The organism is Corynebacterium sp. DNF00584, from assembly GCF_001552965.1.
Classification (GTDB): domain Bacteria; phylum Actinomycetota; class Actinomycetes; order Mycobacteriales; family Mycobacteriaceae; genus Corynebacterium; species Corynebacterium phoceense.
Genome location: NZ_KQ959732.1, coordinates 1 through 112979, shown reverse-complemented (window position 1 = coordinate 112979; position 112979 = coordinate 1). Strand labels below are relative to the sequence as shown.

Annotated in this window: 106 protein-coding genes and 2 pseudogenes (1 of these 108 running past the window's edge); 65 read left to right on the top strand and 43 right to left on the bottom strand. The window is 63.7% G+C overall.

Annotated elements, in window-relative coordinates; genetic code table 11:
* Nucleotides 1–221: the start of a PhzF family phenazine biosynthesis protein gene (locus tag HMPREF0307_RS02825; protein ID WP_066486747.1), read on the bottom strand. The gene continues 589 nt to the left of window position 1, outside the view; 221 of the gene's 810 nt are visible here — the first part of the coding sequence; its start codon is at nt 219–221; the stop codon falls past the left edge of the window.
* A 36-nt stretch (nt 222–257) separates the two neighbouring features.
* Here HMPREF0307_RS02825 and HMPREF0307_RS02820 point away from each other — a divergent pair, with 36 nt between their 5' ends.
* Nucleotides 258–1568, top strand: a complete 1311-nt coding sequence (locus HMPREF0307_RS02820; RefSeq protein WP_066486743.1) for a DUF4921 family protein — start codon at nt 258–260, stop codon at nt 1566–1568.
* Nucleotides 1569–1640: 72 nt separating this feature from the next.
* On the opposite strand, the gene HMPREF0307_RS02815 is transcribed toward HMPREF0307_RS02820, so the two are convergent.
* Entirely contained in the window at nt 1641–2585 is a 945-nt protein-coding gene (locus tag HMPREF0307_RS02815; protein WP_168164082.1) for an alpha/beta hydrolase family protein, read from the bottom strand.
* Nucleotides 2586–2647: 62 nt separating this feature from the next.
* On the bottom strand, nt 2648–3367 hold the full coding sequence (yaaA, locus tag HMPREF0307_RS02810; RefSeq protein ID WP_066486738.1) for a peroxide stress protein YaaA: 720 nt from the start codon (nt 3365–3367) through the stop codon (nt 2648–2650).
* Nucleotides 3368–3411: 44 nt separating this feature from the next.
* Between yaaA and HMPREF0307_RS02805 the strand changes: the two genes are divergently transcribed.
* Entirely contained in the window at nt 3412–5181 is a 1770-nt protein-coding gene (locus HMPREF0307_RS02805; RefSeq protein ID WP_066486736.1) for a proline--tRNA ligase, read from the top strand.
* A gap of 230 nt (nt 5182–5411) precedes the next feature.
* Nucleotides 5412–5786 (top strand): DoxX family protein, encoded by a 375-nt coding sequence (locus tag HMPREF0307_RS02800; RefSeq protein WP_066486731.1) that lies wholly within the window; start codon nt 5412–5414, stop codon nt 5784–5786.
* A gap of 3 nt (nt 5787–5789) precedes the next feature.
* Here the strand turns inward: HMPREF0307_RS02800 and HMPREF0307_RS02795 are convergent, their stop codons facing one another.
* From HMPREF0307_RS02795 to HMPREF0307_RS02785, 3 genes are all read right to left on the bottom strand, one after another.
* On the bottom strand, nt 5790–6131 hold the full coding sequence (locus tag HMPREF0307_RS02795; RefSeq protein ID WP_066486726.1) for a transglycosylase family protein: 342 nt from the start codon (nt 6129–6131) through the stop codon (nt 5790–5792).
* A gap of 164 nt (nt 6132–6295) precedes the next feature.
* Entirely contained in the window at nt 6296–8272 is a 1977-nt protein-coding gene (locus HMPREF0307_RS02790) for an MMPL family transporter (RefSeq protein WP_066486719.1), read from the bottom strand.
* A gap of 18 nt (nt 8273–8290) precedes the next feature.
* Entirely contained in the window at nt 8291–9097 is an 807-nt protein-coding gene (locus HMPREF0307_RS02785) for a DUF4439 domain-containing protein (RefSeq protein ID WP_141759208.1), read from the bottom strand.
* A gap of 53 nt (nt 9098–9150) precedes the next feature.
* Between HMPREF0307_RS02785 and rimP the strand changes: the two genes are divergently transcribed.
* The 9 genes from rimP to HMPREF0307_RS02740 all read left to right on the top strand — a co-directional run bounded on the left by rimP (nt 9151) and on the right by HMPREF0307_RS02740 (nt 18409).
* Nucleotides 9151–9696, top strand: coding sequence for a ribosome maturation factor RimP (rimP, locus tag HMPREF0307_RS02780; RefSeq protein ID WP_066486707.1), 546 nt, complete (start codon nt 9151–9153; stop codon nt 9694–9696).
* A gap of 3 nt (nt 9697–9699) precedes the next feature.
* On the top strand, nt 9700–10710 hold the full coding sequence (nusA, locus tag HMPREF0307_RS02775) for a transcription termination factor NusA (protein ID WP_066486705.1): 1011 nt from the start codon (nt 9700–9702) through the stop codon (nt 10708–10710).
* A gap of 191 nt (nt 10711–10901) precedes the next feature.
* On the top strand, nt 10902–11174 hold the full coding sequence (locus HMPREF0307_RS02770) for a YlxR family protein (RefSeq protein WP_066487188.1): 273 nt from the start codon (nt 10902–10904) through the stop codon (nt 11172–11174).
* Between the two features lie 150 nt (nt 11175–11324).
* A complete protein-coding gene (gene infB / locus HMPREF0307_RS02765) occupies nt 11325–14105 on the top strand; it encodes a translation initiation factor IF-2 (protein ID WP_066486703.1) in 2781 nt (926 codons plus the stop codon).
* Nucleotides 14106–14277: 172 nt separating this feature from the next.
* The gene (gene rbfA / locus HMPREF0307_RS02760; RefSeq protein ID WP_066486702.1) at nt 14278–14718 is read left to right on the top strand and encodes a 30S ribosome-binding factor RbfA; all 441 of its coding nucleotides are present in this window, start codon (nt 14278–14280) and stop codon (nt 14716–14718) included.
* Nucleotides 14719–15684 (top strand): DHH family phosphoesterase, encoded by a 966-nt coding sequence (locus HMPREF0307_RS02755; RefSeq protein ID WP_066486699.1) that lies wholly within the window; start codon nt 14719–14721, stop codon nt 15682–15684. It begins immediately after the preceding gene.
* On the top strand, nt 15681–16970 hold the full coding sequence (locus tag HMPREF0307_RS13105) for an MATE family efflux transporter (protein WP_066486696.1): 1290 nt from the start codon (nt 15681–15683) through the stop codon (nt 16968–16970). Before HMPREF0307_RS02755 ends, HMPREF0307_RS13105 begins: the two co-directional genes overlap by 4 nt.
* Nucleotides 16971–17759 (top strand): metallophosphoesterase family protein, encoded by a 789-nt coding sequence (locus HMPREF0307_RS13100; RefSeq protein ID WP_066486693.1) that lies wholly within the window; start codon nt 16971–16973, stop codon nt 17757–17759.
* Nucleotides 17756–18409 (top strand): 4'-phosphopantetheinyl transferase family protein, encoded by a 654-nt coding sequence (locus tag HMPREF0307_RS02740; protein ID WP_066486690.1) that lies wholly within the window; start codon nt 17756–17758, stop codon nt 18407–18409. The genes HMPREF0307_RS13100 and HMPREF0307_RS02740 overlap by 4 nt, the downstream gene beginning before the upstream one ends.
* A 77-nt stretch (nt 18410–18486) precedes the next feature.
* Here the strand turns inward: HMPREF0307_RS02740 and truB are convergent, their stop codons facing one another.
* The gene (truB, locus tag HMPREF0307_RS02735) at nt 18487–19377 is read right to left on the bottom strand and encodes a tRNA pseudouridine(55) synthase TruB (RefSeq protein ID WP_066486685.1); all 891 of its coding nucleotides are present in this window, start codon (nt 19375–19377) and stop codon (nt 18487–18489) included.
* A gap of 38 nt (nt 19378–19415) precedes the next feature.
* On the opposite strand from truB, the gene HMPREF0307_RS02730 reads away from it, so the two are divergent.
* From HMPREF0307_RS02730 to HMPREF0307_RS02715, 4 genes are all read left to right on the top strand, one after another.
* Nucleotides 19416–20438, top strand: a complete 1023-nt coding sequence (locus HMPREF0307_RS02730; RefSeq protein ID WP_066486682.1) for a bifunctional riboflavin kinase/FAD synthetase — start codon at nt 19416–19418, stop codon at nt 20436–20438.
* Nucleotides 20439–21371 (top strand): nucleoside hydrolase, encoded by a 933-nt coding sequence (locus tag HMPREF0307_RS02725; RefSeq protein WP_066486678.1) that lies wholly within the window; start codon nt 20439–20441, stop codon nt 21369–21371.
* Between the two features lie 101 nt (nt 21372–21472).
* Entirely contained in the window at nt 21473–21742 is a 270-nt protein-coding gene (gene rpsO, locus HMPREF0307_RS02720) for a 30S ribosomal protein S15 (protein ID WP_066486675.1), read from the top strand.
* A 108-nt stretch (nt 21743–21850) separates the two neighbouring features.
* Nucleotides 21851–22165 carry a DUF4288 domain-containing protein gene (locus HMPREF0307_RS02715; protein ID WP_066486671.1) on the top strand — a complete coding sequence of 105 codons (315 nt, stop codon included), beginning with the start codon at nt 21851–21853 and terminating at the stop codon, nt 22163–22165.
* 13 nt (nt 22166–22178) lie between these two features.
* Here HMPREF0307_RS02715 and HMPREF0307_RS02710 read toward each other — a convergent pair whose 3' ends face one another.
* Nucleotides 22179–22685, bottom strand: a complete 507-nt coding sequence (locus HMPREF0307_RS02710; RefSeq protein WP_066486668.1) for a CPBP family intramembrane glutamic endopeptidase — start codon at nt 22683–22685, stop codon at nt 22179–22181.
* 151 nt (nt 22686–22836) lie between these two features.
* Between HMPREF0307_RS02710 and HMPREF0307_RS02705 the strand changes: the two genes are divergently transcribed.
* Entirely contained in the window at nt 22837–25080 is a 2244-nt protein-coding gene (locus HMPREF0307_RS02705; protein WP_066486665.1) for a polyribonucleotide nucleotidyltransferase, read from the top strand.
* A gap of 133 nt (nt 25081–25213) precedes the next feature.
* Here the strand turns inward: HMPREF0307_RS02705 and HMPREF0307_RS02700 are convergent, their stop codons facing one another.
* Nucleotides 25214–25894 carry an AMIN-like domain-containing (lipo)protein gene (locus tag HMPREF0307_RS02700; protein WP_066486663.1) on the bottom strand — a complete coding sequence of 227 codons (681 nt, stop codon included), beginning with the start codon at nt 25892–25894 and terminating at the stop codon, nt 25214–25216.
* A 100-nt stretch (nt 25895–25994) separates the two neighbouring features.
* Between HMPREF0307_RS02700 and HMPREF0307_RS02695 the strand changes: the two genes are divergently transcribed.
* From HMPREF0307_RS02695 to HMPREF0307_RS02655, 9 genes are all read left to right on the top strand, one after another.
* Nucleotides 25995–26609: a TIGR03943 family putative permease subunit gene (locus tag HMPREF0307_RS02695; protein WP_168162239.1), complete on the top strand. Its 615-nt coding sequence runs from the start codon at nt 25995–25997 to the stop codon at nt 26607–26609.
* Nucleotides 26599–27603, top strand: a complete 1005-nt coding sequence (locus tag HMPREF0307_RS02690) for a permease (protein ID WP_070539889.1) — start codon at nt 26599–26601, stop codon at nt 27601–27603. The genes HMPREF0307_RS02695 and HMPREF0307_RS02690 overlap by 11 nt, the downstream gene beginning before the upstream one ends.
* Nucleotides 27604–27678: 75 nt before the next feature.
* Nucleotides 27679–28425, top strand: a complete 747-nt coding sequence (dapB, locus tag HMPREF0307_RS02685; RefSeq protein WP_066486652.1) for a 4-hydroxy-tetrahydrodipicolinate reductase — start codon at nt 27679–27681, stop codon at nt 28423–28425.
* Complete coding sequence (gene thyX / locus HMPREF0307_RS02680) at nt 28425–29174, top strand: FAD-dependent thymidylate synthase (protein ID WP_066486650.1); 750 nt, start codon at nt 28425–28427, stop codon at nt 29172–29174. The genes dapB and thyX overlap by 1 nt, the downstream gene beginning before the upstream one ends.
* Nucleotides 29175–29256: 82 nt before the next feature.
* Nucleotides 29257–30165: a 4-hydroxy-tetrahydrodipicolinate synthase gene (gene dapA, locus HMPREF0307_RS02675; RefSeq protein ID WP_066486648.1), complete on the top strand. Its 909-nt coding sequence runs from the start codon at nt 29257–29259 to the stop codon at nt 30163–30165.
* A gap of 2 nt (nt 30166–30167) precedes the next feature.
* On the top strand, nt 30168–32315 hold the full coding sequence (locus HMPREF0307_RS02670) for a ribonuclease J (RefSeq protein ID WP_082723191.1): 2148 nt from the start codon (nt 30168–30170) through the stop codon (nt 32313–32315).
* A gap of 137 nt (nt 32316–32452) precedes the next feature.
* Nucleotides 32453–33091: a TIGR03085 family metal-binding protein gene (locus tag HMPREF0307_RS02665; RefSeq protein WP_066486646.1), complete on the top strand. Its 639-nt coding sequence runs from the start codon at nt 32453–32455 to the stop codon at nt 33089–33091.
* A 122-nt stretch (nt 33092–33213) separates the two neighbouring features.
* On the top strand, nt 33214–36603 hold the full coding sequence (locus HMPREF0307_RS02660) for a DNA translocase FtsK (RefSeq protein WP_066486635.1): 3390 nt from the start codon (nt 33214–33216) through the stop codon (nt 36601–36603).
* A 245-nt stretch (nt 36604–36848) separates the two neighbouring features.
* Nucleotides 36849–37958 carry a TerC family protein gene (locus HMPREF0307_RS02655; RefSeq protein WP_066486633.1) on the top strand — a complete coding sequence of 370 codons (1110 nt, stop codon included), beginning with the start codon at nt 36849–36851 and terminating at the stop codon, nt 37956–37958.
* 49 nt (nt 37959–38007) lie between these two features.
* Here HMPREF0307_RS02655 and HMPREF0307_RS02650 read toward each other — a convergent pair whose 3' ends face one another.
* The gene (locus HMPREF0307_RS02650; protein WP_066486632.1) at nt 38008–38304 is read right to left on the bottom strand and encodes a YciI family protein; all 297 of its coding nucleotides are present in this window, start codon (nt 38302–38304) and stop codon (nt 38008–38010) included.
* Nucleotides 38305–38363: 59 nt separating this feature from the next.
* On the opposite strand from HMPREF0307_RS02650, the gene pgsA reads away from it, so the two are divergent.
* From pgsA to HMPREF0307_RS02630, 4 genes are all read left to right on the top strand, one after another.
* Entirely contained in the window at nt 38364–38915 is a 552-nt protein-coding gene (pgsA, locus tag HMPREF0307_RS02645) for a CDP-diacylglycerol--glycerol-3-phosphate 3-phosphatidyltransferase (protein ID WP_231725011.1), read from the top strand.
* Nucleotides 38908–39399, top strand: a complete 492-nt coding sequence (locus HMPREF0307_RS02640) for a CinA family protein (RefSeq protein ID WP_066486617.1) — start codon at nt 38908–38910, stop codon at nt 39397–39399. The genes pgsA and HMPREF0307_RS02640 overlap by 8 nt, the downstream gene beginning before the upstream one ends.
* A gap of 44 nt (nt 39400–39443) precedes the next feature.
* The gene (locus HMPREF0307_RS02635; protein ID WP_066487173.1) at nt 39444–39800 is read left to right on the top strand and encodes a helix-turn-helix domain-containing protein; all 357 of its coding nucleotides are present in this window, start codon (nt 39444–39446) and stop codon (nt 39798–39800) included.
* A gap of 311 nt (nt 39801–40111) precedes the next feature.
* Nucleotides 40112–40972 (top strand): PspA/IM30 family protein, encoded by an 861-nt coding sequence (locus tag HMPREF0307_RS02630; protein WP_066486614.1) that lies wholly within the window; start codon nt 40112–40114, stop codon nt 40970–40972.
* Nucleotides 40973–41141: 169 nt separating this feature from the next.
* Here HMPREF0307_RS02630 and HMPREF0307_RS02625 read toward each other — a convergent pair whose 3' ends face one another.
* Nucleotides 41142–41576 (bottom strand): hypothetical protein, encoded by a 435-nt coding sequence (locus HMPREF0307_RS02625; RefSeq protein ID WP_066486609.1) that lies wholly within the window; start codon nt 41574–41576, stop codon nt 41142–41144.
* Between the two features lie 401 nt (nt 41577–41977).
* Between HMPREF0307_RS02625 and HMPREF0307_RS12450 the strand changes: the two genes are divergently transcribed.
* Complete coding sequence (locus HMPREF0307_RS12450) at nt 41978–43681, top strand: LGFP repeat-containing protein (protein WP_082723190.1); 1704 nt, start codon at nt 41978–41980, stop codon at nt 43679–43681.
* A gap of 909 nt (nt 43682–44590) precedes the next feature.
* On the opposite strand, the gene HMPREF0307_RS02615 is transcribed toward HMPREF0307_RS12450, so the two are convergent.
* From HMPREF0307_RS02615 to HMPREF0307_RS02605, 3 genes are read right to left on the bottom strand one after another with little or no spacing between them, the layout of a single operon-like run.
* Nucleotides 44591–45211, bottom strand: a complete 621-nt coding sequence (locus HMPREF0307_RS02615) for an energy-coupling factor transporter transmembrane component T family protein (protein ID WP_066486601.1) — start codon at nt 45209–45211, stop codon at nt 44591–44593.
* Between the two features lie 3 nt (nt 45212–45214).
* Nucleotides 45215–45907: an energy-coupling factor ABC transporter ATP-binding protein gene (locus tag HMPREF0307_RS02610; protein WP_066486598.1), complete on the bottom strand. Its 693-nt coding sequence runs from the start codon at nt 45905–45907 to the stop codon at nt 45215–45217.
* The gene (locus HMPREF0307_RS02605) at nt 45900–46487 is read right to left on the bottom strand and encodes a biotin transporter BioY (protein ID WP_066486596.1); all 588 of its coding nucleotides are present in this window, start codon (nt 46485–46487) and stop codon (nt 45900–45902) included. Before HMPREF0307_RS02605 ends, HMPREF0307_RS02610 begins: the two co-directional genes overlap by 8 nt.
* Before the next feature lie 123 nt (nt 46488–46610).
* Here HMPREF0307_RS02605 and HMPREF0307_RS02600 point away from each other — a divergent pair, with 123 nt between their 5' ends.
* From HMPREF0307_RS02600 to recX, 3 genes are all read left to right on the top strand, one after another.
* A complete protein-coding gene (locus HMPREF0307_RS02600; RefSeq protein WP_066486594.1) occupies nt 46611–46826 on the top strand; it encodes a DUF3046 domain-containing protein in 216 nt (71 codons plus the stop codon).
* Nucleotides 46827–47063: 237 nt separating this feature from the next.
* The gene (gene recA / locus HMPREF0307_RS02595; RefSeq protein WP_066486592.1) at nt 47064–48197 is read left to right on the top strand and encodes a recombinase RecA; all 1134 of its coding nucleotides are present in this window, start codon (nt 47064–47066) and stop codon (nt 48195–48197) included.
* A gap of 3 nt (nt 48198–48200) precedes the next feature.
* Nucleotides 48201–48800 carry a recombination regulator RecX gene (gene recX, locus HMPREF0307_RS02590; protein WP_066486582.1) on the top strand — a complete coding sequence of 200 codons (600 nt, stop codon included), beginning with the start codon at nt 48201–48203 and terminating at the stop codon, nt 48798–48800.
* Between the two features lie 45 nt (nt 48801–48845).
* Here recX and HMPREF0307_RS02585 read toward each other — a convergent pair whose 3' ends face one another.
* The 4 genes from HMPREF0307_RS02585 to gluA all read right to left on the bottom strand — a co-directional run bounded on the left by HMPREF0307_RS02585 (nt 48846) and on the right by gluA (nt 52178).
* Entirely contained in the window at nt 48846–49784 is a 939-nt protein-coding gene (locus tag HMPREF0307_RS02585; protein ID WP_066486580.1) for an amino acid ABC transporter permease, read from the bottom strand.
* Complete coding sequence (gene gluC, locus HMPREF0307_RS02580; protein WP_066486577.1) at nt 49784–50470, bottom strand: glutamate ABC transporter permease GluC; 687 nt, start codon at nt 50468–50470, stop codon at nt 49784–49786. Before gluC ends, HMPREF0307_RS02585 begins: the two co-directional genes overlap by 1 nt.
* Before the next feature lie 63 nt (nt 50471–50533).
* The gene (locus HMPREF0307_RS02575) at nt 50534–51421 is read right to left on the bottom strand and encodes a glutamate ABC transporter substrate-binding protein (RefSeq protein WP_066486575.1); all 888 of its coding nucleotides are present in this window, start codon (nt 51419–51421) and stop codon (nt 50534–50536) included.
* Nucleotides 51422–51449: 28 nt separating this feature from the next.
* Entirely contained in the window at nt 51450–52178 is a 729-nt protein-coding gene (gluA, locus tag HMPREF0307_RS02570; RefSeq protein ID WP_049145056.1) for a glutamate ABC transporter ATP-binding protein GluA, read from the bottom strand.
* 266 nt (nt 52179–52444) lie between these two features.
* Here gluA and miaB point away from each other — a divergent pair, with 266 nt between their 5' ends.
* The gene (gene miaB, locus HMPREF0307_RS02565) at nt 52445–54064 is read left to right on the top strand and encodes a tRNA (N6-isopentenyl adenosine(37)-C2)-methylthiotransferase MiaB (RefSeq protein ID WP_255356845.1); all 1620 of its coding nucleotides are present in this window, start codon (nt 52445–52447) and stop codon (nt 54062–54064) included.
* 21 nt (nt 54065–54085) lie between these two features.
* Nucleotides 54086–54679, top strand: a complete 594-nt coding sequence (locus HMPREF0307_RS02560) for a DUF2304 domain-containing protein (protein WP_066486572.1) — start codon at nt 54086–54088, stop codon at nt 54677–54679.
* 6 nt (nt 54680–54685) lie between these two features.
* Here HMPREF0307_RS02560 and HMPREF0307_RS02555 read toward each other — a convergent pair whose 3' ends face one another.
* Both HMPREF0307_RS02555 and HMPREF0307_RS02550 read right to left on the bottom strand, forming a co-directional pair.
* Nucleotides 54686–55795 (bottom strand): hypothetical protein, encoded by a 1110-nt coding sequence (locus HMPREF0307_RS02555; protein WP_066486569.1) that lies wholly within the window; start codon nt 55793–55795, stop codon nt 54686–54688.
* Complete coding sequence (locus HMPREF0307_RS02550; protein WP_066486568.1) at nt 55796–57127, bottom strand: DUF349 domain-containing protein; 1332 nt, start codon at nt 57125–57127, stop codon at nt 55796–55798.
* A 136-nt stretch (nt 57128–57263) separates the two neighbouring features.
* Between HMPREF0307_RS02550 and miaA the strand changes: the two genes are divergently transcribed.
* Nucleotides 57264–58175 (top strand): tRNA (adenosine(37)-N6)-dimethylallyltransferase MiaA, encoded by a 912-nt coding sequence (miaA, locus tag HMPREF0307_RS02545; RefSeq protein WP_141629118.1) that lies wholly within the window; start codon nt 57264–57266, stop codon nt 58173–58175.
* Nucleotides 58176–58184: 9 nt separating this feature from the next.
* The gene (dapF, locus tag HMPREF0307_RS02540; RefSeq protein ID WP_066486562.1) at nt 58185–59033 is read left to right on the top strand and encodes a diaminopimelate epimerase; all 849 of its coding nucleotides are present in this window, start codon (nt 58185–58187) and stop codon (nt 59031–59033) included.
* A 156-nt stretch (nt 59034–59189) separates the two neighbouring features.
* On the opposite strand, the gene HMPREF0307_RS02535 is transcribed toward dapF, so the two are convergent.
* Together HMPREF0307_RS02535 and HMPREF0307_RS02530 are read right to left on the bottom strand one after the other, a co-directional pair.
* Nucleotides 59190–59771: a hypothetical protein gene (locus HMPREF0307_RS02535; protein ID WP_066486558.1), complete on the bottom strand. Its 582-nt coding sequence runs from the start codon at nt 59769–59771 to the stop codon at nt 59190–59192.
* Between the two features lie 154 nt (nt 59772–59925).
* Nucleotides 59926–60705, bottom strand: a complete 780-nt coding sequence (locus HMPREF0307_RS02530) for a hypothetical protein (protein ID WP_066486554.1) — start codon at nt 60703–60705, stop codon at nt 59926–59928.
* Nucleotides 60706–60862: 157 nt separating this feature from the next.
* Between HMPREF0307_RS02530 and hflX the strand changes: the two genes are divergently transcribed.
* From hflX to HMPREF0307_RS02515, 3 genes are all read left to right on the top strand, one after another.
* Nucleotides 60863–62380, top strand: coding sequence for a GTPase HflX (gene hflX, locus HMPREF0307_RS02525; RefSeq protein WP_066486546.1), 1518 nt, complete (start codon nt 60863–60865; stop codon nt 62378–62380).
* Between the two features lie 61 nt (nt 62381–62441).
* Nucleotides 62442–63725, top strand: a complete 1284-nt coding sequence (locus tag HMPREF0307_RS02520) for a uracil-xanthine permease family protein (RefSeq protein WP_082723189.1) — start codon at nt 62442–62444, stop codon at nt 63723–63725.
* Nucleotides 63725–64180, top strand: coding sequence for a GyrI-like domain-containing protein (locus HMPREF0307_RS02515; RefSeq protein ID WP_066486540.1), 456 nt, complete (start codon nt 63725–63727; stop codon nt 64178–64180). Before HMPREF0307_RS02520 ends, HMPREF0307_RS02515 begins: the two co-directional genes overlap by 1 nt.
* Before the next feature lie 313 nt (nt 64181–64493).
* Here the strand turns inward: HMPREF0307_RS02515 and HMPREF0307_RS02510 are convergent, their stop codons facing one another.
* From HMPREF0307_RS02510 to HMPREF0307_RS02500, 3 genes are all read right to left on the bottom strand, one after another.
* A complete protein-coding gene (locus tag HMPREF0307_RS02510) occupies nt 64494–64760 on the bottom strand; it encodes an HPr family phosphocarrier protein (RefSeq protein ID WP_066486533.1) in 267 nt (88 codons plus the stop codon).
* Between the two features lie 90 nt (nt 64761–64850).
* Entirely contained in the window at nt 64851–66908 is a 2058-nt protein-coding gene (locus HMPREF0307_RS02505) for a PTS fructose transporter subunit IIABC (protein ID WP_066486528.1), read from the bottom strand.
* A 33-nt stretch (nt 66909–66941) separates the two neighbouring features.
* On the bottom strand, nt 66942–67904 hold the full coding sequence (locus HMPREF0307_RS02500) for a 1-phosphofructokinase family hexose kinase (RefSeq protein WP_066486520.1): 963 nt from the start codon (nt 67902–67904) through the stop codon (nt 66942–66944).
* Between the two features lie 234 nt (nt 67905–68138).
* On the opposite strand from HMPREF0307_RS02500, the gene ptsP reads away from it, so the two are divergent.
* Nucleotides 68139–69824 carry a phosphoenolpyruvate--protein phosphotransferase gene (gene ptsP, locus HMPREF0307_RS02495; RefSeq protein WP_066486514.1) on the top strand — a complete coding sequence of 562 codons (1686 nt, stop codon included), beginning with the start codon at nt 68139–68141 and terminating at the stop codon, nt 69822–69824.
* Nucleotides 69825–70004: 180 nt separating this feature from the next.
* Here the strand turns inward: ptsP and HMPREF0307_RS02490 are convergent, their stop codons facing one another.
* On the bottom strand, nt 70005–70790 hold the full coding sequence (locus tag HMPREF0307_RS02490; protein WP_066486512.1) for a DeoR/GlpR family DNA-binding transcription regulator: 786 nt from the start codon (nt 70788–70790) through the stop codon (nt 70005–70007).
* A gap of 374 nt (nt 70791–71164) precedes the next feature.
* Complete coding sequence (lexA, locus tag HMPREF0307_RS02485; RefSeq protein ID WP_066486503.1) at nt 71165–71866, bottom strand: transcriptional repressor LexA; 702 nt, start codon at nt 71864–71866, stop codon at nt 71165–71167.
* Between the two features lie 555 nt (nt 71867–72421).
* Here lexA and HMPREF0307_RS12815 point away from each other — a divergent pair.
* Both HMPREF0307_RS12815 and nrdR read left to right on the top strand, forming a co-directional pair.
* Nucleotides 72422–72622 (top strand): hypothetical protein, encoded by a 201-nt coding sequence (locus tag HMPREF0307_RS12815; RefSeq protein WP_141629113.1) that lies wholly within the window; start codon nt 72422–72424, stop codon nt 72620–72622.
* Nucleotides 72623–72819: 197 nt separating this feature from the next.
* A complete protein-coding gene (gene nrdR / locus HMPREF0307_RS02480) occupies nt 72820–73278 on the top strand; it encodes a transcriptional regulator NrdR (protein WP_066486500.1) in 459 nt (152 codons plus the stop codon).
* A 106-nt stretch (nt 73279–73384) separates the two neighbouring features.
* Here the strand turns inward: nrdR and hrpA are convergent, their stop codons facing one another.
* Entirely contained in the window at nt 73385–77281 is a 3897-nt protein-coding gene (gene hrpA, locus HMPREF0307_RS02475) for an ATP-dependent RNA helicase HrpA (protein ID WP_066486498.1), read from the bottom strand.
* 177 nt (nt 77282–77458) lie between these two features.
* On the opposite strand from hrpA, the gene HMPREF0307_RS02470 reads away from it, so the two are divergent.
* On the top strand, nt 77459–78505 hold the full coding sequence (locus HMPREF0307_RS02470; protein WP_066486493.1) for a hypothetical protein: 1047 nt from the start codon (nt 77459–77461) through the stop codon (nt 78503–78505).
* Between the two features lie 83 nt (nt 78506–78588).
* On the opposite strand, the gene HMPREF0307_RS02465 is transcribed toward HMPREF0307_RS02470, so the two are convergent.
* A complete protein-coding gene (locus HMPREF0307_RS02465) occupies nt 78589–79545 on the bottom strand; it encodes a hydrogen peroxide-inducible genes activator (RefSeq protein WP_066486490.1) in 957 nt (318 codons plus the stop codon).
* Between the two features lie 170 nt (nt 79546–79715).
* Between HMPREF0307_RS02465 and HMPREF0307_RS02460 the strand changes: the two genes are divergently transcribed.
* The 3 genes from HMPREF0307_RS02460 to HMPREF0307_RS12810 all read left to right on the top strand — a co-directional run bounded on the left by HMPREF0307_RS02460 (nt 79716) and on the right by HMPREF0307_RS12810 (nt 81317).
* Nucleotides 79716–80309 carry a peroxiredoxin gene (locus HMPREF0307_RS02460; protein ID WP_066486487.1) on the top strand — a complete coding sequence of 198 codons (594 nt, stop codon included), beginning with the start codon at nt 79716–79718 and terminating at the stop codon, nt 80307–80309.
* Between the two features lie 116 nt (nt 80310–80425).
* The gene (locus HMPREF0307_RS02455; RefSeq protein ID WP_066486484.1) at nt 80426–80950 is read left to right on the top strand and encodes an alkylhydroperoxidase, AhpD family; all 525 of its coding nucleotides are present in this window, start codon (nt 80426–80428) and stop codon (nt 80948–80950) included.
* A 223-nt stretch (nt 80951–81173) separates the two neighbouring features.
* Nucleotides 81174–81317, top strand: a complete 144-nt coding sequence (locus HMPREF0307_RS12810; protein WP_154666913.1) for a hypothetical protein — start codon at nt 81174–81176, stop codon at nt 81315–81317.
* A gap of 200 nt (nt 81318–81517) precedes the next feature.
* On the opposite strand, the pseudogene HMPREF0307_RS02450 reads toward HMPREF0307_RS12810, so the two are convergent.
* Nucleotides 81518–82081, bottom strand: a pseudogene (locus tag HMPREF0307_RS02450) (PTS sugar transporter subunit IIC); the annotation flags it as partial.
* Between the two features lie 86 nt (nt 82082–82167).
* Between HMPREF0307_RS02450 and HMPREF0307_RS02445 the strand changes: the two are divergent.
* A complete protein-coding gene (locus HMPREF0307_RS02445) occupies nt 82168–82740 on the top strand; it encodes a hypothetical protein (RefSeq protein ID WP_066486479.1) in 573 nt (190 codons plus the stop codon).
* 47 nt (nt 82741–82787) lie between these two features.
* On the opposite strand, the gene HMPREF0307_RS02440 is transcribed toward HMPREF0307_RS02445, so the two are convergent.
* Together HMPREF0307_RS02440 and HMPREF0307_RS02435 are read right to left on the bottom strand one after the other, a co-directional pair.
* Nucleotides 82788–85340, bottom strand: a complete 2553-nt coding sequence (locus tag HMPREF0307_RS02440; RefSeq protein WP_066486477.1) for a DEAD/DEAH box helicase — start codon at nt 85338–85340, stop codon at nt 82788–82790.
* Between the two features lie 33 nt (nt 85341–85373).
* Complete coding sequence (locus tag HMPREF0307_RS02435) at nt 85374–86456, bottom strand: PAC2 family protein (protein ID WP_066486475.1); 1083 nt, start codon at nt 86454–86456, stop codon at nt 85374–85376.
* 298 nt (nt 86457–86754) lie between these two features.
* Between HMPREF0307_RS02435 and HMPREF0307_RS02430 the strand changes: the two genes are divergently transcribed.
* Nucleotides 86755–87912: a DUF4192 domain-containing protein gene (locus HMPREF0307_RS02430; protein WP_082723188.1), complete on the top strand. Its 1158-nt coding sequence runs from the start codon at nt 86755–86757 to the stop codon at nt 87910–87912.
* Nucleotides 87913–87987: 75 nt separating this feature from the next.
* On the opposite strand, the gene galE is transcribed toward HMPREF0307_RS02430, so the two are convergent.
* From galE to HMPREF0307_RS02400, 6 genes are all read right to left on the bottom strand, one after another.
* The gene (galE, locus tag HMPREF0307_RS02425) at nt 87988–88977 is read right to left on the bottom strand and encodes a UDP-glucose 4-epimerase GalE (RefSeq protein ID WP_066486471.1); all 990 of its coding nucleotides are present in this window, start codon (nt 88975–88977) and stop codon (nt 87988–87990) included.
* A 232-nt stretch (nt 88978–89209) separates the two neighbouring features.
* Nucleotides 89210–89887 (bottom strand): metal-dependent transcriptional regulator, encoded by a 678-nt coding sequence (locus HMPREF0307_RS02420; RefSeq protein ID WP_066486468.1) that lies wholly within the window; start codon nt 89885–89887, stop codon nt 89210–89212.
* Nucleotides 89888–90216: 329 nt separating this feature from the next.
* Nucleotides 90217–91224 carry a sigma-70 family RNA polymerase sigma factor gene (locus HMPREF0307_RS02415; RefSeq protein ID WP_066486463.1) on the bottom strand — a complete coding sequence of 336 codons (1008 nt, stop codon included), beginning with the start codon at nt 91222–91224 and terminating at the stop codon, nt 90217–90219.
* A gap of 193 nt (nt 91225–91417) precedes the next feature.
* Entirely contained in the window at nt 91418–91870 is a 453-nt protein-coding gene (gene dtd / locus HMPREF0307_RS02410) for a D-aminoacyl-tRNA deacylase (protein WP_066486460.1), read from the bottom strand.
* 14 nt (nt 91871–91884) lie between these two features.
* Nucleotides 91885–93435 carry a DUF7782 domain-containing protein gene (locus HMPREF0307_RS02405; RefSeq protein ID WP_066486458.1) on the bottom strand — a complete coding sequence of 517 codons (1551 nt, stop codon included), beginning with the start codon at nt 93433–93435 and terminating at the stop codon, nt 91885–91887.
* 9 nt (nt 93436–93444) lie between these two features.
* Nucleotides 93445–93918, bottom strand: a complete 474-nt coding sequence (locus HMPREF0307_RS02400; protein ID WP_230384119.1) for a DUF3099 domain-containing protein — start codon at nt 93916–93918, stop codon at nt 93445–93447.
* A gap of 49 nt (nt 93919–93967) precedes the next feature.
* On the opposite strand from HMPREF0307_RS02400, the gene HMPREF0307_RS02395 reads away from it, so the two are divergent.
* From HMPREF0307_RS02395 to HMPREF0307_RS02365, 7 genes are all read left to right on the top strand, one after another.
* Complete coding sequence (locus HMPREF0307_RS02395; protein WP_066486456.1) at nt 93968–94222, top strand: DUF3039 domain-containing protein; 255 nt, start codon at nt 93968–93970, stop codon at nt 94220–94222.
* On the top strand, nt 94219–95985 hold the full coding sequence (locus tag HMPREF0307_RS02390; protein ID WP_066486451.1) for a DEAD/DEAH box helicase: 1767 nt from the start codon (nt 94219–94221) through the stop codon (nt 95983–95985). The genes HMPREF0307_RS02395 and HMPREF0307_RS02390 overlap by 4 nt, the downstream gene beginning before the upstream one ends.
* Nucleotides 95986–96124: 139 nt before the next feature.
* Nucleotides 96125–96940: an endonuclease domain-containing protein gene (locus HMPREF0307_RS02385; protein WP_066486449.1), complete on the top strand. Its 816-nt coding sequence runs from the start codon at nt 96125–96127 to the stop codon at nt 96938–96940.
* 408 nt (nt 96941–97348) lie between these two features.
* Nucleotides 97349–97657 carry a FeoA family protein gene (locus HMPREF0307_RS12445; RefSeq protein WP_231725009.1) on the top strand — a complete coding sequence of 103 codons (309 nt, stop codon included), beginning with the start codon at nt 97349–97351 and terminating at the stop codon, nt 97655–97657.
* Entirely contained in the window at nt 97654–99636 is a 1983-nt protein-coding gene (gene feoB / locus HMPREF0307_RS02375; RefSeq protein ID WP_066486438.1) for a ferrous iron transport protein B, read from the top strand. The genes HMPREF0307_RS12445 and feoB overlap by 4 nt, the downstream gene beginning before the upstream one ends.
* A 20-nt stretch (nt 99637–99656) precedes the next feature.
* The gene (locus HMPREF0307_RS13095; protein ID WP_068802193.1) at nt 99657–99929 is read left to right on the top strand and encodes a hypothetical protein; all 273 of its coding nucleotides are present in this window, start codon (nt 99657–99659) and stop codon (nt 99927–99929) included.
* A gap of 409 nt (nt 99930–100338) precedes the next feature.
* The gene (locus HMPREF0307_RS02365; protein ID WP_066486430.1) at nt 100339–101583 is read left to right on the top strand and encodes an NAD(P)/FAD-dependent oxidoreductase; all 1245 of its coding nucleotides are present in this window, start codon (nt 100339–100341) and stop codon (nt 101581–101583) included.
* A 67-nt stretch (nt 101584–101650) separates the two neighbouring features.
* Here HMPREF0307_RS02365 and HMPREF0307_RS13250 read toward each other — a convergent pair whose 3' ends face one another.
* Both HMPREF0307_RS13250 and HMPREF0307_RS02350 read right to left on the bottom strand, forming a co-directional pair.
* Nucleotides 101651–102580: a hypothetical protein gene (locus tag HMPREF0307_RS13250; RefSeq protein WP_231725007.1), complete on the bottom strand. Its 930-nt coding sequence runs from the start codon at nt 102578–102580 to the stop codon at nt 101651–101653.
* A 186-nt stretch (nt 102581–102766) separates the two neighbouring features.
* Complete coding sequence (locus HMPREF0307_RS02350; RefSeq protein WP_070736289.1) at nt 102767–103819, bottom strand: AbrB family transcriptional regulator; 1053 nt, start codon at nt 103817–103819, stop codon at nt 102767–102769.
* Between the two features lie 175 nt (nt 103820–103994).
* Here HMPREF0307_RS02350 and HMPREF0307_RS02345 point away from each other — a divergent pair, with 175 nt between their 5' ends.
* The 8 genes from HMPREF0307_RS02345 (at nt 103995) to HMPREF0307_RS02310 (ending at nt 110012) form a co-directional block, all read left to right on the top strand.
* The gene (locus HMPREF0307_RS02345) at nt 103995–104975 is read left to right on the top strand and encodes a Bug family tripartite tricarboxylate transporter substrate binding protein (protein ID WP_066486427.1); all 981 of its coding nucleotides are present in this window, start codon (nt 103995–103997) and stop codon (nt 104973–104975) included.
* On the top strand, nt 104972–105601 hold the full coding sequence (locus HMPREF0307_RS02340; protein WP_066486425.1) for a tripartite tricarboxylate transporter TctB family protein: 630 nt from the start codon (nt 104972–104974) through the stop codon (nt 105599–105601). The genes HMPREF0307_RS02345 and HMPREF0307_RS02340 overlap by 4 nt, the downstream gene beginning before the upstream one ends.
* 3 nt (nt 105602–105604) lie before the next feature.
* On the top strand, nt 105605–107134 hold the full coding sequence (locus HMPREF0307_RS02335) for a tripartite tricarboxylate transporter permease (protein ID WP_066486418.1): 1530 nt from the start codon (nt 105605–105607) through the stop codon (nt 107132–107134).
* Nucleotides 107135–107558: 424 nt separating this feature from the next.
* Complete coding sequence (locus HMPREF0307_RS02330; RefSeq protein WP_066486408.1) at nt 107559–108266, top strand: hypothetical protein; 708 nt, start codon at nt 107559–107561, stop codon at nt 108264–108266.
* A gap of 169 nt (nt 108267–108435) precedes the next feature.
* A complete protein-coding gene (locus HMPREF0307_RS02325; RefSeq protein WP_066486405.1) occupies nt 108436–108813 on the top strand; it encodes a hypothetical protein in 378 nt (125 codons plus the stop codon).
* Entirely contained in the window at nt 108813–109283 is a 471-nt protein-coding gene (locus HMPREF0307_RS02320) for a hypothetical protein (RefSeq protein ID WP_066486402.1), read from the top strand. Before HMPREF0307_RS02325 ends, HMPREF0307_RS02320 begins: the two co-directional genes overlap by 1 nt.
* A gap of 141 nt (nt 109284–109424) precedes the next feature.
* The gene (locus tag HMPREF0307_RS02315; protein ID WP_066486395.1) at nt 109425–109607 is read left to right on the top strand and encodes a hypothetical protein; all 183 of its coding nucleotides are present in this window, start codon (nt 109425–109427) and stop codon (nt 109605–109607) included.
* A 15-nt stretch (nt 109608–109622) separates the two neighbouring features.
* Nucleotides 109623–110012 (top strand): CAP domain-containing protein, encoded by a 390-nt coding sequence (locus HMPREF0307_RS02310; RefSeq protein WP_066486384.1) that lies wholly within the window; start codon nt 109623–109625, stop codon nt 110010–110012.
* Nucleotides 110013–110112: 100 nt separating this feature from the next.
* Here the strand turns inward: HMPREF0307_RS02310 and HMPREF0307_RS02305 are convergent.
* The 3 genes and pseudogenes from HMPREF0307_RS02305 to HMPREF0307_RS02295 all read right to left on the bottom strand — a co-directional run.
* Nucleotides 110113–110589 (bottom strand): annotated as a pseudogene (locus HMPREF0307_RS02305) (response regulator transcription factor); the annotation flags it as partial.
* 232 nt (nt 110590–110821) lie between these two features.
* The gene (locus tag HMPREF0307_RS02300; protein WP_066486381.1) at nt 110822–112381 is read right to left on the bottom strand and encodes a hypothetical protein; all 1560 of its coding nucleotides are present in this window, start codon (nt 112379–112381) and stop codon (nt 110822–110824) included.
* Nucleotides 112382–112417: 36 nt separating this feature from the next.
* A partial coding sequence (locus HMPREF0307_RS02295; protein WP_197418372.1) for an ImmA/IrrE family metallo-endopeptidase occupies nt 112418–112979 on the bottom strand: 562 nt, incomplete at its 5' end.

The window sequence follows — 112979 nt, the reverse complement described above, 5'->3', positions numbered from 1 at the left end:
GCGAAGTCGAACTCCTCTGTGGGAGTGAAAATGCGCACGCGGTAGTCAGCCTCTGGGTGGTGGGGCTCGAGCAGGAAGGTGGTCTCTGAAAAATTCGTCCAGTTGGCGATTTTCTGCATCTGCGCGGTGGTGAGCGAATCTGCGCCCGTGATGACGCCCAGGGGGTTACCGCTGAAAGGTGCAGTGGCGAAAACGTCGACCTCAAAATACTCGTGCTGCATGGGACACCAGTGTAGAGGCGCGATAGTCTAAACGGTATGACCCAGTCCCTCTACAGCCGCCCCGAGCCCATTCTGCGCATGGCGGACGGCACCGTCAAACAACTCAATCCCTTCTCCGGCACCGAGGTATGGACCGTGCCGGGCCGTGGAAACCGGCCTTTCTCGACGCCTGCGTCTGCCGTACACGATATTGACGCGCAGGCACACGTGGCAACGTGTGCGTTTTGTGCGGAGCGCCGGCTGGAGACGCCGCCGGAGAAATCCCGCATTCTGGCTACTGGGGAGATTCTGCGCGGTGTGTCGGCGGGGGCGCTCGATGCGACGGAGCCGCTGTTCCGGCGCGTGCCGAACCTTTTTGAGATTGTCTCCTTCGACTACTGGGAGCAGAACTACGGCTACCAGCTCGACGCGGCGACACAGGCGCGCATGGATGCCTATCTCGCAGATCCGGCGGGGCGCGAGCATGTTCTTCGCACGGTGCGGACGAAGCGCGCGGCCTCCGGACAGCCGGACGCGGACGACGAGGCGTTGCTGGCGCAGTCGCACTGTTTCTTTGGCGGCGGACACGACGTCATCGTGGGACGCAATCACTATGTGCCGGGTGCGACGACGGATGACCGGCTGGCGTCTTCGGGCACGCTTACGCCGGAAGAACACCGGTTGTTCGTGCAGTTTACGGCCGATAGTATGCGCGACCTGTATGAGCACAATCGGTATGCGTCGTATGTCGTTGCGTTCCAGAACTGGTTGGCGCCGGCGGGCGCGTCCTTTGACCACCTGCACAAGCAGCTCGTGGCCATCGATGACCGCGGCATGGCGGCAGGCCATGAGCTCGAGATTCTGCGTGCGCATCCCAACATGTACAACGAGTGGGCCGTGGACTACGCGATGCAGCACAACCTCATCATCGCTGAGAACGACCACGCCGTGCTCTTTGCCGGTTTTGGCCACCGCTATCCGACGCTGGAGATCTACTCCAAGTCCGCGACGTGTGAGCCGTGGCTGCAGTCGAGCGAGGAACGCGACGCGATGAGCGACCTCATCCATGCCGCGCACGTGGCTGTGGGGCCGCACGTCGCGTGTAACGAGGAGTGGCACCACCGTCCGCCGTCCACCGCGACGCCGGCGCCGTGGCGCGTGATGATCAAGTTGCGCGTGTCCACGCTCGCGGGCTTTGAGGGCGGCACGAAGATTTACATCAATACGATTTCCCCGTGGAATCTGCGGGACCGGATTGTGGATCCGCTCTATAAGGCGCGCGATGAGGGACGCGTGGCGCGGTCTATTCGCATTGCAACGGAATGCGAGCCGCGGCGCAACAGTCTGCGGTACAACCCGCTGCTGTAGCTCGGCATATCTTCGTTGCGCTGTGCGGCCCTCGTTGGTGCGCGGGATGAGTTTAGGTTTAAGGAAGGTGCGTTATCGGCGCAGGTTGCGTGCAAAGAAGTCAGCGACGGCGCGGCCGTAGGAGGTGTCGCCGACGTACTCGGTGAGACCTTCTTCGTTGGCGGGGACGATGAAGTGTTCCTTGCCTTCGACGGCGAAGACTTCAGGGTCCTTGCCCGCGGCGCGGGCGGCGGCGATGAGTTCCTTGGAGTGGCGCGAGGGGACTTGGACGTCGCCTTCGGCGTAGGCGAGCATGATCTTGGTGTCCGTGTGCTGGACGGCGTGCAGGGCGCTGGCGGTGGTGTACTCGCCGTAGCGGTCGCCGAGTTCTTCGGTGATTCCTTCTTCCACGGCGGTGCGCTGGCTCTCGGGGAGGCCGTAGGCAATCGCGGTATCAGCGAAAATGGAAGGAAAATTGGTATACGAACTCGTGGCGACCACGGCGGCGGGCATGGTGTCCGCGTCGAGATAGTCGAGGCTCGCGAGGGTGACGAAGCCGCCCATGGACGTGCCCCACACACCCAGCGGAAGATCCGGGTGCTCGGAGCGGAGGTAGGTGAGCCCCGCCTTGAGATCCCGGATTTCGCCGAGGCCGCCCTCCTCGTGGTCGCCCTCGGAGCCGGCGATGCCGCGCATTTCCAGCAGCAGCGCGGTGTAGCCCTGGTCCTGGAGAAACTCGCCGAACTCGTGGAGGTGCGTCACACTTGGGCCTTGGAGGCCGGAAAGGATGACAACGCCGCCCTTCGGGTCGGTGTCCGGTGCGAGCTCCCAGGCGTCGAGACCGAGCCCGTCTTCGGTAGTGATGCGGGTGTGGGCGGCCTCCAGCGCAGGGGAAGTGTAGACGTCAATGGCGTGCTGCGGGGCGAAGAGAAAGTGCAAGATGATCCGCGCGGAGAAGTACCCCGCGAGAAGCGCGATGACTACGAGCACCGCGAGGATCGAACTGAGCCACACCAGAGATTTCTTACGCCGTGTCATACCATTAATTTTATTCACTGGATGGTGAAAGCGCAGCGCAATGGGGTACATGGCGGTGTGCGTTAGATGACGAGGACGAGCTCGTTTCGACGGGTTTCGGTGGTGAGTCCTGCGGCCTGGGCAAGGGCGGCGACGTCGTCGATGGAGTAGGCCTCCGAGGGTGCAGTCGCGAGCACGCGGGCGAGCTGGCCCTTGTAGTGCTTATTGAAGTGGGAGACTACCTTGCGGGAGCCGTCCTCCTGCACGGACTCGACGCGGGCGGTCACAGCGCCTTGGAGCCGGCCGAGCTGCTGGTACGTGCCGGAGCGCAGGTCGACCACGAGTTCCTCGTCCTGGACCCGTGTGAGCGCGTCCGTGATGAACGAGCCCCAGCGCGACTTCATGGTGCGGCCCTCGAGTTTCGTGCCGCCGGATAGCCGGTAGTGGGGAATGAGATCGCCTGCGCGGACGAGTCCGAAGAGGGCGGAGCCGACGGCGAGGCGGGAGCGGGCGGCATCGGAAAGCGAGGGAGCGTCCAAAGCGTCGTAGAGGACGCCGGTGTAGCGCTCAAGGGCGGGCATGGTGGGGGAGGTAAAGAGCTCCGTGTTGGCGACAGCCTCCCCACGCAGCTTCTGCGAAATCTTGAGGATGCTGAGCGCCTCGTCGGGGTCCAGGGAGCTTAAGACTTCCGCGATTTCGCGGCGCGCCGGGTTAAGTTCCGGGAAGGACAAAGAGTCCAGGTCAAGCGGGGCGCCGGTGCCTCCGGGCGCCTTGGTTTCAGAAGGTGGGAGGACGATGAGCATGCCACTAGCGTAGCGCCCGGCCCAGCGGGGTAAAGTTGGGAACCATGATTACACGCCTTTCTACGCTCTTCCTGCGCACTCTGCGCGAGGATCCGGCCGACGCCGAAGTCACCAGCCACAAGCTCTTGGTCCGCGCGGGGTACGTGCGCCGTGCCGCGCCTGGTGTGTACACCTGGCTGCCGCTGGGTCTGCGCACGCTGCGCAAGATTGAGGATGTTGTCCGCCAGGAGATGAATGCCATCGGCGGCCAGGAAATGCTCTTCCCGGCGCTGCTGCCGCGCGAGCCCTACGAGCTCACGGACCGCTGGACCGAGTACGGGGATAACCTCTTCCGTCTCCAGGACCGCAAGGGCGCAGACATGTTGCTGGGCCCGACGCACGAGGAAATGTTCGCCTCTGCCGTCAAGGACATGTACTCCTCGTACAAGGACTTCCCGGTCACCCTGTACCAGATTCAGACCAAGTACCGCGACGAGGAGCGTCCGCGTGCGGGCATTCTGCGTGGCCGCGAGTTCGTGATGAAGGATTCCTATTCTTTCGACATGACGGATGAGGGCTTGGACGAGTCCTACATGCGTCACCGAAAGGCGTACCAAAACATCTTTAACCGCTTGAAGATCGATTACGCCATCTGCAAGGCGACCTCGGGTGCCATGGGCGGCTCTGCGTCGGAGGAGTTCCTGGCCGTGTCGCCTGCGGGCGAGGATACCTTCGTGCGCGCGACTGATGGCGACTACGCGGCGAACGTCGAGGCCGTTGTCACCCCGGTTCCGGCGGAGACCCCCATCGAGGGCCAGCCGGAGGCGACCGAGTACACGACCCCGGATGCAGAGACCATCGACACCCTCGTGGACTGGGCGAATGGCGAGGGCATCGAGATCGACGGTCGCGCCGTGACGGGCGCAGACACGCTCAAGTGCATGGTCATCAAGACTGCCGCGCCGGCGGCATCGGAAGAAGAGAAGGAATGGGAGCTCGCTGCGGTTCTCATCCCGGGCGATCGCGCGCTGGACGAGAAGCGTCTCGAGGCGTCGCTGGAGCCGGTCGAGTTTGAGCTGGCGTCGGATGCCGACTTTAAGAAATACCCGTTCCTGGTCAAGGGCTACGTGGGGCCGCGTGCCCTTAATGCCAATGGCGTCAAGGTTTACGCTGACCCGCGCGTGGTCAACGGCTCCTCCTGGATCACGGGCGCGGATGCGAAGAACCGCCACGTGGTGGGGTGCGTGGCTGGCCGTGACTTCACTGTCGACGAGTTCATCGAGGCAGCGGAGATCAAGGAAGGCGACCCGGCTCCGGAGGGGCAGGGCACGCTGACGCTGGAGCGCGGCATCGAGCTGGGCCACATCTTCCAGCTGGGCCGCAAGTACACGAAGGCCTTTGACGTCCAGATCCTCGACGAGAACGGCAAGCGCGCCGTCCCGACCATGGGTTCCTACGGCATCGGCGTCTCCCGCATGATGGCTGTTCTCGCCGAGCAGCGCTCGGACGAGAAGGGCCTCAACTGGCCCATTGACGTCGCGCCGTACCAGGTGCACGTGGTCGTTGCGAACAAGGATCAGGCGGCTCTCGAGGCGGGCGACAAGCTCGTGGCTGACCTGGATGCTTCCGGTATCGAGGTCCTCTTCGACGACCGCCCGAAGGTCTCCCCGGGTGTGAAATTCAAGGACGCCGAGCTGCTGGGCATGCCGTTCATCGCGATCCTGGGCCGCTCCTTTAAGGATGGCATCATTGAGCTGCGTATCCGCGGAGGCGAGACCCTCGAGGTCCCGGCTGCGGCGATCGTGGAGAAGCTCACCTCGCTCGTGCGTGGTTAAGGGTTAACTTCTGAGGCGAGGCGCCCCATCGACGTGTGTCGGTGGGGCGTTCGTGATTGTGGAGGGACAGAAGGGATCTTGTGAGGCTCCCTTTTTTTGTTCGACTGTGTAACGACTATGTAAAAGGAAACCAGAGGAAGTAAACCGAGCGGGTCTGGGAGATGTGTGGTTTACCTTTGGTGGTTTCCTTGTGCGTGCGTCACCACGGTTGGTGGGGCTAGGCTCGAGGTATGAACATCGATTGGAATGAAGCCCGCGCGTTGACGTTCGGTTCGGTCATGCTCACCATGGGCACCCTCCACTTCGTAAAGAAGGAGGAGTTTGAGTCCATCGTGCCGCCGCAGTTGCCGGGCACGGCGCGGTTGTACAACTACGCCTCGGGCGTGTGGGAGTTGGGGACGGGTGCCGCAGTAATCAATAAGAAAACCCGCCCTGTGGGCGGGTGGTCAGCGCTCGGGTTGCTCGCGGCCGTGTGGCCGGCGAACTTCTATCACGCCGCGCGCGATTTGAAGACCGGCGCGGGGTGGGGGAAGAAGGCCTATCACGTGCTGCGCCTTCCGGCGCAGCTGCTCATGATGCGTGCGGCCTATCGGCTCACGCGCTAGCGGCTAGTAGGTCAGCGGGCCGCCGCAGTTGGGCCAGGCGCCAGCGCCCTGGCCAGCGAGGACGCGCTCGGCGATGTCGATCTGCTGGGCCTTGGTGGCCTGGTCTGCGGTGGGCGCGTACTGCTGACCGCCGTAGCCGGCCCACGTGTCGTAGCTGAACTGGACGCCGCCGTAGTAGCCATTGCCCGTGTTGATATTCCAGTTGCCGCCGGACTCGCACGCGGCGACCTGGTCCCAGGCCGCGGTGGAGGCGGCGTGAGCGGCGGGGGCGCCGACGGCGGTAAGCGCTGTGGTAAGCGCTGTGGCGGCACCGAAGGTTGCGAGAGTCTTCGTCATAGAACGCATGGAGTTAGTGCTCCTTTGCATGGTTGAGGTCAGATTCTTGAAAGCAGCGGGAGGAGGGCCTGCCGCGTCCATGCCGACCCAACGTAGGAGTCCATGCGATTGTGTGCAATGAAATTCAACGCATAATTGCCTGTCCTTCCGCTGAGCGGAAGGACAGGCAATTTTCAGGAGCGCTGCGCAGCGGGGGATCCGGCAGATTTAAGGGAAACCGTTTCCGAGTCGGATTTTCCGGCCGGGTGGGCAGGCCACCAGAATTTCTCGCCGAGGAGCTGGACGAGGGCGGGCACGAGGACGGTACGCACGATAAGAGTGTCGAGGAGGACACCGATGAAGACCGTGATGCCCAGCTGCGCGAGGACGACGAGGGGAAGGACGCCGAGTGCGGCGAAGACGGCGGCCAGCAGGATGCCTGCTGAGGTGATGACGCCGCCGGTGGCCGAGAGCGCGGTGAGCACGCCGCGGCGGGTGCCAACACTGCGGGCGTCCTCGCGGGCACGGGTGATGAGGAAGATCGTGTAGTCGATGCCGAGGGCGACGAGGAAGACGAACGCGAAAAGCGGCGTCGTGGAGGCGAAGCGGTCGAAGCCGAAGATGTAGTAGCTTACCCACCAGCCCAGGCCCAGGGCGGCGACATTGGTGAGTAAGACGGAGGCGACCATGATGAGCGGCGCGAGCAGGGAGCGCAGCATGAGGATGAGCGCGCCACATGCAAGAGCGAGGACGAGCGGGAAGATGGTGCGGCGATCGTCGGCTGCGGCGGATTCTTCGTCCGCGAGCTGGGCGTCGGAGCCGCCCACGTAGGTCTCGCCCGGCAGCTGCCCGCGTAGTTCAGAGAAATGGGCGGAAGACTGGAAGAGCGTCCAGCCGTTGGCGGCGCCGGTCTCACGAGCGTCGGGGAGGGCCTCCTTCACCGCGTCCGCGTCGCGGGTGGCGATAATGGTCGGAGTGGCGGATTGCTCGGGGAATGTCTCTTCGAGCTCGGTGCCGGCGGAGATGGATTCCGGGGTGTCGAGGAACTGGTCGGATTGGGTCAGCCCCGTGGAAATGTGGGCGTAGCCGGAAGCGCACACGGCGAGCAGGAGAAGGGAGACGGCCGTGACGAGCTTGGGGCGTGCGCCCACAAGGCCGCCCACGCGGTCCCAGAGCTTGTGGTTCGGCTCGGTGCCGACTTCGGGGCGGCGGGGCCAGAAGATCCAGCGACCGAAGGTCACGAGCACGCCGGGCAGGACGAACAGGGCGAAGAGCCACGCGATGATGATGCCCGTGGCGGACGCGAGGCCCAGGCCACGAGTGTTGGGGACGGAGGAGAGCAGCAGACAGAGCACGCCGAGGATCACGGTCGTCGCCGAGGCGGTGACAGCCTTGAGCGTGGGCAGCCAGGCGGCGGCCATGGCGGCGAAGCGGTCCTCGTGGCGCGTGAGCTCATCGCGGTAGCGCGAGATAAGCAGTAACGCGTAGTTCGTGCCCGCGCCGAAGACGAGGACGGAGAGGATGCCGGAGGTCGACTCGTTCCAGGCGAGGCCGGTGGCGTCGAGGACGTAGGTATAGATGGTTGCGGCGACTCGGTCAGCGATGCCGATGACGAGCAGCGGCAGGATCCACAGGATGGGGGAGCGATACGTCGCGATGAGCAGGAGCGCCACGATGGCCGCGGTGACGCCAAGGAGCAGGAAGTTGGCGCCTTCGAAGACGCTGGCGAGGTCAGCGCGGATCGCGGCCGGGCCGGTGACCTGGACGGTCACGCCCTCCGGTGCGCCGTCGGTGAGGCGCGCGCGTAGGTCTTCGACCTCGGTGGCGTTCTGCGAGGAGCTCGTGGACTCCACGTTGTAGGGCACGATGGCACCGTCGCCGGCCTCATTCGGAATGACGGGGCCCAAGTCACCGGCGAGTTTCTGCAACTCGTCCATGTGTGTGCGCACGTCACCGCTGAAGAAGACGATGGCCGCCTGAGATCCGCCGGCGCCCGAGGCCTCCTGAACCTCGGCCTGGATGTTGGCGACGCGGGTGGACTCCGCGTCGCTCGGCAGGGAATGAGTACCCGCGTTGGGCTGCTCCACACCTCCCAGCGACATCGCCCCGATACCGAGGATGAGTAAGAGGAGAGCGAGCCAGCGTGCGGACTTCTGGCGTGAAGCGGTCATAACCGCCCACTCTACCCGCTAGACGGTGCGCGCCCAGGCGGCGGTCCCCACGAGCCAGCGCAGCCACGCGGTCGCATCCGTCGCCTCGGTGGTCGCGGCAGCTGTGGCTTCGTCCCGGCCCGCGATTGTCGCCGCCTGCGTCCAGCGTTCCTGCGTGCGTGCGTTTAACTGCGTGACGTAGTCTGCGGAGCTCGCCGTGTCTGTGGGCAGCGGCAGGTCCGTCGCAGTGTAGGCCGCGGCCTGCGCCGGGGCCTCGGCCTTGGCGTCTGCCAGCAGGCCCCGCAGCCATGCGGCGATCTGCTCGTGGTCAGCGATGAGGCTGCCGATGCGCCCCTCCTGATCGCCCGCCGCAAATGCCTTCGCCGTGTCCAGTCCCCAGATGGTCTCGTATTCCCACGCGAGGAGATCCTTTGCCTGGTCGATTTCGGCTGGGGTAAGCATAAGGTCCGGCTCGGCGAGCTGCGGCGCGGCGCTGGCGGCATCGTCAATAGCGTGGGAGACGATGAGCGCGCGGGATTCGACGGGGACGGCGGCGGTGAGCGGATCGATGGGCTCGGCGTGCTTCGTGGAGTACTCCGCCACGGCGGCGTCGCGGTCGACCTGGCAGGAGCCAGGGGAGGTGCCGTCCTCGGCGAACCCGCAGGTGCGGGCGACCTCGGCCCAGAGGGCATCGGCATGCTCTGCGTTGCCCTGGGACTGCGCTTGCGCGGCGAGTTCGATAAGGGTCGGGTCCGGCCGCGGGCCGAAGTAGTCGATGACAGGCGCGCACCCGGCGGTGAGCAGGGCGGCGGGCAAGACGGCGGCAATGAGCATTCGGCGTAACACGCAGTCAACCTTAGCGCGCCTGCGAGACGTGGGAAGCGGCTAGGGTAGAACGCATGGCTTTTCCCACTCCACAGATTTTGACCGAGCGGCTTACCCCGCTGTTGGCCGCGCGCGGGCTTGACCTTGAGCACGTCAAGGCAACTCCGGCTGGCAAGAAGTCCCAGGTGGTTATCCGCGTCGATGGCGACGAACGCCCGAGCTCGGATCTGCTGGGGGAGGTCTCCGATGAGATCTCCACGTTTTTCGACGACCTAGAGGCGCGCGGCGATCTCAATTTCGGCGCAGGCTACACGCTGGAGGTTTCCACGCCGGGCGTGGATCTGCCGCTCACCGCGCCGCGCCATTTCCGTCGCAACCGTGGCCGTGTTATTTCGCTGGAGGGGAAGACCGTGGGCCGACTGGGAGCGCTGTCTCCTGACGAGTCCTCGGTGATCCTCGTCGCGCGCGCGAAGAAAGAGCTGCGCGTGAGCGTCGCACGATTGGAAAATCTGGCCGGTGCGGTGGTAGAAATTGAATTCGCACGCGCACCCGAAGACGAGCTTCGAGTGACTGAGCAATCGTTTGAACAAGCAGCCGAGCAGGCTGACCGAGAGGACTAATAAGTGAATATCGACATCGCGGCATTGCGCACCATCCAGACGCAGCAGGGCATCCCCGTGGGTGATCTGCTGCAGACCATCGCATCCGCTTTGCTCTTCTCCTACCGCGAATACCGCGCGACGGAGCCGGACGAGAACGTCAAGGCCCGCGTGGACATCGACGGAGACACCGGCGCCGTGGCCGTCATCGTCACCGAGACCGACCCGGAGACCGGCGAGGTCGTCACCGAATATGACGACACCCCAGCCAACTTCGGCCGCGTGGGCGCCCACGCCGTGCGCGACGCCATCCTGCGCCGCATGCGTGAGGCTGAGGCCGACCGCACCTTTGATTCCTACACGCCGCTCACCGGTCGCGTGGTCTCCGGCATCGTGCAGCGCGACGCGCGCGCCAACGAGCGCGGTATCGTCGTGGTCCAGCTCGGCACCGAAGCCGACGCCCAGGACGGTATCCTCCTGCCCGCCGAGCAGATCCCGGGCGAGACCTTGAAGCACGGTGACCGCGTCAAGGCGTATGTCGTCGACGTGCATAAGAACGGCGCTGCCGTGCAGGTGAGTCTCTCGCGCACCCACCCGGAGCTCGTCCGCGGCCTCTTCGAGCTGGAGATCCCGGAGGTTGGCGACGGCTCCGTGGAGGTCATCTCCATTGCCCGCGAGGCTGGCCACCGCACGAAGATCGCCGTGCAGGGCAAGGCCAAGGGCCTTAATGCCAAGGGCGCCTGCATTGGCCCCAAGGGGGCGCGCGTCAACAACATCATGCGTGAGCTCCACGGCGAGAAGATCGACATTATTGACTTCAACGAGGACCCGGCCGTCTACGTGGGCAATGCGCTTGCACCGTCTAAGGTCGTGCGCGTCGACGTCCTCGATCCGGAGGCGCAGATCGCCCGCGTCACCGTGCCGGATTACCAGCTTTCGCTCGCCATCGGCAAGGAGGGCCAGAACGCTCGTCTCGCCGCGCGTCTTACCGGCTGGAAGATCGACATCCACTCGGACGCGGAGTCTGCAGAGTAAATTGTGGTGTCGCGCCGCGTAATTTTGGTGTCGCGTCACCACGCTTGCGTGGCGGCGCGTTTACCCTAAGTTCAAATTCTGCGTCATGTCGCGTAGACTAAGGAACGGCCCTCATGCGCCGGTGGACACCGGTGGTAATCCCGCACGCCCTGAATCGGAGCGTGCACGAGCACGAAGGAGTTGACCTCGCTATGACGTCACCCCGTGTGCGTACGTGCATTGCCACTCGCGACCGCCGCCCCGATACCGAGCTGCTCCGCGTGGTCCTCGACCCCGCAGATCCAACTCGCGTCGTGGCCGATCCGCACCGCCGCCTTCCCGGACGGGGAGCGTGGCTCACGCCGGATGTGGACGCATATGAGCTAGCGGAGCGCCGCCGAGCTTTCGGTCGCGCGCTGCGCACGTCTACCCACGTGGACACAGGTCAAGTACGTTCGTACCTGGAGTCGGTCGCGGCGCCCTAACGTGGTGCCGGACCCAGATTGCATAAAGGAAGACCCCACACTGATGAGCGCACAACGATGAAGCATCAGCGATGAAAGTCGTCAACAACAACTCTTGACGGTGGCCGCCACTTTCGCGGCCATCCTCAAGTAACAACCAAGAGGAGACAAGTGGCCGGAAAGCTACGCGTTCACGAGCTCGCGAAAGAGCTCGGAGTAACCAGCAAGGAACTGCTCGCGACCCTGAAGGACCAGGGCGAGTTCGTTAAAACCGCATCGTCCACCATCGAACCGCCGGTGGTGAAGAAGATGCGTGCCTTCTACGAGCCGCAGGGCGCCAAGGATGACGCCCAGCAGCCCGCGAAGGGTGGCGCGCCCAAGTCGGGTGCTGCCAAGCCGGGACAGTCTGCTGCCCCGAAGCCGGGCGCTGGCAACCCCAAGCCGGGCCAGCAGGCCCCGTCTGCGCAGGCGAAGCCGGGCAAGCCCGCGGAGAAGTCGGGACCGAAGCCGGGCGCACCCAAGCCGGGTGCAGAGAAGTCTAACGCCGCTAAGCCGGGCCAGCCCGCGTCGAAACCGGCGCAGGGCGCCCCGAAGCCGGGTCAGTCCGCTGCCCCGAAGCCGGGCGCACCGACCCCGCGTTCTATGCCGAAGCCGGGCGGCACGCGTCGTGTGGCGAATAACCCGTTCTCCACGGGTTCGAGCGACCGTCCGGGCCCGCGTCCGGGTGGCTCCAAGGGCCCGCGCGCAGGTAAGGGCGGCGAAGGTCGTGGCCACGGTGGCCAGGGCGGCCAGAACCGTGGCGGTCAGAACCGCGGCCAGCAGGGCGGCCAGGGTCGTCCGGGTGGCCAGCAGGGCGGCGGTCGTCGTCCGAGCCCGGCCATGATGCCGGCGCACCCGAATCCGGCTACGATGCCGTCCAAGTCCTCCAACGCCGGTGGCGGCGGACGCGGCCGCGGCGGTTCCCGTCCGGGCCAGCACGCTGCTGGTGGCGGCGGATTCCGTGGTGGCGGCGGTCGCGGCGGTCGTCGCGGCGGCACCGCGGGTGCATTCGGACGCCCGGGTGGCGCTCCGCGTCGCGGCAAGAAGTCGAAGCGTCAGAAGCGCCATGAGTACGAAGAGCAGCAGAAGCACGAGGTTGGCGGCGTCCGCCTGCCCGACGGCGGCGGCAAGGTCGTTCGCCTGCGTCGCGGCGCGTCGCTCGCTGACTTCGCTGAGAAGATCGGTGCCGATCCGGCAGCGCTCGTCCAGGCTCTGTTCAACCTCGGCGAGATGGTGACCGCAACGGCGTCCGTCTCCGAGGACACGCTGCAGCTGCTCGGCTCTGAGATCAACTACGAGGTGCAGGTCGTCTCGCCGGAGGACGAGGACCGCGAGCTCCTCGAGTCCTTCGACCTCCAGTTTGGCGAGGACGAAGGCGGCGAGGAAGCCCAGGAGAAGCGTCCCCCAGTCGTCACGGTCATGGGCCACGTCGACCACGGTAAGACCCGCTTGCTCGACACCATCCGTAAGACGCACGAGCGCGAGGGTGAGGCCGGCGGCATCACCCAGGGCATCGGCGCCTACCAGACCACGGTGGAGCTCGAAGATGGCCCGCGCACGATTACGTTCCTGGATACCCCGGGTCACGAGGCGTTTACCGCCATGCGTGCGCGTGGTGCCCAGTCCACGGACTTGGCGATCCTCGTTGTCGCTGCCGATGACGGCGTTATGCCGCAGACGGTGGAGGCCATCAACCATGCGAAGGCTGCGGACATCCCGGTCGTCGTTGCGGTGAACAAGGTCGATAAGCCCGAGGCACAGCCGGACAAGATTCGTGGCCAGCTCACCGAGTACGGCCTCATCCCGGAGGAGTACGGCGGCGACACCATGTTCGTCGACATCTCTGCGAAGGCCGGCACGAACATCGAGGACCTGCTCGAGGCTGTCATCCTTACGGCGGACGCGGCGCTCGAGCTCACGGCGAACCCGAACATGGACGCCCAGGGCGTTGCTATCGAGTCCCACCTCGACCGTGGCCGTGGCCCGGTCGCGACGGTCATCGTTCAGCGCGGTACGCTGCGCGTCGGTGATTCCATCGTCGTGGGTGACGCACATGGCCGTGTGCGCCGCATGCTCGACGAGTTCGGCAACGACGTGGACGAGGCGGGTCCGTCGTGCCCGGTCCAGGTCCAGGGTCTCAACGGCGTGCCGGGTGCGGGCGACAACCTGCTCGTGGTCGAGGACGACCGTGTCGCGCGTCAGATTGCCGCGCAGCGTGATGCCCGCAAGCGTTCCGCTCTGCAGGCGAAGTCCCGCAAGCGCGTCTCTCTCGAAGACCTGGATGCCGTGCTCAAGGAGACCTCCACGCTCAACCTCATTCTCAAGGGCGACAACGCCGGTTCGGTAGAAGCCCTCGAGGACGCGTTGCTCGACCTGGAGATCGACGACGAGGTCCAGCTCAACATCCTCGACCGCGGTGTCGGTGCTGTCACGCAGACCAACGTCTCGCTCGCGGCTGCCTCGGACGCCATCATCATCGCGTTCAACGTGCGTGCTGAGGGTAAGGCAACGGAGGAGGCCAACGCCGAAGGCGTGGACATCCGTTACTACACCATCATCTACCGCGCCATCGAAGAGATTGAGCAGGCTCTCAAGGGCATGCTCAAGCCCATCTACGAAGAGCGCGACACTGGTGCGGCCGAGATCCGCGCGCTGTTCAAGTCCTCTGCGGTGGGTACCATCGCCGGCCTTATGGTCACCGAGGGCAAGATCAAGCGCAACGGCAAGGTGCGCTTGGTCCGCGATGGCAACGTCATTTCCTCCGACGCGAAGATCGAGTCTCTGCGTCACGAGAAGGACGATGTCACCGAGATGAACGCCGGTTACGAGTGCGGTGCTGTCCTGTCTTACCCGGATATCCAGGTGGGCGACATCCTGCAGGCCTACGAAGAGGTCGAGGTTCCGCGCGACTAGTCGCGTGAGTTCTATACCGGAATAATTCGACGCTGAGCCCGCGTTTCCTGAATTGAGGAAACGCGGGCTTTCGCGTGCCCGCCCCGCTAGGTGCGCGAGGGAGGGCTTGTCCTCTAGACTTGGTTGGTTGAACGCCGCGTCTGCGGCAAGCTGTAAGCATGAAGGAGTAGCCATGGTTGATCACGCCCGCGCGGCCCGTATGGCCAAGCGCATTCAGGAGATCGTCGCCAGTGCCATCGAGCGTCAGATTAAAGACCGCCGTCTCGAGTTGGTAACCATCACGGACACCCGCGTCACCGGCGATTTGCACGACGCCACGGTGTACTACACCGTCCGTGGCAAGGACCTGAACTCCGAGCCGGATCTGGACCAGGCGGCCGAGGCGCTCCACCGCGCCAAGGGTCAGTTGCGCAAGATCGTGGGCGATCAGCTCTCCGTGCGCTTTACGCCCACACTGAGTTTCGAGTTCGATGCCGTGCCGGAGGCCTCCGCGCACATGGAGGAGCTGCTTGAGCGCGCTCGTCAGCGCGACGCGGAGCTGGCCAAGCTCAAGGAGAACGCGCGTCCAGCGGGCGACGCGAACCCGTACAAGACGTCGGGCGAGGAGGAGTAGATGGCCGGAACTGAAGCACAATTCCAGGCGGTTGTTGACGCCCTCAAGGCGGCGCAGCGCGTCTGCATCATCACACACCTGCGCCCGGATGCCGATGCCGTCGGTTCGGCCTCGGCACTCGCCCTCGGCCTGGATCAGTTGGGCAAGGAGTCGACCATCGTCATCGGCCAGCGCCGCCCGGTCTCGGAGAACCTGCTCACCATTCCGGGCTCCGAGCGCATTCAGCTCGCCTCCTCGTTGCCGGAAAACTATGACGTCTACGTCACGGTGGATTGCGGCGCCATCGACCGCACGGGTCTGCTCGAAGACGACGTGGCGACGGTCGACAACCTCGTGTGCATCGACCACCACTCCTCGAACAAAGGGTTTGGCTCCATCAACCTCGTGCTCGATGAGTGCGAGTCCACGACGGTCGTATTGACGCGCGTGCTCGACTTGCTCTCCGTCCAGCTCGATACGAAGATCGCGCACGGCCTCTACGCCGGCCTGATGACGGACACCGGCTCCTTCCGCTGGGGCCGTCCGGCCATGCACATGTACGCCCACCGCTACATGCAATACGGGCTCGACACCAAGCAGATCGCCGTGGACCTCATTGACTCCACGAATGCGGATGACCTGCAGATGGTCGGCCGCGTGCTCTCTGGCCTGCGCATCTTGCCGGCGGGCCCGCACCGCCTGGGCATCCTCGTCGCCTCGCTCGAATTCGCTGAAGGTTCGGCCGAGGGCTCCGTGGAGTCGCTCGTCGACTTCGTCCGCGCGCTCGACGGTTCTGATATTGGCGTCGTTTTCAAGGAACAGTCCCGCGGCGTGTGGGCGGTCTCCCTGCGCTCGTCCACGGTCAACTGCGCCGAGATCGCCGGCCGCCTCGGGGGTGGCGGACACGTGCCGGCCGCCGGCTACACCACGTACGGTGACGAGGGGGAGATCATCAACCAGCTCGTCACCCTGCTCGCCGAAGAATGACCGAGGAGACAGTTTCCGCGCGACGGATTTTCGGCCTAGCCCTGCCCGCCTTGGGCGTGCTGGCCGCGATGCCGCTCTACCTGCTCCTCGACACCGCCGTCGTGGGACGCTTGGGTGCCACGGCGCTCGCGGCCCTGGGGGCCGCCGCGACCGTGCAATCGGTCGTCACCACCCAGCTGACTTTCCTGTCCTATGGCACCACGGCGCGCTCCGCCCGCTTCTACGGCCGTGGCGACCGCCAGGCCGCCGTCGCTGAGGGCGTCCAGGCCACCTGGGTGGCCCTGGGCGTGGGAGCGATCCTCATGGCCCTCATGTGGGTCTTCGCCGGGAGCATCGGCAGGTTCATGACGGGCTCCGAGGAAGTCGCGCGCCTAGCCGCCGAGTGGCTGCGCCTCGCGGCGCTCGCCATCCCGCTTACCCTCGTGGAAATGGCCGGCAACGGCTGGATGCGCGGCGTCCAAGATACCCGCAAGCCGCTGTTGTTCACCCTGGCCGGGCTCATCCCGGGTGCCATCGCCGTGCCCATCTTCGTGCACTTCTGGGGCGTTCTCGGCTCCGCGGCGGCGACCGTGCTGGGCATGGGGATCATCGCCGCGTGCTTCCTGCGTGAGCTCCACCGCGAACATGAGGGGGACTGGCGCCCGGACCGAGGGGTCATCGGCAAGCAATTGGTGCTCGGCCGCGACCTCATCGTGCGGTCGCTCGCGTTCCAGGTGGCGATGCTCTCCGCGACGGCCGTGGTGGGACGCTTCGGCACGGCGCCCCTGGCCGCGCATCAGATTATGACGCAGCTGTGGAATTTCCTGACACTCGTCCTCGACTCGCTCGCCATCGCGGCGCAGACGCTTATCGGTGCGGCCCTCGGCGCTGGTCACTCCGCCAAGCGAGTGGGGCAGCGGATTGTGGGCTACTCGGCAGGCTTCGCGGTGGCACTCGCGGTCGTCTTCGCGGTGGGTGCCTCCCTCATTCCGCGGATCTTCACCCAGGACTCCGTGGTGCTCGACGCGCTTGCGCGACCGTGGTGGGTCATGGTTGCCATGGTCATCACGGGTGGTGTGCTCTTCGCACTCGACGGCGTGCTGCTCGGCGCGGGCGATGCCGCCTTCCTGCGCACGCTCACCCTTGCCTCCGTTATCCTGGGGTATCTGCCCGGCGTTTTCCTCGCCTATGCCCTGGACTGGGGGCTTACCGGCGTGTGGGCCGGACTCGCGGCGTTTATCGCCCTCCGCACCGTGGGCGTGATTTATCGTTTTAAGTCAATGAAGTGGGCCAGAAAGGAGCTGTAGATGGCAACCCTATGGGCCGTGTCCGATCTGCATGCGGCGGCCAAGGCAAACCGGCCCCGCATCGAGGCGCTGCAGCCTTCCGATCCAAGTGATTGGCTCATCGTCGCTGGCGATGTTGCGGAGCGCACTGACCTCATTTTGGAGATCCTCGGCGAGCTGGCGTCGCGCTATGCCACCGTCATCTGGGTTCCTGGCAACCACGAGCTTTTTGCCCGCAGCCAGGACCGCTTCCGCGGCCGCGCGAAGTACGCCAAGCTCGTGGCCGGCTGCCGCCGCCTGGGCGTCATTACGCCAGAGGACCCGTACCCCGTCTTCCACGGGGTGACCATCGTCCCGCTCTTTACGCTCTACGATTACAGCTTCCGCACGCCGGGTGTCTCGGCCGAGGACGCCGTCTCCGCGGCGGAAGAGAAGGGCATCATGATGACCGACGAGGTGGCCATCGCCCCCTTCGTTGACATCCGCGCGTGGTGCTGGGACCGCCTCGCGTACTCGATTAAGCGCTTGTCCCGGATCGACGGGCCCACGATTCTCATTAACCACTGGCCGCTCGTCCAAGAGCCCACGCAGCGCATGCGCTATCCCGAGGTCGCCCTGTGGTGCGGCACCCGCCATACCCGCGCGTGGCCGAACCGCTACCACGCGCAGCAGGTCATCTACGGTCACCTCCACATCCCGGTGGTCGAGGAGATCGACGGCGTCACGCACGCCGAGGTTTCCCTGGGCTACCCGCGCGAATGGCAAAGCCGCGACGGACAGGTCTGGCCGTACAAGGTGATGGGCTCATGATCGATAACGTGCTCTTCCCTGACTCCGCGCGCTTTTGCTACGTGCGCACCTCGGAACCCGACCTTTTAAACTATGACGGCCTCGATCCCCTCGAGCGCACCCTGGTTAGCCAAGCCGTGGACGTGCGCAAGGCCGAATTCGGCGACGCCCGCTGGTGCGCCCACCAAGCCCTCTCCGAGCTCGGCGCGACGGGGCCCGTCTTAAGAGGGGAACGCGGCATGCCGCTCTTCCCGGACGGTTTCGTGGGCTCCATTACCCACACCCAGGGCTTTCGCGCAGCCGTTGCGGCACCCTATTCCTCCGTCCGGTCGATTGGCATCGACGCCGAGCCTGCCGATGTCCTCCCCGAAGGCGTCTTCGACGCCATCGCCCGGGCCAGCGAGGTGCCCCAAATGTCCAAGCTCGTCGCCGCCGGCGTGACCTGCCCGGACCGCTTGCTTTTCTGCGCGAAGGAGGCCACGTACAAGGCGTGGTTTCCCATGACGCAGCGCTGGCTCGACTTCGACCAAGCGGAAATCTCGTTGCGCGCGGACGGCACGCTCATCTCCTATATCTTGGCGCGCCCCACGCCCGTGCCTTTCATCGAGGGCCGCTGGGTCATCCGCGACGGCTACGTCATCGTCTCGACCGTGGTGCCGCATACCCTCTGACACTTCGCGTGCGGGTTCAAACGTGAATGAGTCATGGGTTTTCGGCAAGAAAATCCGTGACTCATTCATACTTCGACTTAGAGCGTCGACGGCCGCGCCACGAAGACCGTCGCGAGGCGCTTGCCCTTCTCCTTGATGAGCGCAACGGACCTGCCGGACGGGTCCACGGCCGCGTGCACGCCTTTCAAGCCCCGCGGCTCGAGCCATTTGCCCATGGCCAGCGCCGCCGCTTCTTCTTCCGTGACGTCGAGGACCGGATAGGAGCGCGCCAGCGCCTCGTCGAGAGACAGCGACAAGGTAGGGGATTCTTCCAGTTCCTCCAGCGTGCGTGCGTCGGCCAAGGTAAAAGGCCCGACCTCGGTTCGCCGCAGGGCCGTGAGGTGCCCGCCCACGCCGAGTGCTTCGCCGAGGTCGCGGGCCAGCGAGCGGATATACGTACCCGAGGAGCACTCCACGTGGACGTCGACGTCTACAAACGATCCCCGGCGAATCTCCAGGATGTCGAAGCGAGAAATCGTTACAGGACGCGCGGGAATCTCGACGTCTTCGCCGGCGCGGACGCGTTCGTAGGCACGCTTGCCGTCGATCTTGATAGCGGAGACTGCCGCGGGCTTTTGCATGATGTCTCCGGTGAGCGCGGCGACGCCGTCGGTGATGGCGGCATCGGAAAGCGCGGACGGGTCCGCAGAAGAGACGGTCTCGCCCTCCGCGTCATCCGTGGAGGTCGCTTGGCCCAGGCGGATGGTGGCGTCATAGGCCTTCGTGGAGGCGACCATGTGCGCGAGGAACTTCGTGCCGCGCTCGAGGCCCAGGACGAGCACTCCCGTCGCCATGGGATCCAACGTGCCCGCGTGGCCCACCTTCTTCGTGTGGAAGAACCTGCGCAGACGCCCCACGACATCGTGGGAGGTCATGCCCGCGGGCTTGTCAACGACAACGAGGCCGGAGGTGGCGAGTGCATCAGTCATGTCCGCTAGTCTAAGCGACGGGGCACGCGTGAACTAACATGGTGCGCGTGGATATTTGGTATGGACTCAGCGAGGTCGAGTGCTCGCACGGCAGCATCGTGACCATCGGCGTTTTCGACGGCGTACACCGCGGCCACCGGCTGCTTATCGATGCCGCCGTGGAACGTGCCCACGCCGAGGGCCGCTCGGCCGTCGTCGTCACCTTCGACCCGCATCCCGTGTCGGTCTTCCTGCCGGAGCGCGCGCCGCTGGCCGTGACGACCCTTGAGGAGCGCCTGCGTTTGCTGGAGAGCTACGGCGTCGACGGCGTCCTCGTTATCGACTTCACCAAAGAACTCGCCGGCCTGAGCCCAGAGGCGTACGTGGACCGGCTCCTCGTCGACGCCCTCCACGCCCGCGGTGTGGTCGTGGGCCAGAATTTCTCGTTCGGCGCGAACGCCGCCGGCACGCCGGAACTGCTCACTGCGTTAGGAAAGATACAAGGATTCGACGTCACCGTCATTCCGCTGCTCAGCGACGACGACGTGGATATCTGCTCGACCTACGTGCGCTCTCAGCTTGCCGAAGGCAACGTGGAGCACGCCAACTGGGCGCTCGGCCGCGCGTTTAGTGTTAACGGCCCTGTCGTCCGCGGTGCCGGCCGCGGCGGCAAGGAACTTGGTTTCCCCACCGCCAACCAGTATTTCCCGGATACGCACGCGCTGCCTGCTGACGGCGTCTACGCAGGCTGGTTCTCCATCGACCCGACCGCCGCGCGTGTGGACGGCAACATGGAACCGGGCCGCGCCTACGCCGCCGCGATTTCCGTGGGTACGAACCCCACCTTCGGCGACGAGGAGCGCTCCATCGAGTCCTTCGTACTCGACCGCGAGGCTGATCTCTACGGCCACGAGGCCACCGTCGAATTCGTCGCTCACCTGCGGGACATGGTGAAGTTCAACTCCGTGGACGAGCTGCTGGAGAATATGCACCGAGACGTCGCCGCCGCGCGCGTTGCCTTGGCTGCCGATGCCGCCGCCCGTGGCTGGACCCCCGACCAGTACTTCCTCATGGAGGATTAAATGAAGCTTATACTTGACCTCGACACCGGTATTGATGACGCGCTCGCGTTGGCTTATGCGATTTCCGCCCACGAGCGCGGCGAGGCCGAGCTACTGGCGGTGACGGGTACCTACGGCAATGTCGACGTCGAGCAGGGCGTCGCCAACTCTCGCGCGCTCCTCGAGCTGCTGGGACACCCCGAGATTCCTGTCATCCCGGGCCCGCAGAAGCCCGGCTTCGAGGTCCTCGAGATATCCTCGTTCATTCATGGCTCGAACGGTGTGGGCAACGTCGCCTTGCCCGCCGCCCCGGAGCAGACCATCACCACCGATGCGGTCGACTTCCTCATCGAGGCCTACCGCACCCACGGCGCGGATCTCACCATCATTCCCACGGGACCGTCGACCACCATCGCCGCGGCGATGCGTGAGGCACCCGAGCTTGCCGATGCCCCCGTGGTCTTTATGGGCGGAGCCCTCACCGTCCCCGGCAACGTCACGCCGCTGGCCGAGGCCAATGTCATCCAAGACCCCGCGGCAACGGACTTCCTGCTGCGTACCGGTACGAACGTGTCCATGGTGGGTCTCGATGTCACGACGCGCACCGTGCTCACGAAGAAGCACACCGCGCAGTGGCGTGGAACCCTGGTAGGGGACATCTACGCCGACATGTTCGACTACTACATCGACGCCTACGCGCAGTCTGAGCCGGAGCTGGGCGGCTGTGGCCTGCATGATCCGCTCGCCGTCGCGACCGCCTTAACCCCGAGCCTCATCGACTGGCTGCCCATCAACATGATGTGCACTCACGAAGGCCGCACCACGGGAGACCCGGCCCGCTTCCACACGGAGGTCACCTCGCGCGCGGCAGTCGGTGTGGATATCGACCGCTTCGTCGACGACCTCATGGCACGTATGGCCGAGCTTTTTGGTAAATCCAGCGCTGACCTGTAATATCTTCCGAAGTCTGTGTACTGCGGTTCGCAGCAGTTGCAGGCGCGCCTTTCGCGGCGCGACATTTCATGCGGACTGAAATAAAACGAGGAGTAATACTCATGGCATTGACCACTGAGAAGAAGGCCGAAATCCTCAAGGAGTACGGCCTGCACGAGACCGACACTGGCTCTCCGGAGGCGCAGATTGCTCTGCTCACCTCCCGCATCAACACTCTGACCGAGCACCTGAAGACCCACAAGCACGATCACCACTCCCGTCGTGGTCTGCTGCTGATGGTTGGTCGTCGTCGTGGCCTGCTGAAGTACCTGGCTGCCACCAACATCGACCGCTACCGTGACCTGATCGCCCGCCTGGGCCTGCGTCGCTAAGCCTTCCGGTTGCTTTCACACCCCGTCTTCGGACGGGGTGTGTTGCTTTCTAGGGCCGTCGTGATCACGAAGCAGGTATCGCGGCCCCTGAGACGGTAGCTTGGCACCATGGAACCGTATATCGGCATTGTCGTTTTTGAACTTGAATCGGTAGAGCCCAGCGCGCCGTCGTATTTCCGCGAAGATATTGTCCTCGTCCGTGCCACAGACGACGATGAGGCGCGCGCGAAGGTCATGGCGCTGGCGCGTAGCCAAGAATCGGCAGAGCATCCCACGATCGTCATGCGCCACATCGTGGATGTCGCGCCTGCACTCTACGGCACGGTCGAGGGAGACGTGGACCTCTATGCGCGCCACTTTGCGTCGCTTGAGGACTATGCGCGCTTCGACATGAAGCTGGGAGGGCGCGACCCGTTCGCCTAGTCCCGCGCGTGGGCTACACGAGGAGCATTGCCGTGAGGATGTTGATGGCAGCGTGCACGGCGGCGCCGGGCCATAAAGAAGCGCTTTTCTCGCGCAGCCAACCCTGGGCGAAGCCGGTGGCAATCTGCACAACAAAGAGCGGGATGAGGGCGACATCCATCATGGCCAGCGGTAGGTGGATGAGGCCGAAGAGGAGACCCTGCACTGTAATTCCCGCGCCGGCATTCCAGCGTTGGGTGATAATTCCTTGTAGGAAACCGCGGAAGAAGATTTCTTCGCCCACCGCGCGCAGCGCCATCGCGAGGAATCCCATTGCCGTTGTTGCAGTCGTGGTCTGGGCGACAACCTCCGCCGGCACAGGCAACAACACGAGGTAGCTCAGCACCAGCAACACGAGCAGCAGGATGCCGGCCCACGTCCAGCCGTGCGCCTGCGGCCGCCCGAGTCCGACGGTCACGGGCTGGCGCCGGAGAAGAAGAAACACCAGCGTGGGCAGCGACCACAACACGAACATGACCATGGTTTAAGCCTAAGCCTGTACCGCGAGTCAGGGAGCGTGATGTTCGACATAATCCCAGGAAAGCTGCTAAAATCGCTACTCGTTGTAGAAAACCCAACGATTTTTCAACCGGCGGCACCGATGATCGCCGGGCTACAAGGAGTAGAAAACTTTGAGCGCTAAGAACGCTGTTGAATTTAACGTTGATGAGGAATTTGGCATCACCGAGGCGATTGCCACCATCGACAATGGGGACTTCGGTACCCGCACCATCCGCTTCGAGACCGGCCAGCTGGCCCGTCAGGCGGACGGCTCCGTCACCACTTACCTGGATGACGACACCATGCTGCTGGCCACGACCACCGCGTCGAACCAGCCGCGCGAGGGCTTTGACTTCTTCCCGCTGACGGTCGACGTCGAGGAGCGCATGTACGCCGCGGGCAAGATCCCGGGCTCCTTCTTCCGCCGCGAGGGTCGTCCCTCCACCGAGGCCATCCTGGCCTGCCGCCTTATCGACCGCCCGCTGCGCCCGACCTTCGTCAAGGGCCTGCGCAACGAGGTCCAGGTCGTCATCACCGTCATGTCCATGGACCCGGACGAGTACTACGACGTCGTCGCCATCAACGGCGCGTCTGCTGCGACGCAGCTCTCCGGCCTGCCGGTCTCCGGCGCCGTGGGCGGCGTACGCATGGCGCTCATCGCCGATGATAAGCACCCGAAGGGCCAGTGGGTCGCCTTCCCGAACGCCGAGCAGCACGAGCGAGCTCTCTTCGAGATGGTCGTCGCCGGCCGCATCGTGAAGAAGGGCCGCAAGGACGACGTCGCCATCATGATGGTCGAGGCAGGTGCTGGCGAGAACGTCGCCGAGCGCATCAAGGACGGTGCCCCGGCACCGCAGGAGTCCACCGTGGCCGAGGGCCTCGAGGCCGCTAAGCCGTTCATCCGCACGCTGTGTGAGGCACAGGCTGGCCTGGCCGAGCGCGCCGCAAAGGAAACCCAGGAGTTCCCGCTCTTCCCGCCGTACACCGATGACGTGTTCAAGGCCGTGGAAAAGCAGGCCTCCAAGAAGCTGGGCGAGCTGCTCACCATCCCAGGCAAGCAGGACCGCGACGACGCGACCAACGAGTACATGGAAGACATCGAGGAGGATCTCCTCGACCGCTTCGCGGAGTTGGAGGATGCCTCCAAGCAGATTCGCGCTGCGTATAACGCCGTGATGAAGCAGATCGTCCGTTCCAAGATTCTGGCTGAGGGTTTCCGTATCGACGGCCGCGGTGTCACCGACATCCGCGACCTGGGCGTCGAGGTCGACCTCGTTCCGCGCGCCCACGGTTCCTCGCTCTTCGAGCGCGGTGAGACCCAGATCCTCGGTGTGACCACCCTGGACATGCTCAAGATGGAGCAGCAAATCGACTCGCTCACCCCGGTCGATTCCAAGCGCTACATCCACCACTACAACTTCCCGCCGTACTCCACCGGTGAGACCGGCCGCGTCGGCTCCCCGAAGCGCCGCGAGATCGGCCACGGTGCGCTTGCCGAGCGCGCCCTGCTCCCGGTTATCCCGTCCCGTGAGGACTTCCCGTACGCCATCCGCCAGGTCTCTGAGGCTCTCGGCTCCAACGGTTCGACCTCCATGGGGTCTGTCTGTGCCTCTACGCTGTCCCTGTACAACGCGGGCGTGCCGCTCAAGGCTCCGGTCGCCGGTATTGCCATGGGCCTCGTCTCCGGCGAGGTCGACGGCAAGGAGAAGTTCGTCGCGCTCACCGATATCCTCGGCGCCGAGGATGCATTCGGCGACATGGACTTCAAGGTCGCCGGTACCTCCGAGTTCATTACCGCGCTGCAGCTCGACACCAAGCTGGACGGCATTCCGTCTAAGGTCCTGGCGCAGGCTCTGGAACAGGCACGTGATGCCCGCGCCACCATCCTGGACACCATGGCTGAGGTCATCGAGGGTCCGGACGAGATGTCCGGCCTGGCCCCGAAGATCACGTCCGTGAAGATCCCGATGAACAAGATTGGCGAGCTCATCGGCCCGAAGGGCAAGACCATCAACGCCATCACTGAGGAAACCGGCGCGGACGTCTCCATCGAAGAAGACGGCACCGTGTACGTCTCCGCCACCACGGGCGAGGCTGCCGATGCCGCCATCGAGCGCATCAATTCCATCGCCAACCCGCAGCTTCCCAAGGTCGGCGAGCGCTTCCTCGGCACCGTCGTGAAGACGGTCGCCTTCGGTGCTTTCGTCTCGCTCACGCCGGGCCGCGACGGTCTTATCCACATCTCCAAGCTGGGCGGCGACGAGCGCATCGAGCGCGTCGAGGACGTCGTCAATGTCGGCGACAAGATTCAGGTCGAGATCGCGGACATCGACAACCGCGGCAAGATCTCCCTCGTCCCGGTCGAGGAGGACTAGTCCTCATCGGATGAGCGCTTGACGCTCACACGGCCCGCACGGATTCGTTCCGTGCGGGCCGTTCGCGGTTTTCAGGACAACGGGGCGCAGTTCAATCTGGGGCTTTGTTGTTCTGAAATCCAGGCGCGCGGGGCTAGGAGGTCTGGAAGTCGACGACGACGCGCGGCGGGCCCTCGAGGAAGGTCACGGAGTAGGGCAGCTGGCGGTCGAGGCCGATGACGAATTGAGACTGCGCCTCAAAGGCGTTGACGAAGTTGACTCCGGTGACGGCGCCTGCGCCGGGGTAGGTGGTGAACTCGGCGTACTGCTGCTGGAGCTGCGGCGTAGACGGCCACGGGGTGCCTTCGATACCGAGGACGAGGGCGGTGGCCCCGTCGTAGGCGACGGGCTTGCCGGAGGCCTGGGCTGCGGGGGAGTTGGTGTACTGCGTGTACCAGCCAGGCTTTCCGGGGCCGGTGAATTCGATGACGACCCGGTCGTAGCCCTCGTGCGAGCCGACGCGCACGGCGACGGGGACGAGTTCGGCGCCTTCGGCTTGCGTGAGCGGCTGGTCCGCGAGCGACGGGGTGCCGAGGAAACCGGCGGGTGCGGAACCGGCGGTGTCTTCGGGATCGGTGCTCGTGGTGGGCGACTCCGGACTCGATGCCAGGGCGCTGGATTCGGTACTGGACGTTGCTGCACTAGTGGTTCCCGAGCTGGAGGTTGCTGCGGGGGAGGAGGCGGGGGCATCGGAAGGCTCGGTGCTTGAGCAGCCAGCCACGATTAACGGCAGCGCGAGGAGAGCGGAGTAACGGAAGTGGCGTGTGGTACTCATGTCTTCCAGTCTAGGCGGAAAGCGGGTTATAGTAGGGCGGTTTCAATAACGGCGTAGAAGTATGGGTGAGGTGCGAGTGCGGCAATGTGGCGTGGTGCTCGTGGGCGTGTTCGCTCTAGGGCTGGTGTGGCTGGTCGCAGTCGGAGACGTGGCCCGTTACCTTGCGCCACGGTTTAGCTGGCTCCTCATTGCAGCCGGTGTGGTGCTTTTCGGAGCGGCGATAGTTGCGCGGGCGGATCGGCCCGTGCCGCGCATGGCATGGTTGTTGCTCGTTCCTCTGGCGCTGGTGTGGCTCGCGCAGCCGCATCAGTTGGGCTCGACGGTCGCTCAGAATCACGCAGGCGCCCGGCAGCCTGCGGCCTCAGAGTTGCGCGGGAAATCTGCGTTCGCTCCGCTGGGGGAGACCGCGGGAATCCGTGAGTTGAACGTGCGCGCACACTTGGAGCCGGAGAACATTGCTGGCAAAAAGGTAACGGTGCGCGGGTTCGCCGTGCGTGCGGAGGACGGATGGCGCCTGACCCGCTTCACCATTTCTTGCTGTGCGGCCGATGCCATGGCCTATTCGGTGCGGCTGGATACCAACGCCGCGCTGAGCGAGGACGCCTGGTATGAGGTGACCGGCGCAGTGAGTCCGGGCCAAGAACCGGTGCTAGCCGTGGCAGCTTCTCGCGACATCTCCGCTATTGGGGTGCCGGAGGATCCGTATGAGCACTAGAGTCCCGCACCACGTTGATCCGGAGCTTGTTGAAACTAGCGCGCGCCTGCGGCAGATCGGCGTGTGGTCTGTCGTCATTTGTGCCCTAGGCGTGGCTTTGCAGCTTGGGGTTGGGGGACCGTTACGTCTGCACGGCGCGCTCGACGCTTGGGCCACGCTTCTGGTCGCCATTGTCTTCCAAGCCGCACCGTTCCTTGTTGCGGGCGTGGTTGTTTCTGCGGTGCTGGCTGTGCTTGTCCCGGATTCGGTATTCCTGCGCGCCGGGCGCGCTGGGGTGCCGGGGATGGCCGCGGCCGGGGTTATCTTGCCTGGCTGCGAGTGTTCCGCGGTGCCAGTGGCCGCAACGCTCATGCGCCGGGGCGTGCCTGCGAGTGGAGCCTTGGCGTTTATGCTGGCCAGCCCCGCTATCAACCCTGTGGTGCTCGTCGCGACGGCCGTAGCTTTCCCCGATGCGCCTGCGATGGCGTGGGCGCGTCTCGCAGCGGGCCTGGTTGCGGCGAGCATCGTGGGCTGGGCTTGGCAACGCGTGGGCGTTACAGTCGCCGAAAACTCCCGTCATGGCAGCCATGAGCATCACCGTGTCCCAGGCGAGCACCGATGGCGGCACGTTGCGGGACACATCGTGGACGACTTCGCTTCCGCGGGTGGCTGCCTCGTGCTCGGCGCGATGATCGCAGCGACATTGAAGGTGCTCCTACCCGCACAGTGGCTGGAAACGCTGGCAGGCCAACCCCTCCTGGCGATTGCTGCGATGGCGATGCTGGCCATCATCATGAGCGTGTGCTCTGAGGCGGATGCTTTCATTGCAGCCTCGTTCGTGGGAGTCAGTCCGGTTGCGCAACTGGTGTTTCTCACAGTGGGACCGATGGTGGATCTCAAGCTGGTGGCCCTGCAATGGGGCGTGTGGGGTCGCCGGTTCGTGCTCCGGTTTGTCCCTTTAGCTTTTGCTGGGGCGGTCGGTGGCGCCCTCGCGGTGGGACTGGTGGCGTTATAAAAGCGAGCGCGTGCGAGACGAGTAGGATGGCGAAACGAGTAAAAGTAGCCGTAATGCGTTGTATGGAGGTCGCACATGACAATCAAGGTCGGGGTTTTGGGCGCGAAGGGGCGCGTCGGGCAAGCCATCGTAGAGGGTGTGAACGCAGCGGACGACCTGGAGCTCGTGGCGGAGATTGACCGCGACACCCCGCTGCAGGAGCTCGTGGATAACGGCGCGGAGGTTGTCGTGGACTTCACGCAGCCGGGCGTGGTGATGGATAACCTCAAGTTCGTGGTCGAGCATGGCATCCACGCCGTGGTTGGTACGACTGGTTTTGATGCTGAGCGTTTGGCCAAGGTGGAGGAGTGGACTAAGGCCGAGGGGGCGGGTCACGTGCTCATCGCGCCGAACTTCGCCATTTCGGCCGTGCTTACCATGACGCTGGCAAAGCAGGCTGCGAAGTTCTTCGAGACCGCCGAGGTCATCGAGTTCCACCACCCGACGAAGCTCGACGCACCGTCGGGCACGGCCATCCACACCGCGCAGGGCATTGCTGCGGCACGCAAGGAGGCCGGGTTGGGCGCCATGCCGGACGCTACGGAGCAGTCCTTGGAGGGCGCCCGCGGTGCGGACGTCGACGGCGTGCCGGTGCATGCGGTGCGCATGCGTGGCATGGTCGCGCATGAGGAAGTCATCTTCGGTGCCCAGGGCCAGTCGCTCACCATCCGCCAGGATTCCTACGACCGTTCCTCGTTTACCCCGGGCGTGCTCGTGGGCGTGCGCAATATCGCGGAGCACCCGGGTCTCGTGGTGGGCCTCGATAACTACCTGGATCTGTAATGGCGAAAGAAAAGAAGCTCGACGTCCAGCTCATCGCGGCCACGGCATTCCACGCGCCAGCCGATGTGTCCTGGGCGCCGGATGACTCCGCCACGGACGCGGAGGCGTTGGTCGAGTTCGCGGGACGCGCATGTTACGAGTCCTTCGATAAGCCCAATCCGCGCACGGCGACAAACGAGACGTACCTTCACCACATCATGGAGGTCGGCCACGATGCGTTGCTCGAGCACGCCACGGCGACGCTCTACATCCGGGGCATTTCGCGTTCGGCCTCGCACGAGCTGGTGCGCCACCGTCACTTCTCGTTTAGCCAGTTGAGCCAGCGCTTCGTCCACTCGGAGGAAGCGGAGGTTGTGCTGCCGAACTTGGTGGCAGCGGATCCGGAGCTCACGCGGTTGATGCTGCAGGCCGTGGACGAAACGCGCTTCGTCTACGAGGAGCTGCTGCGCGCGCTCGAGGACAAGCTCGAGGACGAGCCCAATGCGTTGCTGCGTAAGAAACAGGCCCGCCAAGCCGCGCGCGCGGTGCTGCCTAACGCGACTGAGTCGCGGATTGTGGTCACCGGCAATTACCGGGCATGGCGCCAGTTTATTGGCGCGCGGGCGACGGAGCATGCTGACTCGGAGCTGCGGGCCGTTGCAGTGGAATGCCTGAAGATTCTGCGCGAGCAGGCGCCGACGCTCTTTGACGACTTCCACATCACGCAGCTGCCGGATGGGACGGAGATGGCGTCGAGCCCGTTCGCGTGAGCGTGGGCTGGCGGATCGGATTTAGACGCCACTCGCGGCCCGATGTCCACATGAGGGCCATGAGCGGGTAACCTTGTACCCCATGAGCACAGGTATGACAGCAAAGAATGGCGTTGAGACGTTCGGACGCGTCGGAGTTGCTATGGTCACCCCGTTTGACGGGGATGGCAACCTCGATCTGCCGGGCGCGCGACGCCTTGCCGCTCATCTCGTCGATAGCGGGATTGACCAGCTGGTCATCTCAGGAACGACGGGCGAATCGCCGACGACGACGCCGGCGGAGAAGGTAGACCTGCTCAAGGCCGTCAAGGCCGAGGTTGGCGACCGCGCGAAGATCTGCGCGGGCGTCGGTACGAATAACACGGCCGTGTCCATCGAGATGGCACGCGCCGCCACTGAGGTAGGCGTTGACAGTCTCCTCGTCGTGGCACCGTACTACTCCAAGCCCTCCCAGGAGGGCGTCTACCGCCACTTTGCTGCTATCGCGGATGCAACGGATACTCCGATCTGCGTCTATGACATCCCTGGCCGCTCTGGCATCGCCATCGAGGCAGATACTCTGCGTCGCTTGGCGGAGCTACCCACCATCCGTGCCGTCAAGGACGCCAAGGGCAACCTTGGACTTGGCGCCGAACTCATGCGAGAGACCAGTTTGGCCTGGTACTCCGGCGATGATCCGCTCAACCTGCCCTGGGTCGCCCTGGGTGCATCGGGCTTTATCTCCGTCGTCGGCCACGCCGCGCCGCAGGCTCTCGCAGAACTTTATACTTCGTTTGAAGCCGGCGATCTGGCGCGTGCGCGCGAGATTAACGCCGAGATCTTGACCCCGCTCATTCACGCACAGGCGCGTCTGGGTGGAGCAACCATGGCAAAAGCGGCCCTGCGACTGCAGGGCATTGATTGCGGAGAGCCGCGTCTTCCGGTCCTCGGAGCGAATGAGGACGAGATTGCTGCTCTGCGCCTAGATATGGAAAAGGCTGGAGTCCTTTAAGAATGACTGAACCCCAAAAACGTGCCCGGAAGGTGACCCGCAAGGCGGGCCCGCCGGCAGAAACCAACGAAGCGGCCTCGAACGAGGCGGCTTCGCCGGTTTTCCAGGCTCCCTCCGAGCAGGCTTCTGCGGCGAATAACAACGCCTCCAACGAGGCTCACTCGTCGTCCTCCAACGACGACGAGGGCAACGGCCGCCGCCGCTCGCGCGGTTCCCGTGGCGGCCGTGGCCGCGGCGGAAACAACCGTGGCAACAACGGCAATAACAACAATAACGGCAATGACAACGGTGGCGACCAAAACCACGGCGGCAACAACCGTGGCCGTGGCCGTGGTCGCGGCGGCAACAATGGCGGCAAGAATAATGGCCGCGGTCGCCGCAACGTGCCGAAGTCGATGCAGGGCGCCGACCTGACCCAGCGCCTGCCGGAACCGCCGAAGCAGCCGAAGGACGCACTGCGTCTCTACGCGCTGGGCGGCATTTCCGAAATCGGCCGCAACATGACGGTCTTCGAGTACGGCGATGACATCCTCATCATCGACTCGGGCGTCCTCTTCCCGTCCTCGGGCGAGCCGGGCGTCGACCTCATCCTGCCGGACTTCGGCCCGATTGAGAAGAAGCTCAAGAAGGTCAAGGCTCTGGTCGTGACCCACGCGCACGAGGACCACATTGGTGCGATCCCGTGGCTGCTCAAGCTGCGCCCAGATCTGCCGATCATCGCTTCGCGCTTTACCATCGCGCTCATCGCCGCGAAGTGCAAGGAGCACCGCCAGAAGCCGAAGTTCGTTGAGGTCAACGAGAAGTCGGATCTCAACTACGGCCCGTTCCGCCTGCGCTTCTGGGCCGTCAACCACTCCATCCCGGACGCGCTGGGCATCATGCTTGGCACCCCGGCTGGCAACATCATCCACACGGGTGACATCAAGATGGACCAGACGCCGCTCGACGGCCGTCCCACCGACCTGCCGGCGCTGTCCCGCTACGGCGACGAGGGCGTGGACCTCATGCTCTGTGACTCGACGAACGCGAACATCCCGGGCGTTTCGGCCTCTGAGGGCGACATCCCGGCGACCTTCCGTCGCCTGGTCTCGGGCGCGAAGCAGCGCGTTATCATCGCGTCCTTCGCTTCGAACGTCTACCGCGTGCAGGCTGCTATCGATGCCGCCGTCTACGCCGGCCGCAAGGTCGCCTTCAACGGTCGCTCGATGATGCGCAACATGGAAATCGCGGAGAAGCTCGGCTTCCTCAAGGTTCCGCGCGGCACCATCATCCCGATTGATGAGGCCGCAAAGATGGCCCCGCACAAGGTCCTGCTCATCACGACAGGTACGCAGGGCGAGCCGATGGCGGCGCTGTCGCGCATGGCCCGCCGTGAACACCGCCAGATCACCGTCCGCGCAGGTGACATGATCATCTTCTCCTCCTCGCTCATCCCGGGCAACGAGGAAGCCGTCTACGGTGTCATGAACATGCTCTCGCAGATCGGCGCTGAGGTCATCACCAACAAGGAAGCCAAGGTCCACGCTTCGGGTCACGGCTACGGTGGCGAGCTGCTCTTCCTGTACAACGCGGCACGCCCGAAGAACGCTATGCCGGTCCACGGCGAGTGGCGCCACCTGCGTGCGAACAAGCAGCTGGCTATCTCCACCGGCGTTCCGGAGGATCGCGTGGTTCTCGCACAGAACGGCGTTGTGGTCGAGCTACGCCACGGCCGCGCGCAGGTCGTCGGCCAGATTCCGGTCGGTAACCTCTACGTGGACGGCGTGTCCATGGGCGAAGTCGACGCTGACACCCTGGCTGACCGCACCAACCTCGGTGCCGGCGGCGTTGTCTCCATCACCTGCGTCATCGACAATCGTACGATGCGCCTCATGGAGCACCCGACCGTCGCGACGACGGGCTTCTCCGACGACGACCGTGCCCTCGTGCCGGAGGTCGCCAAGCTCGTGGAGAACACCATGAACGATCTGGCCGCGGAAGGCGAAAACGACACCTACCGCATGGTCCAGAAGCTGCGTCGCAAGGTCTCCAAGCTCATGGAGTCCAAGTACAAGCGCGAGCCGGTCATCCTGCCGACCATCGTCCCGACCGCGTCGGGCAACGTCGTCGCCGATGATGACGAGGTCCACGCGTCCCTCGAATCGCTCTAAGCGACACCGCGCACAGCGCCCCAGCCGCAGCCCGGCTGGGGCGCTCGGCGTTTTCACAGAACTGTGAAGTTACGCCGAATTCCTGTACAGATTCGGTGAGTGTGCGTGAGGCGCGTTCGCGTGGGTAGTGCGCGACTATGCTGGGGCTCATGTCTTTTTCGTCTGCTGAACGCGCCCGCTTGGTGGCGCTCTTCCATGAACTTGGTCCGGATGCCCCCACGCTGTGCGAAGGATGGACCACGCGCGATCTCGCCGCACACCTGTGGGTGCGCGAGAACCGCCCCGATGCCGCCGCAGGCATGTTCGTGCCGGCACTCGCTGGTCGCCTCGACAACGCCATGGCGCAGGCCAAGGGGCGCGACTTCGATGAGCTTGTGGACGCGTGGGGGAGGGGAGCCTCAAAGTACAATCCTTTGCGTTACGCCGACTCGAAGGTGAATTTCGCGGAGCACTACATTCACTTGGAAGATGTGCGCCGCGCCAATGGGCAGACTACGCCGCGGGATTTCTCGGACGCGGTCAGCGACGAGATGTATTCGACTCTGGGCATGCTCGCCAAGCGTATGCTCTCCAAGTCTGCGCAGCCGGTCGCGCTTTTCGCGGCGGGCTACCCGCGCATCCTCGTCGCGGATAAGCACGGCGTGGCGGCCAACGGCGGCGCCGTCGTTCGTGTGTCTGGCACGGTGGGCGAGCTCATCCTGTGGACCTACGGCCGCGACGCCGCGGAGGTCACCATCGAGGGTGATGCGTCTGCCATCCACCGCGCCAGCCTCTAAGTCAAGCCCAATCGCTTGACAATCACGTGTGCCGCGGAAAAGAGCGCCATATATAGAGAAAACATCCTGTCGCCCGTGTGGCGCGTGTGATTATTGGGGTTGTAGTCGCTAAAGTGGCGACTATGTCTGTCAAAAATGCTGCTTCGCGAGGCGCGCGGGGCAAGAAGGGTGCGTCGAGCACCCATCGTTCCGCGCGCCGTAACCAAACAGCCGGGGCCTCAGCGTCGCGCTCGCGTCCTGCAGGCCGGGCGCGTTCCGGCGCGCCCGAAACGCTGTCCGTCACCTCCTCGCACCGCGCTGCCGTGTCCGCCGACGAGCGGACCGGTAGCGCTTTCCGTGCGGTAGGCCACGGTCTCGGCGCGGCGTTTGGTTTTACGGCCCGCGGTGTGGGTTCACTTACCCGTGGGCTGGGCAGCGGCATAGCCAGCGCCGCGCGGCGTGGTGACAGCTATGACGATTATGACGAGGTCGACGAGTTCGACGACAACTTTGAAGCAGAGGAGTCAGACACCATTTCTGGTCGCACGTCCCGGTCCGGAGCTACATCCAAGGCAGGGAAGAAGCAGGACGACACGCAGGCTGCCGTCGACGCGGAGCTCGACAACCTTGCCAGCCGCCACGCCCCGCGCGGCGTGCACGTGGAGAACCCGGACGCCTGGGGCTTAGTCCTCATCGGTCTGGCTGCGGTCCTCGGCGCGTCCGTGTGGCTTGATATCGCGGGCCCCATCGGCGCAGCTATCGCGACCGCAGCACACCTGGCCATCGGTGCGGGTGCCGTCGTGCTGCCCGTCGCTCTCATCGCGCTAGCCCTCGTGCTCATGCTCGACCTCCATGGACCCGAGGGCGTCATGAGCGCCCGCGTCATTGGCGGAACCGCCATCATCATCGTGTCCATGCTCGGGCTCATCCATCTCTTCGCGGGCAACCCCACCGAGTGGGTGGACCGCGAATTCGCTGGCGGTGCCGTGGGTGCCTGGACCGGCGGTCTGCTCGCTGCCGGTTTCTCCAGCTACGTCGCCATCCCGCTGCTCATCCTGGTCATCATCTACGGTGCGCTCACCGTCACTGGCATCACCATGCGACAGGCGTGGGATTGGGTCGTCTCCGTCGTGAAGTCTTGGCTGCCCGAGCGCGGTACCGAAGACTACGACGAGGGTGAGGACCTTTATGGCCGCGCCGACTCTGATATCGATGCCATCGCCGAGGGGCGTTCCCGCCCGAGCGAGGAGCGTCGTCCCCGCGCCGTGCGCAGCCCGATGGAGAACTACCCGGTGGAGGAGCCTGGCCGTCATCCAATGGATACGGAGGACGTTCCGCGCAGCCCCCGCCGCCGCTCCCAGCAGATCCCCCGCCCGGCCACGAACCAGCGCGTCGGCGACACGGACGAGTTCCCGGCCGTTACCGAGCCGGCCACGATGTCCTTTGCCGCCCAGGAGCCCGAGCCTGAGCCGGAAGCCCCGACGCGCTCCATCAAGCGCTCGGCGTCGGTCGCTGACATTGTCTCGTCGCGCAAGCAGGATTCCGGTTCGCTCAAGCGCACTGCCACGACCGCTGCCAACACCGTCGCTGGTGCTGCGGCGGGTGCTGCTGCAGGCGCCGCCACCGGTGCCGTGCGCGAGGGCGCCAAGACCGCCGCGGCCGTGTCCGGTGCGGCCGCTGCTGCTGCCGATGCCACCGGGCGTATCAGCCAGGCCGCCTCCACGCCGCCGAAGGCAGCCCCGGCTGCCGAAGCCCCGGTTTCTGACACCAAGGCGTCGTCACGCGAAGCCATCCGTGAGGCCATCATCGCCCGCTCCGGCATGGACCCGGCGACCGGTCGCAACGTGGAGGCGGAAGCCGAGGCTGGAAAGGCTGCGGCTGCGGCCCCGGCGGCATCGGCAAGCCCCGCGGCGTCTGGCGCCGCCGGACAGTCGGACACGCACTACGACCTGCCGCAGACCTCGCTGCTTACCGCTGGCGCACCGACGAAGGCCCGTACGGAGGTCAACGACCGCATCATCGAGGCGATCACCGAGGTCTTTGACGAGTTCAAGGTCGACGCACAGGTCACCGGCTTCTCGCGCGGCCCTACGGTCACACGCTACGAGATTGAGCTCGGCCCGGGCGTCAAGGTCTCGAAGATTACGAACCTGCAGTCCAACCTCGCCTACGCCGTGGCGACGGAGAATGTTCGCCTGCTTACGCCGATCCCGGGCAAGTCTGCCGTGGGTATTGAGGTCCCCAACCCGGACCGTGAGATGGTGCGCCTGCGTGAGGTCCTCGACTCGGACAATATGCATGCCTCGGACGACCCGATGCTCATCGGCCTGGGCAAGGACATCGAGGGCGAGTTCATCTCCTCTTCGATTCAGAAGATGCCGCACTTGCTCGTCGCCGGTGCGACCGGTTCCGGTAAGTCCGCGTTCGTGAACTCTATGCTCGTCTCGCTGCTTACCCGCGCGACGCCGGAGCAGGTGCGCCTCATCCTCGTCGACCCGAAGATGGTGGAACTCACGCCATACGAGGGCATCCCGCACCTCATCACGCCGATCATCACGCAGCCGAAGAAGGCCGCGGCGGCCCTGCAGTGGCTCGTCGAAGAGATGGAGCAGCGCTACATGGACATGAAGTCCGCGCGCGTGCGCCACATCAAGGACTTCAACCGCAAGGTCCTCTCCGGCGAGATTCAGGCTCCGGCGGGGTCGCAGCGCGAGATGCACCCGTATCCGTTCATCGTCTGTGTCGTCGACGAGTTGGCCGACCTCATGATGACCGCCCCGAAGGAGATCGAGGAGTCCATCGTCCGCATCACGCAGAAAGCGCGTGCGGCTGGTATCCACCTCGTACTCGCCACCCAGCGTCCGTCCGTGGACGTCGTCACCGGTCTCATCAAGACCAACGTGCCGTCGCGTCTCGCGTTCGCGACGTCGTCGCTCACCGACTCTCGCGTCATTCTCGACCAGGGCGGCGCGGAGAAGCTCATCGGCATGGGCGATGGCCTGTTCATCCCGCAGGGTGGTCGCCCCGTGCGTATGCAGGGTGCCTTCGTCGCCGACGACGAAATCCAGGCTGTCGTTGACGCCGCTAAGGCACAGGGCGAACCGGACTACACGGAGGGCGTCACTGAGGACAAGCAGGCCGAATCTAAGAAGGATATCGACGAGGACATCGGAAAGGACCTCGACGACCTGCTCGAGGCCGTCGAGCTCGTCGTCACCTCGCAGCTCGGCTCGACCTCGATGCTCCAGCGCAAGCTGCGCATCGGCTTCGCCAAGGCCGGCCGCCTCATGGACCTTATGGAATCTCGCGGTATCGTCGGTCCCTCCGAGGGCTCCAAGGCCCGCGAGGTGCTCACCAAGCCTGAGGAACTCGAGACCATGCTGTGGTACTTGAAGGGCGCCGACCCGGCCGAGGCACCCAAGGAAGTCCAGGAGGAGCTTGACCTGGAGGCTGACTCCGCCGAGGAGAGCTCGGACACTGAGGGGACGACGACCGTCGACGCGACGTACAACCCGTCCTCCGGCGCGTTCTAATCCGGCTGTGACCATAAACCCCGTGGCGCTTACGAGTGCCACGGGGTTTCGTGTAAGCTAGCCCAAGTATTGGAGGGGAGTACCCCACTCCGTCGGCGCTGATCGTCAACACGGTCAGTTGTGCGGCGCCTAGCGTCGCACGGCTCCCGGTCGCGCCGGCCCGCATCAGTTTCCGCGCCCGCGGGAGCGGGCGGGCGGGGGAGACCTCCGGTCTTTTTGCAACGTCGACCGGAGGATACGTCTTTATGCACGTCCCGCTATGGATATGGGCGGTTACGCTCATTGTCATTCTTGGCTTCTTTATCTTTGACTTCTACTCCCACGTGCGCACCCCGCACGAGCCGACTCTCAAAGAGTCCGGCATGTGGACCTTGTTCTACGTCTGTCTCGCGCTGCTCTTCGGCGCGATGGTCTGGATTGTCTGGGACCACGAACACGGCATGCAGTACCTCACGGGTTACGTGACGGAAAAGGCGCTGAGTGTCGATAACCTCTTCGTCTTCGCGCTCATCATGGGTGCCTTCAAGATTCCGCGCAAGTACCAGCAAAAGGTGCTGCTCATCGGTATTGTTCTCGCGCTGGCATTCCGCCTCGTCTTTATTTTGCTCGGAGCTGCCGTTATTGCGGCGTGGTCGGACGTGTTCTACCTGTTCGCGATCTTCCTGCTCTACACAGCCGTGAAGCTCATTATCGACGAGATTCGCGATGCCCCGGAGACCGACCCGAACGACATGTTCATCATCAAGATGCTCCGTAAGGTCATCCACGTCACCCCGCGCTACCATGGCGATAAGCTCACCCACCGCGACGAGAAGTCCGGGAAGAAGGGGCTTACCCCGCTCTTCATTGCCCTGGTAGCCATCGGAGCCGTTGACGTCATGTTCGCCTTCGACTCCATCCCGGCTATCTACGGCATCACGAGCGAGGCTTACCTCGTCTTCACCACGAACGCCTTCTCGCTCATGGGCCTGCGCCAGATGTACTTCCTGCTCGACGGCCTCCTTGACCGCCTAGTCTACCTGCCCTACGGTCTCGGACTCATCCTGTTCTTCATCGGGTCCAAGCTCCTGCTCCACGCCCTCCACGAGAACAACCTGCCGTTCATCAACGGCGGCGAGGACGTCCACGGTGCCCCAGAGATTTCCACCGTCGGCTCGCTCATCACGATTGTCAGTATCCTCACCATTACGGTGCTGCTGTCTATCTGGAAGAACAAGCGCGACGAGGCCCAAGGCGGCATCCGCGTCTCCCACAACCACTACGACTGGGATGACGAGGGCAACAAGATTGTCCGCGACAGGAAGGGCGACCTCATCGGCTTTGCCTCCGAGGTTCCCAAGGCACAACTGCCTTAACCCCACAACGCACTAACGCCCCGCGATGACGCGGGGCGTTTCTTTTGTCTTAGTCCTCGAAGCTATTAATCACCGGGTTCCACTCGCGCACGGCACGCGCGGTGACAATGCCTTCCGTGTGGAACGGGTCGCCGTCCATGAGCTCAATAGCCTGGGCGACGGTTGTGTTCTCGTCCTCGTACTGCGTGACGATGAGCGCGCCACCCTTCGAATCAGTAAACGGGCCGGAGCCGAGAATGTGGCCCTGTGCCTTGAGATCGTTGATGAAGTCACGGTGCTTCGGGCGGACATCGGCGAGGCGGGGGTCGTTGGGGTTGTAATCGTAGATAAAGGCGAAGTACTTCATGGCCCCAAGTGTAGGCGGTAGCCCGCGGGCGGGGAGGGGGAACGGGTAGGATAACTGGCGTGAATACCGCAAGCCCCGCTCAGAAGCCGTCGAATTGGAACCTGCCCAATCTGTTGACGAGTCTTCGCATTCTTTTTATTCCTGTCTTCGCGTGGCTCGCGCTCACTGACCACCAGTGGTGGGCGTTTATCGTCTTCGTCCTGCTCATGATCACGGACAAGCTCGACGGCGACATCGCCCGCGCCCGCAATATCGTGACGGACTTCGGCAAAATCGCCGATCCCATCGCAGACAAGGCGCTCATGACCACCGCGCTCATCTGCCTCAACATTGCCTACGGCCTGCCGTGGTGGATCACCATCGTCATTCTCGTGCGCGAGTTGGGCATTACTTTCTGGCGCATGTTCCTCCTGCGCCAGGGCAAGGTCGTGCCGGCCTCCAAGGGCGGCAAGCTCAAGACCGCGCTCCAGTCGCTTGCCGTGGGGCTGTACCTCTGCCCGCTGCCGCACTGGATGGACGTGCCCAACCTCGTGGTCATGCTGCTCGCCGTCGTCGTCACCGTCGTGACCGGCATCCAGTACCTCATCGATGGCCGGCGTGAAAATGCGTAGCGCCGATCTTCTCGCCCTCCTCGTCGCCCGCGGAGAGACCGTCGCGTTCTGCGAGTCCCTTACCGCAGGTCTTGCCGCCGCCACGCTTGCCGATACCCCCGGTTCCTCCGCCGCCCTCCGCGGCGGCCTTGTCACCTACGCGACTGAGGTCAAGAGTCACTTCACGGGTGTGCCCGTCGCAGTACTCGAGGCCCAAGGCGTTGTGTCCGCCGCGACTGCCCGGGTCATGGCCCATGCCGCCGTGCGCGAAACCGGCGCCGACTGGGGCGTCTCGCTCACCGGCGTCGCAGGCCCCGACCTCCAAGAGGGCAAGGCACCCGGCACCGTCTACATCGGTATCTGGAACAACGCTGCGAACGACGGTCAGGAATTCGCCGCTGTGGGCCTGGGCGGGACGCGCGCCGAGATTCGCCGCGGCGCCGTGGACCAAGCCTTTGATTTCCTCGCAGAATGCCTGGCAGCAGCACCCGTGAAAGAAAATTGAGTCGAGCGGGAACAACTTTGCACCGCGGCCCGTTGTACTCAGTGATGAACACAACTACTGCACTACTTGATAAGACCGTTTCCACGTCCGTGGCTCCGGCCGAGCGCCGTCATACACCCGAGCCGCTCCTACGCGAAGCCCTTGGACTTACCCTCCGTGCCTTCCGCGCGGACAAGGGCGTGACGCTGCGCGAACTCGCAGCCATCGCCCACGTCTCGCCCGGCTACCTGTCTGAGCTCGAGCGCGGCCGTAAGGAGGTCTCCTCGGAGATGCTCGCCGCCGTCTGCCACGGCCTAGACACCACGGTGGCGGAGGTCCTCATTGAGGCCGCCGGCAACATGGTTCTGCCCTCCGTCGAGGAGGAGCTGGCCAACACCGCTCCCGCCGCCTCCGAGGCCTAAACCCGGACACAGAGCACCCGCCTCCGCGCGGGTGCTTGTGCGTATCTGGACCTACCTGGCCCTCCGAGGATGGTCATTCACCCTGCTCGCGGATTCACGCCAAGAGGCGCATCCTGCATGAATGGCTATCCTCCGAGGGTCGTCTCGTGCGCGTCGAGCCAGAACCTGTGTGTTTCCCGGCAATGAGGTGGCGAATCGATGACAAATGCCTACCCCGTAGGGGAGAATGGCGGCGCCCGGCCGAACGCTTGACTAGGATGGTGGCCGGATTAGAAACGAAATTCTTTAGGAGAAAGGGCCACACAGAAGCTATGGCTAACCCGTTTGTGAAGGCATGGAAGTACCTCATGGCACTCTTTGATTCCAAGATCGAGGAGAACGCGGATCCCAAGGTACAGATTGAGCAGGCCATCTCCGAGGCCCAGCGCCAGCACCAGGAGCTCTCCCAGCAGGCTGCTGCCGTCATCGGTAACCAGCGCCAGCTGGAGATGCAGCTCAACCGCCGCCTGGGCGACATTGAGAAGCTGCAGGCGAACACCCGCCAGGCCATTCAACTCGCCGACAAGGAGCGCGCGAACGGCAACGAGGCCAAGGCCATCGAGTACGAGAACGCTGCCGAGGCTTTTGCCGCGCAGCTCGTCACCGCCGAGCAGTCCGTGGAGGACACGAAAAAGCTCCACGACCAGGCTCTGCAACAGGCTGCCGCGGCTCGCCAGGCTGTCGAGCGCAACGCCACCACGCTGCGCGAGAAGGTCCAGGAGCGCTCCAAGCTGCTCTCCCAGCTCGAGCAGGCCAAGATGCAGGAGAAGGTCTCCGAGTCCCTGCAGTCCATGAACGAGCTCACCAATACCAACACGCCGTCGCTCGACGCTGTGCGTGACAAGATCGAGCGTCGTTACGCCAACGCGCTGGGCCAGGCTGAACTCGCGGAGAACACCGTCGACGCCCGCATGCGCGAGGTCCAGCAGTCGGGCATCCAGATGGCGGGCCACTCCCGTCTCGAGCAGATCCGCGCTGAGATGAACGCCCCGAAGTCCGTCGAGGGCACCAAGGCAGACGCCATCGAGGCACCGTCTACCGCCTCCTCGGCTGCCGATGCCGCCGCACAGCCCAACACGGCCTCCGACGACGCCGTCCAGGCTCGCCTCCGCGAGCTCCGCGGCGAGCAGTAACCTAAGATAGCTCGAGCCCCGGCATCAGTAGGATGCCGGGGCTTCGTTGCGCCTAGCGACGGCAGTTTAGAACAACGAAGGGTCCGGAACCGCGCGGTTCCGGACCCCTCATTGTCCTAAAATCTGTCCCTAAATCCTGGCGTGCGCCGTCGCCACCGATGGCGGTCCATTAGGACGACCGAGCGTGGGACGCCATCCATTCCTTCATGGATGAGAATGGTCCGCGGTAATAGGCCTGGTTCGAGAAGTCGTAGGAACCGAATTCAATTGTGCCGTCGGGAAGGCGGTGATGCACCGCGTAGGAAAACCCGTCATAGTGTTCCACCGGGAACCAGTACTGTAAGTCGAGGCCAAAGCCCTGGCACAAGTCACCGAAGGCTCCGTAGCCAGTATCGATGTAGTACATCTCCCGCGGATCGTAGTGAGGCGAAACTAGTACGAAACCCGGTGCCCTGAAGTCGCCGTATTGGGTGAAAAATTCTCGATATTCGTTGGGTACCGACTCCGGTAGCGACGTTGTGGCCGCTGTGATATACCTTTCGCGCTCGGCGTAGGAGATGAGTCGGTGGTCGCGATCGTTCTTAAAAGTATCGGGGTCAATCATGCCGTTCGTCGCTTCCTATATAGTGGCTACGACATCCCACCCCGACATCGACGAAGAATCCACAAATCTGATCACCAGAATCCTCAAAGCCTAAGCCAAAACTCGCGGACTAGGAAAAATTTGTTATGTCCATGAGGTTTTGGACTAGGACAAATTGTGCAAGTCTGGTTGAAGTAGGGATCGAGGATGAGCTCGGGGTACTGGTTCGAGTTCCCGGCTGAATGGGGTGTAGTCGGCCTTGATCTAGTTGAAGCCCTAGGGGCAGGTGATGAGTTTCGCGGAGTGAGGGGCTGGGCTGAAGTGGTGGAACTTTTAGTTGTCGTTTCCAACACGATGTCAAGTGCGAGCAATTACAATAATCTGAAAATAGTAACTACATCACATAAAGCTGAGAAGGCGAAATGGTGACACAAGGCTCGCACAAGGGCCTGGTTGGTCGAAGTAGGTGGAAAACGAGCATTTTCGGTACTGTAATTCTGTTGGCGTTGCAAGCATTACCTGCGCTAGCTGCGGACAGCTCGAATTTCGATTTTCCAGTTAGACCGGCTATGGAATCGCAGCCAATTTCTGAGGAGACTTCAGGGCTTCGTGTTGTTGCACCTGAAGACCGGGAGGATTACGAGAAGGAGTTTTATTTTCCTGAGGATGAGCCTGTTACTGTCGATGGCCAGAAGGGTCAGACACAGCAGGATCTTGAGCAAACTCGCGAGTTACTCGAAAGGGTAGTTGAAGATAGCCAACCGCAGAGTGAATTGGTTCAAGGTAGCATGTGGTCGGATCGTTATGGGGTGCCGCTTGATGTTGATCGGCAACGTGCGGATTATGCTGAGGTGACCGTTGCAGAGGAAAGTTCTCAGGTCGATAGCTTGGCGCGGGCGGCATATCGATGTGAGTCCTTTTGGCCAACGGGTATTGAAGTGTGCGGTGCAACTCTCGATCAATATGAGCGTCTAGGAGGTCTGACGAGTTGGCTTCTTTACCCAACGGAGGTGAAGAAACAAAACCCTGACGGGCGAGGTTTCCGTCAGCAGTTTGTTAATGGGTGGATTTACTGGTCGCCGGAGCATGGTGCGCATGCGGTGTCTCGAATGACTGCCGCAGTGTGGGCGCGCAATGGCTGGGAAGCGGGATGGCTTGGTTATCCGACCAGTGGCGAAAACCCAGTCAACGGTGCGACCGCTCTCGACGGTGAGGTTTCAGGTTGGATGCAGCAATTTGAAGGCGGCAGGATTTATCGAAGTCCGGCACTTCAAGGCTTCCAAGTGGCGAGCATCAATGGCTTAATTTTAGACAAGTGGTTGGCTGAAGGTGGAACAAACTCGACGCTCGGCTTTCCTGTGGCAGATGAGGCGATGACGCCAGATCGGGTTGGGCGATTTTCGCGATTTCAAGGCGGATCCATTTATTGGCATCCACGGTTTGGTGCGCACTCCGTGGAGGGGGAAATACTTAAGAAATGGGGTGCAGCTGGATTTGAAGTGGGTGAGTATGGTTACCCCATTGCTGATGCCGTGGTTGAAGAGGGAACTCTGCAAGCAACGCAGCAGTTTGAGAATGGAATTATTCGAGGCAAGGTCTTTGATGGCTCTGACGGATATGTGACTCCTTACATCTATTTTCCATCTCCTGCTGACGCGGAAGAGTATTTCCGGAGCATCGAAAACAGCATTTTGCAGAACGGATACGGGAGTGTTCCGGCGGTTGCCGAGCGAGCCGCAATTACCAAAGAATATGGCCCGTGCGTGCTTGAACCGCAGTATATTCATCGACGCACAAAAAGCGGTGCCACGGGTGAAGACAAGATAGTCGGATTTAAGGCTTATACTAAGTGTTCCAAACGGGTAACGAGAATCGACCATTCGCTAAGTCTGCATGCCCATCAATGGTTTCCGTTGCCAATGGGATCATTTGTCAAATTAGCGGAGTTTGAAAATCATAGCTTAAGTGAGGCGAGCTTAAAGTCTGAGGCCCTTGCATATAAATGCGACGGGGACAAGAAGACAATCTTCGGTGGTTCGGTTGCTGGAACTATCGATGTAAGTGGAAAGAAGTACTATGCACGTGCCTATCCACCAAATACACGATTGGAGTGTGGAATAAAATGAGTCCAATGTACCCACCTAACGTTTTGCCCGATTGCCAACGTTACTATAGGTGGTGGTGGCGTCAATCCGAGGAACTGTGGACAGTCCATGCAATGGACGACTATCCCGAAATGGAAGAGCTAACTAGTGGGTTGGACTACAAGTTTCTCTCGTGTGAATGTGTCACAATCGACTATAGGAAAAGTCTCCACGGCACATACGGGATCACCCGTCCACTTGAGACCGGTGAAGAGTTTTTGATCGCTGTGAGTTTTCACGGAGAGCCGCATGAATCAGAATTCAATGCAATTGGTGAGCACGCAGTGTCTCACCGTGCTCATTGTGAACGGTGGACGGCTGGTCTGAACGAAGAATATCCCGACGATGATTATCGGATCGTTCAGCTACAAATGGGATGGATTCGTGAGGATGTATTAGCGATGCTGCCGCGGATGCCTAGCTGGTATCCGCTACCGGAGCCGAGTTGGGGCCCGGATCCAAGCCAACGCCCTGCCCCCTACCGCCCAGAGTCACCGCGAAAAAGGAGCTAGTTCAAACAGTTGCCGACGTGAGACCTTCTGACCTCGAAAGTACGGCCTATCATTGATGAAGTCCGTTTGCACAACCAAGGCTTCATTGAGCTGGTCATAACTGTAGAACTCCTGGTCATCCAAGTATTCCGCGCACCAGGTCTGCGCAATGTCGACAGCTCTTTCCACGTTTGCCTTTTACCGCGGGCTGTAGCTTTTAGCCGCAGTAATACCCATCTGATAGAAGTCCGCCAGCTTGCGTACCCTGCGACAGGAATACGCCCACGCAACCCCACGCCGCCGGGCGTAGTGCGATCAGCCGATAGCAGTGTGGAACAACGAAGGACCCAGATGCGCGCGGTTCTGGGTCCTTCCTTGTTCTGAAATCCAGGCTGGCGTCCTAGTCGCCGACTCCGCGGGCCTGGAGCGCTTCGCCCATCGCGCGGGCGCGGCGGATGGACCGGATAATGACCGGCGTGCCGAAAGCCAGCGGACTAAAGCCGGCGCCGCGGGCCTTGCGGGCATCGAGGACCTCGTAGACTGTCTCGAACATGAGCGGGATGAGCCGGATGGTGAGCGACATGGCGAGGCTGATGGTTTCCACCGGTAACCCGAAGCGGGCGAGTGGGCGCAGGGAGTCCTCGAGGGACTCCATGATGGCGTCCACCGTGGAGGTGAGCGTGAGGAGGAATGCGGCCATCATCGCGGCGAAGATGGTGAGGAACATGACCACGGCGTACTCGAAGTCGCGAGCCCACCACTGGAAGGCGGCGAGTGGAACGAGGATAAACAGCGGCGGCCACATCTGGCTCCACGCAATCTTCGGCGGAACCTTTGCGATGACAAAGGCGAGCGCCGGGAGTAAGACGGAGGCCGCGGCGAGCGGTATCGTGCGGCAGAAGATGCTCGTCACCAGGATGAAGACGATCAGAATGAGGATCTTCCAGCTCGGCTTCATCCGGTGAATGAACGTGTCGCCTGGAACGTAGACGGACAGCGGGATATTCGTGCGGCGTTTCATGTTTTAGAGGGGACGGGTGGCCATGAGGTCACGGTAGAAAGAGATGACCTCATCGGGCGTGCCGTCGGCGGCCACGTGGTGGTCGTCGATGCATATGACGCGGTCGAAGTCCGAAAGGAACTCGAGATCGTGGGTAACGACGATGAGCTGTTGCTCAAGCTTGGCAAACTCGCGCTTGATGCGGTCACGGTTGCGCAAATCGAGTAGCGTCGTGGGCTCGTCCGCGATGATGAGGACTGGGTCGATGACGAGTACGGCGGCCAGCGCTAGCAACTGCTTTTGTCCACCGGAGAGGGTGTGCGGCGATTGTTCGGCGCGGTCGGCGAGACCAAAGCGGTCAAGGGCGGCATCGGCACGCTGGTTGCGCTCGGCCTTGGGGAGCTTGAAGCGGCGCAGGGAGAAGGCGACGTCGTCGCGCACCTGCGGCATGACGATTTGGTTCTCGGCGTCAGAGAAGACGAAGCCGACCTTCTGGCGGATCTCTTTGCCGTGCTCGGCGACGTCGAGGCCGTCGACGGTGACGGTGCCAGTGGTGGGCTCTCCCAGGCCGTTGATAAGACGCGTGAGCGTAGACTTGCCGCCGCCGTTCTCACCGATGATGCCGATGCGCTGTTCGGTAAGCGTGAGGTTGATGTCGTCGAGGATGAGCGTCTCGTCATAGGACACGCCCACCCCGCGGAATTCGACCTTAGGCAACGGCGGCCTTCTTCGAAGCGGTCTTCTTGTGGCCCATAAGATCCGGGAACGCGGCGTGGACAGCGAGCGCGATGAGGATGGCGACGACGAGTTTGCCGGAGTCCGGCGCGATGAAGGGCAGTTGGGCCGCGAAGGCTGCCGATGCCTCCATGCCCGAGCGCACCATGAGGCCCAGAGCGCCGCAGGTGTACTGCACCGCAAGGCCGACGAATGCTGCGATGGCGAGCATGACGGTCATGCCGCCCTTGTTGCGCGGGGAACGGTAGGCGATGAGGCCAGCGATGGCGGGGGAGATGACGTAGCCGATGATGTAGCCGGCCGTGGGGCCCGCGAGTGCGCGCAGGGTGGTGCCGCCGCCTGCGAGGACAGGAAGAGCGAGACCGAGGAAGAGGAAGAGGAGACCGACGTACATGCCGCGACGGCCGCCAAGCACCAAGCCGGCGAGGATGAGCGCGGCGTTCTGGAGGACGATCGGAACGCCAGCCGTGCCGATAGGGATGGAGACGAAAGCGAGGACAATGACAAGTGCGGTAAAGACGGCCACGTAGGCAAGATCTGTGGCGAGAGAGTTCTTCTTCATAGCGAGAAACTGTAGCACCGCGGATGGAAAACCCAGTAAAAGAGGGATTTTGAACAGCGTTCATGCAGGGCATTGGGGGACGGCGTCCACGACGGGCCAAGGGGGCGCGGTACACTGGCCGCCATGCGTTTGACCGAATACCACCAATTGATCGTCGACGAATTTGGTGAATCCGAGGGAAAGTGGATTTCGCACTCCCACGTGCTGGCGAAGCTCGGCGGCACGGCGGACGAACTCATCGAACGTGGCGTCGATCCGCGCGACGTCTGGCGCGAGTTGTGTGAGGATTTTGAAGTCCCTGAAGAACGACGCCTGGGCGTGGACTACAACAGTAAGTAGGAGAGTTCCCGAACACGCGCCGAAAATTCGAAAATCGAACATTCGTGCGTGTAGTATGAGGGGCATGTTCCGGCGGGACGTAGAGTTCTGTGCATACCGCGGGACGCAGGATGAAAGAAAATACTTGCACCGCGCGTGGAACCCACATGGGTGGGCGCGCAGTCTAACTCGGTAAGCGGGGTTAGCGCCCCGTAAGATACATAGACGCTCAATAGACTTATTAAAGGACGACACACTATGGCTGCAAAGACCAAGAAGAGCACCACGGTCAGCGCCGCGGAGGATCGCCAGAAGGCGCTCGACTCCGCCATGGCGATGATCGAGAAGGACTTCGGCAAGGGCGCCGTCATGCGCCTGGGCGACGATAATCGCCCGCCTATTCGGGCTATTTCCTCCGGCAATACCGCCATCGACGTGGCGCTGGGCATCGGCGGCTTCCCGCGCGGCCGCATCGTCGAGATTTACGGCCCTGAGTCTTCCGGTAAGACCACCGTGGCCCTCCACGCGATTGCCTCGGCGCAGAAGGACGGCGGCATCGCCGCGTTCATCGACGCCGAGCACGCGCTGGATCCGGAATATGCACGCCTCGTGGGCGTGGATACGGATAACCTGCTCGTGTCCCAGCCGGATACCGGTGAACAGGCCCTGGAGATTGCGGACATGCTCGTGCGCTCCGGCGCCATTGACATCATCGTCATCGACTCCGTCGCCGCACTGACGCCGAAGGCGGAAATTGAAGGCGAGATGGGCGATAGCCACGTCGGCTTGCAAGCCCGCCTCATGTCGCAGGCACTGCGCAAGATGACCGGTGCGCTCTACAACTCGGGTACGACCGCCATCTTCATTAACCAGTTGCGTGAGAAGATCGGCGTCATGTTCGGCTCGCCGGAGACCACCACCGGTGGTAAGGCGCTCAAGTTCTACGCGTCCGTGCGTTGCGATATTCGCCGCATTCAGACGCTCAAGGACGGTCAGGACGCCATCGGTAACCGCACCAAGATCAAGATCGTGAAGAACAAGGTCTCGCCGCCGTTCAAGATTGCGGAGTTCGACATCATCTATGGCGAGGGCATCTCCCGTGAGTCCTCGATCATCGACATGGGTGTCGAGCATGGCTTCATTAAGAAGTCGGGCTCCTGGTTTACCTACGAGGGCGACCAGCTGGGCCAGGGCAAGGAAAAGGCACGCCATTTCCTCAAGGACAACCCGGACCTGGCGGATGAGATCGAGAAGAAGATCTTCACCAAGCTGGGTATCGGTACCGCTGCCGCCACGGATGAAGAGGTCCACATGGACGTCCCGGGTGCGGATGACGGTCTCTCGGACGAGGCTGTGGACTTGGTGCCAACCGTCGACTTCGACGACGAGTAAGCCGTGTCAGAACCCGCTCCCGAGAAGCTCGAAAAGCTACGCCAAGCACTAGAAGCCTATGAATCTGGTGCCGCCGGGGGCGGGCTTTTTGATGTCCAGGAAGAAGAAGCTAAAGCCAAGGTGCGCTCGCGCGCGCTCCTGTTGCTCGATCAGCGTGCGCGTTCGCGGTCGGAGCTGCATGACCGTCTGGTGCGGGCCGAGTTTGACCCGGAGGTCATCGAGTCGGTCCTCGACGATCTTGCGAACGTGGGCCTGCTCGATGACGCGGCATTCGCGCGCGAATGGGTGCGCCAACGCCATGCGCGCCGCGGCAAGTCGGCGTGGGTGCTCGACCGCGAGCTGCAGCGTAAGGGGGTAGTGCAAGTAGACCGCGCGGAGGCGCTCGAGCAGGTGACGCAAGAGTCCGAACAGTCAATCATGGAAGATCTTGCTGCTAAAAAGGCTCGTTCGGTCAAGACCATCCCGGAAGACCGTGCGGAGCGCGACAAGGTACTGCGGCGCATCGTGGGCGTGCTTGCCCGCCGCGGCTTTAACGAGGGCGCGTCGTTGCGCGTGGCGAAGGCGGCTCTCGAGGCGCGTTGCGCGGAGCTGGAAAACGAGTAAACCCCCAGCTGGTTGCTGGGGGTTCGGCGTGCCCATGTGAGGTGGTTATTCCGCGGGGTTGCGGATTTCCTTGTAGCCGGGTGCGTGCCAATCGGCGTTGACCTCGTCCTTGGTGTCGAGGCCCTGCGAGTGATGGTGCGGCACGTTGGCCACGATGTTCTTGCGGGCGCGGCCGGCGCGCAGCTGACGCTCGATGCGTTGGGCCAGCACTGTGAGTCCCCAGTTGATGAGGATCATGATGATGGCGACGACGATCAGTGAAGCCAGGTAGTTCTTGTTGAAGGACGCGGATTGGATACCGGAGCGGACAACTTCGACATAGCCGATCTGGTAGCCGAGCGCGGAGTCCTTGAGGGCGATGACCATCTGCGAGATGAGCGCAGGCAGCATCGCCGCGACGGCCTGGGGGAGCAACACCTTGAACATGGTTTGCTGGTGGCTCAGTCCCAGCGCCTTAGCTGCCTCGGTTTGGCCCTTGGGCAGCGAGCGGATGCCGGAGCGCAGAATCTCGGCGACGACGGAGCCGTTGTAGAGCGTGAGCGCGAAGACAACGGCGCCGAAGGCGAGGTGCTTGGACGGCACGAGGTCGTAAACCGCGAAGAGCTGGTAGGCGAAAATCATGAGCAGCAGCACGGGGATGGCGCGGAAGAACTCCACGACAATGCCGCACACCCAGCGGACGGGGCGGTGCTCGCTCAGGCGTCCTAGACCGAAGACCACGCCAAAGACGATGGCCAACAGAATGGAGGCGACGGCGGAGAAGATCGTGCCCTTGAGACCCGGGAGCAGATACGTCGTCCATGTCTGCGAATTGAGGAACGGCGTCCACAGCTCAGGGCTGAGCTGGTTGCGCTCGTTCAGCTTCATGAACACCCACGCGAGGACCGCGGTGGCGACGATGACGGTGATGACTGTATAGATGACGTTGTTGCGCTGGCCCTTGGGGCCGGGGGCATCGTAAAGCACTGTGGCGCGTACGGACATTATTTCTTCACCGCCAATTTCTCAGAGAGCTTGCCCAGGCCAAGGCCCATGGGCAGCGTAAGGATGATGAAGCCTGCTGCGAAGATGAGGAAGATGACAAAGAGCTGGCTGGCGTGGAACTCAATGGTCGACTTCATGAGCAGCGAGGCCTCGGCGACGCCGATGACGGACGCGATGGTCGTGTTCTTCGTCAACGCGATGAGCGTATTGCCCAGCGGCACGATGGCCGCGCGAACGGCCTGCGGGAAGACGATGGTGCTAAACGTCTGGCTAAAGGACAGGCCGAGCGAGCGGGCGGCCTCCGCCTGGCCGAAGTCTACGGTGTTGATACCGGAGCGCAACGACTCAGCGACGAATGCGGAGGTGTAGAGGATAAAGCCCACGATGGCCAGGCGCACGTTGTTGTCGATGAGGAATGTCGCCGACTCGCGGCTGGCGAGCGTGACACCGAGGGTCTGGTACAGACCGAAGGAACAGAACAGCACGACCAGAGTGAGCGGCGTATTGCGCACGATCGTGATGTACGTCGTAGCCAGGAAGCGCAGAATGCCGACGGGGGAGACGCGCATCGCGGTCAGGATGGTGCCAAGGATCATGGAACCCAACGCCGACCACAGCGTGAGTTTGATAGTGAGCCAAAACGCGGGCCAGAGTTCTGGACCCAGCTGGCTCCACATGGAGCTCATGTTTTCTCCTCGTTCATTGGGGATGGGAGGGGCCGGGCTTGTCAAGCCCGGCCTAAGGGGGCGTTATTCCACGAAGGACAGGTCGCCCGGGGTACCCGGCTCGATGGCGTCGCCCTCGCCAAGGTTGGCGGAGACGAGCTTGTCGAACTCGCCGGAGGAGTGCATTTCCTCAAGCGCCGCATTGATGGCGTCCGTGGCCTCCTGGTCGTCCTTGGCGAGGCCGATGCCGTAGTACTCGTCGGTGAACGGCTTGCCGTCCTTCTCGAGCTCGACAACCTTGAACTTGCCCTCGTTCTGGGCGGCGTAGCCGTTGAGGATGGTCGCGTCCGTGGTCATTGCGTCGATGGTGCCCTGGGAGAGTGCCTCAACACAGGAGGAGTAGGTGTCGAACTCTTGGAGCTGCACGGACGGCAGAGCCTCCTTGACCTTCTGAGCCGGGGTGGAGCCGGTGACGGAGCAGAGGATCTTGCCGTCGAGGCCATCGAGGCCCTTGATCTCCGCGTTGTCCTCGGAGACGAGGAGCGCCTGGTGGGTGACGAGGTACGGGCCACCGAAGTTGACCTTCTCTGCGCGGGAGGCGTTGATGGAGTAGGTCGCGGCGATCATGTCGACCTGGCCGTTCTCGATGAGGGTCTCGCGCTGCGCGGAAGGGGTTTCCTTCCACTCGATTTTTGGCTCAGCCCAGCCCTTGTCCTTCGCGATCTGGTTGACGACGTAGGTCGCGACGTCGACGTCCAGGCCGGACATGGACCCGTCGCCCTCGCGCAGGCCGAGACCCGGCTGGTCGAACTTGGTGCCGAGGGTGACGTTGCCAGACTCGATGTGGGCGAGTAGGCCCTCGCCTTCGCCGGAGGCGGAGTCGGAGGAGCCGCCGCAGGCAGCGAGCAGGGCGCCAGAGGCAAGGACGGCGGAGGTGGCGGCGATAACGCGGGTGATGTGGGAACGAGACATGGTGTTTCTCCTTGAGATGAGGATGGGATTAGTGGTGGAGGATCTTGCCCAGGAAGTCCCGGGCGCGACCCGATTGCGGGTTGGTGAAGAAAGAGTCGGGGTCGGTATCTTCGACGATCTCGCCGTCGGCCATGAACAAGATGCGGTCCGCGGCCTTGCGGGCGAATCCCATCTCGTGCGTGACGACGACCATGGTCATGCCCTCCTTGGCGAGGTCCGTCATGACGTCCAAAACCTCGTTGACCATCTCCGGGTCCAGCGCGGAGGTTGGTTCGTCGAAGAGCATGACCTTCGGCTTCATCGCGAGCGCGCGGGCGATGGCGACGCGCTGTTGCTGTCCACCGGAGAGCTGCGCCGGGTATTTGTCTGCCTGGTTGGCAATCCCCACGCGGTCGAGGAGCTGGAGCGCCAGGTCGTTCGCGGCGGACTTGGACATCTTGCGCACCTTGATGGGGCCCAGCGTCACGTTGTCCTTGATGGTCAAGTGCGGGAAGAGGTTGAACTGCTGGAAGACCATGCCCACGTCGGCGCGCAACGTGGCCAGGGCCTTGCCTTCCTCCGGCAGTGGGGTGCCGTCGATGGCGATGGAGCCGGACTCGATGGTCTCGAGGCGGTTGATGGTGCGGCACAGCGTGGACTTACCGGATCCCGAGGGGCCGAGCACGACAACAACTTCGCCGCGCTGGATCTCGAGATTAATGTCGCGCAATGCGTGATAATCGTCGAAGTACTTTTGTACGTCGCTGATGCGAATCATTGGGGAGTTGCTCACATCACTACTTCCTTCCGTATGTTGAACGGGTCATGTTGGGATAATAGGGTGCGCGGTGCCACAAGGGTGAACAATAGGGTCACATTTTGATAACGCTTCACTCGCCTGCAAAAAGGAGTATATCTGTCAATATATAGAAAAGCCTGGTAGATGGCAGGAAACATTCATGCGGCGAAGTTGGTGAACCGGGAAAGAGCGCGGTTATGAGTTACCCCCGAGCGTCGTTAGAATGAACCGACGTGAGCGCCCCCATGAACACTAGAAACCCCAAAAACGCCGTCACCGGAGTCGATCCGGAGGCCGCCCTCGGCCAGATCGCGCAGAGCGCTGGCACCAACCCGGATGGTTCCGCGCGTACCTATGAAGTGCGTACTTTCGGCTGCCAGATGAACGTTCACGACTCTGAGCGCATCTCGGGTCTGCTAGAAGAGGCTGGCTATGTCGCCGCCGCGGAGGAGCAGGAGCCTGACCTCGTCGTGTTCAATACGTGCGCCGTGCGTGAGAACGCCGATAAGCGCCTCTACGGCACGCTGGGCAACCTGAAGAAGACGAAGGACAATCACCCCGGCATGCAGATCGCCGTGGGCGGTTGCCTTGCGCAGAAGGATAAGGACACCGTGCTGGGCAACGCGCCGTGGGTCGACGCCGTCTTCGGCACCCACAACATGGCGGCGCTGCCCACGCTGCTCGAGCGCGCCCGCCACAACCACGAGGCGCAGATTGAGATTGTTGACTCCCTCGAGGAGTTCCCCTCCGTCCTGCCTGCCAAGCGCGAGTCCGCGTACGCCGGCTGGGTGTCCGTGTCCGTGGGCTGCAATAACACGTGCACGTTCTGCATCGTGCCGTCGCTGCGTGGCAAAGAAGAGGACCGTCGCCCGGGCGACATCCTGGCCGAAGTCCAGGCGCTCGTTGACCAGGGCGTGTCCGAAGTTACGCTGCTCGGCCAGAACGTCAACGCCTACGGCGTGAACTTCGCGGACCCCAACCTGCCGCGCGATAAATTCGCGTTCTCCAAGCTGCTGCGCGAAGTCGCGAAGATCGAAGGCTTGGAGCGCCTGCGCTTCACCTCGCCGCACCCGGCCGAGTTCACCTCGGACGTTATCGACGTCATGGCCGAGAACCCCGTCATCTGTCCGCAGCTGCACATGCCGCTACAGTCCGGCTCGGACCGCGTCCTCAAGGAGATGCGTCGCAGCTACCGATCCAAGAAGTTCCTGGGCATCCTCGACGAGGTGCGCGAGAAGATTCCGCATGCGGCGATTACCACGGATATCATCGTGGGCTTCCCGGGCGAGACCGAGGAAGACTTCCAAGCCACCATGGACGTCGTCGAGCGCGCCCGCTTCGCCTCCGCGTTCACGTTCCAGTACTCGCCGCGCCCCGGCACCCCGGCTGGCGCCCGCGAGGATCAGATCCCTAAGGAGGTCGTCCAGGACCGCTTCGAGCGCCTCGTCGCGCTCCAGGACCGCATCGCCGCGGAGGAGAACGCCAAGCTCGTGGGCACCGACGTCGAGCTGCTCGTCCAGGCTACCGGCGGCCGGAAAAACGAGGAGACCCACCGTCTTACCGGCCGCGCCCGCGACGGCCGCCTCGTGCACTTCACGCCTTCCGATGCCGCCGGCAATGAGATTGCCGGAGATATACGACCCGGCGACGTCGTTCACACGACGGTCACGGACGCAGGATCCTTCTTCCTCATTGCTGACGCCGGCGTCACTGAGCACCGTCGCACCAAGGCGGGCGACATGTCGGCCGCGGGCGAGACCCCGACCACCGCGCCGATTGGCGTGGGTCTAGGCCTGCCGTCCATCGGCAAGCCGGCATCCGCGCCGGTCGCTGGCGAGCCTGGCGAAAAATCGTGTGGTTGCTAAGCCAGAGTAAGGTTGAGCTCCATGAGTGATACGAAAGAATTGCAGGACGCGCTCGCCGCGGAGAAGCGCGCGGCGAAAACACTGGAGCTCGGCGGCGCGACTATCCCGCTGGGCGTTGCGGTGCTGCTCTACGTTGTGAGCCTGCTCTTCGACAACACGAATGGCTTCAGCGGCGCGGAAACGCTCCTGGGGCTGGGCGACGTCTCCATCATGGAGCAGGTCTTCGCCCTCGCCTCGGCCATCGGAATGATTCTCACGCTTATTACGCTCGTGGCACGCCGTACGATGCTTGCCCAAATTGCGTGGATGCTCGTGGGCCTCGGCCTTTTCGTCGCGCTGTGGGCTTTCTGGGCCGCGAATTCGACGGGCCCGGGTTTCTACCTGTTGCTCCTCGGCGATATCATTGCGGTCGTCGCCTTCGCGCGGATTATCATGCACAAGTCCCCGGAGCAGCGCGCTGCCGAGGAGCGCGTGCGCGAGCTCGCCGCCCGCCCGAACGCCGTCGTCGCCGTTCAGACGCACACGCCGAAGGATGCCGCAGACGATAATCCGGTCCTCATCGACGACCGCCGTGCGCAGGCCGCCGAGCGTCACCGCCGCCAGCGCGAAAACTAGCGAGAACTAGAGCTTGAGCTCCCAGGCCTCGGCCGCAGAGATCCTCTGCGCGCCGAGGCTTTGTGCTAGCTGGGCGGAGGGGGCATCGGCAGGCGCGAAGGAGCCGTACGCACGGGTGACCTCGGGCCACACGCGGCGCACCTCGCGCAGCGCGACGAGCTGCGCCAAGCGCGAGAGCCCCTCGCCGCGGCGGTCACGCGCGGTGACGGTAAGCGTCCACTCGGCGACCTCGGGATCCCCGTGCTCCTGGTGTGCGAGCTCGCTGAGAACCACCACGCGACCCTCGATTTCTAGCCCCACGAGCAGGGTGTGCGCCTTGCGGTCGCGCAGCCGGGCCGCGGCGTCGCGGAGGCGCTCGGCGGTCCACACGACGGGTTCGACGGTGAGCGCCCCGTTGCACGTGTCGGCGCCGGCGACGGTGAGCAGCTCCAGGACGTCTGGCAGCTCCGCGTCCGGGATGTCGTAGTCCTCCCACACGCGCACGGCGAGCCCGTGGGGAAGCAGCGGCACCGCTGGGTCTGCGGGGACAGAGCAGACGATTTGTTCCTCACGGTGCTTGCACTCGAAGCCCAGCTCCCGGAATGCGGGGAGGAACGGGTCTTCGGGCTCGACTGTGAGTCCCACCTGCGCGACATCGCGACCGAGCTTTCCCATGAGCGTGAGGGACTGCGCGGCGAGCCAGCGTGCGACTTCTTCGCCCTCGAGATCGAGCGGCTCGCCCGGCAGAGGCAATAGATCGACGTCGAGGACGAGCTCGATGTCGGCGTGGCCCTTTTCCTCAAGCAGGGGGAGCGTGAGCAAGATAAAGCCACGGTAATCAAAGAGCGGGGAGTCGGCGCCGGGGTCGACGGCGGCGGGCGTGGTGGGCAGGCCGAGTTCGCCCACCTCGCCGACGGCGGGGCCCTCGACAGCGGCAAAGAGGAGAGTCGTGGACTCGGTCGAGCCTTTGAGACGATTGAGGACGCGCTCCGGCGCGACGGACGCGGCGGGGTCGCCCGTCGCCTCCTGCGCCGCGAGGTTCGAGGCGAAGACGAAGCTGCGCACGACGTCTGAGGGATCGAAGGCGCCCGCCGCCACGAGCGTGGCAGCGGGCGGGGAGACCTGAATGAGGCGCATTTACTGGTCGTTCGCGGCGGCAGCGGCCGTGTCAGCCCACTCCTGCCACTGCGCGGCCTGGGCGCGCAGCTCCTCGGCCTTCTTCGTCTTGCCCTTGGCCTCAGCGGCCTCGGCTTGCGCAGTGAAGTTGTCGACCTTGGCCTGGAACTGGGCGACACGGGCCTGGACCTCGGGGTCTGTGCGGCGCCACTCGGCGGACTCGGCGTCAGCGACGCGCTTTTCGAGCGCCTCGATCTTGTCCTCGTACTCGCGGATGCGAGCCCGCGGGACGAAGCCGATGTCCTCCCACTTCTCCTGGAGCTCGCGCAGCTTGTTCTTCGCCGTCTCGATGGACTTCTCCGGGTCGATCTGGGAGTCGTACTCGGCAAGCAGCGCGTCCTTGGCCTCGGCGTTCGCCGCGAATTCCTTGTCGCGCTCGTCGTTGAGGGCGTTGCGGGCGTCGAAGAACTTGTCCTGCGCGGCACGGAACGCGGCCCACAGCTTGTCATCGATGTCGCGCGGGGCGCGGCCGGCAGCCTTCCACTCGCTCATGAGGTCGCGGAACTTGCGGGCGGTCTCGCCCCATTCCGTGGAATCCATGAGCGCCTCGGCGCGGGCGACGAGCTCTTCCTTCTTCGCCTTCGCGGCGGCGCGGCTACGGTCGAGCTCCGCGAAGTGGGAACCGCGGCGGCGGTTGAAGGAGTCGCGGGCGCGGGAGTAGCGCTTCCACAGCTGGTCGTCCGTCTTGCGGTCGATGCCGCGGATCTGCTTCCACTCCTCGAGGATGGCGCGGATGCGATCGCCCGCCGCTTTCCACTCGGTGGAGTTCGCAGCGAGGTCCTCGGCTTCTGCGGCAAGCTTCTCTTTGGCAGCGATGGCCTCCTCGCGGCGGCGGGCCTTGTCGGCCTGCGCCTGCTGGCCGGCCTTGTCCGAGTGCTCGAGGACTGCGGTCAGGCGCTTGTCCAGCGCCTCGATATCGCCAATGACGGCGGCGGTGGGCAGCGACTCGCGCAGCTCGGACGCCGTCTTCTTGATGGACTCGGCCTCGCCCGGGTTCGCCTTGAGACGGGCCTCGAGCAGCTCGACCTCGGTGGCAAGATCGTCGAAGCGCTTACCGTAGTGGGCCAAGCCCTCAGCCGGGGTTCCGGCCTGCCACTGGCCAATCTCTCGCTCGCCATCAGCGGTCTTCAGATACACGGTGCCATCGTCGTCCACGCGGCCGAATTTGGACGGGTCAGAGGCGACCGGCGTGGCCACCGGCACAGGCTGTACGGCAGGGCGGTGCGCACCGGGTTTGGCTCCCGGGCGCGGGCCGGGCTTGGGCATATTGCCTGGGGTAGGGATGGGAGTCATGTGCGCACACCGTGCTTTCTTCTGCTTGCGTGCCCCGCGCGGGGGCTGCCAATAAAACGTCTTTTCTCACTTTAATAGTTTCTGGCCCATTTTGTCTTAGGTTGTAGGGGCGAATTTCCCTAAGATGGGTCGAGTCATGCCTGAAAATAATCTGCGCCCCATCGCCGTCGTCGGTCCCACCGCCTCCGGCAAGTCTGCCCTCGGCCTCGTCCTTGCCCACGAGCTCGACGGCGAGGTCGTCAACGTCGACTCCATGCAGCTCTACCGCGGGATGGATATCGGCACTGCGAAGCTCACGCTTGAGGAACGCGAGGGAATCCCGCACCACCAGCTCGACGTCTGGGACGTCACCGAGCCCGCCTCCGTGGCGCGCTACCAGCGCGACGCCGTCGCCGACGTTGAGGACATCCTAGCCCGCGGCAAGACGCCCATCCTCGTGGGCGGTTCCATGCTCTACGTGCAGGCGCTGGTGGATGACTGGCAATTCCCACCCACGGACCCTTCTGTCCGGGCGAAGTATGAGGCGCGCCGTCTGGACATTGGCATCGATGCGCTGCACCGCGAACTTGCAGAAATCGACCCCGCCGCCGCCTCGATTATCGAGGACAAGGACCCGCGCCGCACCGTCCGGGCGTTGGAGGTCATCGAACTCACCGGCAAGCCGTTTAAGGCGTCGCAGCCGCCCAAGGACGCGCCGCCGCGCTGGGGCACGCGCATGCTCGGCCTGCGCACCACTCCCGAGTGGCTCAACCCGCGCATCGATCTGCGCACGCGCCAGATGTTCGAGCGCGGCCTCGTCGCGGAAGTGGAGGCGCTTCAAAAACAGGGCCTCGTCTCTGATTCAACGGCCGGCCGTGCCATCGGCTACGCCCAGGTCTTCCAGGCCCAGCGTGGTGAACTCACCTGGGACGAGGCCGTCGAGCGCACGATCACCGGCACCCGCCGTTACGTGCGCCGCCAGCGCTCGTGGTTTAACCGCGACCCGCGCATTACGTGGCTCGACGCGGCAGGGGACACCGCGGCCCAAGCGCGCGCCGCGCTGGCGTAGTATCGCCGTATGACCACGACTCATTTCACCAAGGGCCACGGCACCGAAAACGACTTCGTCATCATTGAAGATCTAGATGCGGCAACTCCCATCGCACCCGAGCGCGTTGCGCTGCTCTGCAATCGCCGCGCCGGCATTGGCGGCGACGGCCTTCTGCGTGTCGCCCGCGCGGGCGCGCTCCTCGACGCCGGCGAGGTCGAGTCGATCGACTGCGACCGCGAGGACTGGTTCATGGACTACCGCAACGCGGACGGCTCCGTGGCCGAGATGTGCGGCAACGGCAGCCGCGTCTTCGCGCATTACCTGCGCGCCCGCGGCCTCGTCGACGCAGATGAGTTCACCATCGGCACCCGCGCGGGCGCTAAGCAGGTGAAGGTCCATTCCTTCGATGACTTCGACGCGGAGGTTTCCATCGAGATGGGCGACGCTGTTGTCACCGGCGTGTCCACCGCGTCGATGGCGGGCACGAGCTTCGCCGGCCTGGGCGTCGACATGGGTAACCCGCACCTCGCCGCCGTCATCCCGTCGCTCACGTCCGAGGAACTCGCCGCCATGGACTTCGAGCAGCCCGTCTTCGACCACGAGTTCTTCCCCGCAGGCGTCAACGTCGAGGTCGTCACCCCGCTCGTCGACGGCGCCGTCCACATGCGCGTCTTCGAGCGCGGCGTCGGCGAGACCCGCTCCTGCGGTACCGGCACCGTCGCCGCGGCCCGCGCCGCGCTTGCCGATGTCGCCCAACCCACCGGCACCGTCGCCGTCAACGTCCCAGGCGGGCAGGTCGTGGTGGACATCTTCGACGGCGGCTCGCGTCTTACTGGCCCGTCGCGCCTCGTTGCGGAAGGCACGACGGTTCTCTAAAACCGCCAGACATTCGCCTTTCAGACGAAGGCAATGTTGTAACAGCAATAACCCCAGGTCGCGGCGAGAGTGCCGATTTTATTGACCTGGGGTTATTGCCTTTGAGATAGTGCCTTCGCCATGAAGTGGGCATGAGGGCGGAGTGACCGCGGGGGGCTAGGCGGAGTCGCGCCAGTCCTCATCCTCGTCAGAAGCGGCACTGGAAGGCTGCTGTTTGTAGTCCGGGCCCAAGCGGAACGCAGCCTGGCGGGCGGCGAGCCAGGATTCCTGGAGGCTCGCGGCGCGCTGGTCAGTGACGCTCAAGATCTGCTCGAGCTGATTCGTGTCGAGCATGGGGGAGGCCAGACGAGCCGGGAGGCGCTTGAGGAAGCGCGATGCAGAAGCGTACTGGTAGTGGAAGGCCTCGATGTCCGGATCGTTGGTATCGAGATCGAGCAGAGCCGGGCGGTGAAGCGTGCGGTCCGCGATGATGTCCGTGTCCTGGGAAACCTCGAAGTCCTCGAATTGCGCCATGACGTCCCGGATATCCTCGCTGGAGAGCTGGATGGACGTGCGCAGCGCGTCGTGCTCCGTGGACTCGGGACGGGCGCTCATCATGAGCAAGGCAGCGCCGACGAGCAGGAAGGAAATCATGAGCCCCGGCACCTTGAGCAGGGCGATGAGGACGATGCACGCGCCGAGCGTGAGCGCCATGGCCAGCGTGGAGCGACGTGAATAGGAATTCGAAAATAAGACCATGTCACTGCCCTCCGCGCGTAAATAAATAAATTCTTCAGGGAATTTTACCGCACCGCGGCGGCGATGCCCAATGAAAAGTGCCGCGTCAACTTTGTGTGGGTGCGGGATCAGGAAAGCGCGGCACGGAGCATCCCGCGCCGCGCTAGGGGTCGTCCTAGTGGCCGCCGCAACCGCAGCCGCCACCGCCGCAACCGCAGCCGCCGGTGGGCAGGTTGACGGAGGCGACGATCATCGCGCGGCCAGCGAGGACGGTGTCCTTGGCCGGGAGCTCGCCGTCACCGAAGGTAGCCGGCAGGCAGAGATCGAAGGGGAAGAGACCGTCCATGACGAGGTGCATGAATTTCTCGCCCGTGAGCTGGTTGTGGCGCCACTCGGACTCCATGACACGCGCTGCAAAGGTCGCGGCAGCGGTAGGTGTTGCGGCGGAACCGGCATTGACGATCTCGGCGCCCTCGGACTCGAAGGCGGACGGGAAGATGCCGGTGGCGGCCTCGTAGGCCTCGGCGGAGTCAAAGGACTCGACGGCGACGCCCATGGCGGTGAGGCTCACCTGCTGCCATTCCTGCGTATCTTCCTCGGCGAGTAGCGGGCCCTGTGCCAAGTTCGCGGTGACCTGAGCCAGCGAGTTGCCGAACGGGTCGATGACGTCCATGTAGGACAGAACGTCGTTGACCATGTCGACGTGGGCGAAGGTCTGCGTGGTCGCCTCAAAGCCGATGAAGGTCGCGAAAGGCTCAACGGCCAGGATGTTGAGCTGTGCGCCCGACGGATCAGCGAACTGAATAAGCTGGCCGCCGCGGACCTCGCCGGTGACGGTGAGCTGGTTCGTGGCGATGGCGGCTTCAACCGCGTCCTGCCAACGGGAGTAGTTGAGGCCGATGGCCTGCATCTCCGGATTAGCGGTGGATTCAACAGGTGTGGTCATGGGGATCATCCTAGCGTGGGGGCCAATATTTCCAGTAACGTTCAACCGTTGCGCGGGCGTGTTCATTCCCACAGGGTTCTCCGTATTTAATCAATGTGGGGGTGCTGTGCGCTGTGGGCGAATTATTCACCGTTTTCCCGCGCGACGTGGAAAGATGGGAAAGCATATGACAGAGAAAGAAAAGCAATCCCACGAGGATCTCCTCGCCGCGGCCTTTCGCGACCTTGCGGCGCCGGTGCACGGTGTGCGCCCAGTCGACCACGGAGACCACGGTGACCCAACCACCGGCGAGCTCGACCTCGCCGAGCGTAACTCCTTCCGCCGCGTCACGAAGGCAACGACCATTCGTGCCGAAGACACCACTGACGGCTACGAGGTTGAGTACCGTAAGCTGCGCCTTGAGCAGGTCGTGCTCGTCGGCGTGTGGACCGAAGGCACCGTCGCCGAGGTTGAGGCCACCATGTCCGAGCTTGCCGCGCTCACAGAGACCGCCGGCGCTGAAGTTGTCGAGGCCCTCTACCAAAAGCGCGATAAGCCAGACCCGGGCACGTACGTTGGCTCGGGCAAAGTCAAGGAGCTCAAAGACATCGTCATGGCCACCGGTGCCGATACCGTGGTCTGCGATGGTGAGCTCACCCCCGGTCAGCTCTCCGCGCTGGAGCGCGAGCTCGACACCAAGGTCATCGACCGCACCATGCTCATCCTCGATATCTTTGCGCAGCACGCGAAGTCCAAAGAGGGAAAGGCGCAGGTCTCCCTAGCCCAGCTCGAATACCTCTACACCCACACCCGTGGTTGGGGTGGCAACCTCTCGCGTCAGGCGGGTGGCCGCGCCGGCTCCAACGGCGGCGTGGGCCTGCGTGGTCCCGGTGAGACGAAGATCGAGACGGACCGTCGCCGCATTCGCACCCAGATGGCGCTGCTACGTCGCGAGCTCAAGGCTATGAAGACCGCGCGCGAGGTCAAGCGTGCCCGCCGCGGCGCGTCGGCCATTCCGCAAATCGCCATCGCTGGCTACACGAACGCCGGCAAGTCGAGCCTGATCAACGCCATGACCGGCGCGGGCGTTCTCGTCGAGAACGCCCTCTTCGCTACCCTGGATCCCACCACGCGCCGTGCAGAGCTTGCCGATGGCCGCCAAGTCGTCTTTACAGACACCGTCGGGTTCGTTCGTCACCTGCCCACGCAGCTCGTGGAGGCTTTCAAGTCCACGCTCGAGGAGGTCCTCGCCGCAGACATCATGCTCCACGTCGTCGACGGCTCGGACCCGTTCCCGCTCAAGCAGATCGAGGCCGTGAACAAGGTCATCTACGACATCGTGCGCGAGACCGGCGAGGACGCCCCGCCAGAGATCATCGTCATCAACAAGATCGACGAGGCCGACCCGCTCGTGCTCGCAGAGCTGCGCCACGTCCTTGACCGCGACAACGTCGTGTACGTCTCGGCGAAGACGGGGGAGGGCATCGACGAGCTCACCGCCCGCGTCGAGCTCTTCCTCAACGCCCGCGACGCTCACGTACAGCTGCTCGTGCCGTTTACCCGCGGCGACGTCGTGGCCCGTGCCCACGCCGTGGGCACCGTGCGCTCCGAGTCCTACACCGAGGACGGCACGCTGCTCGACGTGCGCCTGCCCGTCGCCGTCGCGGACGAGCTCAAGGAGTTCCACGTCTCCGACGCCGCGTAGACGGAGCCGCTGAGGCGTTCACGTTTCCGTATTCGTCGCAGGTCGACCATAATGAGGGTTCGTGACTTACTCTCTAGGTTGGACCGTCCACGGTGACGGTCAGAAAATTGCTCCGGGCGCGGTTGTCGCGCCGGAAGAACGCTTGAGCTGGGGCCGGACGATCGGCATTGGCATGCAGCACGTCGTCGCCATGTTCGGCGCGACGCTACTCGTGCCGATGCTCACCGGCTTCCCTGTGAACACCACGCTGTTGTTCTCAGGTATCTCGACCATCCTCTTCCTTCTCATCACGCGCAACCGCCTGCCCTCGTACCTGGGCTCGTCCTTTGCGTTCATCGCACCGCTGTCGGCCTCGCAGTCTGAGGGCATCAGCGTCCAGGCGGGCTCCGTCCTCGTCACAGGCCTTGTCCTCGTGCTTGTCGGCTTTATCGTGAAGGCTGCTGGCCGTCGCGTCCTCGACGCCGTCATGCCGCCGGCCGTGACTGGCGCCATCGTCGCGCTCATCGGCCTGAACCTGGCACCGAGCGCCACCGCCAACTTCCAGACGCAGCCGCTCGTTGCTTTCGTCACCCTCGTCGCCATCATCGTCGCGACCGTGGGTGGCCGCGGAATGGTTGCCCGCCTGGGCATCCTCATTGGCGTCGTCATCGGATGGGTCTTTGCCGCCGTGACGGGCAACCTCGCGCCGGACACCGCGCAGACCATCGCCGATGCTGACTGGATCGGTGTGCCGCAGTTCCACACGCCCTCCTTCCACCTCTCGGCCATCCTCGTGGCGCTGCCGGTCCTCGTCGTCCTCATCGCGGAGAACGTCGGCCACGTCAAGGCTGTGTCCGAGATGACCAAGCGCGACCTCGACGATCTCGCTGGCGACGCCCTCATTGCGGACGGCCTCGGCACCGCCATCGCGGGCGGCTTCGGCGGTTCCGGCACCACGACCTACGCGGAGAACATCGGCGTTATGGCCGCGACCCGCGTGTACTCGACGGCCGCGTACTGGGTTGCGGCACTCTTCGCCATCGCGCTCGCCTTCATCCCGAAGTTCGGCGCACTCATCTTCACCATCCCTACCGGCGTTCTCGGTGGCGCCACGCTCGTGCTCTACGGTCTCATCGGCATGCTCGGCATCCGCATCTGGATGGACAATAAGGTGAATTTCAACAACCCGGTCAACCTCACCTGCGCGGCCGTGGCACTGGTCGCCGGCATCGGCAACCTCACGCTCAATGTCGGCTCCGTCTCACTCGAGGGCATCGCTTGGGGCTCCGTGGGCGTTATCGTCGTCTACCCGTTGGCCAGGTGGCTCTATGAGCGCATGGGTGAGGGGCATGGAGCGAAATACTAATGGAGCCGCGTCCCCTCCCGCGCCACACGGTGCTTGCCCTGCGCCGCGAGGTCACTGACCTCCGGACCTTCTTCGACGCCGCCTATCCGGTTCTCGCGCGCGTCCTCGAGGCCGCTGGCGTCGTTCCCGCCGCCTGCCGGGCCTACTATTTCTCGGCACCCGACGAAAGCTTCGACGTCGCCGCTGCCTTTGTGCTTTCCGATGCCCATCGTGCCGCCGTCGCCACCGTCCTCGACGCCGCGGAGTACCCAGCGCAGCTCCTTGATTTCCCCGAGGGTTCCGCCGTGGTCGCGCGCTTTGAACAGGACTACGCCATGCTCCCCGAAGCATGGAACCAGTTTGAGACCGCCCTGCGCGAGTCCGGTCACGACCCTAGCGAGGTCGCCTTCGAGGATTACGTCCTCATGCCCGGACAGGACGGCGGCCCCGTCACGGACCTGTACTGGTACGTCTAACCCCGCCGCTGTTCTGCCTGCCCGCTGCCTCACCGCAGCGGGCTTTCACATGTCCCTGGCCGCCCACCGCACAGTCTTTGCGCGGATTTCACGACAACGAAGCCCTTTAGGTCCGCGTTCCGGGGCGCCTTCGTTGTCCTGAAAACCGAACCCGCGGACTTCGCGGAAGGGGAGACGGGATTTCACGACAACGAAGCGCCCGAATGTCCTCGGTTTTGAGGCCTTGGTTGTCGTGAAATCCGGGTACGCCAGGGGACAAGCCTTTTGAAAACACGAAAAGCGGGCCCGAGGGCCCGCTTGTCAGGATGAAGACTTAGGCGTCCAGGTCCTTCTCGATGAGAGCGGCGATCTTCTCGACAGCGTCCTCGTTGTCAGAGGTAACGGTGACCTCGTCGCCCTGCTCGGCACCGAGGGCCATGATCATCAGGGACGAGGCAGCGTCGGTCTCGTCGTCATCGTCGCCACCCACGAGGGTGAGGAAGATGTCCTCGTCGTACTCGCCAGCAGCATCAGCGATGATGGAAGCCGGACGGGCGTGCAGGCCGACGGAGGAACCAACCTTAACGGTCTTAGAAGCCATGGTATGTAAGTCCTTTCATACGGGGTAAATCGTTGTAAACCAGTGTACTCGTCCCCAGCCGGATGCGCCGGGGACCATACGTGAGAAGAATTACGCGGCGGTTGCTTCAGCCTTGGCGGCCTCGGCCTCGACCGTCTTGTTGGGCCAGAACTGCTTCATGGCGATGACCGCGAGGGTGGAGACGGCGATGCCGGCGAGCAGCGCGATGATCCAGCCCCAAATCGGGTCGATGGCGAAGAAGACGAAGATGCCGCCGTGCGGAGCACGGGAACCGACGTGGAAGGCCATGGACAGGGCACCGGTGACGGCGCCACCGGCCATCATGGACGGGATGACGCGCAGCGGGTCAGCCGCGGCGAACGGGATGGCACCCTCGGAGACGAAGGACAGGCCCAGCAGCCAGGAAGACTTGCCGTTTTCTTGCTCGGCAGGGGTGAATAGGTTCTTGCGCAAGAACGTGGCGATGGACAGGGCAATCGGCGGGACCATACCGGCGGCCATGACGGCAGCCATAATCTGCATGGAGGCTTCGTCGCCCGTGGACAGGCCAGCGGTCGCGAAGAGGTAGGCCGCCTTGTTGACCGGGCCACCGAGGTCAAAGCACATCATGAGGCCGAGGATGATGCCGAGCAGCACGGCAGAGGAGCCGGACATGGACGACAACCAGTTCTGCAGGCCGTTCATGATCGCCTCGAGCGGTGCGCCGAGGACGAGGTACATGAGCAGGCCGGTAACGAGGGAAGCAAGCAGCGGGATGATGACGACCGGCATGAGGGAGCCCAGCCAGCGCGGGACCTTCCAGTTGCCGATCCACATGGCGACGAGACCAGCGATAAGACCGGTGACCAGACCGCCGATGAAGCCGGCGCCCAGGGTCACGGCGATGGCGCCGCCGACGAAGCCCGGTGCGATGCCCGGACGGCCAGCGAGCGCGAACGCGATATAACCGGACAGGGCCGCAACGATGAAGCCCATCGCCGCTTGGCCGGTCGCGAAGAGCACCGCGCCGATGTAGAGCAGGAAGCCGGAGCGCTCGAAGGTCATCATCGTGCCATCGACGTCGACCTCGTGGCCCGGCAGGTTGTTAAGCGAGTACTGCGTAGAGATGGCGCCCCAACCGTTGGCCATGTCATAGCCGCCGAAGAGGAAGCCGAGGGCGAGCAACAGACCGCCGGCGGCAACGAACGGCACCATGTAGGACACGCCCGTCATAATCGCCTGCTGGATGCGCTTGCCCCAGCCCAGGCCTGCGCCTTCTTCCTGTGCAGAGCTTGCCGATGCCGCCCCAGCGGTGCCGGCTACCTTGCGGGCGTTGGGATTCTTTGAGGCAGCGATGGCCTCGTCGATCATCTTGCCCGGCTCGTTGATGCCGCGCTTGACGCCAGACTCGATGACGGGCTTGCCCGCGAAGCGCTCGCGGTCGCGGACTCCCACATCGGTGGCGAAGATGACGGCGTCAGCCGCGTCGATGGTCGCCTGGGACAGGGCCGTGTTGTTGGAGGAACCCTGGGTCTCGACCTGCAGGTCGACGTCGGAACGCTCGGCGGCGGTCTGCGTGAGGGCATCGGCAGCCATATAGGTGTGGGCGATGCCAGTGGGGCAGGCCGTGACGGCGACGATACGCGTGACGTTGGCAGCCGGTGCGGCGGCTGCGGTAGCGGGGGCATCGGCAGGCTGGGCCTTAGGCTTCTTCTCGGCGTTGACGACGTCGAGGACGAGCGTGACGATTTCTTCCTTCGTACTTGCGGATCGAAGAGCCGCAAGGAAGTCCTTCTTCACGAGCGCGCGTGCGAGCTTGGAGAGGATCTTGAGGTGCGCCTTGCCGCCGCCGGCGGGGGCTGCGATGAGGAAGACGAGGTGAGCGTCGCCGTCCGGGCCCGAAAAATCCACGCCCTGAGACAGGCGCGCGAATGCGAGGGTCGGCTCGGTGACAACCTCGGAACGGCAGTGGGGGATAGCCACGCCGCCGGGCACGCCGGTACCGGCCTGTGCCTCGCGGTTGATGGCGGGCTGCGCGAGTCCCTCGATGTCAGTCGCGCGGCCAGTGCCGTGGACTAGCGTGGCGAGGTTCGTAATGACCGATTCGACACTGTCACCAAAGTCGGCGTCAAGCGCGACCAGGTCGGTCGTAATCAGATCGGATGCCATGTCAGGCTCCTTACTTCATTTATCTGGGGTGGATTACAGGGCAGAGACTGTGGTCTCTTCAATATTCAATTGTTCCGGGCGCGGAATCGTTGTGCCGGGCAGTCCGGCTGCCGCGGTGCCATAGGCAACCGACTGGGCGAGTGAGTCCGCGAAGTTCTTGCCCTGGCTGCGTGCCAGGATGTAGCCAGCGAGAGAGGAGTCGCCTGCGCCGACGGTCGACTTGACCTCGACGGGCGGCGGGGTCGCAATCCAGGCGCCCTCCGGGGTAACGAGGACGGCGCCTGCGCCGCCCAAGGTGACGAGCACCTGGGGGATGCCTCGCGCGTTGACCTCGCGCGCCGCCTCGACGACGCCGCTGAAGTCCCCGTCTTCCGCCTGGCGCTCGAGCGCCAGACCGTCGCGACCGGTGAGCTGTCCCAGCTCCAAGCCATTGGGCTTGATGAGGTCCGGCGCGGAGTCGTCCAGGCGGGCGCCGAGGGCCTCCATGGGGCCATCCGAGGTGTCGACGGCGATCTGCGAGTTGGGGTTGGCCGCGCGCACGGCGCGCACCAGGGTGGCGTACCAGTCCTTGTCCACGCCGCGTGGCAGAGAACCGGCGAGGACGACCCAGTCGGCCGTGGCCGCTGCGGCGCTCAAGCGGGCGACGAGCTCGGCCTGCGTGTCTTCAGACAGCGTCGGGCCCAAGCCGTTGATCTTCGTGGTGCGGCCGTCCGGCTCCGTGATGGTGGAGTTCGTACGCACGAGATCCGTCATAAGGATATTCTCGAACGGGACTTCGGAATCCTCGACGAGACTGAGGAAGCCGTCGCGGTTCGCAGCCGGGAACAGCGCGAGCGTCGGTGCGCCTGCGAGATGCACGGCGTGGGAGACGTTAAGTCCCTTGCCACCGGCGGCGTGGCTATAAGCCACGGTGCGCTGGACGGCGCCGGGCTCCAGCGGTCCACCCAGCTCCTGGGTGGCGTCGACGCTGGGGTTCGGTGTCAGTGTGACGATCATCTAATAAACATCCCTCTCCGGATATTTCCGTATGCTGGTGTTTGTTGGTGTTTCTCCCGGATGGTGGACACTCTGGGAAAACGCTTGTGAATTACATTTGTGGTCACTGTTGATTTTTGTCCGAATCTGTCCGTTTGTCAATGGTTTCCTGTGTTTTCTATTGATTTTGCGTCCGATTTGTGATGATCTGAACAAAAGACACCATTCGATATGAATGCAAGGGAGTTTCCACGCATGGAAAACGCATCTCAGTCCACTATCAAGGGCACCGGCGTCGTTTCGGGCGTCGCTTTTGCTGAGGCCGTCTGGGTACGACCCCGCCCCGATCTGCCGACCTCGGGCACGCCGATCGCCGAAGATGAGGCAGCGGCAGAATTCGATCGCTTTAACGAGGCCGTGCTCACCGTTTCCAGTCGTCTGGAGACCCGCGCCGCGGGCGCGGAAGGCAACGCGGCTGAGGTGCTCAACGCGACCGCCGGCATGGTCAAGGACCGCGGCTGGCACAAGGCCGTGCGTAAGAACATCAACGCCGGCAATAACGCGGAATACGCCGTCGTCGGCGCGACCGACAAATTCATCGCCATGTTCGAGGCTGCGGGCGGCGTCATGGCTGAGCGCACGACCGACCTAAAGGACGTGCGTGACCGCGTTATTGCACAGCTGCGCGGCGAGCCGGAGCCCGGCCTGCCCGCCGTTGAGGGCGAAGCCGTTCTCTTCGCCGATGACCTCGCGCCGGCGGATACCGCGACCCTCGACGGCACCCACATCAAGGCGCTCGTCACCGAGCTCGGCGGCCCGACCTCGCACACCGCGATCATCGCGCGTCAGCTCGACATCCCGTGCATCGTCGCCGTAGGCGCCAAGCTGCGCGACATCGAGCCGGGCACCAAGGTCTTCGTCGACGGTTCGTTGGGTACCGTGACCCTCGGTGCTGACCCGGCTACCTCTGAGGCCGCCGTCGCGGAGTACCGCGAGCGCGCCGCCAAGGTGGCGCAGTGGACCGGTCCGGCCCAGACCAAGGACGGCCACCGCTTCCAGCTGCTCGCCAATGTGGCAGACGGCAATGCCGCTCGCGTCGCCGCTGACACGCAGGCAGAGGGCATTGGCCTCTACCGCACGGAGATGTCCTTCCTGTCCGCGACGGAAGAGCCAACTGTTGATGAGCAGGCACGCATCTATGGCAAGGTCTTCGCTGCCTTCCCGCAGTCCAAGGTCGTTGTCCGTACACTCGACGCAGGCTCGGATAAGCCGATTTCCTACGCCACCATGGAGACCGAGGAAAACCCGGCTCTCGGTGTGCGCGGTCTGCGTATTGCCCGTGACAACGAGTCGCTTCTTACGCGCCAGCTCGACGCCATTGCGAAGGCCGCCGCTGAGCGTGACGAGAACGCTCCCACCTGGGTCATGGCTCCGATGGTTGCTACATCCTCTGAAGCCAAGTGGTTCGCAGATCTGTGCCGTGAGCGCAACCTCACCGCGGGTGCGATGATTGAGGTCCCCGCCGCTGCGCTCATGGCCGACACCATCATGCCGTACCTCGACTTCGTGTCCATCGGTACCAATGACCTCACGCAGTACACCATGGCTGCGGACCGTCTGTCCCCGCAGCTGGCCTACCTCACCGACCCGTGGCAACCGGCCGTGCTGCGTCTTATCCAACACACCTGTGTCGTCGGCCGCGACAACAACGTGGCCGTGGGCGTCTGTGGCGAGGCCGCCGCTGATCCGATGCTCGCCGGCGTGCTCGTCGGATTGGGCGTGAACTCCCTGTCCTGCGCCGCCACCGCCGTCGCCGGCGTGGGCGCTCAGCTCTCGGAGCTCACCCTGGAGCAGTGCCAGAAGATCGCCGACATCGCCGTCAACTCCGTTGGCGCTTCTGAGGCCCGCGAGGCTGTCCGCGAGTACATCGCGAACATCTAAGCGACTTCTGCAGCCGCTGCCGCCCGTGCCCCGTGCATGGGCGGCTTTGTCGTCTTGGCCAACTCGTGTGTCTCGCCACGTGTCGGTCGACCGGAACATGGTTGGAGATACCGAAACGCCCCATTGGCTCATTGTGTGAACCGATGGGGCGTTGTGCAGTGGAGCGTTGGAAAGTCTGGTTTACTTGTCCTCTACGACAATGACCTCAACCTCGCGGTCGCGCAGTTGGTCGATGAAGGACTGCGGTGCGCCGGAATCCGTGATGACCACATCAAGGTCAGCGATTGACGCGAAGCTCACGAGGTAGTCATTGCCCAGTTTCGTGGAGTCGCAGAGCACGACAACCTTCTGTGCGTGGGTAACGAAAGCGGACTTCATTGCAGCCTCTTGGGAGTCTGCCGTGGACAGTCCGTGGTCGAGGGTAAGCGCGTTCGTACCGATGAAGGCGACGTCAGCGCGCATGAGTGCCATGGTGCGCAGCGCCGTATCGCCGACCACCGCCTGCGTGATGGCGCGGACCGTGCCGCCCAGCAGCTGGACCTCGGAGAGACCATTGCTGGCCAGAGAGAGCGCAATGGGAAGGCTATTGGAAACGATGGACCAGCTGTGCGCGTTAGGCTGAACCGAGATGAGGTCAGCGAGAGCGTTGATAGTGGTACCAGCGTCGAGAAAGATGGAGCCGCCCGGCTGTGGGAGGTAGTCCACCGCGGCGCGTGCGATGGCCGACTTGGCGGTTGACGCGGAGCGTGAGCGTGCGTCGAGGGTAAACTCCGCGGTCTGGAAAGACTGGGAAGCAACAGCGCCGCCGTGGACGCGGTGGACGACGCCATCGCGGTCGAGCACCGCTAAGTCGCGTCGAATGGTCTCCGCGGTGACATCGAATCTCTCGGAAAGTTCGGTGACGTTGACGCGCCCTTCGACGGCGGTCAACGAAGCAATCTGGCGGCGGCGCTCCTCAGCGTACATGGCGGCATCACTTCTTTTACTCGGGGACAATTCCGGTCAACGCGTGGTGCGGCGAACAGGACCAGTGCTGCGCGGGCCTCGGTAAGGGAGCCGGGAGCTGGTGCGTCGCGGCGCACTGCATTGCTGCGGTCGCGTTGCCGTATGAAGATATAAGACCATTGTCCCAAAACACGCGTAAAACAAAGGCGTTCGGATCTAATCTCACATTGAGGTGTGCGCCACATCGCCCCTAAAAATTGTTCTACATGGGATTTCGGCTGTGTGCGGACTTCAATCTGTGATGAGTGTCCATGCAGGTATCGCCCCAATTAAGGGGTAAAAAATACCAGAAAAGGGTGGGTAATCCCACCCTTGACTCGTAAAAGGTTATCCGATTAAATCTTGCGGAAAACGGACACGACCTTGCCCATAATGGTGGCATGAGTGCCGTCGATGGGGTCGAAGTCATCATTGTGCGGCAATAGCCACACGCCGGTGGAGTCACGGTGAAATTCCTTGACCGTTGCTTCATCGCCACCCAACAATGCTGCGACAAAGTCGCCTTCCTCGGCGGTGGACTGCGAGTGAACGATGACCCAGTCGCCGTCGAGGATGCCCGCATCCTTCATGGACTCGCCGACGACCTGGAGCATGTACAGATCCCCGGAGCCGACAATCTCGTCCGGCATGGGGAAGTAAGTGTCCACGTTTTCCTCTGCTGTGATGGGGGCGCCTGCGGCAATGCGGCCGACGACCGGCACGTAGCTCACTCCCGAGGCCTCCGGCGGAACCGGCTGTGCGTCCGCAGACTTCGGTGCAGGGCCCGGCTTCTTCTTCTGATCGTGGAGGTGGCGAACGTCCACCGCGCGCGGCTTGTTAGGGTCACGGCGCAAGAACCCCTTTTCCTCCAGCTGCTTGAGCTGGTAGGCCACGGACGAGGTGGACTGCAGTCCGGTAGCGTCACCAATCTCGCGAATGCTTGGCGGATAACCGCGCAGCAGGACTGCGTCGCTGATGACTTCGAGAATGCGACGCTGGCGCTCGCTCAGCGCGGAAACGTCAGGCTTGCCGGTATTTTTTGCTGACTTGCGGGGCATGGGGTCAAGGCTCCTTTGGGTGGGGCGAAAAGTCGTGTGGTCGGTGGACGGGACGAACGTGCGGATACGGACTGGGCGTATTTGCACGAACCGGGAGATGGCTGGGCGAGGAATATGATCCGCCGTGATGCTACCTCCGAGTCGTGCCAGAGACGTGCGACTGCCATGAAATGGCTTCCCCTCTATTTGTAGCACGCTAAGCACGGATGTTCGAGAAATTCGTACGATTTGTGGACAAATTTTCGAAACCTTGCTATAAATCGAACATAGCAACTAATTCGAACATAACAGCGACCAACTTTCGAACATGTTCTTACCGCTTCGTATGATGGCCGCACACGACGAAAGGACTCTCTCATGGCTATCGCATTGAACACTAGTCGCTTCGCAGCTCGTACCTCGTCTTTGGTTGAGAATCACTCCGCCGCAGTCGTGCCGCCGGCGGCCGTGTGGGATGTCCCGGCGGGGCATCGCACTCCACGTCGAACCGGCGCCTACGGTGGGAGCGTTCGAACGCTAGATATCGAACGCCGGAGCGGTCATGGACCAGCATCCGTGCGTCCTCGCAATGCTCGTGTTGATGTTTCGAACACGGAGGAGAGGGAATCGTTGCGCGGCGGCGCAGTGCTCGGTGCCGTGTTTGGAGCAGCGCTCTTCTTCACCATCGTCTTCGGCGGCGGCGCCGCGGAAGAGACCATGACTGGTGCGGATATGGCGCCGCAGGCAGAAGTGGCCGCTGTCAACGGTGCCCGCTAGGTCGCTTGGTCACGCGGGCGGTAGGGAAAGCTTCGCTTGGGGACGTCACGGCGCGGCATGCCGGGGACGTTCGCAAGCGAGACATAAGTAAATAGGGCCCGCGAGGGCAGGGCGCTACACTGGGACATCGAATCCGTACCGCACCCATGGCCGCACAAGTGGCCGTGGTCGCTGCGGCACCGTGGAGAGGAGTCCCAGTGTATTGCCCGTTTTGCCACAATGAACAGTCGCGCGTCATCGACTCACGCGTCGTGGACGCGGGCACAGCCATTCGCCGGCGCCGCGAATGCACGAACTGCACGGGTCGCTTCACGACCGTGGAGAAGGCCGTGCTGCTCGTGGTCAAGCGCAACGGCATTACGGAGCCGTTTAGCCGCGACAAACTTATCCGCGGGGTGCGCCGCGCATGCCAGGGACGCCACGTGCCGGATGACGCGTTGAAGCGCCTTGCCCAAGAAGTCGAGGAAACCGTGCGCAGCCACGGCAGCTCCCAGGTCAACGCCAACGACATCGGTTTGGCGATTCTCGAGCCGTTGCGACATCTCGATGAGGTGGCCTATCTGCGTTTCGCGTCGGTGTATAAGTCCTTCGAAAGTGCAGACGACTTCGAGTCCGAGATTCGCCTCATGAAGCGTCGCGACCGCGCAGACAGCTAGAAGAGCCGGGCCGCGCGCACTGTGCCCGGATACATAGAGCACAAAGGGCCGGGGCGACCTTATTCATGAGATCGCCCCGACCCGACGCGTTGCCGTGGGGCGCTGTTTAGCGCAGCTTGTCCACGGCTTTTTGCACGCGACGTAGCGAGATGGGGCGGGCGGTGCCGAGGCGCTGAGCGAAGAGGGAGACGCGCAGTTCCTCGATCATCCAGTGGATCTCCTTGACCTCGCGGGTCTTCTTGCGGCCAGCGGGGAGGTTGCGCAGTCGGTTCTTCAGGTAGGCGTGGGCCTCGTCGATCTCTGCCTGGCGGTCGGCATCTTTGTCAGGGTCCATGCTCATTTCCTCCAAGCGAATACGCATGGCGGCAACGTAGCGCGGCAGGTGCTGCAGATGAACAAGCCCGTGGACCGTGACGGCGTTACGCGGCAGCAGGAACTCGAGCTGGCGGCGCATATCGTCGATGGCGGGGCCTTCCCACTTGGCGAGCTCTGTGACGACGTTAGCGTATTCCACGAGACCGGGCGCGAGTGCTACGACGGTACGGCGCACGGCACCGGGGACATCGGGCTTGACCTTGGCGCGCAGCTTCTCAAATTCCTCGGGTGAGCGCACGGGACCGCCGGCGGACATCATGAGGTCGCGAATTGCGGCGACGCGGGCGTCGTCGACGAGCCCCTGGGCGCCGCCGTGCGGATACGAGTCCACGGCAACCCGCTGTTGCAAGGGCAGACCCTTGACCATGGGCCCAGCCTGCACGTGGATATCGCGCATCAGCAGGGTGAGCGTGGTGGTGAGCATGGCGGCATCGGCAGCAGCCTTGGTCGGGTGCACCTTGAGCTCCACGCCATCCTTGGTGGCGACGAGCGCTGGATAGGCTTGGACCTCGTGGCCGTCGACGACGGTGGAGACGGTCTCCTCCACGGTGCCGAGGGTCTCGGCAGTCCATTCCTTCACGGCCTTGGACTCGGACTTGCGGCCTACGCGGGAGACGGAGGACTTGATGGAACCGGCTTGGCGCTCGACGAGAGCGGCCAAGTCACGGTCCGAATCCACAATTTTGCCGCGCTTGTCGATGGCCGCGTAGTTCATCTTGAGGTGAGCGGGCAGGGCGGACGGGCGGAAGTCCTCGGTCTGAATGCCGGAGCCGCCGAGCTCGCGGAGGACATCGGCAAGCTGCTGCGTGACGGTGCCTTCGTAAGGGATGACGCGGTCGAGCGCGCGCTCGGCGAACTCGGGCGCAGGAACGACGGTACGGCGCAGGGCCTTGGGCAGAGTGCGGATGAGCTCGGTGAGTAGCTCCAAGCGCAGACCCGGGACCAGCCAATCGAAGCCCTCGGTGTCAAGACCCGCGAGCAGCGGGATGGGCACCATGAGGGTGACGCCATCGAGAGGATCGCCCGGTTCAAACTTGTACGTGAGGTCGTAGTCGATAGACCCCTTGAGCCAGCGGTCAGGGAATGCTTCCTCCGTGACGCCGGCGTCGTCTTCCACAAGCTTCGCTGGATCGAAGTCGAGGAGGTCGGGGTGCTTCTGGCGCTCCTTCTTCCACCAGGAGTCGAAATGGCGGCCGGTCGTAATCTTTGCGGGCAGGCGCGAGTCGTAGAAGTCGAAGAGCCGGTCCTCGTCGACCACAAGTCCGCGGCGGCGTGCCTTCTCCTCGTATTCGGCGGCGTCTTCCAAGGCCTGCGCGTTCTTCTTAAAGAAGGTGTGGTGCGTGTTCCAGTCGCCAGCGATGAGGGCCTCGCGGATGAACATGTCGCGCGCGGCCACCGGATCGACGCGGTGGTAGGGCACGAGGCGGTCGTTGAAGATGGGAACGCCGTAGAGCGTCGCTTTCTCATGCGCCATCGCGGCAGCGCGTTTGCGCGACCACGTGGGCTCCGAATAATGGCGCTTGAGCAGATCTGCGCCGAGTTTTTCCACCCAGGCGGGATCGATGGCTGCGACGTCGCGGGCCCAGAGGCGGGAGGTCTCCACGAGTTCGGAGGCCATGAGGAACTCTGGCGGCTTCTTCGCGAGTGCGGAGCCGGGGAAGACGAGGAAGCGTGTGTTGCGCGCACCCTGGAATTCCTTGGAGCTGCCGTCGCGCGCGCCGATGTTAGACAGCAGGCCGGACAGCAGGGACATGTGGATACGGTCATCATCCCTGGAGGAGGACTCATTAAACTGCCAGCCCAGCTGCTTCGCTACGTCACGCAGCTGGCGCACCAAGTCGAACCACTCGCGGATGCGCATGTAGTGGAGGTATTCCTTCTTCATGCGCTTGCGGAAGGCGTTGCCGGACTGTTCGTCGCGGGTTTCCACGATGTAGTCCCACAGCTTGAGCATCGCCAGGAAATCGGACTTTGTGTCCTTGAAGCGGGCGTGGGCTTGGTCGGCCTGGGCCTTGAATTCGGTGGGGCGCTCGCGCACGTCCTGGATGGTCATGGCGGCGACGATGACGATGACGTCCTCGAGGCAGCCGGTGGTGCGGGCTTCGACGAGCATGCGGGCCATGCGCGGATCGACAGGGATGCGCGCAAGGTCGCGGCCGACTGGGGTGAGGACGGGCAGGCCGTCTTTCTCCTCGTCCTTGAGAGCGGAGAGCTCGTGAAGGAGGAGTAGGCCGTCGCGGATGGCCTTCTGGTCCGGCGGCTGGACGAAGGGAAACTCGGAGATATCGCCCAGTCGCAGCGAGATCATCTGCAGGATGACGCTGGCCAGGTTGGTACGCAGGATTTCCGGATCGGTGAACTCGGGGCGCGAGTTGAAATCGTCCTCGGAGTAGAGGCGGATGGCGATGCCGTCGGCGACACGGCCACAGCGACCGGAGCGCTGGTTGGCGCTGGCCTGCGAGATGGGCTCGATGGGCAAGCGCTGGACCTTGGTGCGCGTGGAGTAGCGAGAGATGCGCGCGGTGCCGGTGTCCACGACGTAGCGGATGCCGGGGACGGTCAGGGAGGTCTCCGCGATATTGGTGGACAGCACAATCCGCCGTCCGCGGTGCGAGGAGAACACGCGGTGCTGTTCCTCGTTGGACAGGCGTCCGAACAGGGGCGTGACCTCCACTCCGCGCCATGTGCGGCCTTCGAGGGCCTCCATCGCGTCACGGATGTCGCGCTCGCCGGGGAAGAAGCAAAGGATATCGCCCTCGCCCTCGGCCATGAGTTCCTCGATGGCTTCGCACAGTCCGTCAAGAGGATCTTGGTCCACAATCTTGCCGCCGGCCTCAAACTCGAGGGGACGGTAGCGAATCTCGACGGGGAAGGTGCGCCCAGAGACCTCAATAATGGGCGCCGGCGTCCCATCCTGGGACGCGAAATGGGACGCAAAGCGCTCCGGGTCAATCGTCGCCGACGTAATGATGACCTTGAGGTCCGGACGCTTGGGCAACAGACGCTTCAAGTAGCCCAGCAGGAAATCGATATTGAGCGATCGTTCGTGCGCCTCGTCAATAATGATCGTGTCATAGGCGTTGAGGAAGCGGTCGCGCTGCATCTCCGCGAGCAAAATACCGTCCGTCATGAGCTTGACCGCGGTCGTTGCCGACACGCGGTCGTCGAAGCGGATGGCGTAGCCAACGGTCTCGCCGATCTTCTGATCCAGTTCCTGCGCGATGCGCTCGGCGACGGTGCGTGCGGCCAGACGACGGGGCTGCGTGTGGCCGATGAGTCCGCGGCGTCCGCGGCCGAGTTCCAAGCAGATCTTGGGGATCTGCGTGGTCTTACCGGAACCGGTTTCGCCAGCGATAATGACGACTTGGTTGTCGCGGATGGCCTCCGCGATGTCATCCTTGCGCGCCGAGACGGGCAGCGCGTCGGGGTAGGTTATCTCCGGAACGGAGGCATCGATAAGCGCGACGCGCTCCTGGGCCGCCTCGATATCGCGGCCGATGGCGGTGCGGGCACCCTCGGAGCGTGCCTTGTGGAGCCGGCGCTTGAAACTGCGTGCCTCGGCGAGGGATACCTTTTCAAGCGCGGCGAAGAGTTCCTCGCGCGAAGGGGCTGTGGTGTTTTCAGACATAGTTGCGCACCAGTCTACCCGCCGCTGCGCGTAGCTTTCCGATGCCGCCGTGCCCGGCGCCCCGCAGCCTCCCGCGCTGTGGATTGTGAGCACATCAGTGGCGGTTCTTCGCTACTCTAGAACCGTTCAGCAGCGCGGGGAGAGTCCCCGTAGCAACAACGTGTGAGGAGCAGTGACGTGACGAACCCACAGGATCCACGCAATCCGTTCGGCGGCGGTGACTACAACTCTGACGGCACTGGTGAGAACGGTGGTGTCTACGGAAACGGCGGAAACTATGGCTACGGTGAGTATGGCCCCACGAATCACCCGGAGGACGCGCCGGGCTTTGGTCAGCAGCCCGCGGGTGGAATTCCGAACTACCCGGGCTACCCGGGGCAGGGCAGCGGAGCAATTCCGGGCGGCCAGCCGGGACCGGGCTACCAGGGCTACAGCGCGAACGAGGCGCTCTTCGGTTACGGCGGCGCGGCGACCGTGAAGGCCGGGCCCGAGACGTCCGTCACGGATGCCATCGGGTGGGGCTTCAAGGCGACGTTCGGCAACGCCAAGCTGTGGATCGTCGGCGGCCTCGTCTACTTCCTGGCTGCCGCGGCATTCGGTGCGCTGGGCGCTGCGCTCGGCGGCGATGAGGGCTCGAATACATTTGTCGATGTCGTTTCCGGCATTCTGTCGCTTATCGTCATGCCGTTCATCCTCCGGTTGGCGCTGTGGCAGATCGATGACCCCACGACGGAGTGGGGCTTCGTTGGCCGCGACGTGAAGTTCTGGCCGACACTGGGTGCGGGGCTTGTCGCCTCCATCATCCCGGGCATCGTGACCTTCGCGCTTATCGCGTCGCCGTTGTTCGGCATGATCGACCTGATGGACAAGCCGAATGTGAGCAATGACGAGCTCTTTGCGGCGTTGGGCTCGTTGTTGCTCATGCTGCTCGTCGTTCTCGTGGTCACCGTGATCATGACCCCGCTGTTACTGCTGATGCAGTGGCACGCGGCGGACGGCGCCAGCGTCAAGGACGCCATCGTGCAGGGCTTCCGTGCCGGCCTGCGTCACTTCTTCCCGCTGCTGGGCTTCACCCTGCTCATGGGTCTCATCATGATGTTTGGCCTCATCGTGACCTTGGGCCTAGGCGCGTGCGTGCTGCTACCGGCGTATACGCTGGGTACTGCACACTACTACCGCCAGGTCGTGGGCGGCGAGATTCCCGCAGCAGGCCGCAAGGCATAGCCACCTTCACGTATACAGCGAAGCGCGCCGCCCGGTCTGTGGGCGGCGCGCTTTGCTATGGAACGCGGGGGCAGTTCGGCGCTTTAGGCAGGGGAGAGCGGTGCCGAACGCTCGACGGCGTTGTGGAATGCGGCGGTGACGAGCGCGCCCAGCTCCTCGAATTCCTGGGAGCGCGCGGCCGAGGAACGGAAGACGAGGCCGATGGTGCGCTCGGCGACGACGTCGGGGGCGAAACGGCCCACGGCGAGCTCCGGGTTGCCGCATTCGGTGGCGAGCGCGGACTCGGGGACGAGCGTGCTGCCCAGGTTGCCCATGACGAGCTGCATGATGGTCGTGAGCGAGGAGGCGCGGGTCACGGCGTTCGTCGCTTCTGCCGGATTAATGTGCGCGGTGCGGCAGAGGTCGAGAATCTGATCGCGCAGGCAGTGCCCGTCATCGAGGAGGAGCAGATCGAGGTCATCGAGCTGCTTGAGCTCAAGGTCGGTGCGGCCGGCGAGTGGGTGCGAGACATTGGTGACGACCCGGAAATTCTCGTGGTAGAGCGGCACCTCGACAAGACCATGCGACTCCGCAGGCAGCGCCATGATGGCGACATCGAGCTGGCCGTCGCGCAGGCGCTGGACGAGGTTATCCGTCTGCTCTTCGACGAAGCGCGGTTCGAGCTCCGGGAACCGCTCGGCGATGGAAGTGAGGAGGTCCGGCAGGATATACGGCGCGATCGTAGGAATAATGCCAATGGTAAGTGGGCCTGTGAGGGTCCCGTTGGCGCCGCGGGCGTGGGCTAAGAAGGCATCGGCAGCTTCGAGCGTGGCCTTGGCATAAGGGAGGAGAGACTCCCCCGCTGTAGTAACAATCACTTTGCGGGTGGAGCGCTCGATAAGTTGGACGCCAAGGCCTTGCTCGAGCGCGACGAGCGCCTGGGAGAGGGAAGGCTGGGAAATCTGCAGCTTGGTAGCGGCGGTGCCGAAGTGCTTATTCTCGGCGATCGTCACGAAAGTGCGCAGCTGAGCAAGCGTGGGACGATACTCTTTATTGTGCATGCCTATAACTCTAACACTTCTTAATAAGTTTAGCTATTGACAGCCTGCGATTTGTTAGGCATAATGGAGCATGTTGGCCACACAGTCCCGGTCATTGTGAGCGGGGCCTGCGGAAACGGCCAGTAGTGAAACCATTCAAGTTGTTTGCACCCTAAGGAGTAACACACACTATGCCTATCTTGACCGTTGGCGAGAAGTTCCCGGAGTTCGACCTCACCGCTCTGAAGGGCGGCGACCTGCACGACGTGAACGCGCAGCAGCCGGAGGATTACTTCGAGCAGGTTTCGCTCGACAAGTACCAGGGCAAGTGGAAGGTTGTCTTCTTCTACCCGAAGGACTTCACCTTCGTCTGCCCGACTGAGATCGCTGCATTTGGCAAGCTGAACGAGGAGTTTGAGGATCGCGACACCCAGGTTCTGGGCGGTTCCACCGACAACGAGTTCGCTCACTTCAATTGGCGTGCAACCCACCCGGAGCTTAAGTCCATCCCGTTCCCGATGTTCGCTGACGTCCGCCACGACCTCATCCGCGCCCTCGGTGTCGAAAACGCTGACGGCGTTGCAGACCGCGCTACCTTCATCATCGATCCGGATGGCATCATCCAGTTCGTCTCCGTGACCCCGGACGCTGTCGGCCGTAACACTGACGAGGTTCTCCGTGTCCTCGACGCTCTGCAGTCTGAGGAAGTGTGCGCCTGCAACTGGGAAGCTAACGACCCGACCAAGAACATCAACAAGCTCGACGTCGTCCAGTCCTCGCTCTAGGGCTGCGCCCATCTCAGGCATTAGGCCATGAGCTTTCAAGCCTCGCACACGCTGCGGGGCTTGCTTTTGACCATCGATTGAAAAACACCTATAAAACGCTGTAAGGAGCAAAGAATATGTCTATCGACAACCTGAAGTCTTCCCTGCCGGAGTACGCCAAGGACCAGAAGCTGAACCTGGGCACCCTCACTCGTTCCACCGAGCTCGACGAGGAGCAGCTGTGGGGCTCCATCCTCGCCGCGGCCGCTGCCACCCGCAACGACACCGTCCTCTCCGAGATCATGGAAGAGGCCAAGGAGCACCTGTCCGCTGAGGCTATTGAGGCTGCCCTCGGCGCCGCTACCGTCATGGCAATGAATAACGTTGCGTACCGCGCTAAGGGCTGGCTGGGCGATGACTTCGCTCAGGTCAAGTTCGGCCTGCGCATGAACATCATTTCCAAGCCGGGCGTTGAGAAGGCCAACTTCGAGCTGTGGAACACTGTTGTCTCCGCCATCAACGGCTGTGAGCACTGCCTCGTTGCTCACACCAAGACCCTCCAGGAGGAGGGCCTGACCAAGGAGCAGGTCTGGGAGGGCATCCGCGTGGCTGCCACCGTTCAGGCTGTTGCACAGGCTGTTCAGATTGAGGCTGCTCGCTAAGAGCATGCACTCCTAGAACCGGTGGAGCTTCCAGTTCTCTTGCACTGGGCCTTGCGTTCACACGAGCGCAGGGCCTTTTTGTGATCCTTGGGGACAATCCACAGGTGAGATCATTTCCGATTGAGCTAGAACGGGCGTGCGTTGTGCGCTAAATTAAGAGCAGTTGTGAGAACTGCATTGACTAGGTCTTCGCATCCTGCCCACTTTTAGTTAAGGAAGGTCTATGAGCACGTCGTCGCGCCTCGCATTTAGCGGTTTGGTCGCTGCCGCGGCCTTGGGGATCGCCGCCTTTTCTTCTGACGGCTCCGCCGTTGCCAGCCCGCACGACGCCACGGCTGAGGAAACCGAGAGCCCCGCGACATTTTAGGGGTACGGCTTTGCCGTGCTTTCCGCGGCGAGGAACTCCAGGAGCGTCGCGCGTTGTGCCCGCTTTTCCGCGAATGTGGTGAGCGTTGGGAGGCCTATCGAGATGCCCTGGCCTATGGGGAGTGGCTGCGTGCCGAAGCCGCCGCCGACGCGCACCGTCTGAGGTAACGGCGTTCCTCGCAGCGGCGTGGTGCCGGAGCTCTACTCGAAGTCCAGCTTGTAGTGCTCCGGCTTCACCCTGCCAAGGAGCGTGCTGTAGACGAAAGTAAAGAGGAAGCCGAGAGCGATGGGGGCGGCGACAAAGACGAGGGCGACGATGATGACGTTGCCAGCGCTCCAGCCCCAACCTTCGTAATTGAGGGCGGCGAGCGGGCCGATGAGGCCGGAAATACCGAAGCCGGCCGAGATAGGCGTGCCGGAAACGCCCACGGCGCCGTCGATGCCGCCGAGGATGGCCGCAGAGCTTAAAATCGGCAGCAGGGTAATGGGGCGCGAAAAGACATTCGCCATCTGGACCTTGGGGGAGCCGAGGACGTGGAGGATGGATGTCGCAAAGCCATTGGCCTTCCAACCGATGATGAGCAGCGTGAAGCCGGTGGCGACGGCACCGAGGTCCGCCGTACCGGAGGCCACGCCCTCCATGAAGATGGCGGTGGCGATGCCGACGGTGGAAATCGGCGAGACGATAAGGAATGCGAAGAGCGTGGAGAGCACGATGCCCATGAGTACGGGCTCGAGCGTCGTCGCAGCGCTAAGCGGTGGGCCAGGCGCCGGGACGGTAGCGCGGGGCGCCGAAGAGTAATATAAGCCCCAGCGGTAACACTCACACCAGCATGATGAAAGGACTCTTTATGTCGTCTCGTTTCCAGTCCAGCTCCCGCCTCACGATCCGCGCGGCGGTGGCTGCCGTCCTCGCTGCAGGAATGGCTGCGGTCAGCCCCACTGTGGCGAGCGCGGATGAGCAGTTGGACCGCGAGTTCCAGCAGGAGCTCGACGCAGTGACGAGCGGTGAGGTCGTCCTGCCGTACCGGTCGCCGACCAACTCTCAGCGCTCGTGGGACACCGAGAAGTTTCTTACGCCGAGCGACCCGGCGTTCTGGAACCAGAACGTGGGCGGCAACCGGATTGTCTCGCCGCAGGGCAACGATGGCCTCGTGTGCGTCCACACGCGGTGGGTCATTGGCCCGTGTTATCAGCACGGCAAGAAGCTCGAGTTCGTTGGCCAGGGTTGGGAAGGAATGTACATCAGCCCGGATCTCCCGGTGAATGCCATTCGCGACGCCACGAACTTCGCTCTGTCCGCGAATGGCGGTGGCCTGGTTCCGGTCACTACGTCCTCGGTCAACGCCATCATCTTGTCGTCTATCTTGACGCAGTACCCGGAGCAGTTCCCGGAGGTTCTCTCCTCGCTCGCGCAGCGTTAGAACAGCGTTAGGCAAGCCGGAGCCGAGGGGCGTCTGGGACTCGACGTCTAGTACTCGACGCGCAAGGAGGACAGGCGCACCTCACCGGCGGCATCGGAAGCATCGAGGTCGACGGTGCCCACGAACTGGAAGGCGTGCTCGCCCTTGGGATCGCAAATGATTTGGCGGACGGTCCAGGCGCGGGTCTCTTGGTCGTTCACGCGGAAGAACTCGGGGCCGCGGGCGGAGGGGCCGGTCTCAATGTCGTCGTACTCGTCGAAGTAATCGTCGAGCACAGCGCCGAAGTCGGGGACCTCGTCAAGATAGTCGAGGAGCTCGGCCAGGCGGTCTTCCTTCTCCAGGGCGAAGAGCTGGACGAGGCGGAAGAAGTAGTTGCGCACCATGATGGTAAACGCGCGGCGGTTGGCGGTAAGGGCCGTGGGGTCCTCGACGCCGAAGGCGAGCTCGCGGTCCAAGTCCTCCTGGGAGATGGGGTTGTCCTCGCCGGCCATCTGAGCCCATTCGTCCACGAGAGAAGAGTCGACCTGGCGGATGAGCTCGCCGAGCCATTCGACGACATCGGCAAGCTCGTCCGTGTAGTACTCGTCGGGGACGGATTGGCGGAGGGTACGCCAGGCGTCGGTGAGGTAACGCAGGATGACGCCCTCGCTGCGGGCGAGGCCGTAGGTGGCCACCAGGTCGGAGAAGGTCATGGCGTTCTCCAGCATGTCGCGCACGACGGATTTGGGCGCGATCTGGAATTCCTTGACCCAGGCATTGGTCTCAGCAAACGTGTCATAGGCCTGCTCGAGGAGTTCCTCCAGGGGCTTGGGCCACGTGATGTCTTCGACGATGGTCATGCGCTCGGTGTAGTCCACGCCATCGGCCTTGAGCTGGGCGATCTCCTCGCCGCGGCGCTGCTTCTGCTGGGCGATGAGAACCTGGCGGGGGTCGTCGAGGATGGCTTCGAAGACGGAGATAATGTCGAGCGTGTAGGTGTCCGACTCTGGGTCGAGCAGGCTCAGTGCGGCGAGCGCGAAAGGCGACAGAGGCTGGTTGAGCGCAAAATCGCGGGGGAGTTCGCGCACCACGTGGTAGGGGCGACCGTAGATGTCGAGGCCCTTGGTGGACTTCTGGACGACGCCGGTGCGCACGAGCCCGCGGAAGAGATCCAGCGCCGTGAGGATATCCTGGTTCTGCTTGGAGCGGGTGTCGTGGTTGGTACGCAGGAGGTGGCGCATGTGCTCGTAGCCGTCGCCGTGGCGGGCAAGGACATTGAGCAGCATGGAGTTGGAGACCTTGAACTGGCTGGTGAGCTGCTCAGGCTCGGCATCGATGAGTCGCAGGTAGGTTTTCTCTGACCAGGTGACCTCGCCGTCGCGGGCGGACTTCTTCTTGAGCTTCTTCAGGCGCGCCGGGTCGTCCCCGGCCTTGCGGCGGGCCTTGGCGTTTTCGATTTCGTGCTCGGGGGCCTCGACAACGACGGTGCCTTCGGTGTCGTAGCCGGCTCGTCCGGCGCGGCCGGCGATCTGGTGGAACTCGCGGGACTTCAAGATGCGCTGGCGGGTGCCGTCGTACTTGGCCAGGCCCGTCATAAGCACGGTGCGGATGGGCACGTTAATACCCACGCCCAGGGTGTCCGTGCCACAGATGATCTTGAGCAAGCCGCGCTGGGCGAGGCGCTCGACCAGGCGGCGGTACTTGGGCAGCATGCCGGCGTGGTGGACGCCAATGCCCTTGCGTAGCAGCTTGGACAGGTCCCGGCCGAAGGTCGTGGTAAAGCGGAAACCACCGATTTCCTTCGCGACTGCGTCCTTTTCCTCGGGCGTGAGGATTGTGCCGATGGAGGTGAGCGCTTGGGCGCGCTCGGAGGCCTCGCGCTGGGAGAAGTGCACGACGTAGATGGGTGCCTTGCCCGTGGAGAGGAGTTCTTCGATGGTGTCCTGCACGCCCGTAAAGACATAAGAGAAGTCGAGCGGCACGGGACGGGTGGTCCCGGCAACGAGCGTGGTGTCGCGGCCGGTGCGCTGGGTGAGGTCCTCCTCGAGCCACGACGTGTCGCCGAGTGTGGCGGACATGAGGAGGAACTGCGCCTTGGGCAGTTCCAGGAGCGGTACTTGCCAGGCCCAGCCGCGGTCGGGCTCAGAGTAGTAGTGGAACTCATCCATGACGACTTGGTCGATAGAGGCCTCCGCGCCGTCGCGCAGCGCGATATTGGCGACGATCTCCGCGGTGGCCGCGATAATCGGCGCGTTGCCGTTGACGGTGGCGTCGCCCGTCATCATGCCCACGTTATCGGGGCCGAAGATCTCGCACAGCGCGAAGAACTTCTCGGAGACCAGCGCCTTAATGGGTGCGGTGTAGAAGCTGCGCTGGCCGCGGGCGAGCGCAATAAAGTGCGCGGCGTTGGCGACCATGGACTTGCCGGAGCCGGTGGGTGTCGCAAGGATGACATTGTCGCCGGCGAGGATGCCCAACGAGGCTTCCTCCTGGGCGGGGTAGAGGCTAATCCCGCGGTCTTTCGTCCACGCGATGAAGGTGTCCCACACCGCCTCGTCGAAGAGGGAGGAGGGGACATCCTCAAGGTCGGCCAGCTTGTCAGACAACGTCGCGGTATTCACGACTCACCAGTCTACAAGGCAGGCCGACGCGAGTTACTTGGCTTCGCCCGAATCGTCGGAGTCATCGGAAGCATCCGAGTCTCCGGCAGAAGGACCACCCAGCTCTTGCGGGCCCGAAGAGTCCCGACCGAAGTTATCCTCGCGGTCGTTGATGTCTGCGGTGAGGATCTGGTCGCGCCAGGAATTCTCGTGGCCCAGGGCGTCGAGGAAGCGCTCGAATTCCTCCGAGAGCTCTTCGCCGGTAGGCGCGCCCTGCTCGCCCGGCATGATGGCCTGCGGGTGCTCCTCGCGGTAGCGCTCCATATAGGCGTCGTACTGGTTCTCCAGCTGGCCCACGACCTGTGCGATCTCCTCGGAGTCGTTGACCTGCTCCTCAATCTGGTGGTTGAGTCGCGCGGCGTCGGCCTCCAGGGCGCGCAGTGGCAGCTTGAGGCCCGTCACGGAGGCGACGGACTCGAGAAGCTCGAGCGTCGCCTGCGGGTACGGGGAGTTGGCCAGGTAGTGCGGCACGTGCGCCGTGTAGCCCGCCACGTTCCGGCCGGCCTTCGCCAGGGCGCGTTCGATGTACATCTGCGCCGCACCCGGGACCATCATCGTGGAGTCGAGGCGGAACATGCGGTTCACGAGCTCCGGTGAGTTGCCGTGGGCCGTAATCACCATGGGGCGCGTATGCGGCACCGGCATGGGCGCGCCATACAGCGCGACCGTCTGCTTGACGTCGAACTTATCAACCAGGTCAGTGACGGCCTTGGTAAAAGCCTGCCAGCGCAGGTCCGGCTCGGGGCCAGACAGCAGCAGGAAAGCCTTGTCCGCGTTATCGCGCAGCACGCGCATATCGAGATCGAGATTCTCAATCTCTATCGGTGCGTCATTATCGAGCGTCACCGCAGGGCGGCGCGAGCGGTAATCGATGAGCTCGTCCGCGTTAAAGGATGCGATAAGTCTGTTATCGAGCGCCGCCTTGAGGTGGTCGGCACTGTGCTCGACCGCCTGGCCCGCGTCCGCGTAGCCGTGCAGGGCGACGATAAGGGTGGGGCCGTCCGTCTCGCCGGCCGCGGTGTCGTTCACCGCCGGTGCTGGGTACTCCAGCTCATACATGCGATCTTCGTTCGCCATGGTGTCCTCCTAGCGTCTATACCCTCCACAACAGCGAACCTCACCGTTGTTATTCCCTTGCACGCAATCAAATTTCAGGGGTGCGGCAATGGGGTAGGTGGCCAACTATTTTAGCGCGAAAAACCTGCCAAGCGTGCCGGTTGTGCCCCATCTATTCCTGTGGAGTCAATACCAATGTGTGCATCTGTGGATAATCCCCGGGGGACTGCACACTCTATTGGGCAATGCACCCACGTTTTCCACAGGCACGAACGCGCCGGTCTCGACACCATGTAAAGTAACCCGCCACAGTGAAAGCATGACTACTTCACATGATGCTGTTACACCTGGTTACCTGCTCGCTTCTATCCCTGGGGCGCTCGGATTTTATCCCAGCGACTCCATCATCCTCATGGGCTTTAGCTCAGAGGACAATCGCCTCGTCTTAGGGCCCGTCGCCCGTTTCGACATCGCGCTGGCCTCGCGCCAACTGCCTGAGGCCTTCGCCGTCGTCGCCGCGGGGGCGGACGTCGTCTTCGCCTTCATCGTTTCCCACCGCCCCGACCCCGCCATTCATGACCTCACCGATCTCCTCTTCGACTTCTCTGCTGACCTCGACGACACTGACCGCACCGTCGACGCCTGCTGGTTTACCCCAGAGATTTCCGTCGGCCAGCCCTATGAGATGTGCTTTGCCCCGGCGGAGATTCCGCTCACGCACACCGCGGAATGGCAACAGGGCACCATTGACTCCATCGCCGCGTCGCCCACCATGGAGCGCTGGCGCGAGGCTGGCCGCCTGCCAGAGATTTCCCGTGACGAGGCCTTCGCCTGCTTCGACGAGGCCAATCCTCACTTCGGCCCGCGCGATATCGCAGCCATGGTGAGAGCCGCTGCTTCCGATGCCCCCTTGCTCGCCCAAGGCCGTCCCGCCCGGCCTGTGCCCATGGCAGCCGGCGGGGCGGCCAGCACCCTGGCCGAGGACGTCCGCCTGCGCTTCGAGGACCGCGACATCGTGCCGCTGGCGACGCGGGTCTTTAGCGAGCTGTCGAATATGACGGGTGAGCCGCCGGAGGACGACCCCGTGCGTGCCGATGCCGTCCTGCTCACCCGCATGGCGACCATCCTGTACGACACCGCGTTGCGCGATCTCATCGTGAGCGCTCTGTGCGACCAACCCAAGGGCGCGGCGCGAGTGCTGCTCGCCGTGGCGCAGACGGTGCACGGACCCGCGCGCACCAACGCGTTGGCGCTCTATGCCATGGCGCAGGTCGCGCTCGGCTTGCCGATGGTCGCCGGCACCGTGTTGTCCGTCGCCCTCGAGGAAGACCCGGAGCACACCCTCGCGGGCCTGCTTATGCGTGGGTATCGCGCCGGGCTGCAGGACAAGATGGTGGCGAACTTCCGGCGCGGATCCGCCAAGGCGCGTGCGAGCCTCGGCCTCGACGAGGACGGCGAGCGCGCCTTGTGTGCCTAGCGGACGTGTGTCCATGCCCGAAACGACGAAATCTCGGCACCGTAATCGGCGCCGGGACTCGTGTGTGGAAGACGCTTAGCGGACGCGCTTGGCGGAGTGCGCGCGCTCGCCCAGGTTCTTCGTGAAGTTCCAAGCGTCGGTCACGATGGTGGTGAGCTCTGTACGCGTCGGGTTCCAGCCCAGCTCTTCCTTGATCTTGGCGGAAGACGCGATGAGCGTCGCCGGGTCGCCAGCGCGGCGCGGGGCAAGCTCGGCCGGGATGGGGTGGCCTGTCACGGCGCGGCAGGCCTCGATGACCTGCTTGACGGAGTAGCCGTCGCCCGAGCCCAGGTTGTAGATGCGGTGCGTGCCCGGCGTATTCGTCTCGAGCGCGAGGACGTGTGCGTCCGCGAGGTCGCGGATGTGGATGTAGTCGCGCACGGCCGTGCCATCCGGGGTGGGGTAGTCATCGCCGAAGATAAAGATCTTGTCGCGGTGGCCCAGCGCCACCTGGAGCACGAGCGGGATGAGATGGGTCTCGATTTCGCGGTTCTCGCCAATCTCGCCGTAAGCGCCCGCAACGTTGAAGTAGCGCAGCGAGGTCGCGCCCAGGCCGTAGGCGTTCGCGTAGGACGTGATGGCGTAGTCGATGGAGAGCTTCGTCGCGCCGTACGTGTTCGTGGGTTTGGTAGGCAAGTCCTCGGTGATCGGCACGACCTCGGGCTCGCCGTAGGTCGCCGCGGTGGACGAGAAGACGAGGTTCTTCACGTCGTTGGCGCGCATCGCGTCGAGCAGCGCCAGCGTGGTGACGAGGTTGTGCTGCCAGTACTCGTCCGGCACCTCCATGGACTCGCCGACAAGCGAGCGTGCCGCGAAGTGGACGACGCCCTCGAAGCCGCCTTCGCCGAGGACCTCGGCGGCCTTATCACGCACGTCGCCCTCGACGAGGCGGGCGGCGGCCGGGACGGCCTCGCGGTTGCCCGTGGTGAAGTTGTCAATGATGGTGACGTCGTGGCCGGCCTCGACGAGGACGGCGGCGCACACGCTTCCCACGTAACCGGCACCGCCGGTGACAAGCAGCTTCATGAATAGGACCTTTCCATTAGGCGGTTGGGGCAATGCCCGCGGTACATGCTGCGGGCAGGCGAGTCGAGTCAGGAGTGTTGGTCTGTATACAACAATCTCCCACTGTAGACGCGAACGCGGCCGCGGTCCCGGTGCGAAACTCGTGTGGCCCAGTGAGGGGCGAAACGAGCGGCACAGGGAGCGCGGCCGCGGAGAAGACGCCGGTGCGAAAGGCGAGCACCGGCTCGGCACGCTACGTGCGAATGCGAATGGCGTGAGCGAGGTCGTCGACGAGCTCAACGGTGGCACCGTTGTCCGTCGTCATCGTCACGGTGCCGTTGTCATTGACCACGGTGACCGCGGCGCCGACCACGATGCCAGCCTCGTAGAGCTCACGGAACTGGGAGGCATCGACCTGCAGGATCTCGTTGATCTGCTCGATGGTGCCCTTCGTCTCCTCGTTGTCCGGAAGATCGATGACGCGCACGCCCGCCTCGAGCGACGGCGGGGTCACGCCCAGCTCGTCGAGGGCCGGGATGGGATTGCCGAACGGGGAGCGGAATGGTTCGTCCAGGATGTTGACGAGGCGACGCTCGACGTCCTCGCTCATGACGTGCTCCCAGCGGCAGGCCTCGTCGTGGACCTGGTGGATGTCGAGGCCCAGGACGTCGGTGAGCAGGAGCTCAGCGAGACGGTGCTTGCGCATAACGGCCGTGGCCAGTGAGCGGCCCTGCGCCGTGAGGTCGAGGCTGCGGTCGTTGCGCACGTGCAGTAGGCCATCGCGCTCCATGCGGGCGACCGTCTGGGAGACCGTCGGGCCGGACTGCTCGAGGCGCTCAGCAATGCGGGCGCGCAAGGGAGTAATACCCTCTTCTTCCAGCTCATAGATGGTACGAAGATACATCTCCGTGGTATCGACTAGATCGCGCATGCTGTATGGCCTTTCTGTCTGGAGCCGACGTGCGCGACGGCCCCAGCTGCTGTAATAAAGAAATACTCGCCCACGCCAACGCGCCAGCACGCCGTTTTATTTCCACGACCTGCCGCCGCGCGGTGTGATTTACTCCCATACTTTAGCGTAAAAGCACGGTCCCGCGCGCAGGAAAACACTCTTAACTGCCGATTTTTGATAGTCGCGGACTATGGGATGTGGGCGACTAAGCGCCGAAACCTGTAGGTGACATACGACACCGCCCCCGGCCGGCTGGCCGAGAGCGGTGGAAAGGGGCGCGGTGGTGCCCGGAATGAGTGTGGGCTTGTTTACTGGGCGTACTCGCGCAGGCGGGCGGCGCGGTTGCCGTCGCGCAGCTTAGCCATCACCTCGCGCTCGATCTGGCGGACGCGCTCGCGGGAGAGACCGAACTTGCGGCCAATCTGGTCGAGGGTGCGCGGCACACCGTCGTCCAGGCCGTAGCGCAGACGGATGACATCCTGCTCGCGCTGCTCCAAAGAGCCGATGACGGAGCGGATATCAGAGTGGCGCATCGCGGCGACGACGGCGGACTCGGCGTCGGTCGCCTCAGCGTCCTCAATGAAGTCGCCCAGCGGTGCTTCCTCGTCCGCGCCGACCGGCATGTCAAGCGAGACCGGGTCGCGGGACTGGCGCAGGAGCATCTCAATCTTCGACTCGTCAATGCCGGATTCCTCCGACAGCTCCTCGTTCGTGGCCTCGCGGCCCAGGGACTGGTACATCTCGCGCTTGATGCGGGAGAGCTTATTGACCTGTTCGACGAGGTGGACTGGGAGGCGAATGGTGCGCGACTGGTCAGCCATGCCGCGCGTAATGGCCTGGCGAATCCACCACGTGGCGTACGTGGAGAACTTAAAGCCCTTGGAGTAGTCGAACTTTTCCATGGCGCGAATAAGGCCGAGGTTGCCCTCCTGGATGAGATCGAGGAGCGGCATGCCGCGGCCGGTGTAACGCTTCGCGAGCGAGACGACGAGACGGAGGTTGGCTTCCAGCAGGTGGGAGCGGGCCTTCTTGCCGTCGCGGGCGAGGATCTTCAAATCACGCTTCTCAGCGCGGGTGAGCTTCTCGGCGTTGGCGAGCTTGTGCTCCGCGTAGAGACCAACCTCAATACGCTGGGCGAGTTCCACCTCGTCTTCGGCCGAGAGCAGCGCCGTCTTACCGATACCGTTGAGATAAACACGAACCAAGTCTGCGGAGGGATTATCGTTCGTCTGATTGCGGCGGGAGCCGCGGTCCGCGTCGTCGGGCGCGAAGCCGTCGTTTTCTGCGGTGGTGTGGGCTGCGGAAGAGCTGCTCATTGTTTGTGGCCTCCTATAAGGTTTCGCCGGTAACACATTGTTCAACGGCCGAGAGGTGAAATGAGTTCCCGCCGCCGATTATTGCTGCGATAAGTGTCGCACAAATGGGGGTAATTCACCGGGGGTAACCTGCGGTTTCCTGAGATCCATTTAAAACAAAAAATTAGTGGAAATTCAGACTCGGGCCGCGAGGCTAGCACTCGACGAGGACCGTGAAGGGGCCCTGATTGACGGAGGTGACCTCCATCATGGCACCGAAGCGGCCTGTCTCCACGTGCACTCCGTGGCCCTCGAGCGCGGTGCGCAGCGCCTCGATGACGGGCTCGGCGTCTTCGCCAGGCGCGGCGTCCGACCATGACGGGCGGCGGCCCTTGGCGGTGCGGCCGTAGAGCGTGAACTGGGAGACGAGGAGAACCGGCGCGCCCGCGTCGCGGACGGCAACCTCGCCGTCGAGGATACGCAGGCCCGAGATCTTGTCTGCCATCTTGTCAATTTTCGACGCCAGCGTGCTGGCGTCGTCGCAGTCCTCGCGGGCCACGCCCACGAGTGCGAGCAGCCCGCCGGTCTCGGGGCAGTCGATAGCGCCGACCACCTCGCCTTCGACGGTGACGGACGCGGACGAGACGCGAGTGAGAACGGCGCGCATGAAAGAAAGACTCCTTAGTCGTTGAGCAGGTCGGTGGGTATGAGCAAGCCGTGGCGGACGAGATCCACGACGGCAGGCAGGGCAGAGGCGAGGAGCTCGTCCTCGTCGAAGTCGTTGAGTGCGGCGTAGACGCCGACGGTATCGGCGAGTGTGAGGCCCTCCGGGTTGAGACCCGCGACGATGGCGGCGAGGTGCTGGTCCACGTCGTGCTGCCAGCGTGGGCCCTCGGTACGGGTGAGTCGCAGTGCGGCGCGGTGAAAACCTTGGCCGGCTTCGTCCGGCAGGGCGACGTCCTCGCGGGCGAGGCCCGGGCGCACCGCGAAGTGAGAGCGCTCCAGCTTGCCGGGGACGAGGCCGCGCAGCCACGCGACGCGCGCGAAGTACTCCTCGACCTCGGGGCCGAGCGGATCGTTAAACGGCTGCGGCATGTACTCCGCCAGAATGTCCGAGGGTTCGTCGTCGCCGATGCGCTGCAGAGCAACGAAGCCGAAGCCGATGCCCGTGACGTCGTGGGCATGGAAGTGCTGAAGCCAGCGCTGCGCCTGCTCCTTGCCGGTGTCCGAGCGCAGGTCCACGGATTCGTCCTTGAGCCACGTCGAGACGTAGAGCGACGGGTCCGCGACGTCGCGCTGGATGATCCACGCGGCCACGCCTGTGGCGGGCAACCAGGACGCGACGCGCTGCTGCCAGGGGACGTCGCCTTGGTGGACCCAGGCCGCGAGCAGGTGGGCGGTGCCGCCGGGGTTGAGGTGCTCTGGGGCCTGGGAGATGACGAGCTCGGAGGCGCCGTCCAGGTTGAGGCCGGAGTCGCGATAGACGTGGCCCACGGTGGGCAAGCCCACGACGAAGGGCGGGTTGGCCACGATCCGGTCGAAGCGTTCGCCGTCGACAGGCTCGAACCAGGAGCCCTGGCGGAGATCGACGCGCTCGGTGGCACCGGCCGCGGCGACAGTGGCACGGGCGAGCTCGAGGGCGCGCGCATGGACGTCTGTGGCGACAACCCGCGTAGCGTTGCCCAGCTGGCCGAGCAGCTGCACTCCCGAGCCTGTGCCGAGGTCGAGGACGGACTCGACCGGCGAGTGCGGAGTCGACTGGAGGAGGGAGAGCGAGGCCGAACCGACGCCCAACACGTGATCGGGGCCGGGGACGTGGTCGACGAAGGTGGCGTCCACGTCGGAAAAGACCCAGTGGTTGGCGCCCGCGATGACGTGCGGGCGTACGTCGAGGGCGATACGGAGCGTCCCGGCGGTAGCAGCAGGGACGGTGACCCCGGCGTCGATGAGGCGGGTGGCCAGCGGTGCAGAGAGGGCATCGGCAAGCTCGGCGGGGGTTAGCGGCTCGTGGAGGATAAACGCGCGAATGAGCGCGTCGAGCTGCGTGCCGCCGGAGGTGGCGAGCAGAACGGGGCCGGACTCGCCGCGATAGAGGGCCTCGGTGACCTCAGGGCCCAGGTGGCCGGAGAGACCGGCGTCGGTAAAGCCGGCGGATTCGAAGGCGGCGGCGAGGTCCGCGGCGGCATCGGCAAGCGGGAACTTGGGGTTGAGCGGCGCGAAGAAGTCGGTCATAGCGGGCCTTTACTGAGTGTCGTCGTGGTCGATGGTGCGGGAGGCGGGCAGCTCGGCGGTGCGTTCACGCTCAAGCTGGGCGTAGTGCTGTTGCTGCTGGCGGGCGAGGGCGGGGCGGTAGACCATGCGCTCGCGCTCGTCGCGCTTCTGGCCGCGGCCGTTGCCGAGCACGACCGCAATCCACGGCAGCGGCACGGAGACGGCCAGCGCGATGGTCGCGGCGAGGTACCAGTGCATGACGAGGAAGAACGCGCCGAGCAGGAGGGAGGGCACGCGGAGGAACTGGAGAAAAGCGTATTGCTTCTCGCGGCGGAGGCGATCCTGGCCGGGGCCGACCTTCGCGTCTGTAATGAGGGCACTGCGGCGGGCAAAACGGCGGCGGGGAGCTTCCTCTGCGACGCCCTCAATAATGGAGGGATCGCTAGACGACGATCCGGTCATAGGATCGTCTGGGGTGTCGTCGCCATTGTCCCGAGTGCTCATGACAACCCAGCCTAGCCCCTAGAGTCGCATTTTTTAACCCTCGTGGGGCATGATAGGTCGAGTGAGTACTACGACGACGAAGACGATTGAACGCCCCGACGTTCGTGAAGAGACGTCGACGGGTGATGGCACCCCGAAGTTCTTCCACTACGTGCGCAAGGACAAGATCCTGAATTCCGCTGTGAGCGGCGAATACGTCGTTGCACTGTGCGGCGAGACCTTCCCGGTGACCAAACAGGCGAAGCCGGGTTCTCCGGTGTGCCCGGACTGCGAGAAAATCTATAAGGGGCTGCGTCGTAAGTGAGCGCCCGCCGCGGTCCTTTGCGCGCCTGGCAACAGGCGGCATTGGACAAATTCTTGGCAACCAAACCGCGTGACTTCATGGCCGTGGCAACGCCGGGTGCCGGTAAGACGACGTTCGCGTTGCGCATTGCCACGGAGCTTATCGATGACCGCACGGTCGACCGCGTCATTGTTGTGGTCCCCACGGAGCACCTCAAGGTGCAGTGGTCCCACGCCGCCGCGCGCGTGAACCTGTCGCTGGACCCGAACTTTAAGAACTCGTCTGCGGTCAACCCGGCGTACGACGGCATTGTGGTCACCTATGCCCAGGTAGGCATGCACCCGTTCAAGCACCGCGCCGTGGCCTCGTCCAAGCGCACGTTGGTGATCCTTGACGAGATCCACCACGCCGGCGACGCAAAAAGCTGGGGCGACGGCGTGCGCGAGGCCTACGACGACGTGGAGCACCGCCTGGCGCTTACAGGTACGCCGTTCCGTTCCGATGACTCGCAGATCCCCTTCGTGCGCTACGAGCAGGACGGTGAGGGCCACCTCGTTAGCCAGTCCGACCACACCTATGGGTACGGTGACGCGCTTGCCGATGGCGTCGTGCGCCCCGTGGTCTTCCTTTCTTACTCTGGCGAGTCGCGCTGGCGCGATTCCGCCGGCGAGGAGCATGCCGCCCGCCTGGGCGACATCCTCAACCCGGAGCAGACCGCCCGCGCGTGGAAGACGGCGCTGGACCCCAAGGGCGAGTGGATTCCTACCGTTTTGAATGCGGCACACACGCGGCTTATGCAGATGCGCCGCAACATGCCGGACGCCGGCGGCCTCGTGCTCGCCACGGACACGCAGACCGCCCGCGCGTACGCGAAGATCTTGAAGAAGCTGTCGAATACGCCGGTCTCCGTCATCCTCTCCGACGATCCGACGTCCTCGGACCGCATTGAGGAATTCTCCCAGTCCACCGACGAGTGGATGGTCGCTGTGCGCATGGTTTCTGAGGGCGTCGACGTCCCGCGCCTGGCCGTGGGCGTCTACGCCACCTCCGCGTCCACGCCGCTCTTCTTCGCGCAGGCCATCGGCCGTTTTGTGCGTTCGCGCATGCCGGGCGAAACCGCGAGTGTCTTCCTGCCCTCCGTCCCCGTGCTCCTGGGCCTGGCGGAGAACATGGAAAAGTCCCGTGACCACGTCCTTGGTGCGGAGAAGTCCCCGGATAAGGAGGGCTGGGACGACGATCTGTTGGCCGAAGCCAACAAGAAGAAGACCGAGCAGGACATGCTCGAGCCGACCTACGAGTCCTTGGGTGCGGAGGCTGAGTTCTCCGGCCTGCTCTTCAACGGCTCCCAGTTCACCACCGGCGATATCACGCAGGAAGACCAGGACTTCATCGGCATCCCCGGCCTCCTCGACGCCGATCAGGTCAAGGACCTGCTGCGCAAGAAGCAGTCCGATGAACTCGACCGCCGCGAGCAGGAAGAGAAGGCCAAGCGCGCCGCCGAGGCCGCCGAGGCCCACCGCCGCGAAATCTTCGGCCTGCCCAGCGCGCCGCAGAACCGGAAGCCCGCTGCTTCCGATGCCGCTGGCGAAGCCAGCGGTGTTGTCGATGAGATCGCCGAGCTGCGCAAGGAGCTCAACACCTTGGTCTCCATCAAGGCGCAGAGCTCCGGCCGCCCGCACGGCGCTATCCACACGGAGGTCAGAAAGGCCTGCGGCGGCCCGCCCACCGCACTGTGCAACGCGGAGCAGCTGCAGGCGCGGATTGATTTTCTGCGGGCTTGGTAGAGCGCAGGTGCTCTCGCTTGTCGAAACGTGAATGAGTCGCCGAAAATCGGGTGAATTTTCGGCGACTCATTCATACTTGTGCTGCACGCTCGGGCGCCTTCGGTTAGGCTGATGCTCACAACACACGGGGGAGATCAGCATGGGGATTGTTGACAGAAAATTTCCGGGGGCTTTCAAAGTAGGCCAGGGCCTTTACTTGCCTGAAGAGCCGACGCCGGAACAGCTCGCGGCGCTCGCTTGCGAGAGGGGTGCGTATCTAACCGGCGAGAGCGCCGCACAGGTGCTGCTGGGTGAACAGCTCACCTTTCCGCTGCGCTTGGTGAGTCGCACATCGCTACCGTCTTCGCAGCTATGGACCGCGTCGCGACGGAACCGGTTGGTGTACCTCACGCGTGGCGACCTTAAGATCCTGTATCACCCCCTCGCCGTGGCCGATATCGCCAATGACGACCGGGCCATTCGGCTGCTCGCGAGCCGCTACGGCGGAAAGAGGGGACAGAGGTTGCTCGACGAGGATCTCTCGCACGTGCGCGAGCTTCCCAAGCGGACGCGGGAACTTATCAACCGCGCCGCGGTCGGGGCTGAGTCCCTGCTCGAGCGCACTGTCGCCCGTGCACTGCGGGAACATGGCGTCGAGGTAAAAGTCAATCACCTGATCGGGCTTTACCGCTGGGATCTGGTGATCCCGAAAACGAAGGTCGCAATCGAACTTGACGGATTCAAGTTCCACATCCAGCGTGACGTGTTCATCCATGACCGCTGGAAGAATAATGATGCTGTCCTGCGCGGCTGGACGACGCTTCGATATTCCGGTTCTTGCGTGAAACATCATCTCGAGGACGTGGTGGGGCAAATCCTCTCAGCGAAGGCCCCGCGACTGAGCGAGCGGTGGCACAGGCTCTTCGTACGGCAGTGGCATTGGGGTATGCACGACGAGATGGTTGTTCTGGAATGACGGAACGTGAATGAGTAGCGAAAAACAGAGTGAGTTTTCGGCGACTCATTCATACTTCGCAGTCCCACCTGCCGAAGGGGACGCATGCCGCTGCACTCGGCCGGTGCATGCGGCCAGCGTTCCCGTGAATTCGCGAGTGCAGTTCTCAGAATTGCCCGAGACGAGAGCGGCCTGCACGACGGTCAGGCCGCCGCGGTAGCGACTTTCAAGAGGCAGGCAGCGACGCGGGAACACCCTGCACAAAGTGCAATTGATGGCCGCGTACCGCGGCGCCGAAACAAGGAGGGGATCCACCCCTGGGTGTGACAAAGTAGTCAAGCCAAGGATCGCCTTCCTAAGGCAAGCCTTCGCGATTTAAACTACCGATGAGATTAATTATCAGCCTCACTCATTGACGAGGAAGTCCTCATGGTTATGTTGTCGCTTTTTGCCACCGGCCACCGCGCCGCGACTTCTGCACCGCTGCCTGGCGCGGTCGAGCGCGAATGCACTGCCCGCGCCCACCTCCTGCCCGTCGGCGCCGAAGCCGTGCTCACCAGCGTCGCCCGCGTCACGAATCCGGCGCTGGCCCTTCGCCTGCGCGAGCTCGGCTTGCGCGAGGGCGCGACACTCACCATTGGCAATAAGACGGCCGGCGGCGGCCGCGTCGTGACCGTGGACGGCTGCCGCTACGCCCTCGACGTGGCGACCCTCGCGAGCCTGGACGTCCAACGATGAGCACCACACACAAAGCCGCCAGCTGTCACAGCAATGCCGGCGGGGCAGTAGCTCCCGCGGGTGCGCCTATCGTCGCGCTCGTCGGCGCACCGAACTCCGGCAAGTCCACGCTCTTTAACGCGCTCACCGGTGCGAAGGCCCAGACCGGCAACTGGCCAGGCACCACCGTCGAGGTCGCCCGCGGCGCCTGGCGGCTCAGCACAGCGCACGACTGCGCGTGTGCCGGGACCAGCGAGTGCCACTGCCCTCACCAGGCGCAGGCGATCGACCTCATCGACTTTCCTGGCGCGTATTCGCTCGACCCTATGAGCCCGGATGAGGAGCTCACCCGGGACATGCTCATCAGGCATCCGGTGGACGAGCGTCCCGATGCCGTCGTAGTCCTCGTCGACGCCACCGCCGTGGCGCGCGGTCTCAACATGGCGCTGCAGGTTGCGGAGTACCCGCACCGCGTCGTCATCGCGCTGAGTAAGACGGACACGGCCGCCGCCCGCGGCATCACCGTGGATGTCAGGAAGCTGGAAAAGCAGCTCGGGATGCCCGTCGTCACTGTCAACGGACGCACGCGCTCCGGCATCGCAGAACTAGAGCGCGCCGTCCGCGCAGCACTGGCCACGACTAAGACCACCCTCCGCACCTCCCATGATCCCGACGATCGATTCCGAGATGTCGATGCTGCTGTGAAGGCCGCCGTCACCCGCGGTCCCGCCGCGACCACCGCCACGGAGAAGATTGACCGCTTCGCCCTCCACCCGGTCCTGGGGCCCATTCTCTTCCTTGGCGTCATGTGGCTCGTCTTCCAGATCACCACCACTGTCGCGGCACCGCTGCAGGATGGCCTCGAGGCGTTCATCCTGGGGCCAGTCTCTGATGCGGCGCGCGCCGGGCTCGAAAAAGTCGGCCTGGGCGGGGGACTGGTGGAAGGCCTCCTTGTCGACGGTTTCATCGGCGGCGTGGGCACCGTGCTCACCTTCGCCCCGCTCATGGCGCTCATGTTCATCTGCCTGGCCGTGCTGGAGGACTCCGGCTATATGGCGCGGGCGGCGGTGGTCACCGACCGCGTCATGCGCGCCATCGGGCTGCCGGGCAAGGCGTTTATCCCCATCATCGTGGGTTTTGGCTGCAATGTCCCGGCGATTGCCGCCACGCGCGTGCTCGCCGCGCCCAGACAGCGCATCCTCACCGCACTGCTCATTCCATTCACGTCGTGCTCCGCGCGCCTCGTCGTCTTCCTCATGCTCGCGCAGACCTTCTTCCCGGCGCATGCAGGCAGCGCCGTCTTCACGATGTACGTCGTCTCCATCGCACTCGTCGTGCTCACCGGCCTGCTCCTGCGCCACACGCTGTGGCGCGCCATGCCCGCCGAGGCACTTGTCATTGATTTGCCCTCCTACCAGCTGCCCACCGCGCGCCTGGCCTTGTCCGTCATGTGGATTCGTCTCAGAGGATTCCTGCGCACCGCCGGCGGCATTATCGTCTCCACCGTCATCGTCATCTGGCTGCTCATGGCCATCCCCGTCGGCACGGACGCCCGGATTGGTGAGGTCGCCCCACAGGATTCCGCGTACGGCACCGTCGCGCGCACCATCGCCCCGGCCTTCGCGCCTGCTGGCTTTGACTCGTGGTCGCTCACTGGCCCGCTCGTCACCGGCTTCGTGGCGAAGGAAGCGCTTATCTCCACGTGGGCGCAGACCTATGCCGTCGCGGACGTCACGGATGCTGATCCCACCGAGCAAGCCGCCAGCCCCCTCGCCAGCAGTATCCGCGCTGACTTTGAGGCGGCATCGGAAGGCCATGCTTTGGCCGCGGTGTGGGCCTACATGCTCTTCCTGCTCTCGTACACCCCGTGCGTGGCGACCATCGCCGCACAGCGCCGCGAAATCGGCTGGCGGTGGACCCTCTTCGGCTTCGGCGTGCAGCTCGCCTTTGCGTGGACGCTCTCCGTCATCGCCTTCCAGCTCCTCAAGCTGGTGCTGTAATGTTCCGCCGCAGCCTTCCGATGCCCCCATCCCTCCCACCGTCCCGCGCCGTCACCGCCGCGTTGGCCCAGGGAATAAGCGGAACCCCGGCGCTGGCCGCCGCGACCGGGCTCGACGCCGAGACCGTCGACCTTGTCCTGGCGCACCTCGAGGCCACCGGCGAGCTCACGCGCGCAGCGCTCGGCGAGTGCGAAGCCACCAGCTGCGACGGCTGTTCCTGGGCCGGCAACTGCGCAGCCCACGTTCCAGGCCGCACGGTTCCCATCGAGCTGCACCTTCACCGCCCGGCTTAGATGGGGAGACAAGGACAACCTCTGGTTCCACGGCGGTAACCTCCACCAGTCGCGCCACTATTCGCGCTACCTCGCGCTCCAGTTGAAGGCCCGCTACGAGGGACTTGACACCCCGGTCTACAAGCTGGCCGAAGTCCATCACCTCCGTTAACAGTCACCACATACAGCGCCGCCATCCTTCCTTGATGGCGGCGCTTCGCGCGCGCCGGGCCATAGGTCACCCCACCGCACCGAGCTATTAACCACCATCGCCGAGGCCCCACAACACCCACTCAATCGAGACGTCATTTCGCCCCACACAACCACCAACACGGTAGTAATATGTCTCACAATTAACACCCCACTGTGCGCGCCCCACAAGGGCTCTACGCACAACACACCCACTCGACACCCTGAGAGGAAGCATTCCATGGCAGCACCCCAGTCCACCCCACATTCGATCGTCGTCGGCGCAGGCATGGTCGGCTTGTCCACGGCCTGGTTCCTCCGGCAGAAAGGCCACGAGGTCACCGTCATTGACCGCGATGGCGTCGCAGCCGGTTCCTCCTGGGGCAATGCCGGGTGGCTGAGCCCCGGCAAGACCATTCCGCTCGCCAACACGGAGCTGTGGCGCTACACCCCGCAGGCCTTCTTCAATCCGGATGCCGCCCTCCACGTCCCGCTTCCGCCCAGCCCGCAGGTCATCGACTTTGGCGTGCGTTTTATGGCGCACGCCACCCAGAAGGCCTGGGATAAGACGATGGCTGCGCTCACTCCCATCGATCTCAAGGCACTCGACGCCTATGACGAGATGGTCGACGGCGGCGTCGAGTCCTGGACGAAGAAGAGCCCGTTCATCATCGCCTTCAAGAACGAGCAGGAGGCCGAGGGGTTTATTCATGAGGTCGAAGGCGCCGTGCGCCACGGCCAGGACGTCCCGTTTGAAGAGGTCGCCAATCCTCGCGAATTCGTGCCCTTCCTCAGCGATAACGCGCAGCTCGTCTTCCAGCTGGGCAACCAGCGCTACTTTGAGCCGGGTCCGTTCTGCCACAAGCTTGCCGATGCCCTCCGCGACCGCGGCGTCACCATCCGCACCGGCGCCTCCGTCGTGGACGTCCAGTCCACCCGCAAGCCCGTGGTGGAGCTCTCCACCGGCGAGCGTCTCCAAGCCGACCACGTGGTCCTGGCCACCGGCGCGTGGCTGCCCAAGCTCGCCCGCAAGCTCGGCGTGCGCACCCGCGTCCAAGCCGGACGTGGTTACTCATTCAGCGTTGATACCGGCGCGCACCCCGCCGAGTATCCCCTCTACCTGCCCGCGCAGCGCCTGGCCTGCACCCCGTACGAGGGCCGCTTCCGCATTGCCGGCACCATGGAGTTCCGCGATGCCGACGCTCCCTTCGACCCCAAGCGCGTCCAGTCCATGGTCAAGGCCGCCAAGGAAATGTTCACCGGCCTCAACTTCGACAACCGCCAAGACGAGTGGGTGGGCTCCCGCCCCGTCACCCCGGACGGCCTGCCGCTTATCGGCGCGACCAAAGCCCCCAACGTCTTTGTTGCCGGCGGCCACGGCATGTGGGGCGTCGTCTTAGGCCCCGCCTCCGGCCGCGCCCTCGCTCACCTCATTGAGACAGGGGAGACCCTGCCGGAGATCCGGGACTTCGACCCGCTGCGCTAGCAAGCCCGCCCTGCTTGCCGATGCCCCCTCGCGACGCCGAGCCCCCAACCTCGGCGTCGCGTTCGCCCTACAGTCCGAGCAACGAGCGCAGCTGGCGCATGATGGGCTGAGCCTGCGGCAGCTGCAGCGCGCCCGCTACGGCCGCGATGATCGCAAGCACCCCGAGGATCGGACCTGCGATGGCTGCCTGCGAGGACACCGACTCCGGAACCTTATTTGACGGATCGTCGCTGGACATGAGGATGTCCTGACCTGACGAGAGGATGTCGATGTCGCTCGCCCCGCCGTCGGGGTAATCGACGATGGAGGAGCCGATGGTGCCCTTCTCGCAGAACTCCACGGCTTTCGCGTCTGCGGCAGCGACTGTCTTCGACCATGCCGCGTACTCCGCGGCGGTCTTGGGATCGATTCCAGCAATCGCCTTCTTCAGAGCGTCACTGCGCTCGGACTCGGCGGGCAGCACGGGCATAAGGTGAGAGTTGGCTTCGCCAGAGCTAATCATGTCGACAGGATCCTGGGCGAGCTCGTGCGTCGTGACGACACCTGCTTCTGAACGCTCCGAGTCCATGATGAGCAGCAAGTAGTTGTCGATTTCATCCTTCGTGTAGCCAGCAGCGAGCGCTTCCGCGACGACCTTGTCGGTCGGCGCTTCGTCGTTGAGTCCGCTGTACGCGGCCTGCTGGTACTCGTCAAGCTGCGCACGCGCCTCATCAGAAGACAGGGACTTCTCCATTTCATCGCGCAGTGCGTCGAAGAAGTGGAACGGACCATTGCTGAATTCATTCGTTTCCGCCCACGTGAATTCGCGGGTGCAGGTGGAGGTGTTTCCGGAGACGATAGTGGCATGTGCCGGCGCGACAACCGTTGAAGCGGCAATTGCAACACCAACACCGAGGGCAACAGCGCGCGACTGAGTGTGCAGAGAAAGACGAGAGTTTTTAATTATGAGAAGAGTGTAATCCTTGCAGTGATCCTCGGGGTGGTTTTGGTCGCACATTTGCATGCGCCTGACTTGTCTTGGATACGTCTATGCCCAGGGACTTCATCGGAGCTGTGCTTTAGCGTCTGGCTTGGTGGGGACAAAGTCTGACCCTACGGCACGTAATGGAGACTATAAAAGAGTGCGTCGACACGAAACGTGGAGCACGAAAACGCGTGGTCGAGAAACACCGTGCGGTACGGGCTAGCGACGCCGCGTGAGGAAGTTAATGATGGGGGCGAGGTAGCCCGCGAGCAGCATGATGATCGTGACGCGGATGAGCTGTAGCGTAATGATGGTCGGGCTGTGCTCGGCTTCCGTGGCAAGCGAGATGACGGTCTCCAGTCCGCCCGGGCTGGTGGCCAAATACGCGTCAAAGTAGGGGATGCCCAGCCATTCCATGATTCCCCACGCAGTGAGAGCGCACGCCCCGATGGTCGCCGCCACAGCGGCGAGCACCATCGGAATTTGCTTGGCGAAGAGCTTGAGCGTTGCTGGCGTGATGCCACCACCGCACATAAAGCCGATGAGGATATGCGAGGCCACTTTCATCTCCCACGGCAGTGCAATCGTGGCATCGGGGAGGAGTGCCGCGAGCCCCACAGTGAGCAACATCGGGGCAAAGAGGTGTGGAGCGGGCAAGCGAAGGAGCTTGCCCAGATGCGGACCTGCTACAGCAAAGACGACGAGGAGCGCCAAGACGCCTGGACTCGAGATGTCCGAGTTGGCGGATGCGTGCGGTACGTTCTCACCGTGGTCAAGGAAGCTACCCAGAATCGGCAGCGAACTCGACACGATAAGGAGGCGCAGATATTGCGTAAGCGAGACCAGCTGGAAGTGCGCACCGGTCTCCTTGGCAATAGCGGGCATGGTCGACGACCCACCGGGGAGCAGGCACAGGATTCCCGTTTGGCCGGAGATACTTGGCTCCCGTTTCGCGAGGAGGAGGCCAAAACCGAAGCCAATCGCGATGGTGAGGATCGAGACGAGGAGGCCTGGCAAAGCGACGGCGGTGAGCTCATCGAGTGTCGCTACCGCCATGGGGATGCCTGCCAGTACGCCAATGACACCCCGCGCTGACTTGTCAATCAGGCGGTGAAGCGGGAGTTCGTGATGTGTCGTCATCGCCACGGTGGCAGAGGCGAGAATGCCAGCCAGAATCCACGCGGCGGCGAGCCCGAAGTAGGAAAAGAGAGAACCGAGCAGCAGCGCGAGAACAATCGCTGCTGTCCAGCGGAAGAACTTCGGAGCACTCACAGAAAAGAATCCTACGTCACACAGATTTACCTTGCGGGTTGATAGACCAAATGAATGTAATTCGGCTCTCGCTCCAGGGGAGCGGGTGTCCCCCGTCACAGGAGACGCTACATTGTGTATCCAGGCCCCAACAAGAGGCTAAAGGTTATGACAACGCTCTCCCCAAGGAATAAAAGTGAAAAAGGCACTCACACCGATACTCGCGGTCGTGGCGCTCGTACTCACAGCAACAGGACTTTGGTTCTCTGCTGCCGTGGGATCGGGCGCGACATCGCGTTCGTCACTCACCATCATCGCCGGTGCGAATCCCGGTGGTGGTTGGGATACGACAGCTCGAGCCATCCAACAAGTCGCTCGTGACCACAACATTGTGGGCAACGTCCAGGTCGTCAATATTCCGGGTGCGGGCGGCACGATTGCGCTCACTAAGCTCTCGGAGATGACGGGTAACGAGAATACGATTCTCGTCACCGGTGGCGGCATGATTGCCTCCGCGGAAATTGCGCAGCCCGGCGTCCAGATCTCGGATGTCACGCCCGTCGTGAAGTACACCGAAGAATATTCGGTGGTGGTCGTCCCCGCAGACTCGCCCTTCCAGACGATGGAGGACTACGTCGCGGCATGGAAGTCCAACCCGCAGTCTATTGCGGTGGGCGGTGCATCCATCGGTAACACGGACCACTTGCTCGCGTCGAAGACGGCACTCGCTTCTGGTCTCACCGTTGACGAAATGAAGTACATCCCGTTCGAAGGCGGCGGCGATCTGCTCAACTCGCTGCTCTCTCACTCCGTCGATGTTGGTTACACGGGCTACAAGGAAGTCCAGGACCAGGTCGAAAACGGCACGCTGCGTGTCCTGGGTATCTCCTCGGCGGAGCGCCAACCAGGACTCGATGACATCCCCACGTTCACGGAGTCGGGCGTCGACGTTGTTGCGTCGAACTGGCGTGGATTTGTCGCGCCTCCGGGAATCAGCGAGGAAGCTCGCCAGGAGCTCACGAACATCCTCCAAGAAGTCCATGACACCGAGGACTGGACGCAGATGGCCGAGCGCAATAGCTGGTCCGACGCGCTGGTCACCGGTGATGACGCAACCCGCTTCTTCGAAGAAGAACACAAGAACGCAATCGACCTCGTGGAGGTGCTTGGGCTATGACAACGGCAACGAAAGTAAAGCCGGACAAGACGCCGGCGAAGCGCAGCTACGGCGAGCTCGTGCTTGCCGCGCTCCTGGGGCTTGTGGGCCTGTGGATGCTGCTGGGTCGCTCGACCATCCAGGTCATCGGTGAGACCATCCCCGGCCCGCTCTTCTTACCTACGGGAGTGGGCATCGGCTGCCTTGTGCTCGCCGCAGTCCTGGCGGCGGATGTCTTCGCTAAGCCGCAGCGCCTGCGTGACTCCACGCACAATACGTCCAGCAACGTCTCGACGGACCTGCTTGATGACCTCGGCGGCATCGACGAAGACGAGCGTCACATCTCCACGCTGAGTGACGACGCGGACGCAGACCTCCCGCCCAGCGCGGAGGTCGCCAACCCGCCCACGGACTGGAAGACGTGGGGTGCCGTCGTCGTGGCCTTCGTCCTCACCATTGCGGTGCTTCCGTACCTGGGGTGGATCCTCACCTCGTCGCTTCTCTTCTTCGCCATCTCCCAGGTATTGGGCGGCAAGAACTGGCCGCGCGATCTCGCTATCAGCTTCATTGTGGGTTCAGTGACCTACTTCATTTTCGCCTTGGGTCTGGGACTCAATCTTCCGGCCGGCTTCTTCGGAGGTATCTAAATCATGGAGCAACTCACTTCACTCATTGCGGGCTTCGGCGCGGCGCTCACGCCGGCCAACCTCATCTACCTCGTTATCGGTGCCGTGCTTGGTACTGCGGTCGGCGTCCTGCCCGGCCTTGGCTCGTCGATGGCAGTGGCCCTGCTGCTGCCTATCGCGTTCACTCTCGATCCCACCGGCGCCTTCATCATGTTCTCGGCGGTGTACTTCGGTGGTCTCTTTGGCGACTCGACTGCAGGAATCCTGCTTAACACGCCAGGTCAAGCCTCGGCCATTGCTTCTTCACTTGAAGGACACCGCATGGCTCGCGACGGACGCGCAGCCACAGCCCTTGCGACCGCCGCGATTGGTGCCTTCATCGGTGGTTTCATCTCAACGCTCATCGTCGCGTTCTTCTCGCCGTACCTCGTCCTACTTGCCACGCAGTTCGGCCCGGCGGAGTACTTCGCCCTCGCCGTCTTCGCGTTCTTCGCCATCTCCTCGGTCGTCTCGGAGTCCATCATCCGCGGTCTTGGCGCACTCGCCATCGGTCTTGCATTGTCCTTCGTTGGTATCGACGGCCCGTCCGGAACGGAGCGCTTTACCTTCAACATCCCGCAGCTCTTTGACGGCATCGATATCGTCGTCGTGACCGTCGGCCTGCTCGCGGTGGGGGAAATCCTCCACACCGCAGCGACCATCAAGGTCTCGCCGCCTGACTTCAAGCTCGGCACCACCAAGGCGACCATGTCTAAGGCAGACTTCCGTCGCGCGCTTCCATCCTGGCTGCGCGGCACAGCGTTCGGCGCGCCGTTCGGTCTCATCCCAGCCGGTGGTTCTGAGGTGCCGACCTTCATGGCGTACGGCACGGAGAAGCGCATCGCGAAGAAGAAGGGCCAGACGGACTTCGGCACGACTGGCTCCATCAACGGCCTTGCTGCACCGGAAGCTGCCGGCAACTCTTCTGCAGGTACGTCGCTGGGTACCTTGCTCGCCATCGGTCTGCCCACCTCTGCGACCGCAGCCATCCTTCTGGGTGCGTTCCAGCAATTCGGCCTGCAGCCCGGACCGCTCCTTTTCGAGCGCTCCGGTGACCTCGTCTGGACACTCATCGCGTCGCTCTTCCTGGCGCTCGTCGTCCTCGTGACGCTGAACCTGTTCCTTGCACCGATGTGGGCAAAGCTGCTCTACATTCCGCACAACTACCTCTACGCCGGCATCGCTGTCCTGGCCACGCTGGGTGTCTACGCAGTGGGTGCCTCCATCGTCGACGTCGCCCTCATGCTCGGCTTCGGAATTCTGGGCTTCCTCATGCGCAAGTACAACATGCCGGTCGCGCCGGTCCTTATGGGCTTCATCCTCGGGCCGCTGGCCGAGGTTGAGCTTCGCCGTGCGCTCACCATTTCCGGTGGCGAGCTCTCCGCGCTTGCCGATGGCCCCATTTCCATCGGCATCTACATCTTCCTCGCCGGCGCAGCCATCGTCACGGTTGTCCAGCACCTTCGCGGCATTCGCCGCGAGCGTAAAGCTGCTCAGGAACCAGTCGCTGTCTAGTTATCGCTAGCTAGACATCGCACATCCTTTATTTGGGGGCATATGGCCCGAGATAGACAGGGGTTTGGTCTAGCCAGCGGTTATTTCCGGGCGTGGCCGAGCTGTGTTTGGTACCAGCCAGCGTTTGTATAGGAGTACGCATGCGTACATCTGGTTGCAGGCCCAAGTGCAATTCGAATCGCCCCTCTCTGAGTAGACTGAGCTAGCTTGTTGAGCCGAAGGGATACCGGTGTGTCCGCGAAACAGCGAAGCAAAGGTTGAAGCCAATATTCACGTGGGTGGCGGGGGTGAGTATTTATCGGGTGTACCCCTTTTGTGAGCTTGTGTCACCATCACGTGGGGGTAGTCCCCGACACACTGACACTGACTACCAGTAGGGTGGGGACACTGAATTAGTGATAGCGACCATGAGAAAGGCTCGACGATGACCACCCCGAATAATCCTTACGGCGACTCCGCATCGAACAGCGGGTTCGGCGCGAATGGTGCTGGCGATGGTGCCGCGGACGGTGCGACGTCCTCGAACGGTTCCACGAACCCCGGTGCCGGTGCTGGCCAGGGTCTGCCCAATTACGGCTCGAGCGACGCGAACCCGACGGGTACCTCGAATCCGGCTGAAGGCACGGGCAGCACTGCTTATGGTGCAGGTGCCGGTGCAGGCGCTGACTATGGCACTGGTGCGGGTGCTGGCTACACGGGCTACGGCGCAGCAGGCACGCCTGGTGCCACAGGTACTCCGGGCTACGGCCAGGGTTACCAGGGTGCTGGTGACTGGGGCGCGGCTGCGGCACAGAAGTCGAAGCTTGCGCCGTGGGCACTTGGCGTGGGTATTATCGCGCTGCTGTCGTGCCTGTTCATCATTCCGCCCGTCGTATTGGGCCCGATCGGCATCATCCTGGCCATCGTCGCGCTCGTCATGGCGCGCAAGCTGCCCAAGGAAGCACGCCGCACGTGGATGTCTGTTACGGGTCTGGTGCTTTCCGTCCTGTCGCTGCTGTTCGTAGTTGTCCTCGCAGTTTTTAGCGTGGGTGTCTTCCAGAGCGCCAACCTGGATGAGTGCATGAAGCTCACGGATCCCGCCGAGCAGCAAAAGTGCATTGAGAATAACGTCAATAGCTCCTTCGGTCAGTAAGACCGCTGGTGCGGCATTACTTGTCGCATGAACCCCGCTGCGGCTCAGTTCATTGAACTGTCGCCACGCGGGGTTCTTTCACGTCTTGAAGCTGGGAAGAGAAACAACCGTTCGAAGCCCAGTGTCCGGTCGCGGGGTCGTGTTGGGGGTGGGCTCTACGTTAAGGAGCATGAGTAAGAAGTACGACCCAGTTGCCGCTGCGCAGTTTACCGGGCAGCCCACACAGCGGCCCACAGAGCAGCTCGTGGCGCACCATGCGGAGCAGCCTGCGGGGCCGTCCGCACCGGTGGTTGCGCTCACGATTGCCGACGTGGCGAAGCTGCGGTGGCTGCGCGCGCAGATTCACGGGCCGGTCATCTTGGCCGAATTTCGTGAGGCGATGCTCGATGCCGTCGCGGACTACCGCGTGGACCGAGGAAAGAGCGTGGGCACCGCCGTCATCATTACGGTGGCGGCACTCGTGCTCGCCGCGGTGGCCGTGCTCGTCGGTATCACCATCATGCAGGGCGCGGCCGAGTGGATGCAATCCCTGAGGGAGGGCAGCTAATGAACTCGAAGAGTAGCGGCTGCGGCGGGATTATCGCCTTCGTCTTTCTCATCGCCATTGCAGTATGGGCGCTTGCCATTGCGCTGTGGGTCGCGGGTTTGGCCGTGGCCGTGGTCGGTGTGGGCTACGCCGGGGTGCTCATCTACCGCGCGTGGAAAGACACCGGCAAGGGCGCAGTACAGGACGAGCTCGACGCGGAGATTGTCGCGCTGGGCGTGGAATCCGCGGCGGACCTTGATGCGCTCTTGCTGGAGTGGGACTACGCGGCGGTCACCCAGGGCATCGGAAGCCCGTTGCAGGAGGCCTTCGCACAGGACCCGCGCATGGCGGAGCGCATCCGCGAGCAGATTATGGCTGCGGCGGTGCGGGTGCGCACCGCCCCGAATGAGCCGGAGCGTCTGCGCAGCGTCCTCGGCGCGGAGGAGCTGCGGGTCAACGTACAGGCACTTCTGCGTGACGGTCCAGGATGACTGCCGCCCGTGGCCCCGATAAGGGGTACGAATGGCGTCTGTCATAATCCTTAAATTATCATGAGTATACGTTAAGGCTGTGTTGTCTCGGTCTGCTCAGCACCTCTATTTCTTTCACCATCTCTTCAGGAGTGAGCTTTTATGAACGTCAATATGAATATTGACATCAACAAAATCATCGGCCTTATCGTTACGGTGATTTCGATTATCGGCGCCATCATCGGCGCGGTCCAGGGCGATACTGCTTCCTCGAGCATCAGTGGCAATGGCACCGCGCAGTCGGGCGGGACCAATTCCCAGCCGGCACCGCAGCCGGCACCGTAGCCTGCACCGAAGCCGGTGGAGCGCACGCCGGAGCAGGTGCGTGCGTCGCTTATGCGGCAGCTCAACGAGTTCCGTGCCTCGCAGGGGGTTGCACCCGTGTCTGAGTCTGCGGAGCTCAACGCCATCGCGCAGAAGTGGGCCGAGCACGAGGCCGCGCAGGGCACGTTCAACCACAGCACCCTGAAGTGCTGGACCTACACGGATTGCCCGCACGAGCACATCGCGATCGCCGGCGACCCGACCGCGGCCATCGATGTCTGGAAGCGCTCGAAGGATGGTCACCGCGAGGGCATGTACTACACGACCTCCGTTGCCGTGGGCCACGGCTTTGCTCGATACACCGCGGGCCCGAACAAGGGCGACTGGATCATCGTGCAGTTCTGGCATGACCACAACGAGCGCTAACGCTTGAATGCGGCGACCTCACCTTCCCATGGTCATATGGGAGGTGGGGTCGTTGATGTTCTCCGGTGTTTTTCGTGAATGCGCAACGGGGTTGTGCAGACTAGACGAGGTGGTAGCCGGAGCCGCGGACGGTCTCGATGCGCTCGGGGCCGATTTTCTTGCGCAGCGTCCGGATATAGACGTCCACGACGTTGGAACCAGGATCGAAGTCCATCTCCCAGACCATGGAGAGCAGCTGCGCGCGCGAGAGAATCTGTCCGGGGTGGCGCAGGAAGGTCTCGAGCAGGCCGAACTCGCGGCGGGAGAGGTCTTTGGACGTGCCGGCGACCTCCACGCGTTGGGTGCGCAGGTTGAGGCTCACGTCCTCGTGCGTGATGGTGAAAGTCTCAGGAGCTGAATTCGTCCCAGCCGCCGGGGTGCGCGGGGCAAGCCGCAGGCGCACGCGGGCTAAGAGCTCGGCGAACTGGAAAGGCTTGGGCACGTAGTCGTCCGCGCCGCCCTCCAAGGCCTTGACGCGGGCTTCGATATTGGTGCGGGCGGTGAGCACGATTATGGGCACGCCGACCTGGAGGACGCGCTAGACACGAAGGCGGCGTGGAGCCAGATGCACCCCGCTTCGCTGAAATCAAGGAGGAGTCCCACCGGAATAGACAGCGTCACGAGGACAGCGCACGCGCAGCCGAGGCCGACCGCAAAGAGGGCGGGGTAGCAGGTGCGCCAGGTGGCACGTCACCATGGCGAAGCCATGATTGCCGCCTTTCAGGGAGCTCGGGTCTCTACTGTCGATCCTACTTCGGCGCGTGTGAGGCTTACGTGGTCTTATAGACCACGTTCCACCGCCTGCGCATCTCGGAGGTGAGGAAATAACCCGCGGGGCGAGCCAGTTCCTCGTCGATATCGTCGAGAGCCTCGAAGAAGTCCTCCACCTCCTCGTCGATAGGTTCTGCGAGATCAAACCCGCGCAGGACCGAATCCTCGTCGATGAGCACGAGCGAGTTGTCATAGGTCACGAGCACGATGAGGGCACCGAGTTGGGCGGGTGTGTACCGGGGATCGGAGATGAGGTCGGGACGCACGACGGCGACATCGTGGAGAAGACGACGGGTGGCCGTAAGAATTTCCACATCGGCGGTCTGATGGGTGCGGAACCATCGAAGAATCTGTTTGCCGGTCGCCTTGACTCGGTCGACGAGTTCCGGGGAGAGGTCCTCGGTGTTGAGCGCCTCGAGAGGGAGCGGCGACTCGTCGAGGCGTGGGCGTCCCTTCTGCAGCAGAGCGCCTATCGTCCCCTCGGCGTACTCCGGTTCCTCCGTGACTTCTTTGGCGAAGTTCTTGTGCTGCTCCTCGAGCTCCTCCATGAGGCGCGTGTGGAGATCAGCGGGGCGCTTGATCTGCTTCTTCGACCACACAAGGAGGCGTTCCAGAACGAGTGGGAAGGCCTCCAGGTAGTCCTGCGCAGCGATCACCTTGCGGGCGATGGTGTCGAGGACGATCTCGATGCGCAGCGGGGACCAATGAAGCAGGTCGGCCATGGTGTAGTTGGAGGCGATCTCGAAGAGTTGCTCGGCGGCATCGCGATCATCGCCGGTGAGCTTTTCGGCCTTGAGGAACTCCTTGAGGACCTTGTCACGGTCGCTGAAGTCATCGTTTTCTTGACGGGCGCGGGCTGCGGCGAAAGTCTGCCCGTTCGCTGGTGCTTCATTGTCGGGCAGTAGCGAGATGACCCAGGTGAGCAGCGGGCGGTTGAGCGGCCACGACTCGTTCTCATGGGAGGGGATGGTGATTTCGTCGAGGTAGAGTGCGTTGCTGAGCACCTTCTTCAGACCCGCTACTGGGACCGTCATGGTGCGTTCCTGATCCTCATTGCGGCGCATGACGTCGCGGACGGCGTCGAGCGGGAGTGCCGTCGCGAAACAGTCGTAGATGGCGCCGTTGGTCTCCGTGAGGTCGATCGAGACGTTCACGGCCACCGGCTCCGAGCCAGGGATGGCGAGCTCGAGTGCGTAGTAGACGATGTCGCCGGCGTACTGCGTGGACTCGATGACTTCGCCGATGCTCGCCTGGGTGAGGCCTTCGGCCCACGCCGGAAGTTCGTGCTCGCGGGAGGCGAGTATTTCCTGCGTTCGCGACTTACGCTCGTCGTTGGGATCTAGAACTGCCGCCACGGCCAGCGCCATGGTGGACTCCGGAGAATCCTCGCCCCAGAGCTCCTCGAAGTATGTCGTGCCGACGGGCGTGCCTTCATCTATGCCCTCCTCGCGAGCGACGCGCTCGACGTAGAAGAGTCCATTGAGAAACTCGATGAGGTCGACGGGGGATTCGTCGTTGAGGAACTGGCGTACATCCGGTGCAGGCGGTGGTGTGGTCATGCTGGATACTGTACTGTGACGCGACGAGGTGCGAGACTAGACCACCGAAAGGCGTATTTGGAGCGCGAAACTGCGGGCCAATTCGGTGGGAAGGCCAAGCTCAGTCGCCATATCGTGAAGCGAATACTTATCGTTGCCTGCGATCGTGTCAAAGACGCGCGAGCGTTCGTAAAAGGTACGACCGCCAGGTTCAGCGGAGCGGAATCCGCGCAGCGTGAGAATGCGATTGAGCTCCGTGTAGTGCCAGTCTGAGCAACGACCGACTTCGTGCACGCGCCGTGCGGCTGCGATGGCTGAGACGCGAAAGGCGGTTTTGAACTCGAGCAGCCTCTCCAACGATGGGTTGTAGGGAAGGTATTCGAAGCACGCCGTGTGCGGAATGAGGAATTCTGCGGCAAAGGCATCGGCCTCGGATTCAGCCTCAGGCGTCGTGGGATCGTTGGGGTGCATAACGAGGCGGCCGAGCTCGTGAGCCAGCGTGAACCTCTCGCCTTCGGGGCTACGGCGACGCGCAGTAAAGATGTAGGGGCGACCGTCATCCCACAATGAAAAGGCATCGACAGGGGACCTGACCCCCGTTAGGTAGACACCTCTGATT

Bases quoted from the DNA above. Each gene is read 5' to 3' on its own strand.
- HMPREF0307_RS02820 (WP_066486743.1), top strand. From the start codon at position 258: ATGACCCAGTCCCTCTACAGCCGCCCCGAGCCCATTCTGCGCATGGCG.
- HMPREF0307_RS02815 (WP_168164082.1), bottom strand. From the start codon at position 2,585: ATGACACGGCGTAAGAAATCTCTGGTGTGGCTCAGTTCGATCCTCGCG.
- yaaA (WP_066486738.1), bottom strand. From the start codon at position 3,367: ATGCTCATCGTCCTCCCACCTTCTGAAACCAAGGCGCCCGGAGGCACC.
- HMPREF0307_RS02805 (WP_066486736.1), top strand. From the start codon at position 3,412: ATGATTACACGCCTTTCTACGCTCTTCCTGCGCACTCTGCGCGAGGAT.
- HMPREF0307_RS02800 (WP_066486731.1), top strand. From the start codon at position 5,412: ATGAACATCGATTGGAATGAAGCCCGCGCGTTGACGTTCGGTTCGGTC.
- HMPREF0307_RS02795 (WP_066486726.1), bottom strand. From the start codon at position 6,131: ATGCGTTCTATGACGAAGACTCTCGCAACCTTCGGTGCCGCCACAGCG.
- HMPREF0307_RS02790 (WP_066486719.1), bottom strand. From the start codon at position 8,272: ATGACCGCTTCACGCCAGAAGTCCGCACGCTGGCTCGCTCTCCTCTTA.
- rimP (WP_066486707.1), top strand. From the start codon at position 9,151: ATGGCTTTTCCCACTCCACAGATTTTGACCGAGCGGCTTACCCCGCTG.
- HMPREF0307_RS02770 (WP_066487188.1), top strand. From the start codon at position 10,902: ATGACGTCACCCCGTGTGCGTACGTGCATTGCCACTCGCGACCGCCGC.
- rbfA (WP_066486702.1), top strand. From the start codon at position 14,278: ATGGTTGATCACGCCCGCGCGGCCCGTATGGCCAAGCGCATTCAGGAG.
- HMPREF0307_RS02755 (WP_066486699.1), top strand. From the start codon at position 14,719: ATGGCCGGAACTGAAGCACAATTCCAGGCGGTTGTTGACGCCCTCAAG.
- HMPREF0307_RS13105 (WP_066486696.1), top strand. From the start codon at position 15,681: ATGACCGAGGAGACAGTTTCCGCGCGACGGATTTTCGGCCTAGCCCTG.
- HMPREF0307_RS13100 (WP_066486693.1), top strand. From the start codon at position 16,971: ATGGCAACCCTATGGGCCGTGTCCGATCTGCATGCGGCGGCCAAGGCA.
- HMPREF0307_RS02740 (WP_066486690.1), top strand. From the start codon at position 17,756: ATGATCGATAACGTGCTCTTCCCTGACTCCGCGCGCTTTTGCTACGTG.
- truB (WP_066486685.1), bottom strand. From the start codon at position 19,377: ATGACTGATGCACTCGCCACCTCCGGCCTCGTTGTCGTTGACAAGCCC.
- HMPREF0307_RS02730 (WP_066486682.1), top strand. From the start codon at position 19,416: ATGGTGCGCGTGGATATTTGGTATGGACTCAGCGAGGTCGAGTGCTCG.
- HMPREF0307_RS02725 (WP_066486678.1), top strand. From the start codon at position 20,439: ATGAAGCTTATACTTGACCTCGACACCGGTATTGATGACGCGCTCGCG.
- rpsO (WP_066486675.1), top strand. From the start codon at position 21,473: ATGGCATTGACCACTGAGAAGAAGGCCGAAATCCTCAAGGAGTACGGC.
- HMPREF0307_RS02715 (WP_066486671.1), top strand. From the start codon at position 21,851: ATGGAACCGTATATCGGCATTGTCGTTTTTGAACTTGAATCGGTAGAG.
- HMPREF0307_RS02710 (WP_066486668.1), bottom strand. From the start codon at position 22,685: ATGGTCATGTTCGTGTTGTGGTCGCTGCCCACGCTGGTGTTTCTTCTT.
- HMPREF0307_RS02700 (WP_066486663.1), bottom strand. From the start codon at position 25,894: ATGAGTACCACACGCCACTTCCGTTACTCCGCTCTCCTCGCGCTGCCG.
- HMPREF0307_RS02690 (WP_070539889.1), top strand. From the start codon at position 26,599: ATGAGCACTAGAGTCCCGCACCACGTTGATCCGGAGCTTGTTGAAACT.
- dapB (WP_066486652.1), top strand. From the start codon at position 27,679: ATGACAATCAAGGTCGGGGTTTTGGGCGCGAAGGGGCGCGTCGGGCAA.
- thyX (WP_066486650.1), top strand. From the start codon at position 28,425: ATGGCGAAAGAAAAGAAGCTCGACGTCCAGCTCATCGCGGCCACGGCA.
- dapA (WP_066486648.1), top strand. From the start codon at position 29,257: ATGAGCACAGGTATGACAGCAAAGAATGGCGTTGAGACGTTCGGACGC.
- HMPREF0307_RS02670 (WP_082723191.1), top strand. From the start codon at position 30,168: ATGACTGAACCCCAAAAACGTGCCCGGAAGGTGACCCGCAAGGCGGGC.
- HMPREF0307_RS02665 (WP_066486646.1), top strand. From the start codon at position 32,453: ATGCTGGGGCTCATGTCTTTTTCGTCTGCTGAACGCGCCCGCTTGGTG.
- HMPREF0307_RS02660 (WP_066486635.1), top strand. From the start codon at position 33,214: ATGTCTGTCAAAAATGCTGCTTCGCGAGGCGCGCGGGGCAAGAAGGGT.
- HMPREF0307_RS02655 (WP_066486633.1), top strand. From the start codon at position 36,849: ATGCACGTCCCGCTATGGATATGGGCGGTTACGCTCATTGTCATTCTT.
- HMPREF0307_RS02650 (WP_066486632.1), bottom strand. From the start codon at position 38,304: ATGAAGTACTTCGCCTTTATCTACGATTACAACCCCAACGACCCCCGC.
- HMPREF0307_RS02640 (WP_066486617.1), top strand. From the start codon at position 38,908: ATGCGTAGCGCCGATCTTCTCGCCCTCCTCGTCGCCCGCGGAGAGACC.
- HMPREF0307_RS02635 (WP_066487173.1), top strand. From the start codon at position 39,444: ATGAACACAACTACTGCACTACTTGATAAGACCGTTTCCACGTCCGTG.
- HMPREF0307_RS02630 (WP_066486614.1), top strand. From the start codon at position 40,112: ATGGCTAACCCGTTTGTGAAGGCATGGAAGTACCTCATGGCACTCTTT.
- HMPREF0307_RS02625 (WP_066486609.1), bottom strand. From the start codon at position 41,576: ATGATTGACCCCGATACTTTTAAGAACGATCGCGACCACCGACTCATC.
- HMPREF0307_RS12450 (WP_082723190.1), top strand. From the start codon at position 41,978: ATGGTGACACAAGGCTCGCACAAGGGCCTGGTTGGTCGAAGTAGGTGG.
- HMPREF0307_RS02615 (WP_066486601.1), bottom strand. From the start codon at position 45,211: ATGAAACGCCGCACGAATATCCCGCTGTCCGTCTACGTTCCAGGCGAC.
- HMPREF0307_RS02605 (WP_066486596.1), bottom strand. From the start codon at position 46,487: ATGAAGAAGAACTCTCTCGCCACAGATCTTGCCTACGTGGCCGTCTTT.
- HMPREF0307_RS02600 (WP_066486594.1), top strand. From the start codon at position 46,611: ATGCGTTTGACCGAATACCACCAATTGATCGTCGACGAATTTGGTGAA.
- recA (WP_066486592.1), top strand. From the start codon at position 47,064: ATGGCTGCAAAGACCAAGAAGAGCACCACGGTCAGCGCCGCGGAGGAT.
- HMPREF0307_RS02585 (WP_066486580.1), bottom strand. From the start codon at position 49,784: ATGTCCGTACGCGCCACAGTGCTTTACGATGCCCCCGGCCCCAAGGGC.
- gluC (WP_066486577.1), bottom strand. From the start codon at position 50,470: ATGAGCTCCATGTGGAGCCAGCTGGGTCCAGAACTCTGGCCCGCGTTT.
- HMPREF0307_RS02575 (WP_066486575.1), bottom strand. From the start codon at position 51,421: ATGTCTCGTTCCCACATCACCCGCGTTATCGCCGCCACCTCCGCCGTC.
- gluA (WP_049145056.1), bottom strand. From the start codon at position 52,178: ATGATTCGCATCAGCGACGTACAAAAGTACTTCGACGATTATCACGCA.
- miaB (WP_255356845.1), top strand. From the start codon at position 52,445: ATGAACACTAGAAACCCCAAAAACGCCGTCACCGGAGTCGATCCGGAG.
- HMPREF0307_RS02560 (WP_066486572.1), top strand. From the start codon at position 54,086: ATGAGTGATACGAAAGAATTGCAGGACGCGCTCGCCGCGGAGAAGCGC.
- HMPREF0307_RS02555 (WP_066486569.1), bottom strand. From the start codon at position 55,795: ATGCGCCTCATTCAGGTCTCCCCGCCCGCTGCCACGCTCGTGGCGGCG.
- HMPREF0307_RS02550 (WP_066486568.1), bottom strand. From the start codon at position 57,127: ATGACTCCCATCCCTACCCCAGGCAATATGCCCAAGCCCGGCCCGCGC.
- miaA (WP_141629118.1), top strand. From the start codon at position 57,264: ATGCCTGAAAATAATCTGCGCCCCATCGCCGTCGTCGGTCCCACCGCC.
- dapF (WP_066486562.1), top strand. From the start codon at position 58,185: ATGACCACGACTCATTTCACCAAGGGCCACGGCACCGAAAACGACTTC.
- HMPREF0307_RS02535 (WP_066486558.1), bottom strand. From the start codon at position 59,771: ATGGTCTTATTTTCGAATTCCTATTCACGTCGCTCCACGCTGGCCATG.
- HMPREF0307_RS02530 (WP_066486554.1), bottom strand. From the start codon at position 60,705: ATGATCCCCATGACCACACCTGTTGAATCCACCGCTAATCCGGAGATG.
- hflX (WP_066486546.1), top strand. From the start codon at position 60,863: ATGACAGAGAAAGAAAAGCAATCCCACGAGGATCTCCTCGCCGCGGCC.
- HMPREF0307_RS02515 (WP_066486540.1), top strand. From the start codon at position 63,725: ATGGAGCCGCGTCCCCTCCCGCGCCACACGGTGCTTGCCCTGCGCCGC.
- HMPREF0307_RS02510 (WP_066486533.1), bottom strand. From the start codon at position 64,760: ATGGCTTCTAAGACCGTTAAGGTTGGTTCCTCCGTCGGCCTGCACGCC.
- HMPREF0307_RS02505 (WP_066486528.1), bottom strand. From the start codon at position 66,908: ATGGCATCCGATCTGATTACGACCGACCTGGTCGCGCTTGACGCCGAC.
- HMPREF0307_RS02500 (WP_066486520.1), bottom strand. From the start codon at position 67,904: ATGATCGTCACACTGACACCGAACCCCAGCGTCGACGCCACCCAGGAG.
- ptsP (WP_066486514.1), top strand. From the start codon at position 68,139: ATGGAAAACGCATCTCAGTCCACTATCAAGGGCACCGGCGTCGTTTCG.
- HMPREF0307_RS02490 (WP_066486512.1), bottom strand. From the start codon at position 70,790: ATGTACGCTGAGGAGCGCCGCCGCCAGATTGCTTCGTTGACCGCCGTC.
- lexA (WP_066486503.1), bottom strand. From the start codon at position 71,866: ATGCCCCGCAAGTCAGCAAAAAATACCGGCAAGCCTGACGTTTCCGCG.
- hrpA (WP_066486498.1), bottom strand. From the start codon at position 77,281: ATGTCTGAAAACACCACAGCCCCTTCGCGCGAGGAACTCTTCGCCGCG.
- HMPREF0307_RS02465 (WP_066486490.1), bottom strand. From the start codon at position 79,545: ATGCACAATAAAGAGTATCGTCCCACGCTTGCTCAGCTGCGCACTTTC.
- HMPREF0307_RS02460 (WP_066486487.1), top strand. From the start codon at position 79,716: ATGCCTATCTTGACCGTTGGCGAGAAGTTCCCGGAGTTCGACCTCACC.
- HMPREF0307_RS02455 (WP_066486484.1), top strand. From the start codon at position 80,426: ATGTCTATCGACAACCTGAAGTCTTCCCTGCCGGAGTACGCCAAGGAC.
- HMPREF0307_RS12810 (WP_154666913.1), top strand. From the start codon at position 81,174: ATGAGCACGTCGTCGCGCCTCGCATTTAGCGGTTTGGTCGCTGCCGCG.
- HMPREF0307_RS02445 (WP_066486479.1), top strand. From the start codon at position 82,168: ATGTCGTCTCGTTTCCAGTCCAGCTCCCGCCTCACGATCCGCGCGGCG.
- HMPREF0307_RS02435 (WP_066486475.1), bottom strand. From the start codon at position 86,456: ATGGCGAACGAAGATCGCATGTATGAGCTGGAGTACCCAGCACCGGCG.
- HMPREF0307_RS02430 (WP_082723188.1), top strand. From the start codon at position 86,755: ATGACTACTTCACATGATGCTGTTACACCTGGTTACCTGCTCGCTTCT.
- galE (WP_066486471.1), bottom strand. From the start codon at position 88,977: ATGAAGCTGCTTGTCACCGGCGGTGCCGGTTACGTGGGAAGCGTGTGC.
- HMPREF0307_RS02420 (WP_066486468.1), bottom strand. From the start codon at position 89,887: ATGCGCGATCTAGTCGATACCACGGAGATGTATCTTCGTACCATCTAT.
- HMPREF0307_RS02415 (WP_066486463.1), bottom strand. From the start codon at position 91,224: ATGAGCAGCTCTTCCGCAGCCCACACCACCGCAGAAAACGACGGCTTC.
- dtd (WP_066486460.1), bottom strand. From the start codon at position 91,870: ATGCGCGCCGTTCTCACTCGCGTCTCGTCCGCGTCCGTCACCGTCGAA.
- HMPREF0307_RS02405 (WP_066486458.1), bottom strand. From the start codon at position 93,435: ATGACCGACTTCTTCGCGCCGCTCAACCCCAAGTTCCCGCTTGCCGAT.
- HMPREF0307_RS02400 (WP_230384119.1), bottom strand. From the start codon at position 93,918: ATGAGCACTCGGGACAATGGCGACGACACCCCAGACGATCCTATGACC.
- HMPREF0307_RS02395 (WP_066486456.1), top strand. From the start codon at position 93,968: ATGATAGGTCGAGTGAGTACTACGACGACGAAGACGATTGAACGCCCC.
- HMPREF0307_RS02385 (WP_066486449.1), top strand. From the start codon at position 96,125: ATGGGGATTGTTGACAGAAAATTTCCGGGGGCTTTCAAAGTAGGCCAG.
- HMPREF0307_RS12445 (WP_231725009.1), top strand. From the start codon at position 97,349: ATGGTTATGTTGTCGCTTTTTGCCACCGGCCACCGCGCCGCGACTTCT.
- feoB (WP_066486438.1), top strand. From the start codon at position 97,654: ATGAGCACCACACACAAAGCCGCCAGCTGTCACAGCAATGCCGGCGGG.
- HMPREF0307_RS13095 (WP_068802193.1), top strand. From the start codon at position 99,657: ATGCCCCCATCCCTCCCACCGTCCCGCGCCGTCACCGCCGCGTTGGCC.
- HMPREF0307_RS02365 (WP_066486430.1), top strand. From the start codon at position 100,339: ATGGCAGCACCCCAGTCCACCCCACATTCGATCGTCGTCGGCGCAGGC.
- HMPREF0307_RS13250 (WP_231725007.1), bottom strand. From the start codon at position 102,580: ATGTGCGACCAAAACCACCCCGAGGATCACTGCAAGGATTACACTCTT.
- HMPREF0307_RS02340 (WP_066486425.1), top strand. From the start codon at position 104,972: ATGACAACGGCAACGAAAGTAAAGCCGGACAAGACGCCGGCGAAGCGC.
- HMPREF0307_RS02335 (WP_066486418.1), top strand. From the start codon at position 105,605: ATGGAGCAACTCACTTCACTCATTGCGGGCTTCGGCGCGGCGCTCACG.
- HMPREF0307_RS02330 (WP_066486408.1), top strand. From the start codon at position 107,559: ATGACCACCCCGAATAATCCTTACGGCGACTCCGCATCGAACAGCGGG.
- HMPREF0307_RS02325 (WP_066486405.1), top strand. From the start codon at position 108,436: ATGAGTAAGAAGTACGACCCAGTTGCCGCTGCGCAGTTTACCGGGCAG.
- HMPREF0307_RS02320 (WP_066486402.1), top strand. From the start codon at position 108,813: ATGAACTCGAAGAGTAGCGGCTGCGGCGGGATTATCGCCTTCGTCTTT.
- HMPREF0307_RS02315 (WP_066486395.1), top strand. From the start codon at position 109,425: ATGAACGTCAATATGAATATTGACATCAACAAAATCATCGGCCTTATC.
- HMPREF0307_RS02300 (WP_066486381.1), bottom strand. From the start codon at position 112,381: ATGACCACACCACCGCCTGCACCGGATGTACGCCAGTTCCTCAACGAC.